General features: G+C 40.4%; 102 protein-coding genes, 4 pseudogenes and 1 riboswitch. Of the genes and pseudogenes, 63 read left to right on the top strand and 43 right to left on the bottom strand.

Annotated elements, in window-relative coordinates:
* Positions 1-102: 102 nt before the first annotated feature.
* The gene (locus FTU29_RS02800; RefSeq protein WP_180120227.1) at positions 103-1,293 is read left to right on the top strand and encodes a PilT/PilU family type 4a pilus ATPase; all 1,191 of its coding nucleotides are present in this window, start codon (positions 103-105) and stop codon (positions 1,291-1,293) included.
* Positions 1,294-1,389: 96 nt separating this feature from the next.
* Here FTU29_RS02800 and gcvH read toward each other — a convergent pair whose 3' ends face one another.
* The 11 genes from gcvH to FTU29_RS02745 form a co-directional block, all read right to left on the bottom strand.
* Positions 1,390-1,764, bottom strand: a complete 375-nt coding sequence (gcvH, locus tag FTU29_RS02795; RefSeq protein ID WP_180120225.1) for a glycine cleavage system protein GcvH — start codon at positions 1,762-1,764, stop codon at positions 1,390-1,392.
* Positions 1,765-1,836: 72 nt separating this feature from the next.
* Positions 1,837-2,865 carry an AraC family transcriptional regulator gene (locus FTU29_RS02790; RefSeq protein WP_078190954.1) on the bottom strand — a complete coding sequence of 343 codons (1,029 nt, stop codon included), beginning with the start codon at positions 2,863-2,865 and terminating at the stop codon, positions 1,837-1,839.
* A 149-nt stretch (positions 2,866-3,014) separates the two neighbouring features.
* Entirely contained in the window at positions 3,015-3,464 is a 450-nt protein-coding gene (locus FTU29_RS02785; protein ID WP_180115588.1) for a MaoC family dehydratase, read from the bottom strand.
* Positions 3,442-5,316, bottom strand: a complete 1,875-nt coding sequence (locus tag FTU29_RS02780) for an ABC transporter ATP-binding protein (protein ID WP_180120223.1) — start codon at positions 5,314-5,316, stop codon at positions 3,442-3,444. The genes FTU29_RS02785 and FTU29_RS02780 overlap by 23 nt, the downstream gene beginning before the upstream one ends.
* Before the next feature lie 95 nt (positions 5,317-5,411).
* A complete protein-coding gene (locus tag FTU29_RS02775) occupies positions 5,412-6,695 on the bottom strand; it encodes a GGDEF domain-containing protein (protein WP_257226884.1) in 1,284 nt (427 codons plus the stop codon).
* A 315-nt stretch (positions 6,696-7,010) separates the two neighbouring features.
* Complete coding sequence (locus FTU29_RS02770; protein ID WP_180120221.1) at positions 7,011-8,267, bottom strand: mechanosensitive ion channel family protein; 1,257 nt, start codon at positions 8,265-8,267, stop codon at positions 7,011-7,013.
* 241 nt (positions 8,268-8,508) lie between these two features.
* The gene (locus FTU29_RS02765; RefSeq protein ID WP_180120219.1) at positions 8,509-9,045 is read right to left on the bottom strand and encodes a DUF2058 domain-containing protein; all 537 of its coding nucleotides are present in this window, start codon (positions 9,043-9,045) and stop codon (positions 8,509-8,511) included.
* Positions 9,046-9,057: 12 nt separating this feature from the next.
* Positions 9,058-9,732 carry a YoaK family protein gene (locus tag FTU29_RS02760; protein ID WP_180102054.1) on the bottom strand — a complete coding sequence of 225 codons (675 nt, stop codon included), beginning with the start codon at positions 9,730-9,732 and terminating at the stop codon, positions 9,058-9,060.
* 34 nt (positions 9,733-9,766) lie between these two features.
* Positions 9,767-10,960, bottom strand: coding sequence for a serine/threonine transporter SstT (sstT, locus tag FTU29_RS02755; protein WP_180120217.1), 1,194 nt, complete (start codon positions 10,958-10,960; stop codon positions 9,767-9,769).
* Between the two features lie 204 nt (positions 10,961-11,164).
* Positions 11,165-12,901: a SulP family inorganic anion transporter gene (locus FTU29_RS02750; protein ID WP_180120215.1), complete on the bottom strand. Its 1,737-nt coding sequence runs from the start codon at positions 12,899-12,901 to the stop codon at positions 11,165-11,167.
* Between the two features lie 300 nt (positions 12,902-13,201).
* On the bottom strand, positions 13,202-13,519 hold the full coding sequence (locus tag FTU29_RS02745; protein WP_078193801.1) for a helix-turn-helix transcriptional regulator: 318 nt from the start codon (positions 13,517-13,519) through the stop codon (positions 13,202-13,204).
* A 282-nt stretch (positions 13,520-13,801) separates the two neighbouring features.
* Here FTU29_RS02745 and cysK point away from each other — a divergent pair, with 282 nt between their 5' ends.
* The 5 genes and pseudogenes from cysK to FTU29_RS02725 all read left to right on the top strand — a co-directional run bounded on the left by cysK (position 13,802) and on the right by FTU29_RS02725 (position 18,724).
* Positions 13,802-14,800, top strand: a complete 999-nt coding sequence (cysK, locus tag FTU29_RS02740) for a cysteine synthase A (RefSeq protein ID WP_111884368.1) — start codon at positions 13,802-13,804, stop codon at positions 14,798-14,800.
* A gap of 569 nt (positions 14,801-15,369) precedes the next feature.
* Positions 15,370-15,531: pseudogene (locus tag FTU29_RS17625) on the top strand (cation transporter); the annotation flags it as partial.
* Between the two features lie 72 nt (positions 15,532-15,603).
* Positions 15,604-18,042, top strand: coding sequence for a copper-translocating P-type ATPase (locus tag FTU29_RS02735; protein WP_373423561.1), 2,439 nt, complete (start codon positions 15,604-15,606; stop codon positions 18,040-18,042).
* Between the two features lies 1 nt (position 18,043).
* Positions 18,044-18,463 (top strand): Cu(I)-responsive transcriptional regulator, encoded by a 420-nt coding sequence (gene cueR, locus FTU29_RS02730; RefSeq protein WP_180120212.1) that lies wholly within the window; start codon positions 18,044-18,046, stop codon positions 18,461-18,463.
* A gap of 66 nt (positions 18,464-18,529) precedes the next feature.
* The gene (locus tag FTU29_RS02725) at positions 18,530-18,724 is read left to right on the top strand and encodes a heavy-metal-associated domain-containing protein (RefSeq protein ID WP_078190942.1); all 195 of its coding nucleotides are present in this window, start codon (positions 18,530-18,532) and stop codon (positions 18,722-18,724) included.
* A gap of 66 nt (positions 18,725-18,790) precedes the next feature.
* On the opposite strand, the gene FTU29_RS02720 is transcribed toward FTU29_RS02725, so the two are convergent.
* Positions 18,791-19,396 (bottom strand): TetR/AcrR family transcriptional regulator, encoded by a 606-nt coding sequence (locus FTU29_RS02720; protein WP_180120210.1) that lies wholly within the window; start codon positions 19,394-19,396, stop codon positions 18,791-18,793.
* Between the two features lie 605 nt (positions 19,397-20,001).
* Between FTU29_RS02720 and FTU29_RS02715 the strand changes: the two genes are divergently transcribed.
* The 4 genes from FTU29_RS02715 (at position 20,002) to FTU29_RS02700 (ending at position 25,225) form a co-directional block, all read left to right on the top strand.
* A complete protein-coding gene (locus FTU29_RS02715; protein ID WP_180011711.1) occupies positions 20,002-21,780 on the top strand; it encodes an acyl-CoA dehydrogenase C-terminal domain-containing protein in 1,779 nt (592 codons plus the stop codon).
* 101 nt (positions 21,781-21,881) lie between these two features.
* Positions 21,882-23,051: a thiolase family protein gene (locus FTU29_RS02710; protein ID WP_180120208.1), complete on the top strand. Its 1,170-nt coding sequence runs from the start codon at positions 21,882-21,884 to the stop codon at positions 23,049-23,051.
* A 133-nt stretch (positions 23,052-23,184) separates the two neighbouring features.
* Positions 23,185-24,684 (top strand): succinate CoA transferase, encoded by a 1,500-nt coding sequence (locus FTU29_RS02705; protein WP_171319206.1) that lies wholly within the window; start codon positions 23,185-23,187, stop codon positions 24,682-24,684.
* Positions 24,685-24,907: 223 nt separating this feature from the next.
* Complete coding sequence (locus FTU29_RS02700; RefSeq protein ID WP_372491152.1) at positions 24,908-25,225, top strand: hypothetical protein; 318 nt, start codon at positions 24,908-24,910, stop codon at positions 25,223-25,225.
* A gap of 90 nt (positions 25,226-25,315) precedes the next feature.
* Here FTU29_RS02700 and FTU29_RS02695 read toward each other — a convergent pair whose 3' ends face one another.
* A complete protein-coding gene (locus FTU29_RS02695; RefSeq protein WP_180041495.1) occupies positions 25,316-26,017 on the bottom strand; it encodes an HAD family phosphatase in 702 nt (233 codons plus the stop codon).
* A 190-nt stretch (positions 26,018-26,207) separates the two neighbouring features.
* Between FTU29_RS02695 and FTU29_RS02690 the strand changes: the two genes are divergently transcribed.
* The 12 genes and pseudogenes from FTU29_RS02690 to FTU29_RS02635 all read left to right on the top strand — a co-directional run bounded on the left by FTU29_RS02690 (position 26,208) and on the right by FTU29_RS02635 (position 38,885).
* Positions 26,208-27,101, top strand: a complete 894-nt coding sequence (locus FTU29_RS02690) for a LysR substrate-binding domain-containing protein (protein WP_078190935.1) — start codon at positions 26,208-26,210, stop codon at positions 27,099-27,101.
* A 182-nt stretch (positions 27,102-27,283) separates the two neighbouring features.
* Entirely contained in the window at positions 27,284-28,318 is a 1,035-nt protein-coding gene (tauA, locus tag FTU29_RS02685; protein ID WP_180120206.1) for a taurine ABC transporter substrate-binding protein, read from the top strand.
* Positions 28,319-28,328: 10 nt separating this feature from the next.
* The gene (locus FTU29_RS02680) at positions 28,329-29,114 is read left to right on the top strand and encodes a taurine ABC transporter ATP-binding protein (RefSeq protein ID WP_180120204.1); all 786 of its coding nucleotides are present in this window, start codon (positions 28,329-28,331) and stop codon (positions 29,112-29,114) included.
* A 1-nt stretch (position 29,115) separates the two neighbouring features.
* Positions 29,116-29,982, top strand: a complete 867-nt coding sequence (gene tauC, locus FTU29_RS02675; protein WP_180120202.1) for a taurine ABC transporter permease TauC — start codon at positions 29,116-29,118, stop codon at positions 29,980-29,982.
* Between the two features lie 30 nt (positions 29,983-30,012).
* Positions 30,013-30,858 carry a taurine dioxygenase gene (tauD, locus tag FTU29_RS02670; RefSeq protein ID WP_180120200.1) on the top strand — a complete coding sequence of 282 codons (846 nt, stop codon included), beginning with the start codon at positions 30,013-30,015 and terminating at the stop codon, positions 30,856-30,858.
* Positions 30,859-31,139: 281 nt separating this feature from the next.
* Positions 31,140-31,251, top strand: a riboswitch (guanidine-I (ykkC/yxkD leader).
* Between the two features lie 29 nt (positions 31,252-31,280).
* Positions 31,281-32,018 (top strand): urea amidolyase associated protein UAAP1, encoded by a 738-nt coding sequence (locus tag FTU29_RS02665; protein ID WP_180120198.1) that lies wholly within the window; start codon positions 31,281-31,283, stop codon positions 32,016-32,018.
* A gap of 11 nt (positions 32,019-32,029) precedes the next feature.
* Positions 32,030-32,692 carry an urea amidolyase associated protein UAAP2 gene (locus FTU29_RS02660; protein WP_180093979.1) on the top strand — a complete coding sequence of 221 codons (663 nt, stop codon included), beginning with the start codon at positions 32,030-32,032 and terminating at the stop codon, positions 32,690-32,692.
* A 4-nt stretch (positions 32,693-32,696) separates the two neighbouring features.
* The gene (uca, locus tag FTU29_RS02655) at positions 32,697-36,302 is read left to right on the top strand and encodes an urea carboxylase (RefSeq protein WP_180120197.1); all 3,606 of its coding nucleotides are present in this window, start codon (positions 32,697-32,699) and stop codon (positions 36,300-36,302) included.
* Between the two features lie 188 nt (positions 36,303-36,490).
* On the top strand, positions 36,491-37,414 hold the full coding sequence (locus FTU29_RS02650) for an Abi family protein (RefSeq protein ID WP_180078838.1): 924 nt from the start codon (positions 36,491-36,493) through the stop codon (positions 37,412-37,414).
* A 43-nt stretch (positions 37,415-37,457) separates the two neighbouring features.
* Positions 37,458-37,606 (top strand): annotated as a pseudogene (locus FTU29_RS17620) (biotin/lipoyl-containing protein); the annotation flags it as partial.
* 98 nt (positions 37,607-37,704) lie between these two features.
* Complete coding sequence (locus FTU29_RS02640; protein WP_180078834.1) at positions 37,705-38,448, top strand: SLATT domain-containing protein; 744 nt, start codon at positions 37,705-37,707, stop codon at positions 38,446-38,448.
* The gene (locus FTU29_RS02635; protein ID WP_180078832.1) at positions 38,445-38,885 is read left to right on the top strand and encodes a GIY-YIG nuclease family protein; all 441 of its coding nucleotides are present in this window, start codon (positions 38,445-38,447) and stop codon (positions 38,883-38,885) included. Before FTU29_RS02640 ends, FTU29_RS02635 begins: the two co-directional genes overlap by 4 nt.
* Positions 38,886-39,035: 150 nt before the next feature.
* On the opposite strand, the gene FTU29_RS02630 is transcribed toward FTU29_RS02635, so the two are convergent.
* Both FTU29_RS02630 and FTU29_RS02625 read right to left on the bottom strand, forming a co-directional pair.
* Positions 39,036-40,985 carry a triacylglycerol lipase gene (locus FTU29_RS02630; protein WP_180120195.1) on the bottom strand — a complete coding sequence of 650 codons (1,950 nt, stop codon included), beginning with the start codon at positions 40,983-40,985 and terminating at the stop codon, positions 39,036-39,038.
* 190 nt (positions 40,986-41,175) lie between these two features.
* Positions 41,176-42,258 carry a putative zinc-binding metallopeptidase gene (locus FTU29_RS02625; RefSeq protein WP_180120193.1) on the bottom strand — a complete coding sequence of 361 codons (1,083 nt, stop codon included), beginning with the start codon at positions 42,256-42,258 and terminating at the stop codon, positions 41,176-41,178.
* 450 nt (positions 42,259-42,708) lie between these two features.
* Here FTU29_RS02625 and FTU29_RS02620 point away from each other — a divergent pair, with 450 nt between their 5' ends.
* From FTU29_RS02620 to FTU29_RS02610, 3 genes are read left to right on the top strand one after another with little or no spacing between them, the layout of a single operon-like run.
* Positions 42,709-43,158, top strand: coding sequence for a ribbon-helix-helix protein, CopG family (locus FTU29_RS02620; RefSeq protein WP_180120191.1), 450 nt, complete (start codon positions 42,709-42,711; stop codon positions 43,156-43,158).
* Position 43,159: 1 nt separating this feature from the next.
* On the top strand, positions 43,160-43,357 hold the full coding sequence (locus FTU29_RS02615) for a hypothetical protein (protein WP_180023649.1): 198 nt from the start codon (positions 43,160-43,162) through the stop codon (positions 43,355-43,357).
* Positions 43,354-44,376 (top strand): ABC transporter substrate-binding protein, encoded by a 1,023-nt coding sequence (locus FTU29_RS02610; protein WP_180120189.1) that lies wholly within the window; start codon positions 43,354-43,356, stop codon positions 44,374-44,376. The genes FTU29_RS02615 and FTU29_RS02610 overlap by 4 nt, the downstream gene beginning before the upstream one ends.
* Positions 44,377-44,471: 95 nt before the next feature.
* Here FTU29_RS02610 and FTU29_RS02605 read toward each other — a convergent pair whose 3' ends face one another.
* A complete protein-coding gene (locus tag FTU29_RS02605) occupies positions 44,472-45,140 on the bottom strand; it encodes an epoxyqueuosine reductase QueH (RefSeq protein WP_180120187.1) in 669 nt (222 codons plus the stop codon).
* A 623-nt stretch (positions 45,141-45,763) separates the two neighbouring features.
* On the opposite strand from FTU29_RS02605, the gene FTU29_RS02600 reads away from it, so the two are divergent.
* The 4 genes from FTU29_RS02600 to FTU29_RS02585 all read left to right on the top strand — a co-directional run bounded on the left by FTU29_RS02600 (position 45,764) and on the right by FTU29_RS02585 (position 49,496).
* Complete coding sequence (locus tag FTU29_RS02600) at positions 45,764-46,753, top strand: putative oxygenase MesX (protein WP_180120185.1); 990 nt, start codon at positions 45,764-45,766, stop codon at positions 46,751-46,753.
* 270 nt (positions 46,754-47,023) lie between these two features.
* Positions 47,024-48,052, top strand: a complete 1,029-nt coding sequence (locus tag FTU29_RS02595; RefSeq protein WP_180079145.1) for a methionine synthase — start codon at positions 47,024-47,026, stop codon at positions 48,050-48,052.
* A gap of 104 nt (positions 48,053-48,156) precedes the next feature.
* Complete coding sequence (locus tag FTU29_RS02590) at positions 48,157-48,651, top strand: flavin reductase (protein WP_180021806.1); 495 nt, start codon at positions 48,157-48,159, stop codon at positions 48,649-48,651.
* Between the two features lie 44 nt (positions 48,652-48,695).
* Entirely contained in the window at positions 48,696-49,496 is an 801-nt protein-coding gene (locus FTU29_RS02585; RefSeq protein WP_180079144.1) for a sulfite exporter TauE/SafE family protein, read from the top strand.
* Between the two features lie 140 nt (positions 49,497-49,636).
* On the opposite strand, the gene FTU29_RS02580 is transcribed toward FTU29_RS02585, so the two are convergent.
* The 7 genes from FTU29_RS02580 to FTU29_RS02550 all read right to left on the bottom strand — a co-directional run bounded on the left by FTU29_RS02580 (position 49,637) and on the right by FTU29_RS02550 (position 55,704).
* Positions 49,637-49,966: a multidrug efflux SMR transporter gene (locus tag FTU29_RS02580; RefSeq protein ID WP_180079143.1), complete on the bottom strand. Its 330-nt coding sequence runs from the start codon at positions 49,964-49,966 to the stop codon at positions 49,637-49,639.
* A 7-nt stretch (positions 49,967-49,973) separates the two neighbouring features.
* The gene (locus FTU29_RS02575; RefSeq protein ID WP_180079142.1) at positions 49,974-50,855 is read right to left on the bottom strand and encodes a hypothetical protein; all 882 of its coding nucleotides are present in this window, start codon (positions 50,853-50,855) and stop codon (positions 49,974-49,976) included.
* A complete protein-coding gene (locus FTU29_RS02570; RefSeq protein WP_180120183.1) occupies positions 50,852-51,868 on the bottom strand; it encodes an isopenicillin N synthase family oxygenase in 1,017 nt (338 codons plus the stop codon). The genes FTU29_RS02575 and FTU29_RS02570 overlap by 4 nt, the downstream gene beginning before the upstream one ends.
* A gap of 81 nt (positions 51,869-51,949) precedes the next feature.
* A complete protein-coding gene (locus tag FTU29_RS02565; RefSeq protein WP_180120182.1) occupies positions 51,950-52,831 on the bottom strand; it encodes an ABC transporter ATP-binding protein in 882 nt (293 codons plus the stop codon).
* Positions 52,831-53,775: an ABC transporter permease gene (locus FTU29_RS02560; protein WP_180120180.1), complete on the bottom strand. Its 945-nt coding sequence runs from the start codon at positions 53,773-53,775 to the stop codon at positions 52,831-52,833. The genes FTU29_RS02565 and FTU29_RS02560 overlap by 1 nt, the downstream gene beginning before the upstream one ends.
* Before the next feature lie 188 nt (positions 53,776-53,963).
* On the bottom strand, positions 53,964-54,665 hold the full coding sequence (locus FTU29_RS02555; protein WP_180120178.1) for a Sir2 family NAD-dependent protein deacetylase: 702 nt from the start codon (positions 54,663-54,665) through the stop codon (positions 53,964-53,966).
* Positions 54,666-54,768: 103 nt separating this feature from the next.
* Positions 54,769-55,704, bottom strand: coding sequence for a LysR substrate-binding domain-containing protein (locus tag FTU29_RS02550; RefSeq protein WP_180120176.1), 936 nt, complete (start codon positions 55,702-55,704; stop codon positions 54,769-54,771).
* 246 nt (positions 55,705-55,950) lie between these two features.
* Here FTU29_RS02550 and FTU29_RS02545 point away from each other — a divergent pair, with 246 nt between their 5' ends.
* The 3 genes from FTU29_RS02545 (at position 55,951) to FTU29_RS02535 (ending at position 60,097) form a co-directional block, all read left to right on the top strand.
* Positions 55,951-57,171 (top strand): acyl-CoA dehydrogenase, encoded by a 1,221-nt coding sequence (locus FTU29_RS02545; RefSeq protein ID WP_180120174.1) that lies wholly within the window; start codon positions 55,951-55,953, stop codon positions 57,169-57,171.
* A 209-nt stretch (positions 57,172-57,380) separates the two neighbouring features.
* On the top strand, positions 57,381-58,808 hold the full coding sequence (locus FTU29_RS02540; RefSeq protein WP_180120172.1) for an MFS transporter: 1,428 nt from the start codon (positions 57,381-57,383) through the stop codon (positions 58,806-58,808).
* Positions 58,809-58,858: 50 nt separating this feature from the next.
* On the top strand, positions 58,859-60,097 hold the full coding sequence (locus tag FTU29_RS02535) for a CaiB/BaiF CoA-transferase family protein (RefSeq protein WP_180120170.1): 1,239 nt from the start codon (positions 58,859-58,861) through the stop codon (positions 60,095-60,097).
* 637 nt (positions 60,098-60,734) lie between these two features.
* On the opposite strand, the gene pcaD is transcribed toward FTU29_RS02535, so the two are convergent.
* From pcaD to FTU29_RS02505, 6 genes are all read right to left on the bottom strand, one after another.
* The gene (gene pcaD, locus FTU29_RS02530) at positions 60,735-61,514 is read right to left on the bottom strand and encodes a 3-oxoadipate enol-lactonase (protein WP_180120168.1); all 780 of its coding nucleotides are present in this window, start codon (positions 61,512-61,514) and stop codon (positions 60,735-60,737) included.
* Positions 61,515-61,580: 66 nt separating this feature from the next.
* Positions 61,581-62,786, bottom strand: a complete 1,206-nt coding sequence (pcaF, locus tag FTU29_RS02525; protein WP_180120166.1) for a 3-oxoadipyl-CoA thiolase — start codon at positions 62,784-62,786, stop codon at positions 61,581-61,583.
* 126 nt (positions 62,787-62,912) lie between these two features.
* Positions 62,913-63,563 carry a 3-oxoacid CoA-transferase subunit B gene (locus tag FTU29_RS02520; RefSeq protein ID WP_180120164.1) on the bottom strand — a complete coding sequence of 217 codons (651 nt, stop codon included), beginning with the start codon at positions 63,561-63,563 and terminating at the stop codon, positions 62,913-62,915.
* A gap of 19 nt (positions 63,564-63,582) precedes the next feature.
* Entirely contained in the window at positions 63,583-64,269 is a 687-nt protein-coding gene (locus FTU29_RS02515; RefSeq protein ID WP_078193765.1) for a 3-oxoacid CoA-transferase subunit A, read from the bottom strand.
* A gap of 158 nt (positions 64,270-64,427) precedes the next feature.
* A complete protein-coding gene (gene catC / locus FTU29_RS02510) occupies positions 64,428-64,718 on the bottom strand; it encodes a muconolactone Delta-isomerase (protein ID WP_078190886.1) in 291 nt (96 codons plus the stop codon).
* Between the two features lie 20 nt (positions 64,719-64,738).
* Entirely contained in the window at positions 64,739-65,848 is a 1,110-nt protein-coding gene (locus tag FTU29_RS02505) for a muconate/chloromuconate family cycloisomerase (RefSeq protein ID WP_180120163.1), read from the bottom strand.
* Between the two features lie 103 nt (positions 65,849-65,951).
* Between FTU29_RS02505 and catM the strand changes: the two genes are divergently transcribed.
* Positions 65,952-66,875: a cis,cis-muconate-binding transcription regulator CatM gene (gene catM, locus FTU29_RS02500; RefSeq protein ID WP_180120161.1), complete on the top strand. Its 924-nt coding sequence runs from the start codon at positions 65,952-65,954 to the stop codon at positions 66,873-66,875.
* A 77-nt stretch (positions 66,876-66,952) separates the two neighbouring features.
* Here the strand turns inward: catM and FTU29_RS02495 are convergent, their stop codons facing one another.
* Positions 66,953-67,948: an ABC transporter substrate-binding protein gene (locus FTU29_RS02495; RefSeq protein WP_180120159.1), complete on the bottom strand. Its 996-nt coding sequence runs from the start codon at positions 67,946-67,948 to the stop codon at positions 66,953-66,955.
* 3 nt (positions 67,949-67,951) lie between these two features.
* Positions 67,952-68,539, bottom strand: a complete 588-nt coding sequence (locus tag FTU29_RS02490; protein WP_078190882.1) for an ANTAR domain-containing response regulator — start codon at positions 68,537-68,539, stop codon at positions 67,952-67,954.
* Positions 68,540-68,984: 445 nt separating this feature from the next.
* Between FTU29_RS02490 and FTU29_RS02485 the strand changes: the two genes are divergently transcribed.
* The 15 genes from FTU29_RS02485 (at position 68,985) to FTU29_RS02415 (ending at position 87,011) form a co-directional block, all read left to right on the top strand.
* A complete protein-coding gene (locus FTU29_RS02485) occupies positions 68,985-70,334 on the top strand; it encodes an MFS transporter (RefSeq protein WP_180120158.1) in 1,350 nt (449 codons plus the stop codon).
* Between the two features lie 66 nt (positions 70,335-70,400).
* Positions 70,401-72,947, top strand: a complete 2,547-nt coding sequence (gene nirB, locus FTU29_RS02480; protein ID WP_218954838.1) for a nitrite reductase large subunit NirB — start codon at positions 70,401-70,403, stop codon at positions 72,945-72,947.
* Positions 72,948-73,060: 113 nt separating this feature from the next.
* A complete protein-coding gene (nirD, locus tag FTU29_RS02475) occupies positions 73,061-74,671 on the top strand; it encodes a nitrite reductase small subunit NirD (RefSeq protein ID WP_180120156.1) in 1,611 nt (536 codons plus the stop codon).
* A 291-nt stretch (positions 74,672-74,962) separates the two neighbouring features.
* On the top strand, positions 74,963-77,755 hold the full coding sequence (locus FTU29_RS02470) for a nitrate reductase (RefSeq protein WP_180120154.1): 2,793 nt from the start codon (positions 74,963-74,965) through the stop codon (positions 77,753-77,755).
* Positions 77,755-78,378: a molybdenum cofactor guanylyltransferase gene (locus tag FTU29_RS02465; protein WP_373423560.1), complete on the top strand. Its 624-nt coding sequence runs from the start codon at positions 77,755-77,757 to the stop codon at positions 78,376-78,378. Before FTU29_RS02470 ends, FTU29_RS02465 begins: the two co-directional genes overlap by 1 nt.
* A 356-nt stretch (positions 78,379-78,734) precedes the next feature.
* Positions 78,735-79,772, top strand: coding sequence for a GTP 3',8-cyclase MoaA (gene moaA / locus FTU29_RS02460; RefSeq protein WP_180120149.1), 1,038 nt, complete (start codon positions 78,735-78,737; stop codon positions 79,770-79,772).
* Positions 79,773-79,774: 2 nt separating this feature from the next.
* Positions 79,775-80,026: a MoaD/ThiS family protein gene (locus tag FTU29_RS02455; protein WP_180011191.1), complete on the top strand. Its 252-nt coding sequence runs from the start codon at positions 79,775-79,777 to the stop codon at positions 80,024-80,026.
* 2 nt (positions 80,027-80,028) lie between these two features.
* Positions 80,029-80,595, top strand: a complete 567-nt coding sequence (locus FTU29_RS02450; protein WP_180023675.1) for a molybdenum cofactor biosynthesis protein MoaE — start codon at positions 80,029-80,031, stop codon at positions 80,593-80,595.
* 51 nt (positions 80,596-80,646) lie between these two features.
* Positions 80,647-81,570 carry a bifunctional molybdenum cofactor biosynthesis protein MoaC/MoaB gene (moaCB, locus tag FTU29_RS02445; protein WP_180120147.1) on the top strand — a complete coding sequence of 308 codons (924 nt, stop codon included), beginning with the start codon at positions 80,647-80,649 and terminating at the stop codon, positions 81,568-81,570.
* Positions 81,567-82,817 carry a molybdopterin molybdotransferase MoeA gene (locus tag FTU29_RS02440; RefSeq protein WP_180120145.1) on the top strand — a complete coding sequence of 417 codons (1,251 nt, stop codon included), beginning with the start codon at positions 81,567-81,569 and terminating at the stop codon, positions 82,815-82,817. The genes moaCB and FTU29_RS02440 overlap by 4 nt, the downstream gene beginning before the upstream one ends.
* Positions 82,818-82,826: 9 nt before the next feature.
* Positions 82,827-83,588, top strand: coding sequence for a molybdate ABC transporter substrate-binding protein (gene modA, locus FTU29_RS02435; protein ID WP_180120143.1), 762 nt, complete (start codon positions 82,827-82,829; stop codon positions 83,586-83,588).
* 3 nt (positions 83,589-83,591) lie between these two features.
* Positions 83,592-84,290 (top strand): molybdate ABC transporter permease subunit, encoded by a 699-nt coding sequence (gene modB, locus FTU29_RS02430; RefSeq protein ID WP_180120141.1) that lies wholly within the window; start codon positions 83,592-83,594, stop codon positions 84,288-84,290.
* Positions 84,277-84,915 (top strand): ATP-binding cassette domain-containing protein, encoded by a 639-nt coding sequence (locus FTU29_RS02425; RefSeq protein ID WP_180120139.1) that lies wholly within the window; start codon positions 84,277-84,279, stop codon positions 84,913-84,915. The genes modB and FTU29_RS02425 overlap by 14 nt, the downstream gene beginning before the upstream one ends.
* Before the next feature lie 213 nt (positions 84,916-85,128).
* Positions 85,129-86,532 (top strand): amino acid permease, encoded by a 1,404-nt coding sequence (locus tag FTU29_RS02420; protein ID WP_180120137.1) that lies wholly within the window; start codon positions 85,129-85,131, stop codon positions 86,530-86,532.
* 194 nt (positions 86,533-86,726) lie between these two features.
* Positions 86,727-87,011 carry a cation efflux protein, CzcI-like gene (locus FTU29_RS02415; protein WP_257226883.1) on the top strand — a complete coding sequence of 95 codons (285 nt, stop codon included), beginning with the start codon at positions 86,727-86,729 and terminating at the stop codon, positions 87,009-87,011.
* Positions 87,012-87,458: 447 nt separating this feature from the next.
* On the opposite strand, the gene FTU29_RS02410 is transcribed toward FTU29_RS02415, so the two are convergent.
* From FTU29_RS02410 to FTU29_RS02400, 3 genes and pseudogenes are all read right to left on the bottom strand, one after another.
* Positions 87,459-88,157 carry a DUF1826 domain-containing protein gene (locus FTU29_RS02410; protein ID WP_180120135.1) on the bottom strand — a complete coding sequence of 233 codons (699 nt, stop codon included), beginning with the start codon at positions 88,155-88,157 and terminating at the stop codon, positions 87,459-87,461.
* A gap of 128 nt (positions 88,158-88,285) precedes the next feature.
* Positions 88,286-88,522: a VF530 family DNA-binding protein gene (locus FTU29_RS02405; protein WP_078193741.1), complete on the bottom strand. Its 237-nt coding sequence runs from the start codon at positions 88,520-88,522 to the stop codon at positions 88,286-88,288.
* A 396-nt stretch (positions 88,523-88,918) separates the two neighbouring features.
* Positions 88,919-89,704: pseudogene (locus FTU29_RS02400) on the bottom strand (MFS transporter); the annotation flags it as partial.
* A gap of 3 nt (positions 89,705-89,707) precedes the next feature.
* Between FTU29_RS02400 and FTU29_RS02395 the strand changes: the two are divergent.
* From FTU29_RS02395 to FTU29_RS02360, 8 genes and pseudogenes are all read left to right on the top strand, one after another.
* A pseudogene (locus FTU29_RS02395) lies at positions 89,708-90,634 on the top strand (2Fe-2S iron-sulfur cluster-binding protein); the annotation flags it as partial.
* A 25-nt stretch (positions 90,635-90,659) separates the two neighbouring features.
* Entirely contained in the window at positions 90,660-91,430 is a 771-nt protein-coding gene (locus FTU29_RS02390) for an enoyl-CoA hydratase-related protein (RefSeq protein ID WP_078193882.1), read from the top strand.
* Positions 91,430-92,221, top strand: coding sequence for a 2-(1,2-epoxy-1,2-dihydrophenyl)acetyl-CoA isomerase PaaG (gene paaG, locus FTU29_RS02385; RefSeq protein WP_078193733.1), 792 nt, complete (start codon positions 91,430-91,432; stop codon positions 92,219-92,221). Before FTU29_RS02390 ends, paaG begins: the two co-directional genes overlap by 1 nt.
* A gap of 3 nt (positions 92,222-92,224) precedes the next feature.
* Positions 92,225-93,772, top strand: coding sequence for a 3-hydroxyacyl-CoA dehydrogenase (locus FTU29_RS02380; RefSeq protein ID WP_180120131.1), 1,548 nt, complete (start codon positions 92,225-92,227; stop codon positions 93,770-93,772).
* 10 nt (positions 93,773-93,782) lie between these two features.
* Positions 93,783-95,003, top strand: a complete 1,221-nt coding sequence (gene pcaF / locus FTU29_RS02375; RefSeq protein WP_180079110.1) for a 3-oxoadipyl-CoA thiolase — start codon at positions 93,783-93,785, stop codon at positions 95,001-95,003.
* Between the two features lie 46 nt (positions 95,004-95,049).
* Positions 95,050-96,342 carry a phenylacetate--CoA ligase PaaK gene (paaK, locus tag FTU29_RS02370; RefSeq protein WP_180120129.1) on the top strand — a complete coding sequence of 431 codons (1,293 nt, stop codon included), beginning with the start codon at positions 95,050-95,052 and terminating at the stop codon, positions 96,340-96,342.
* A gap of 57 nt (positions 96,343-96,399) precedes the next feature.
* Positions 96,400-97,341, top strand: coding sequence for a PaaX family transcriptional regulator C-terminal domain-containing protein (locus tag FTU29_RS02365; protein WP_180120127.1), 942 nt, complete (start codon positions 96,400-96,402; stop codon positions 97,339-97,341).
* A gap of 39 nt (positions 97,342-97,380) precedes the next feature.
* Positions 97,381-97,980: a gamma carbonic anhydrase family protein gene (locus FTU29_RS02360; protein WP_180120125.1), complete on the top strand. Its 600-nt coding sequence runs from the start codon at positions 97,381-97,383 to the stop codon at positions 97,978-97,980.
* A gap of 305 nt (positions 97,981-98,285) precedes the next feature.
* Here the strand turns inward: FTU29_RS02360 and FTU29_RS17615 are convergent, their stop codons facing one another.
* Positions 98,286-98,477: a cupin domain-containing protein gene (locus tag FTU29_RS17615; protein ID WP_373423554.1), complete on the bottom strand. Its 192-nt coding sequence runs from the start codon at positions 98,475-98,477 to the stop codon at positions 98,286-98,288.
* A complete protein-coding gene (locus tag FTU29_RS17610; RefSeq protein WP_373423553.1) occupies positions 98,468-98,674 on the bottom strand; it encodes a cupin domain-containing protein in 207 nt (68 codons plus the stop codon). Before FTU29_RS17610 ends, FTU29_RS17615 begins: the two co-directional genes overlap by 10 nt.
* A 1,206-nt stretch (positions 98,675-99,880) precedes the next feature.
* On the opposite strand from FTU29_RS17610, the gene FTU29_RS02350 reads away from it, so the two are divergent.
* The 6 genes from FTU29_RS02350 to FTU29_RS02325 all read left to right on the top strand — a co-directional run bounded on the left by FTU29_RS02350 (position 99,881) and on the right by FTU29_RS02325 (position 109,018).
* Positions 99,881-100,813 (top strand): IS5-like element IS17 family transposase, encoded by a 933-nt coding sequence (locus FTU29_RS02350; RefSeq protein WP_099475569.1) that lies wholly within the window; start codon positions 99,881-99,883, stop codon positions 100,811-100,813.
* 166 nt (positions 100,814-100,979) lie between these two features.
* Positions 100,980-103,355 (top strand): EcoAI/FtnUII family type I restriction enzme subunit R, encoded by a 2,376-nt coding sequence (gene hsdR / locus FTU29_RS02345; protein ID WP_180120123.1) that lies wholly within the window; start codon positions 100,980-100,982, stop codon positions 103,353-103,355.
* A 57-nt stretch (positions 103,356-103,412) separates the two neighbouring features.
* On the top strand, positions 103,413-104,888 hold the full coding sequence (locus FTU29_RS02340; protein ID WP_180120121.1) for a class I SAM-dependent DNA methyltransferase: 1,476 nt from the start codon (positions 103,413-103,415) through the stop codon (positions 104,886-104,888).
* A gap of 15 nt (positions 104,889-104,903) precedes the next feature.
* The gene (locus FTU29_RS02335; RefSeq protein ID WP_180120119.1) at positions 104,904-106,679 is read left to right on the top strand and encodes a restriction endonuclease subunit S; all 1,776 of its coding nucleotides are present in this window, start codon (positions 104,904-104,906) and stop codon (positions 106,677-106,679) included.
* A complete protein-coding gene (locus FTU29_RS02330) occupies positions 106,679-107,647 on the top strand; it encodes a DUF3883 domain-containing protein (RefSeq protein WP_180120117.1) in 969 nt (322 codons plus the stop codon). Before FTU29_RS02335 ends, FTU29_RS02330 begins: the two co-directional genes overlap by 1 nt.
* Before the next feature lie 6 nt (positions 107,648-107,653).
* Positions 107,654-109,018, top strand: coding sequence for a hypothetical protein (locus FTU29_RS02325; protein ID WP_180120115.1), 1,365 nt, complete (start codon positions 107,654-107,656; stop codon positions 109,016-109,018).
* 545 nt (positions 109,019-109,563) lie between these two features.
* Here the strand turns inward: FTU29_RS02325 and FTU29_RS02320 are convergent.
* Together FTU29_RS02320 and FTU29_RS02315 are read right to left on the bottom strand one after the other, a co-directional pair.
* Positions 109,564-109,836, bottom strand: a complete 273-nt coding sequence (locus FTU29_RS02320) for a hypothetical protein (protein ID WP_180120104.1) — start codon at positions 109,834-109,836, stop codon at positions 109,564-109,566.
* Between the two features lie 15 nt (positions 109,837-109,851).
* A complete protein-coding gene (locus FTU29_RS02315) occupies positions 109,852-111,075 on the bottom strand; it encodes a phage/plasmid replication protein, II/X family (RefSeq protein WP_180120102.1) in 1,224 nt (407 codons plus the stop codon).
* Positions 111,076-111,189: 114 nt separating this feature from the next.
* Between FTU29_RS02315 and FTU29_RS02310 the strand changes: the two genes are divergently transcribed.
* The gene (locus FTU29_RS02310) at positions 111,190-111,393 is read left to right on the top strand and encodes a hypothetical protein (protein WP_180120100.1); all 204 of its coding nucleotides are present in this window, start codon (positions 111,190-111,192) and stop codon (positions 111,391-111,393) included.
* Positions 111,394-111,910: 517 nt separating this feature from the next.
* Here the strand turns inward: FTU29_RS02310 and FTU29_RS02305 are convergent.
* The 5 genes from FTU29_RS02305 to FTU29_RS02285 all read right to left on the bottom strand — a co-directional run bounded on the left by FTU29_RS02305 (position 111,911) and on the right by FTU29_RS02285 (position 115,327).
* On the bottom strand, positions 111,911-112,063 hold the full coding sequence (locus FTU29_RS02305; RefSeq protein WP_180120113.1) for a hypothetical protein: 153 nt from the start codon (positions 112,061-112,063) through the stop codon (positions 111,911-111,913).
* A 170-nt stretch (positions 112,064-112,233) separates the two neighbouring features.
* Positions 112,234-113,376, bottom strand: coding sequence for a zonular occludens toxin domain-containing protein (locus FTU29_RS02300; RefSeq protein WP_180120112.1), 1,143 nt, complete (start codon positions 113,374-113,376; stop codon positions 112,234-112,236).
* Entirely contained in the window at positions 113,373-113,663 is a 291-nt protein-coding gene (locus FTU29_RS02295; protein ID WP_180120110.1) for a DUF2523 family protein, read from the bottom strand. The genes FTU29_RS02300 and FTU29_RS02295 overlap by 4 nt, the downstream gene beginning before the upstream one ends.
* Before the next feature lies 1 nt (position 113,664).
* Positions 113,665-114,969, bottom strand: a complete 1,305-nt coding sequence (locus FTU29_RS02290) for a virulence factor TspB C-terminal domain-related protein (RefSeq protein ID WP_180120108.1) — start codon at positions 114,967-114,969, stop codon at positions 113,665-113,667.
* Positions 114,970-115,090: 121 nt separating this feature from the next.
* Positions 115,091-115,327 carry a major capsid protein gene (locus FTU29_RS02285; protein ID WP_180120106.1) on the bottom strand — a complete coding sequence of 79 codons (237 nt, stop codon included), beginning with the start codon at positions 115,325-115,327 and terminating at the stop codon, positions 115,091-115,093.
* Positions 115,328-115,343: the final 16 nt, after the last annotated feature.

Here is a 115,343-nt window from a genome sequence, read left to right as displayed (position 1 = left end):
TGAATCAAATTTTTTATGCACAATAATGTCTAAGCCCAATACAGCGCCTGAAATAATGACAATCTGTGCTTGGGTGTTTGAAATTTTATATTGGGGAAGTTGATGTACACTGCTGAATTGCTGGAAGAAGCACGCCGTTTTATGTTCCACATGTTAACCAAAGTGGTTGAATATGGTGGTTCTGATTTATTTATTACGGCAGATTTTCCACCAAGTATTAAACATCAAGGCATGATGAAACCCTTTGGGCAGCAAGCGCTTGATGCTGAGAAAACAAAGCTTTTCGCCTATAGTCTGATGAATGAGAAGCAGCGCAAAGAGTTTGAAACAGAATTAGAATGTAACTTTGCGATCAGTGTGCCAAACGTTTCGCGTTTTCGTGTCAATGTATTTCAGCAACAGCTACATGTAGGCATGGTCATTCGTACCATTACCGCAGAAATTCCAAACTTTGAAAATCTTAAGTTACCGGCTTCGCTTAAGCATGTAATTATGGAAAAACGTGGTTTGGTTTTAGTGGTTGGCGGAACAGGTTCAGGGAAATCAACCTCTTTAGCGGCGCTGATTGATTATCGAAATGAAAACAGCGCAGGGCATATCATCACTGTTGAAGACCCAGTGGAATATGTGCATAAGCATAAAAAATCCATGATTACACATCGTGAAGTCGGTGTAGACAGTCATTCGTGGCATAACGCCTTAAAAAACACTCTAAGACAAGCGCCAGATGTGATTTTAATCGGTGAAATTCGTGATACCGAGACGATGGAACATGCAATTGCCTTTGCTGAAACAGGACATTTATGTTTAGGTACGCTACATTCAAATAACGCCAATCAAACCCTAGATCGGATCATCAACTTCTTCCCAGAAGAGCGAAGAAATCAATTGCTTATGGATTTATCGAGCAATATGAAAGCGATTGTTTCGCAACGATTAATCCGGACTGAAGATGGTAAAGGACGCCGTGCAGCCGTTGAAATCATGTTAAATACGCCGCTTATTTCAGATTTGATTTTGAAAGGTGAGTTTCATGAACTAAAAGCGATTATGGCAAAATCTCGTGAACTTGGGATGCAAACTTTCGACCAAGCTTTATTTGATTTATATAATGACGGTGCTATTTCTTATGAAGAAGCTTTAAGAAATGCCGATTCAACCAATGAATTACGTTTGCAAATTAAACTGAAAAGTTCACGTGCAAATGGTACTTCAGCGGCTGCGCAATCTTTTAGTATGGTTGAAGAAAAGAAAGAAGAACCTGAAAGTACCGAAGCTTCGGAAGAAATATAAGCTGCATATTCATGCAAATGGTCTATAAGCCAATTCAGCTATCATATTGAAATAAAAAATCAGCCTGAGGGCTGATTTTTTAGATATTAGAAATATTTACAGACCAGCTTCGTATTGTTCACTGGTCAATAAATTATCAACATCAGCCATATTGTCTGGTTTAATTTTATAAATCCAGCCTTTGCTATAAGGCGCATCGTTTACAAAATCAGGATCATCTTCAAGGTCCGGATTGACTTCAACTACTACACCAGAAACCGGAGCATGAATATCAGAAGCGGTTTTTACCGACTCAACCACACCCGCTTGTTCGCCAGCAGTGATATGTTGACCAACATCTGGTGCTTCAACATAAACTAAATCACCCAATGCGTCTTGTGCATGATCAGAAATGCCTGTAACAACAAGGTCACCTTCAATTCGCACCCATTCATGTGTACTTGCGTACTTTAAATCTGAAGGATGATTCATTGATAACTCCTTAAATCCATTAAATTCATTTTTGGCATGAGTTATACATGCTTTTTAGGTAAAACAAAAGACTTATAAGTACGGATCTTTACGCCAATTGCTTGGGCTACGACCACTCCAGCGCTTAAATGCACGGCTGAAATTGGCAACATCGCTATAGCCCAATTCATCAGCAATTTGCTCTAAGGTAAAATCAGTTCGTGACAGGAGCGAAGTAGCATGACGGTAGCGAACTTCGTCGACCAAAGTTGAAAATGAGGTCCCTTCAGCAGCAAGCTGGCGTTTTAAAGTTCGATCGGACATGTGTAGCCGTTCAGCAACACTTTCAATACTTAAATAGTGCTGCTCAGAGTTGGTTAAAATGTCACGAACACGCATGGCAATACGGTGACGTTCGCCCAAAGCAGAGAGTTCAGCTTCACATTGATTAATCGCGATTTGACTGGCAATCGGGTCTGCATGGACCAATTTATTGGTTAAATATTGCTTATCAAAACTGAGTAAAAGGTGTGGCTGATCAAATCTAAATTGGTGCCGTGGATATTTGGCAATAAACCTCTCAAAACCTTCAGGTTGAGGGAAATCAAAATCAATTTCACCAGCAGAATAATCCACACCGGTAATTGCTTTGCCCATGCTGATCATGCCAAAAATTAAGGCAATTGAAATCTCAGTACGTAAAGGCTCAATCGTAACGTCGGTTTGTAGTTGAACAGTCGCTTTGGTTCCAAATGTCGAGAAAAAAAGCTGTAAAAAGGGCATGCGTAACTGAATAAAACGGTTTGCCAAGACTAAGGCATCGGTTATGTCCTTCGCCGTCATGATGGCATAGCCAATAAAACCATGAATCGAGATGCGCATTTGGTTGCCTAAATGAAAACCTAATGTTGGCTCACCGGTTAATCGTAGTGCATGCTCTACCAATTGATTGGCGATGGGTGTTGGAATACGAAAATCTGGTTCAGCCAATTGTTCGCTGTTTAATCCGAAGGGACTAAATAATGTCTCTGCAGTGTAGCCCCATCGAGAGACCACATCTAAAAGGAGCAATCCATATACTCCGGGAATACCCTGATCCTGACGGGAATTAATTGTTTTCATAGCGTTCCGTTGCAATGCGGGTTTTTCTTCTGTTCAAGGTTATATTGGCATGATTCTGTGTTGTATCCCACAAAAATTGTTGGACAAACTGACTAGGCTCAATTATTTATAGCGGCCTACCTTAGCGTTGTAAAGTAGGCCGTTAAGGATTAATTCGATTTAAAATCTTTGGAAAAGACCACAATTTTGGTCGTAGACATATAAAGAACGTCATTGTGCTGATTGAGCGCTTGAGTAACATAGGTCACAATGCCGCGGTCTGTCTTACTTTTCGACGGAGTAATTGCAGATATTTCAACTTCTACACGAATTTTATCCCCCGGACGTGTTGGGCGCGGCCAACGCAGACTTGATTCAGAGCCAATTAAGCCATAAGCCACAGGGAAACATTCAGTCCATAAGCGCATTGTTACAGCAGCAGTATGCCAACCACTTGCCGCTAGCCCTTGAAAGATCGGGTGCTGTTGGGCTTTGACTTCATCTGTATGAAATTCCTGAGGATCATAAGCGTTGGCAAATTGCTTGATTTCTTCAACGGTCATTTCATATTCACGACTGCTAAAGTGATCACCAACTTTAAGGTCTTCCAGATACAGCATTTTCATCTTCCTTTGATTCTACTTTATGTTGTTCTATTAAAAATCCACCGGTTTGACGCTGCCACAAGTGTGCATAAATACCATTCAAAGCAACAAGCTCTTCGTGGGTGCCTTGCTCAGCAATACGTCCTTGATCCAAGACAATCAAGCGATCCATTTGCGCAATTGTTGACAGTCGATGCGCAATGGCAATCACAGTTTTGCCTTGCATCAAATCATCTAAACTCGATTGAATCGCAGCTTCGACTTCTGAATCGAGCGCACTTGTGGCTTCATCTAAAATTAAAATCGGTGCGTCTTTTAAAAATACTCGAGCAATCGCAATACGTTGACGCTGACCGCCAGATAATTTAACACCACGTTCACCGACAAATGCGTCATAGCCACGTTGACCACGTAAATCGATCAATTGAGAAATGAATTCATCAGCTTTCGCTTTGCGTACTGCATCATACATTTCTTCATCGGTCGCATTCGGACGGCCATATTTAATATTTTCTTCAACCGTGCGATGCAATAACGAGGTGTCTTGGGTCACCAAAGCAATATTTTTTCTCAAGCTATCTTGGGTAATATCTTCTATATTTTGGCCATCAATCGAAATACGACCATGGTTGATATCGTAAAAGTGGAGTAAAAGTTGAATTAATGTCGATTTTCCGGCACCTGAACGCCCGACTATACCGATTTTTTCACCTGGTCGAATGGTTAAATTAAATTGATTGATGACCTTTTTATCATTATAAGCAAAACTGACATCTTCAAATTTAATTTCGCCTTGCTGTACTTTTAGGTCGGTTGCATCAGCTTTATCTTGAATATGAATTGGGCGGCCCATGGTTTTCATCCCATCTTGAATAGTCCCGACATTTTCAAATAGGGCAGATGTTTGCCACATCATAAACTCGGAAATACTACTGAGTTTTAAAATCATGGCGGTCGCTGCTGCAATGACCCCAAGCTCAGCTTGACCATCCATCCAGAGCCAAACGGCTGTTCCAAGTACGCCACCATATAAAACAATGATCAGCAAATTCGTCGCGATGTTGTATTTTGCAGCAAGTCGCATTTGCTTATACACCGTCACCATAAATTCTTTCATTGAGGCTTTGGCATATTGGCTTTCACGGCCTGCATGGGCAAACAATTTCACCGTTTGAATATTGGTGTAGGCATCGGTGACACGACCAGTCATTACTGCGCGTGCATTGGCTTGTTCATTTGAAATTTTGCTTAATTTTGGGATGAAATAGCATGCAGAACCAATAAATAAAGCCAGCCAAAGTAATAACGGAATAATTAACAGTGGCGATATAGCACCTAAAATCACGGTGATAGAAATCAGGTAAATGAAGACATAGGCCAACATGTCACCAAGAATAATCCAAAACTCACGTACAGCCAGTGAAGTTTGCATAACCTTGGCAGATAAACGGCCTGCAAAATCGTTATGGAAGAAATCTAAACTTTGTTTCAATAATAAGTTATGAAATCTCCAACGTAGGCGCATTGGAAAGGTACTGTATAAAATCTGATGTTTAATAATCGTTTGAAGGCAAGAAAAGAAGATATTTGCCAATAAAATAAAGCTCAAAATGGTCAGATTGGTCTGGTGCTGCTGTAAAAAGGTTTCAGGTTGAGACTTACTGATCCAATTGACTAAATCGCCAATTTTGGAATAAAGCAATGCTTCAAAACTCGCTACACCAGCTGTACAGAGTACCAATAACAATAGGTATTTTTTTACGCCAGTCGCAGCTTGCCATACAAAGGGGAAAAATTTTGTCGGCAATGGTTTATTCAAGTCCTGTTCAGGATAAGCGTCAACTAAATTTTCAAACCATTTAAGCATGCAGATAACCTGAGAATTTTGCTGTAATTAATCTTTCTTTCTTCAGCTCTGAGTGTAATGGATTCGCTGTTTTTTCTCCATTTTGATTTGTTTATTTACTTAAAAGCTTGGCTGCAAAAGTTCATAGAATTAAAATGTACAACCCGATTACGACCTTGGCGTTTTGCTTCGTATAGAGCAATATCGGCCTGTTTAATTAACTGATCAAGTTTGGCGTGGTTAGGGTCAATTTTGGAAACACCAATGGAGATCGAAAATTTCACCAATAGACCATCCATATGAAACTGATGTTGTTCCATTTTATGTCTTAACCGTTCAGCAATTTTTAATGCATCTTCTGGGACGGTATAAGGCAAAAGTACAATAAATTCTTCACCCCCGAAACGCGCCAATATATCGTAAAAACGCATTTCTTTCCGTGCAATTTCAGCAATTTGGCATAACACTTGATCGCCGACATCATGTCCGTATTGATCATTAATCGCTTTAAAATGATCGACATCAAAAATCAAAAGACTGGTACAGACCGTCATCGGGGTTTCTTGGATTTTTTTATTGGCGGCATGTACAAATTGGCGACGATTGCTTAACTGGGTCAATTCATCCGTATGGGCAATTTTGCGCAGGGTATGAAAGTTCCAGTCATCTAGCAGCGCTCTTAGAAACGTTTTACGAGAGTTGAGCGTAGAGTTCCAGCAGATATACATACTGAACAGCAGCACAGGAACGTACACCAATAAAAATATTGTAAAATCACCAAAATCATTAATGCGCCATGCGCCAAAAAGGATCGCTGCCGTGATCATGGCTGAGGTCATAATCGAAGGGCGAAAATGCACATGAATACTTAAATTACCCAATACAATCAAAATAACGGCAGCATATTGATAACTATGCACCAGTTCATTTTGCGACTGAAGTAATATCTCAAACCAGAGTATCGCTGAAAGGCAAGTGGCGAGTGGCAAAATCAAATCGAGCAATTTAATCTGTTTGATATATTTAAACAGAATATAATTCAGACTAAATGCACCAATAATGGCAATGATACGAATTACACCTGAAAGCGTTTCTACGTCAGGCAGAACATAGCGATCTGCCCAAAAATAGATTAAAAATGCCAATTGAGCGAAATAGTTAACTTGCTTTAAATAGTCTTTCTGGTTGTAGTACAAAAATTTGTAATAAGCATTTTTAAACTGTGCCGGAATACGTGCAATCGGGTCAGATAAAGCACGCTCAATACGGATACGACTCTCTAAGTCACATGCTTCTGCCTGTATGAGCGTATGTTTGGCAGAAGTGCGATTCATCGATTCTATGAGTAATTGTGATTCGTTTTTAACTGATTTCCGAGAAGGTTGATTGGGGCCTTCCATGATCAAGTTCCTATTTTAGAAGCGTTTTTATGCAACTGTTAACAAAGAGTATCTAAAAATGTCTACATTTGTATAGTATTTGTTCTTATTTTTTAATTATATTTAGTTGTTTCTGATGAATTATATTTTTAAGGAATTGAGCGATTAGCGCATTTATCTGATTCGCTTTTATTCCTTGTATCGCATGATCTAAAGTAATTGCGGAAGTAGAGGGGGGTAACCGATAGCCCCCATGTATATTCAAAAGCCATTGTGACTTTTTTAATTTGCAGAATTTCTCCTTTGAATATACATGGGGAGAGGAAAGTTTAGCTCTTAACTTTTATCGGCATTTGGTTGAACGAGGGCTTTAAAATCGGCACTAGAAGGGGCTTGATAGATTTTAAGTCCAAACTCAGGTGTGATTGCGATCAGATGGTCAAAGATATCCGATTGAATCGCTTCATAATCTTTCCATGCAATGGTTTTACTAAAAGCATAAATCTCTAAAGGAATGCCTTCACTCGTGGGTTGTAACTGACGCACCAAAATCGTTTGGTGTTGGGCAATGCCTGAATGCTGTTGTAAGTAGAATTCTACATAGGCACGAAAGGTCCCAAGATTGGTTAAACGGCGCTGATTATATTGCGACTGATTTGAAAGTTGCTGATTAAACTGAGCAAGCTCTTCATGCTTATGGTCAAGATATTGATCTAATAATAAAAATTCTTTGAGTTTGTTTTGCTCATCCTGAGTCATGAAATGAATAGAGCTTTGATCGATATAAAGCGAGCGTTTGATGCGGCGCACACCTGACTGTGCCATACCACGCCAGTTTTTAAAGGTGTCAGTCACCAGTTTATTGGTTGGAATCGTGGTAAAGGTCTTATCAAAGTTCTGTACAGTAATGGTATGTAATGACATATCAATGACATCGCCATCCGCATTGAGCGAGGGCATTTCAATCCAGTCACCAATTCGCACCATATCATAAGAAGAAATTTGTACCGAAGCGACCAGTGACAAAATGGTATTTTGGAAGACCAACATCAGTACAGCCGCCATAGCACCGAAGCCTGCGAGTAATGTAAATACATCTTTTTTCAGAAAAGTACCTAAGATCATTAGGCCACAAACCAAAAAGATGATCAATTTGACCAACTGCAAATAGCCTTTAATCGGTTTGTTTCTAGATTTTGGATTACGTTGGTAAATCAGATTAAAAATATTCAGTAATTCAGAAATTGCCAAAGCAATGGTCAAGAAGATAAAAGCCTGACAAGCCATCTGCACGATTGAAGTAAATTTCACAGATAAATGTGGGACTGTAGTTATGCCATTTAAGATCACAATTGCTGGAACAATGTTGGCAAAGCGTTTAATCACACTATGTTCTGACAAAATTTGACTATGGCTAAAGGCCATTTTAGACACGAGCTTACGAATACCACGCACCACAATTTGCTTGGCGATAAAATTTGCAATAATGGCAAAAACAATAATGAGACTGAGCGAAGTCAGCATTTCTAGCCAAGGGTATTGATCTGACCAATCTTGAATATTTTTAATGAACTGAATTTTTTCCAAAATCATCCTACTCTTATTGATGTAAATGAAAGGGTTAATGATCAAACTATTGTAATTATGATGATTATATAAGCAATTTTATACTCGTAAACTTTACGGAGTTACGACATGTATAGTCCATAATGTTACTTATTGGGTGCTAAGAAATGATTTTTTGAAGGTATAACCTAATTGATGAACTAAAATAGATAAATGTTGAGCTAAAAAAAGCCCCCTAATTAGGAGCTTCATTAGCGATATGAAATGCTTACCACATTAAATCATCAGGAATTACATAAGCTGCATATGGATCTTCTTCATCCGTGGTTTGCTCATTCGCTTCAGAATTATTCACAATAATAAAGCCTTCCATTTTCGCATTAATACGGTCGGCTAATTCTTTTGGTAAAAAAGCATAGTTGCTATTTTCCCGTGCAATAACAAGACTACCCGCAACAAGGGCATTATAAATTTGCTGATTGATATAAAGCTTTTTGATTTTGGCATCATCGATAAATTGATAGGTCGATTCGCCATCGGTATCACGAATTTTATGCTGATTAATCATTTGCATGATGGCAGCTTTTAATTCTTTTTCTTGCAAAACTGCTTTACGATCTTGCTCTAAAGCATGATCTTTGGCCATTTTCTGCTGCTGATCTTGCTCAATTTTCGCCTTGATTTCAGCATCTTTACTTTCACCAGTACGTTTTTCATGTACGGCTTGTTTTGACAATTTCTTTGCCTTTTTATTATCGACCAGACCTGCTTTAAGCAGTTGCGCCTGTAATGCATTTTTAACCATAGTACGTTCCAACTAATCGTGTATATGTCGATAATGAAAATAGATGATCCAATATACCGCGCTCATGATTAAACTGAGTGCGGCAGGAATCAAGAATGCGTTTAATTTTAAATAAGGATAAAGCCAACTGGCAAGTATGCCACCGACGATAAATCCCGCCAAAATTAATAAATGTAAGACCACACGTTTCGACTCAACCGGAAGTCCACGGGCTTTATAACCCAAAGCCAAACCTAAGTCCGTCAAAACACCAGAAAGGTGTGTGGTACGAATAATGGTACCTTTATAGTGGCTAACCATTGCATTTTGTACACCCATCGCCACACATGCCCAAAGCAAAGCGTAACGTGGAAAATAGGGCAATAGTAGCCAACACAGGACAATAAAAAAAGCCACCAAGCTTAATGGGACGCCATAACGTCTGGTTAAGCTAAAGTGACTATTTCCAAGAATAAGCCCACTATAAAATGAGCCAATCACATAACAGAGCAAGACTAAAATCAAATAAATAATCGTATTTGGCTGCCATGCAATGAAGGCCATGGCTAACATACTGACATTACCGGTCATGTGAGATACTGACTGGTGCAAGATGGTCACCAGTCCAAGTACATTAATCATTCCTGCATTCACTGCGAGGAAAAAAGCACCCAGTTGTATCCAAAGCGGTAAAGTCTGTAAAGGCATGGCCTCGCCTTAAAAAGTATCCAATATCAGGATATTATCTTAAACCACGGTCTACTGCAGCTGTAAATAATACGTCAGTCGAAGAGTTTAAAGCGGTTTCAGTTGAATCTTGAAGTACGCTAATAACCATACCAATGGCTACAACTTGCATCGCGATATCGCTTGAAATACCAAACAGGCCACAAGCCACTGGAATAAGTAATAATGAACCACCAGCCACACCTGAAGCACCACATGCAGAAACGGTAGCAACGACTGATAAAATCAACATAGTGGTGAAATCAACCGAAATACCTAAAGTATTCACTGTTGCTAAGGTAAGTACAGTAATTGTCACTGATGCGCCTGCCATGTTAATTGCAGCGCCAAGCGGAATCGCAACACTTGCAGTAGATTCAGGGACACCAAGACGCTTCGCAAGGTCAAGGTTTACAGGAATGTTTGCAGCAGAACTACGCGTAAAGAATGCAGTGATACCACTTTCACGTAAACATTGGAAAACCAATGGGAACGGATTTGAGCGAGTCATAAATGCCACCATTAGTGGGTTAATGACCAAAGCTACAAAGAACATGGTACCGAGTAATACCGCAAGTAAGTGCGCATAACTAACAAGCGTTTTTAGACCTGAGTCGGCAAATGTAACAGCAACCAAACCGAAGATACCAATAGGTGCAAAGTTAATCACTAAACGGATCACTTTATTCACTGCATCAGCAGCGTCAGATAAAAAGACTTTGGTGTTCTCTGATGCATGACGAAATGCAATACCTAAGGCAACAGCCCAAGCCAAAATACCAATGAAATTTGCTTCAGAAATTGCTGTAACAGGGTTTGCGACAAAACTTAATAATAAGTTTTTCAATATTTCAGCAAGACTGCCTGGCGGCACAAGGTTTTCTGCAGCAACATCAAGAATTAATGTACTAGGGAATAAAAGGCTTGCTACTACTGAACTTAAAGCAGCAAGGAACATACCAATAGCGTACATCAATATAATTGGTTTAATATATGCATTACTGCTACCCACTTTGAAATTTGCAATGGATGACAGCACAAGTACAAAGACCAGTATCGGTGCTACGGATTTCAATGCCTTAATGAATAAATCACCAAGCAAACTTAAATAGGGTGCAACGCCTGGAGCAACAACAGCAACCAATACACCTAAAATAATGGCGATAATAATTCGGGTTACTAAACTCAAGCGTGTAAATGCTGAAAACATAGGAGAGCCTTGTCAGAATTACAATGACAAAATGATGAAAATTAGCCCTGTATTTTATACGAAAATGTCGCATGCTTAAAAAATAATTTAATTTAAAAATAAACCTTTGTTTTTTATAATATATTTTTGTGTATTAAAATGTAAACCCTTCAAAACTCACTGTTTATCAAATTCGAATTGATTAAACAGTGAGCTAATAGGCCTTTAAATTTGGTACTCAGAACTAGCTGTCGCAAGCTCTGTAACGGCTTGATAGTGGGTGAGAAAAATTTGACCACTTAAATGCGTGAGTAGTTTTGAGTGCTGCAATTTGTCCATGACAGGGCCTTTGACCTCGGAAAAATGCAGTCGAATATCTAATTTTGATAATTCAGCATTTAAATCTTCCAACATTTCTAAGGCACTGAGGTCAATTGAACTGACGCTTGAGCAGTTGATAACAACATGTTCTAGGTCAATATTTTCACTGACTTCATTGATCAAGAAACCTTTAAGCGTATTGGCATTTAAAAACGAGATATTTTCATCTATACGGAGCGAGAGTATATGTGGTGCGGTATAGACATGATGGCGCTGTACATTGCGGAAGTGCTGTGTGCCCTCAACCAAGCCGATCACCGCGATATGTGGACGACTGATGCGCCATAACAACAGAATAAAGGTAGAAATAATGCCAATAATGAGACCTGTAGAAATATCGATACACACCACACCGAAAAAGGTTACCCACATCGCTATACCATCAGCTTTTGAATAACGCCATGTATCCACAAAAGGTTTAAAGTCGACTAATTTCCAAATAGAAACAATAATTGTGGCCGCCAAGATCACTAAAGGTAAGTCTTGGAAAAACCCAGTGAAGTAGAGACTGACAACGATAATCAGCAATGACGACAACACACCTGCCATCGGGGTTTTTGCACCTGCATCTGCATTAACCACTGTACGAGATAAGCTACCCGTCACTGGAAAGGCAGAGCTAACCCCAGCGCTTAGATTGGCTAAACCTAGAGCGACCAACTCTTGGTTACTGTTGAGTTGGCTTCGTTGTTGTAAGGCAGTGGCTTGGGCAATAGACAGTGACTCAACAAAACTGATCATGGCAATCATTGTTGCACCGGGCAGTAAGGTTTGTACCAGTTCCCAGTTCCAATGTGGAAAGCTTAAGGGTGGAAATCCTGAAGGAATTTCACCGACGGTTTTAATGCCGACATTTTGCAGGTCAAATAACATCACCGATGCAATCGAGATCACCACTAGTATCAATGGAAGTGCTTTACTTAGAAAGGCTGTAGAGCCGAATCTAGATTGGATCGATTGAGTGGCCAATATTTTCGGCACATAGATTAAAAACAGTATGGCCAGCACACCAAAGATGAGTGAAGCAAAGTGAGTTAAACTCAGGTATTCCCACAGACTTAAAACAAACTCAGGGATGTTATTGGCTTTTAGCGGGACATCGACGAGAAACTTAAACTGACCCAGTGCAATGAGCAGAGCCGAAGCAATAATGAAGCTTTTAATGACAGGATGACTGATCAACTGAATTAAAAAACCAAAACGTAGTACACCTAGCATCAGAGAAATCAGTCCGACCATTAAGGCCAAAAGTGTAGCTGCTTCAATATAAACAGGCGAACCAACTTCAAATAGCGGATTGAGCGTGGCGAAAGTCATCATCGAAATGATTGCCACAGGGCCAATCGATAAGGTTGAGCTTCCACCAATGAGTGCGTAGACAATCATCGGTAAAATACTGGCATATAAACCCATGATTGGGGGTAAACCTGCCAGCATGGAATACGCCATACCTTGAGGGACTAACATGGCAATCACGATCAGCGAAGCAAGTACATCAGATTTAAATTTCACGGGGCTGTAGTGCTGTAACCACTGCCAAGCTGGAAATTTCTGTAAGAAATGAGGTTTTAAATCTGACATAAACTTATCTAAATCACAATTTCATATATATTATGCATAAAAAATGCTAAGAAGTCTTGTGCAATAAATTTGACCGTACAATATTGCAGTACATTTGTGGGATATATAAGAAACCATCATTCTAAATGAATTAATGAAAAGTATGAGCTGATTTAAAGCTTTGGATATTCGAAATAGATATAGATATTTTGAAGAAGTATTGCGGTAAATTAAGGTATTGAATTGCTGTCCATTGCGATAATTCATCTATAGTGGTGCAAGAACAGCATGTCTGGCTTGAAATTTTAAAATAACTGAATGTTATTTATAAGATTGGTTGCAATACAATTGGTAAAGAGTATTGAGAACTTGAACTAAATTTGCATCTTTAATTGAATAATAAATTTGCTTACCATCACGACGCGTAGTCACAACATCACTTTTACGTAACATCATCAGTTGTTGTGAGAGGGTTGGCTGTTTAATATCAGTGATTTCTTCAATCTGAGACACATTCAATTCTTGCTGTGCTAGATGACATAAAATTAGTAGACGATCCGTATTTGCCAGCGACTTTAAAACGCCCACGACTAATTCGGCAGAATCACGCATAGTAGTGATTTCCAGATCGGTATTCATTGGATATGTCCATACGATTAACAACAGCTCAAGTATACGGATATCACGGCTTAATACATTGAATAAATAAGACAATTTCTATGGTTTTTTATGAAATCAAATATCATTAATTTTTATAAGTTTAAATTTAGTTAATCAGTTAAATTTATTGCTTGATTTTAGTGCAAGCTTTCACAAAATGCACATAAATATAAGACATTAGCTTAAAAAATCATGCACACTTTGAAAATAATTGTATCATCTAAAGATCGTATTCAATAAATACACAAGGGATAAATGGTCATGACAACAGATTCAGCTTTTCCAGCAACGAGTAATTTAGGTATCGCAGTTTATAGTAATAACGCTGAAGCGATTGGTAATACACCTTTAGTTCGTATTAATCGTGCGATTCAGTCAGAAGCAACGGTCTTGGCGAAAGTAGAAAGCCGTAACCCAGCATTTTCAGTGAAATGTCGTGTAGGTGCAGCTCTCATTGCTGATGCAGAAGAAAAAGGTTTATTAAAACCGGGTATGCATATTGTAGAACCTACAAGTGGTAATACAGGGATTGCTTTGGCATTTGTTGCAGCTGCGAAAGGTTATGCAATTACATTAACCATGCCAGCAAGTATGAGTATTGAACGCCGTAAGGTGTTGAAGTCTTTTGGTGCAAATCTCGTATTGACTGAACCTGCTAAAGGCATGAAAGGTGCGGTCGAAGAAGCACAGCGCCTCGTTGCCGAACATCCTGAAACGTATTATTTACCACAACAGTTTGAAAACCCTGCAAACCCTAAAATTCATGAATTGACCACTGGCCCAGAAATTTGGGAAGCGACCGGTGGTAAAGTGGATATTTTAGTTTCAGGTGTAGGTACAGGCGGTACGATTTCAGGCATTTCAAGCTATTTTGAAAAAGTGAAAAATCAGCCGCTTTATTCTGTTGCGGTAGAACCGGCTGAATCTCCGATTATTGCCCAAGCGAAAAAAGGCGAAACACTGACTCCTGGGCCACATAAAATTCAGGGGATTGGCGCTAACTTTATTCCGGGTAACTTAGATCTAGACCTTGTTGATGAAGTGATCGGTATTGAAAGTGCTGAAGCAATTGAGTGGGCGCGTAAAACGGCTACTCATGACGGTATTTTAGTGGGTATCTCTAGTGGCGCGGCAATGGCAGCTGCGGCAAAACTTGCTGCACGTCCTGAGAATGCAGGCAAAACCATTGTGGTCATTTTACCGGATGGTGGTGAACGTTATCTTTCTTCAGTTTTATTTGAAGATATTAGTGCTGACTAATAATTCTGACATGAAAAAAAGCCCGTTCAATTGAATGGGCTTTTTTATTGATGATTTCGTTATTTATAAGTATCTTAAGCCGGGTCTTGATCATCGTTTTTGGGATTTTGTTGTTTTATTTTTCGTTTAGGCGGTTCATGTCCTAACTTTCGAGCGATGTATTTAAACAGGAAGCCTAAGAGTATGCATATCGTGACAGCAGGGATAACCACTTGAGTGAGCCAAACATCAATATGATCTAGACTCCAACTTAAAATTAAAAATAAAAAAGCACACAAATATGCGCAGTTAAAGCAAATGTTCGACAGTTTGTACATGCGAAAGAGAGTAATTCGTTTGGTGGTCACGAATCTTTATCTTACTGAATAATGAGGAAATGTGTAGTTTTAATATCAGAAAAATAAACTAATTGAATAATCATTATTCAATATTATTGATTATGTTTTTAAATCTTCGCAATTTTATACCTTAAAGAAAAGCCTTGCTGTGAGTCAGAAAAACTTGACCTTCCCATTGTGGTAAAGTTTAAGCTATAGCCTAAAACAAGCACATATGATTGGGATGTTGCCATGACAGATTCGACAGAACACAAACTTTTTGATGGCACACTTGCTATTGAAGGGATGACCTGTGCTTCTTGTGTGGCACGGGTGGAAAAAGCCTTAAAAAAAGTCGATGGCATCACTGATGCTCAAGTGAATTTAGCCACTGAAACAGCACATGTTCAGAGTGATAAAAATGTGGATTATTCTGCTGTAATTCAGGCCGTTGAAAAGGCAGGTTTTGGTGTTGCACAGAAGCAGATTGAGCTTGAAATTGAAGGGATGACTTGCGCATCGTGTGTTGCACGTGTTGAAAAAGCATTAAAGACAGTTCCAGAAGTCATCGATGCAAAAGTGAATTTGGCAACTGAAAAAGCCACGATTACGGCATTGGCATCTGTTGAAAATTCTGCATTGGCGAAGTCTGTAGAAAAAGCAGGTTTTCATATTGCACAGCCCAATATTGAATTAAATATTGATGGAATGACCTGTGCTTCATGTGTGGCACGGGTTGAAAAAGCCTTAAACGCTGTAGACGGTGTCAATAAAGCAACGGTAAATTTAGCCAGTGAAAAAGCCTTTGTTCAGGCTCCCGCTTCAAAAACACAAGAATTGATCGCGGCAGTTAAAAAAGCGGGATACAGTGCTAGCATTGCTACGCAGCAACAACCGACAATGGCAGAAAAAAAAGCCGACGAAGCTCGGTTACTCAAACGTGATTTAATCATCGCATTGGTACTCGCTGTTCCTGTTTTTATCTTGGAGATGGGATCACACATGATTCCAGCTTTTCATCATTTTATTGCGCATAATTTAGGGACACAAAATAGTTGGTATATTCAGTTTATATTAACCACTTTGGTGTTAATCCTACCCGGAAGACGCTTTTATCAGCACGGCATACCAGCACTTGCGCGACTTGCCCCGGATATGAATTCTTTGGTCGCAGTCGGGACTTTATCTGCTTATAGTTTTTCTTGTGTTGCAACATTTGCTCCGCAATTATTACCGCAAGGTACGGTTCATGTGTACTTTGAAGCAGCCGCAGTAATTGTGGCGTTGATTCTTTTGGGTCGTTTTATGGAGGCGAAAGCCAAAGGTAAAACATCGCAAGCCATTCAATACTTAGTCGGCATGCAACCCAAAACAGCACGTGTAGAGCAATCTGGAAGCTATATAGATTTGCCGATTAGTGATGTTGAAACAGGTATGTTGATTGAAATACGGCCTGGTGAACGTTGCCCAGTTGATGGTGCTGTAGTGTCTGGGAACAGTTATATTGATGAATCCATGATCAGTGGCGAGCCAATTCCTGTCGAGAAAAAAGCCGGTGATCAAGTTGTCGGTGGAACGATTAACCAAAATGGGGCCTTGAAAATACAAGCCACTGCGGTAGGTCAAGATACTGTTTTGGCACAAATTATCCATATGGTTGAACAGGCTCAGGGTTCAAAATTACCGATTCAAGCTTTGGTGGATAAAGTCACGTTATGGTTTGTACCGGTGGTAATGGCGTTGGCGTTGATCACCTTTTTAGTTTGGTATGTAGTTGGACCTGAACCGAGTTTAACCTATGCCTTAGTCAATGCTGTAGCAGTACTGATCATCGCATGTCCATGTGCAATGGGTTTGGCAACACCAACGTCTATTATGGTCGGTACAGGGCGAGCTGCAGAGCTTGGAGTATTGTTCCGTAAAGGTGAAGCCTTACAACAACTCAAAAATACTCAAGTGGTTGCAGTCGATAAAACAGGGACATTGACGGAAGGTAAACCGAAACTGACAGATTTTGAAGTCACTGAAGATTTTGATAAAGATCGCGTATTTCAGTTATTGGCCTCTGTAGAGCATAAATCTGAGCATCCGATCGCCTATGCCATTGTACAAGCTGCGAAAGAGATGCAAGTGCAACTTTTAGAGGTTGAGCATTTTGATTCCGTGACTGGTGCAGGGATTCAGGCGGTTGTTGAAGGACAAAGCATTTATATCGGTGCAGATCATTTGATGCATAAACTTGGTTTAGATACACAAATCTTTTCATCACTGGCAGAATGCATGGGCAATGAAGGGAAGACCCCGCTCTATGTATCGATTGATCAACAGCTTGCTGGCATTGTTGCTGTAGCCGACCCGATCAAAGCTACAACCTTTACAGCCATTCAAGCTTTGCATGATTTAGGGCTGAAAGTGGCCATGATTACAGGTGATAACCGACATACTGCCACTGCCATAGCACGACAGTTGAAGATTGATCATGTGATCGCTGAAGTAATGCCAGACCAAAAAGTGCAATCTGTACAACAGTTGAAAAAAGAACATGGTGTTGTTTGTTTTGTGGGCGATGGTATTAATGATGCGCCTGCACTTGCTCAAGCAGATGTGGGCATGGCGATTGGTACAGGGACAGATGTGGCGATAGAGGCCGCGGACGTTGTGCTTATGTCGGGTAATTTACAAATGGTGCCGACAGCAATCGCACTGAGCACAGCGACGATGAATAATATTCGCCAAAACCTATTTTGGGCATTTATTTACAATGCAGCATTGATTCCTGTCGCTGCAGGTGTGTTATATCCATTCTTTGGCATATTGCTTTCACCTATGTTCGCAGCTGGTGCAATGGCACTTTCATCGGTGTTTGTTGTGTCAAATGCCTTGCGTTTAAAAGCATTTAAAGGGCCAGTTTTTCAGGAGTCTTGAGATGAATATTGGACAAGCAGCGAAAGCATCGGGCATTTCTGCAAAAATGATCCGCTATTATGAATCGATTGGGCTGTTAAATAATGCGCAGCGCACCGATGCCGGCTATCGAGTTTACTCGGAAGCCGATATTAAAACCTTGAGTTTCTTAAGACATGCGCGTGATTTAGGTTTTTCTTCTGAACAAATGAAAGATTTACTTGGGCTTTGGAAAAATCAAAGTCGGCAAAGTGTAGAAGTTAAAGCATTGGCGTTAAAACATATCCAGACCTTAAATCAAAAAATCGCAGACTTACAGGCCATGGTTGAGATCTTGCAACAATCTGTAGATGGCTGTGCCGGTAATGATCAAGCCGATTGTACGATTTTAAAGCAAATCGAAACGGGCATGGCTGAGTGCTGCCATACAGCAAAGATTTAAATCCGCTTGACCTTACAATCGTGGCAAGGTTTATAGTGTTGTTATTAGAAAAGAAGGATGAATATCATGAAATTTCGTATTGATAATATGACATGCGGTGGTTGTGCCCGTAGCGTAACAGCAACGATTAAAGACTTAGACGAAAATGCAACGGTCACTATTGATGTAGCTACAAAATTAGTTGACGTTGAATCTAGTGCCAGTGCAGAGCAATTGATTAGCGCTTTAACCGAAGATGGCTTCCCACCTGTGATTGCATAACCTAGATATTGTTTAATGAATAAAAAAGCCGAACAATTGTTCGGCTTTTTTATTTATAAATCAATTCTATACGGCTGAAATTTTATCTGGCGTCATCAGCGCCTGATTAATATATAGCTTGATTAAGCGTTCACGTGAACCGATTGATTTTTGATAATGCGTTGAATTGAGGAGTAGGGATGCACCATAAGTGACCGTCCAAATATAAGATAAATAATCACGTATCGACATTGCGCTTTCAAGTGATTTTAGATAATCACTGGTCATATCCTTAATTTCAATAATACGTTCTTCACGAACATGATAGAGCTCTTCAAATAACTCTTTTAATTTACGTTCATTATTGGTTAAGCGTTCTTCAATGACATGTAATAATATAGTTCTATTAGAATTCAACATATTATAAAGCATATATTGTGAAACATAAGTTTTAATATCATGATTATATTTTTTTGAAATTTCTAATAATCTTTTTTCATTTAAAATAATCAGTTCTAAATATAATTGGTTTTTACTTTTAAAATGTTTATAAATCGTGCCTTTGGCAATATCTAGTTCACAAGCTAACTCACTTAAGGTGATGTCTTGATTATTATCTAATAGCAGGGTTTCTGCCATGGCTAAAATTTTTTCCTTGCGAAGGATAAAATTTTGTTGGCGTACTGAACTCATGATAACTGTTCCATAAACATCTTGAGGGTGAACAAGCCTAGCTTAAGCTAAATCTTGTGAATCTTACATTCCACTATGGTCTCAAATATTACATAAATTGGTTTAAAAATAAACACATTAGTAGAGTGCGTAAAACATATAGAATTCATAGCATAAAATTAATGTCAATAAAACTGAACCCTTGAGGTCATTTTTTTGAAATAAAATTCCATTTTTATTTTTTTTAATTTATTGTCTTTTCGCTTTTACAACAAAAGCAGCATTTAACAAAACGGTCTTGGTTGTTATGTTATTAATACAACCTAAATTAAACATGATTATAGGTACTATTATGTTTGGTTTTAATCAATTACCAATTATAAATTTATTCAATTCAATAAATTTATTTAATTGTAATAAAATAATGCTGCTCAAAATATCAGGTGGTTATTTTCCACTTGTCGGTAAAAACACATTATCTATATCCATTTTAGATATCTATCTGAAAAAACAGATCTTTAAAAAATCCACACAAAATTGATTTGATGATTTTGTGCGGGAGCGTGCAACTTTAAAAAAGTACTTTGTCAAAGACGCTGACAAAGCCTGTAGAAAAGGAAAGTACAATGCCAATATACAATGCGCCGTTAAAGGACATGGACTTCATCTTAAATGATGTATTCAATGCAGATGAGTTCTGGCAGTCAAATGAAAACTTAGCTCATATTGATATGGCGACTGCAAATGCCATTTTAGAAGAAATGGCTAAGTTTTCTAAAAACGTTATTCTAGACTTGAACCGTACTGCAGATGAAGAAGGTGGTGCGCAGTTTAGTAATGGTGTTGTTACTACGCCTACAGGGTTTAAAGACGCTTTTAAACAATTCGCCGAAGGTGGTTGGGTTGGTTTAGGCGCTTCTGAAGAATGGGGCGGCCAAAACATGCCGAAAATGTTGACGGTACTTGCTGACGAAATGATTTGGAGTACCAATCCATCATTTATGTTGTATCCACTACTGACTGTGGGTGCAGGTATGGCGATTAATGACCGTGCTTCGCAAGAGCAAAAAGAAACCTATCTTCCAAAATTTTATACGGGTGAATGGTCAGGCACTATGTGTTTAACTGAACCACATTCAGGGACTGATTTGGGGATCATTAAAACCAAAGCAGAGCCGAATGAAGATGGTTCATTTAACATTACAGGCACTAAAATTTTCATCACCAGTGGTGAACATGATCTGTGTGAAAACATCATCCATCTTGTGTTAGCAAAAACGCCAAATGCACCTGCGGGTTCACGTGGTATTTCATTGTTTATCGTTCCAAAATTCCATGTCAATGCCGATGGCTCAGTCGGTGAACGTAATGCCGTATCAGCGGGTTCAATTGAACACAAGATGGGTATTAAAGGTTCTGCAACGTGTGTTATGAACTTTGATGGTGCCAAAGGTTATATCGTTGGTAAAGAAAACGAAGGTCTTGCGGCGATGTTTGTCATGATGAACTACGAACGTTTATCGATGGGTATCCAAGGGATTGGCGCTGCAGAATTTGCTTACCAAAATGCTGCACAGTATGCGACTGATCGTCTACAAGGTCGTTCTGCGACAGGTGTGAAATCTCCTGAAAAACCAGCAGACTCTATTTTAGTACATGGTGATGTACGTCGTATGTTGTTGAATGTACGCGCCAACAACGAAGCATCTCGTGCATTTGCTGTGTATGTTGGTCAGCAACTGGATATTACAAAATATTCAACTGACGAAGCTGCTGTGAAAAAAGCCAATGACCGCGTGGCTTTATTGACACCTATTGCAAAAGCCTACCTAACAGATACAGCCCTACAAGCTACTTTAGAAGCGCAAATGTGCTTTGGTGGTCATGGCTATATCCGTGAATGGGGTATGGAGCAATGCATTCGTGACTTACGTATTTCACAGATTTACGAAGGCACAAATGGCGTACAAGCGATTGATTTAATTGGACGCAAAACCACGAAATGTAATGGTGCATTTATTGCCGAATACATTGCTGAAATTCGTGACTTTGCTGCAACCATGGCTGATTCAAAAGTTAAATCTGCAGCATTGCAAGTTTCTGACGAAGTTGAAGCATTAACGCAATTCATTATTGAACAATCTAAGACCACCCCAGACTTTAGCAGTTCGGTGGCAGTCGATTACCTGCACGCTGTTGGTTTACTCAGCTTTGTGTATATGTTTGCGCGTATTAGCAAAGCTGCGGCTGCAAAACCAGAGAGCTTCTTCCAAAACAAACTGGTACTCGCAGATTTCTATGTTGAGAAAGTTCTACCTGACCTTGCTGCCCGTGCTCAACGCATTAAAGCAGGTTCTGAACTTATCATGCAGCTATCTGAAGAATACTTCACCGCTCAATCTTAAGGTTTCATCGAAACCACTGTGAAAAACATTAAGATGGAAAATCTGAGGAACCAGTCATGGTTCCTTGGGGTTAAAAGATTTAAAACAGGATGAAATAAGAAATGATTGTAATTGTAGATGGCGTACGTACAGCGATGGGTGGTTTTCAGGGTTCACTTTCATCTTGTACAGCCCCAGACTTAGGTGCTGCAGCGATTCAGGCTGTTGTTGAACGTGCAGGTTTAAAACCTACAGATATTGACGAAGTTATTTTTGGCTGTGTATTACCGGCTGGTCTTAAACAAGGTCCTGCACGCCAAGCAATGCGTCAAGCAGGTTTACCAGATACAACAGGTGCCACCACGATTAATAAAATCTGTGGTTCAGGCATGAAGGCGGTGATGCAAGCAGCCGATGCGATTAAAGCTGGTTCTGCCAATATTGTGGTTGCTGGTGGTATGGAGTCGATGTCAAATGCGCCGTATTTACTTGAAAAAGCGCGTTCAGGCTATCGTATGGGTCATGGTAAAACCACAGATCACATGTTCCAAGAAGGCTTAGAAGATGCTGAGACAGGTTTATCGATGGGTATTCTGGCACAAGATATGGCAGATAAAAAAGGCTATACCCGTGAACAGCAAGATGCTTTTGCCATCAACTCACTCAATAAAGCCGTTGCAGCGATTCAAGGCGGTTTCTTCAAAAATGAAATCGTACCAGTTACTGTTAAAAGCCGTAAAGGTGACGTCGTTGTTGACACAGATGAACAGCCATTAAGTGCTAAGCCTGAAAAAATCCCAACACTGCGTCCTGCATTCAAAAAAGACGGCACGATCACAGCTGCCAATGCCAGCTCAATTTCTGACGGTGCATCTGCTTTGGTGGTTACATCAGAAGAAACGGCTCAAGCACGTGGTTTAAAACCACTAGCAAAAGTCGTTGCTTATGCTACAAATTCACAGCATCCGTCAGAGTTCACGATTGCTCCAGTCGGTGCTATTGAGAAAGTGCTTGCACAAGCCGGTTGGGATGCACAAGAGGTTGACCTGTGGGAAGTCAATGAAGCATTTGCTATGGTTACAATGCTGGCGATTGATGGATTTAACTTAGATGAAGCAAAAGTGAACATTCATGGTGGTGCTTGCTCACTTGGTCACCCACTAGGTTCATCTGGTTCACGTATTATTGTGACGCTGATTCATGCCTTAAAACGCACTGGCGGTAAAAAAGGTGTCGCAGCACTGTGTATTGGTGGCGGTGAAGCAACTGCAATTGCGGTTGAACTGATTTAATTTGCCTCAATTTATATAAGTAAGCTTTTAGATAAGTACGTTTTTAGATAAGCAATAACAAACGCTATCTCAGTTCGCTGGGATGGCGAAAAAAGATGTTTATTTTGAGATATTTATTTTTTGAGATTTAATTATGAATGGTTTAGATCGCATTCGCTTACTCTCCCTTCGCGACAAAGTAATGTCTGCTGAAAAAGCGATTGAGTTAATTCAAGATGGTTCAGTGGTTGGTTTAAGTGGTTTTGGTGGTGCAGGTGAGGCAAAGACGGTTCCATTGGCACTTGCAGATCATGCAGTTTCACATCCTCTTCGTATCACGTTGGCAACGGGTGCTAGTTTAGGAAATAGTATCGATGGTCGCCTCAATGCGGCGCATGCGATAGAACGTCGTTATCCGTATCAGGCAGATCCTGGTTTACGTAAAGCCATTAACGCTGGCGAGGTCATGTATATTGACCAACACTTGTCTGAAATGGCCGATAATATTCGTCATCATAATTTACCGCGCATTAATGTGGCCGTTATTGCAGCGACTGCAATTACAGAAGATGGTCAAGTTATTCCGACAGGTTCATGTGGTAACTCAGCCAATTTCATTGAAATGGCAGATCATGTGATTATTGAAATTGATAATACGATTAACCCAGTGCTCGAAGGTGTACATGATATTTATGTGCCGAAAGCGCGACCAAACCGTGGGCCAATTCCACTGACTCAGGTCGGTGAACGTATCGGTACGATTGGGATCAATGTCAGCCCCGATAAGATTTCAGCTATTGTGTTGAATGATCTGCCAGATACCCAGTTTAAAATGGATGAACCTGATGCTGAAACCCTAGCGATTGCTCAGCATCTGATTGATTTCTTTGAAGGTGAAGTAGCAGCAGGGCGTTTGCCTGAAAATTTAGGGCCGCTACAGTCAGGTGTGGGTTCGATTGCCAATGCTGTATTTGCTGGTTTTGAGCATTCTAATTTCCATGATTTGGAAATGTATTCAGAAGTACTACAAGACTGTACTTTCCAGCTAATTGATTCTGGAAAAATGAAATTTGCCTCAGGCTGTTCAATGACGTTATCTGAGCCTTGTGCACAGCACGTGATGAACAATTTTGATCAGTACAAAGACAAAATTGTGTTACGTCCACAAGAGCTATCCAATAACCCTGAAATCATTCGACGTTTAGGCATTATTGCGATTAATACGGCGCTTGAGTTTGATATTTACGGAAACGTAAATTCGACCCATGTGACGGGTACGAAAATGATGAACGGTATTGGCGGTTCAGGAGACTTTACTCGTCATGCGCACATTGCCATTTTCGTAACCAAGTCGATTGCAAAAGGTGGTGCGATTTCATCTGTGGTGCCAATGGTGAGTCATACCGACCATACTGACCACGACGTTGACATCGTGGTTACAGAGCAGGGCTTGGCAGATTTACGTGGTCTTTCACCACGTGAGCGTGCACGTAAAGTCATTGAAATCTGTGCACATCCAGATTATCGCGCAGCATTGTTGAGCTACTTTGAACGCGCATGTGAGCTTGGTGGTCAAACGCCGCATATTTTAAAAGAGGCTTTGTCTTGGCATGCCACTTTTGAAGAAACCGGTTCAATGCGTCAAATCGTATAAATCTAAAGATTGAAAATATTTAAATAAGCCCACGATCAAGTGGGCTTATTTATTATGAAAGACTACAAATGTTTCAAAACATGACAAAAGAAAAACAGCAGGACTTGGTTTGCAACTTTTGCACAACATGAACGGTCTTAAGTTCTCTTCAAGGCTTTCTATAATGCAAAACTCATTGACAAAGAAGGTCAGTATTTTGAAAAAGATTCAATTATTTTCTGCGATGTTGTTCGCAGTTCTCCTCACTGCATGTAAACAAAGTCCAGCGCCTGATTATGCTGGAACATGGCAAAATACCGCAGTAGATCCGCAACTTGAAAATGCGCTGATTATTAGTAAAAATGGTGAAAACTATTTCATTACCAATACTTTAAAAGATAAAAAAAGTGGTAAATCTGAAAAGAAAAATCCTGTACCTGCGTCTGTTGCTGAATCTGGGTTACTGGCTGTAAACTCTGGGACAGGTGCTGTTGAATTTGCGATTGACGAAAAAACGGGAAATTTAGTCGGGTCTGGATCCATTTATAAAAAAGTAAAATAGATCAATTATCTATTGATGCAAAAATATCAAAAGCAGCCCAATTTAGAGGCTGCTTTTTTAACTTTAAAGCGAATGTTTATTTGCTTTAACTCAGTTCAGAACCGAAGAGAAATCATGGATAAAATAATCCGCTTTATTTTTGATTTGCTCAATTTCGTGCTCTGAATATGCGTCATACACCGCAACCACTTCAATGCCTGCTGCATTTGCAGCTTCTACACCAATGAGTGAATCTTCAAAAATTAAACATTCTTCAGGTCGAACTGCAAAATGTTCAATCGCCTGTAAATAGACTTCAGGATGCGGCTTAATATTTTTGACACTTTCACGGGTCAGGATCAGATCAAAGCTATTTTCAAAATGCAGCATTGGATAGATGTTAATATTTTTTTGATATCGATAAATATTTTGCAGGCTGGTCGTGGTGGTAATTGCCACCTGAATGCCTTGCTGAATGAGCTGTTGAACAAATAACGCTGCATGTGGTTTAAGCAAGATGATATGTTCTAAAAAATGCTGTGAAATGGCATATCGTTGCTGTTTGATTTGATCTGCTGTGTGTTGTTCAATCTTATAAGTATCTTTTAGATAGTTACAGTACATTAAGTAAGGGTCTGGTGTATTTTTAAATAATTGCAGCTGAATGTCACGTTCACGTTGAATTAAACCCAGTTGGATGGTTTGTCCAGTTAACTGTTGAATCAAATCTGCGTCGACCTGATTCCACACGCCAACAGAGTCGATAAGTGTGCCATCTAAATCAAAACAAACCAGTTTTTTTCCTTGAAGCATGTTGATATCCAAATTCGTGCTGGGTCTATTATGCGGACTGATTGGAGTGTTGAAAAGCCAAATGCAACTGAGCAGGCTAAACTGGCGTTTCATCTGCAATAAAAGTAATATTTCGTTATTGGCTTTTTGTATAATTCAGCAGATGATGCACAGTATAACTTGCAATATTTAATTAGGAACTAAATCTTTCGTGTTTGAATTGGACTGTAAACTTCTTAGCATTTTTTTTCATGTTTATAAGTACAAAAATGTGTCACAAGCTGCTGAACACTTGCAGATGAGTCAGCCTACAGTCAGTAATATTTTAAATAAAATACGACAGCATTATAACGACCCCTTATTTTTACGTATCGGTAATGAAATGGTGCCTACGGAGTTATCGCGTCAATTATTTCCTTTAGTCAGCGAAGCCTTGAGTAAAGTCGAAGCCATTAATAATTTTACGATTAATTTTGATCAAGCCATTTCAGATCAACAATTTACTTTGGCCATGACCGATGTTTCGCATTTGGTTTTATTGCCTAAAATCAGCCAATATCTAAAAAAACACGCGCCACAAATACGTCTGAATGTACGCCCGATTACCACTGAAACCAGTTATCAAATGGCGAATGGTGAAATTGATTTAGCATTGGGGTTTTTACCGCATTTGGAAAGCGGCTTTTATCAACAAAAATTGTTTGAGCAATATTATGTGGTGATTGCAGCTAAGGATCATCCACGATTAACGGGTGACACCATTACAACTGAGCAATATTTATCAGAGTCGCATATTGATATTGATGCTGGGATGGGGCACTACCATATTGAAAATGAGTTGCTTAACCTTGATTTAAAACGTGATATTTTGATGCGATTACCTAGTTATTTAGGTGTGGGCTTGGTTGTGCAAGATACTGATGCGATTGCAACTGTGCCGTACTACTTGAGTGAAGTATTGCTTTCGCGCGGCAACTTAAAAATATTTGACGCACCGATTGCATTTCCAACCTATGGCGTGAAGCAATATTGGCATATGTCCTGCCATCATAAAACCAGCCATCAATGGCTACGTCATATGTTCCATGAAATCTTAGTGAAGTAAAAAAATACCATTAAAAGATCTCATGCAGAAAATTGATTGCTAGACGTTTAGTGAATAAAAGCATAAGTATTCCACTAATCGATAAATGCAATTTTGTGATAAATATTGTCAATTAACTTATTTTTCATCATAAAGCTGACTGATTAGCATGTGAATTAGTTATCACTTTTTATGAAAAAAATATGAGCGGCAAATCTAAACCTTTAATTATTACGGCGATCGTCATTGTGGTGATCGCTGCTTTCGTATATTTCCAAGCTAAAAAATCTACTCCTGACACTTCAACGGCTGCAATTGCGCAAAAAGATCAGAAAGCGGTAGTTATTGCCTATCAAACTGGTGTTGATCCGAGCAAAGTGGCGCAGGCCAATGGCGATTATGAAAAAGACAGCCAACAGCCCATAGAATGGAAAAAATTTGATGCTGGCGCAGACGTTGTAAATGCTTTGGCATCAGGTGATGTCAGTATTGGCAATATTGGTACCAGTCCTTTAGCTGCTGCTGCCAGCCGTGATTTACCTATTGAAGTATTTTTTGTGGCAGCCAAACTTGGTGCTTCAGAAGCCTTAGTGGTGAGCAATAAATCAGGCATTGAAAAACCTGAAGACTTAAAGGGCAAAACCATTGCTGTCCCTTTTGTTTCTACAGCACATTACAGCCTGCTTTCTGCATTGAAGCATTGGAATCTGTCAGAGTCTGACGTCAAAATTATTAACTTACGCCCGCCTGAAATTTCTGCGGCGTGGGAACGTGGCGATATTGACGCGACTTATGTATGGGAACCTGCTTTAAGCAAGGCGAGTGCCACAGGTAAAGTTCTGACCGATTCTAAGCAAGTTGCAGAATGGGGCGCACCAACCTTTGATGTCTGGGTGGTTCGTAAAGACTTTGCAGAGAAAAATCCAGAGTTTTTAAAATCTTTCGTTCAAACTTCTTTAAAGAAAATAGATGAATACAATCAAGATCCGAAAGCGTTTGAAGCGAATACTGCTTATATCAATAGCATTGCGCAATTAACCGGTTCTGATGCGAAAGATATTCCATTGCTGCTATCTGGCAATATTTATTTGAACCAGCAGCAGCAAGCTCAAAGTTTCAGCACAGATTTTGCCACGAATATTTTAGATACAGCGACCTTTTTAAAAGCCCAAGGCAAAGTAGATAAAGTTAAAGCTGATTACAAGGACAATGTAACAGCCTTATTTGTTCAGCCTTAAGGATGTGAAAATGAGTATCTTAAAAGCGGAAAATATTAGCCTGACCTATCCTGAACATGAGGTGGCTGTACTAAAAAATATCAATTTGGACGTGCCTGAATCGACTTTAACGGTTGTACTTGGCGAGTCTGGCTGCGGCAAAACGACGCTTTTAAATATTCTGGCGGGTTTTCAACCGGTGAGCGCTGGCCACGTCAAAATCGATGATGAAGTTTTAACTGGCCCAGATGCAAGACGTGCTGTGGTCTTCCAAGAACATGCCTTACTGCCTTGGCTCAATGTGTCAGATAACGTGGCATTTTCCTTGAAATTAAAAGGCTTAAAAAGTACGGAGATAAAGTCACAAGTTGCATCTATTTTAAATACCGTAGGGCTGTCGCATGTGGCAAATGCCAATATTGGGGAACTTTCAGGCGGTATGAAACAGCGCGTCGGTATTGCACGTGCCTTGATTAGTCATGCACCATTTATTTTGCTGGATGAACCCTTTGCAGCACTCGATGCATTTACCCGAGAAAGCATGCAGGAGTTTGTGCTCAATTTATGGATTAAAGAGAAAAAAGGTTTCTTCCTCATTACCCATGATATTGAAGAGGCACTTTTATTAAGCAATCAATTGGTACTGATGACAGCGCGCCCGGGGACGATTGTTGAAACGCTCAAGCTAGATTTTGCTGAGCGCTATAGAAACGGTGAATCTATACGTGCAATTAAATCTGATCCGCAGTTTATTCAGCTACGTGAAATGTTGTTTGAACGCTTAAAAGCGCAAAAATTACATGCGGTGGAGTCTTAATATGAATACGCAAATTCAAAAATTAAATAAGGCTCATCTAAGCGAAAATCGTGCAGAAGCAGCAACATTAAACAGAAGTTCATCTATTTCTATATTTAGAAAAAATTTGCCACTTATTGTGAGCATCGGCAGCGTGCTGAGCTTGCTGGTGCTTTGGTTTGTCGTAACCACTTTGAAAATTATTCCTGAGCTGTTTTTACCAAGTCCAGCAGCGGTATGGCAGAAGTTTATTGAAGTCAGCCAGCAAGGTTTTATGAAAGCCACGCTTTGGCAGCATTTGGCTGAAAGTATTGGCCGTGTGTTTAGCGCACTCATTGCTGCCATTGTGATTGGTGTGCCTTTAGGTTTATGGATGGGACTCAACACATGGGTACGTGCCGTATTTGATCCACTAGTCGAGCTACTTCGTCCCATTCCACCGCTTGCGTATTTACCGCTATTGGTGATTTGGTTTGGTATTGGTGAAACCACCAAATTGCTACTGATTTTCTTTTCTATTTTGGCGCCAATTATTATCAGCAGTGCCCATGGTGTGATTAGCCACCAAAAAAACCGTGAACGCGCAGCATTATCTTTAGGCGCAACGCGCTTGCAGGTTTTGCAATATGTGATTTTACCAACAGCTTTGCCGCACATATTAACGGGTGTGCGTATTGGCTTGGGTGTGGGCTGGTCAACACTGGTGGCTGCAGAGTTGGTTGCTGCTGATCGCGGTATTGGTTTTATGGTGCAGTCAGCTGCTCAGTTCTTAATTACAGATACTGTGATTCTTGGAATTATTGTGATCGCGATTGTCGCAGTTAGTTTTGAGTTATTTTTACGTTGGCTGCAAAAGCAGTTGGCGCCTTGGTATGGCCAACAGCTGTAAACAGATTTAGAGATTGAAGAAGATTTGATTATGTCATTGCAAGCGAAGCAAATTAACCCAAACATTGGCGCCGTTATTGAAGGTATCGATTTAAACCATGCCGATACACCGGTGCTGCTGGAAATAAAACAAGCACTATTGCAGCATCAAGTGATCTTTTTTAGAAAGCAGGCGCTTAGCGCACAGTCGCAAGTGAGGTTGGCAAAAACCTTTGGTACTTTGCATATTCATCCGATTTACCCTGCGATGGATGATGCGCCAGAAGTGATTGTTCTGGATAGCCACAGACAAGATTTAAGAGACAATGACCTTTGGCATACTGATGTGACCTTTAGTCAGACACCGCCACTTGGTTGTGTGCTGCAAGCCATTAAAATCCCAGAGTTTGGCGGGGATACGCTGTGGGCCAGCGGTACAGCAGCTTTTAATGCGCTCAGTGAAGATTTTAAACAGCAACTACGCGGTTTAACAGCAACACATGATATTCGTAAATCTTTTCCATTAGAGCGCTTTGGTACAACAACAGCAGACCGCGAACGCCTTGAAAATAGTTTCCGTAAAAACCCGCCAGTGGTACATCCGGTCGTACGTACACACCCTGAAACAGGTGCTGAAGTGCTGTTTGTGAATGAAGGATTTACAACGCATATTAACGAACTGAATGCACAAGAGAGCGATGCTTTGCTGACATTCTTGTTTGAACATGCGGTGAAGGAAGAATTTCACTTGCGCTGGAAATGGCAAGAAGGTGATGTCGCTATTTGGGACAACCGCTGTACACAGCACAAAGCGCTGTTTGACTATGGCGATGCGCACCGCATTATGCATCGTGCAACCGTGAATGGCTCGGTACCATTTTATAAAGCAGCAAGTTAAAAGCGAAAGCAGCTGTTTGCAAACATCACAGGAAAGGCCCAATGCTGACATTGGGCCTTTTTATTTTGAAGCAATCTAAAAAATATAAATTCAAAAATACTTAAGCATGATTGCACATGCACAATGATGAAGCATATCTAGACAAAATTTCGGTTCAAAAATAGCGCAATATAAAACCAATACTGCAGCTTAAGCATCAAAACGAACCCTAAAACCTTAGTAATACGTTTTATTCAAACCGTAATACTAAATTGGCACAGCCTTTGCATTTCTACATACATCATAAAGTGATCTAGGGTTCCGATACATTTCTATGTATGACTGCGACCGAGAGTTCACGGCTTCGTTTTAATTCAAAGCAAAGCTGCACGGAGGGATAAAAGCCCGGGAGGTAAATAGTTAAGAATTAGGCAGAGGCTGCAATGAGCACAACACATTATCATGAAGATAAAGCACTATGGACTGAACTTTTACCGGGTGGACACCACTGGTCAGCGCGTATTCAGCGTGGGGCAGTATTACAGCTTAAATCGCTAGGGCAAAATGCCAATGTGGCACTGTACTGTGTAAATAGTGAAGATAAGCTTGAACGCTATAACATGCCAGATAGCCTCAAAGGTCAACACACGGCATATTTAAGTACAGGACATATTTTGGCGTCGGATTTAGGCCGTGTCATGATCTCGATAGTCAAAGACGATCACGCTTGGAATGATGCGTTTTGTGCACCAAGTACGGCATCGCAAATTGAAAAACAATACGGCAGTAAAACTTTCCAAGATGCCCGTAATGATATGTACCGCAACGGCAAAGATAGCTTATTGCTTGAAATGACCAAGTTTGGTTTATCTGCAACCGACTTAAGTTCAACACTTAATCTCTTCTCTAAGGTTGCGCCTGATGATACAGGTAACTTGTCTTATATCGACTCCGATAACACCGATCAAATTATTGAACTGCGCTTTGAAATGGATTGTTTAGTCTTTTTATCTAGTGCACCACATGGATTATCTCAAGCAGAAGAATATAACCCTGCTGACGTACAACTAAGTTTATTTAAGGCGTTACCTTTGGCAGACACCGATGTTTGCCGTGATTCTTGCCCGCAAAATCAACGTGCTTTTCAAAATAATAAACGCTATTACGCTTTAACGGCTTGAGGGGAATGATCATGACTGCATTAGTAAATCCAACACAACATTCTGAAAAATCAGTGTTAAGCGAAGTATGTTCTGCCGGTGAAGCATGGATGTGCGAAGTCAAAAAAGGGCAGTATTTCCGTATCGTGGATTTAGAGGGCAATCAAGCGGTGGATACGCTGTTTATCTCGGCATCAAACCCTGAAGAGCGTTATAGCGCCACTGATACCTTAGCGATTAATCAACAAATCTATTTAGAAAAAGGCACAGCTCTATACACCAACTTTGGCAACAAAATTGCCAGCATTCATGATGATAATTGCGGTCGTCACGATACTTTAGGCGGTGCATGTTCATGTGAAAGTAACACCGTGCGTTATTCTCATGACAAATTTCCAATGCACAGTTGCCGTAACAATTTCATGATTGCGCTGTCTCAGCATCCTATTGCCAAAAAACATGGCTTAAATGTGCGCCATATCGGCCCAAATATTAACTTCTTTATGAATGTGCCTGTGACTGCGGAAGGTCATCTTAAATTTGATGATGGTATTTCTGCACCGGGTAAATATGTTGAAATTAAAGCTGAAATGGATCTCATTGTCCTCATTTCCAATTGTCCGCAACTGAATAACCCATGTAATGCCTATAACCCAACAAAAATTCAATTGATCATCCGTGACGGTGAGGAGTAATACCATGTTCAATAAAGTCCTCATTGCCAACCGTGGTGCAATCGCGTGTCGAGTGATCCGTACACTCAAAAAATTAGGCATTCAATCTGTTGCTGTGTATTCCGAAGCAGACCGTGATTCTTTGCATGTGACCTTGGCGGATGAAGCAGTATTTATTGGTGATAGTCCTGCCAGCCAAAGCTATTTAAATGTCGATAAAATTTTAGAAGTCACAAAACAAACAGGTGCAGAAGCGATTCATCCGGGCTATGGTTTCTTGTCTGAAAATGCAGAATTTTGTGATCTCTGTGCAGCTCAAGGCATAGTATTTTTAGGGCCAAATTCGGCACAAATGAAATCATTTGGCTTAAAACATATTGCACGTGAACTTGCAATTCAAGCCAATGTACCACTTCTTCCGGGCAGTCAGCTTTTGGCAGATGAAGCCGAAGCCTTAACGGAAGCTAAACGTATTGGTTATCCTGTGATGCTGAAAAGTACCGCAGGCGGTGGCGGTATCGGCATGCGTTTGGTGTGGAATGAAGAAGAGCTGAAAGATGCTTATTCTACGGTTTCATATCTTGCCCAAGCCAACTTTAAAGATGCAGGCTTGTACCTCGAAAAATTCGTACAAAATGCCCGTCATATCGAAGTGCAGATTTTTGGTGATGGCAATGGCTTAGTTTTAGCACTCGGTGAGCGTGATTGTTCGGTGCAGCGCCGAAACCAAAAAGTGATTGAGGAAACCCCAGCACCACATATCAATGATGATCAACGTGCCTATATTCAATCGGTTGCGATTGGGTTGATGCAGTCGGTGAATTACCGTTCGGCAGGCACAGTAGAATTTGTGATGGATACCGACACACAAGAATTCTACTTTTTAGAAGTAAATACCCGCCTGCAAGTTGAACACGGCGTGACAGAGCAAGTGTTTGGTGTCGATCTTGTGGAATGGATGGTGACTTTAGGCAGTGGTGATTGGATTACACCAACAGAACAACTTGAATCGAAAGGTCATTCAATTCAAGTGCGTTTATATGCCGAAGACCCGATCAAGAACTTCCAACCCAGTGCTGGTTTACTGACGCATGTTGAGTTTGATAGTAATGCCCGTAATGAAACTTGGGTGGAAACAGGTTCCAATGTATCGTCATTTTATGACCCGATGATTGCGAAAATCATTGTGACAGCGGATGATCGAGACTTGGCAATTGCTGCAATGACCGAAACTCTCGGCAAAACATCGGTTGCAGGTATCGAAACCAATCTTGAATATCTACAAAACATTATCGACTGTGATGTATTTAAAGCCGGTACGCAAACCACACGATTCTTAAATACATTTGAGTGGAAAACCCAAAAAATTGAAGTGTTGCAATCAGGCATTCAAACTTCTGTGCAAGATGTCACAGGTCGTTTGGGCTATTGGGATGTGGGTGTACCACCATCAGGTGCGATTGATCCGCTGTCACTTAATGTTGCGAATCAATTGTTAGGTAATGCATATAACACGGCAGGGCTTGAATGTACTTTGCAAGGACCAAGCTTAAAATTCCACTGTGATAGCCAAATTGTATTGGCGGGTGGTGATATGCCATCAACACTAGATGGCGCTCAAGTTCCGATGTGGCAGACCGTCAATGTGCGTAAAGGTCAGGTGCTCAAATGTGGCAAAATCGCCACAGGTTGCCGTACGTATATTGGGATTAAAGGCGGTCTGAATGTGCCTGAATATCTCGGCTCACAAGCGACCTTTACCTTAGGTCAGTTTGGTGGTCATGCAGGTCGTAACTTATTGATTGGCGATATGTTACCAATCACGGCATTTACATCTGAACAAGTCACAGCGCTTGCACCTGAACAAGTGCCGTCATTTAGCCATGAGTGGGAAATTGCGGTGATGTACGGCCCACATGGTGCGCCTGATTTCTTCACCAAAAATGATATTGATACTTTCTTTTCCAATACCTTTGAGATTCACTTTAACTCAAGCCGTACCGGTATTCGTCTCATTGGTCCAAAACCGGAATGGGCACGTGAGGATGGTGGTGAAGCAGGTCTGCATCCATCAAATATTCATGACAATGCTTATGCCATTGGTGCGATTGATTTCACTGGTGATATGCCGATTATCTTGGGTCCAGATGGTCCAAGTCTCGGTGGTTTCGTTTGTCCTGCGGTGGTGATTCATTCTGAGCTATGGAAATTAGGTCAATTGAAAGCCGGTGACAAAGTTAAATTTGTGCCTGTGAGCTATCACCAAGCCAAAATGCTGAATGAAAAATATCATGCGCAATTAGAAGCATCTGATACCCAAGCTGTCGCATTTGATGAGTCGTTCTATCCTGAACTCGCAACCTTAAAAAATGCCGTGCTTGATACCTTAAAAGGTGAAAATGGTGCGCCTGATGTGGTGTATCGTCCTGCCGGAAACAACTACATGTTGGTGGAATATGGTGAGTTGGTGCTTGATCTAAACTTACGCTTCCGTATTCATGCACTCATGCAATGGGTTCAAAAGCAAAATATCACAGGGATTATTGATCTCACACCGGGGATTCGTTCGCTGCAAATTCATTTTGATTCGATCAAGCTTGATCAATTGGATTTATTGCGTTTACTGCAAGTCGCTGAAGCTGAACTGCCTGATGTGACCGAGATGCAAGTCCCATCACGTACCGTATATCTGCCACTCGCTTGGGAGGATTCACAAACCCAGCTAGCGACAGAGCGTTATATGCAAACGGTACGTCGAGATGCACCATGGTGTCCTGACAATATTGAGTTTATCCGTCGTATTAATGGTTTAAACGACAAACAAGCGGTCAAAGATGTGGTTTATGACGCGAGTTATTTGGTCATGGGTTTGGGCGATGTGTATTTAGGTGCACCTGTGGCAACACCACTTGATCCTCGCCAGCGTTTAGTGACGACTAAATACAATCCTGCACGGACATGGACACCTGAAAATGCTGTCGGTATTGGCGGTGCGTATATGTGTGTCTACGGCATGGAAGGTCCGGGAGGCTATCAGTTCGTGGGTCGTACTACGCAAATGTGGTCTCGTTACCGTCAAAACCCTGACTTTGAGCAAGGTATGCCGTGGTTACTACGCTTCTTTGACCAAATTAAGTTTTATGAAGTCTCTGAAACTGAACTGATGCAAATGCGTGAGGACTTTAAAGCTGGTCGTTTAAAAATCCGTGTAGAAGAAGGTGTACTGAACCTAAAAGAATACAATGACTTCTTGACTGAAAATACAGAATCTATTTCAGCATTTAAGTCTGTGCAACAGGCTAACTTTGATGCAGAACGTCGTCGCTGGCATGAGGCAGGACTTGCAGAATATGTCTCTGAAAGCCTTGATGCTGTGGATGATGGTGAAGGGGTTGACGTACCTGAAGGGGGCTGTGCTGTGGAATCGCACATGCCGGGCAGTATTTGGAAAATTGAATGCAAGTCAGGTGATATTGTGGAAGAAGGTGCAACGCTTGCGGTAATTGAAGCGATGAAAATTGAGATCCCCATTATTGCGCCTGAACGTATGAAGGTTTCTGAAATTACCATTGAAAAAGGGCAGACGGTGAAAACGGGGCAGGTATTGTTTACGTTGTCACCTGTGGCATAAGAAATCCTCCCTAACCCTCCTTTGAAAAAGGAGGCAATTTTAAGACCGTCCATAAGGGCGGTTTTTGATTAGTGCTTGCTTATAACGACAATTGTCGATATGATAAATTTAATACAGCCGCCACGCTTAGTTCTTCTTTGGAAGTCCGCGCAACCTTGGCGGTTTTTTATGCTTAAATATAATGAATTATGCTGAAAACCTATAATAAAAATCCACTATCTTATACGGAACAGGTAAATCACCTGAAAGCCAAGGGAATGATTATTCATAATCATGCTTGGGCTGAAACTGTACTTTCGAAATATGGTTATTATCGATTGAGTGCATATTGGCATCCATATCGAATTTATATCGATGGTCAAATTACCGATCATTTTAGGTCAGGAACTTATTTAGAAAAAATTGTTCAAATTTATGAGTTTGATACAGAATTAAGATTACATATTTTTAGTGCAATTGAAGTCATAGAAACGTTCTTACGTACAAAAATCACTTATTTTATGGCTCATCAATATGGTGCATTTGGCATATATTGTGAGGAAAATTTTCATCCAAAATTTAACCATAAGGTATTTATTAAAAATTGTGACAAAGAGGTTGAACGATCTAAAGATACGTTTATTCAGCATTTTGAACAGAATTATAAGGGCTATCCACACATTCCAATATGGATGCTGACCGAAGTTTTAAGCTTAGGTTCTTTATCATTTTTATATCATGGACTGGAAAATAACCAAAAATTAAATAAAGAAGATAAAAAAGCCATTTCACAGCATTTTAATATTCATCACGAGAAATTAGCCGATTGGCTACATATATTAACTTATGTGCGAAATGTATGTGCCCATCATGGGCGACTTTGGAATAGAGAGTTAGCCATTAAAGCGAAGTTGGATAAAGATGAAAATTGGCAGTCACCCATCACACCAACCAATAAACGCATTTTTTATGTATTGCTCATATTAAAAACGATGTTACGCCCAACAGGTTTTGACGCAGAGTGGTGTAGTCAAATGAATACTATACTCAAACCGATTTTAAGGGATGAAAATTGGCGTATGGCAATGGGTTTTCCAAATCATTGGGAAAACCATCCAATATGGAGTCTTTAATGAAATTTAATGAATACTCGATTATAAATAAAAACCTTCTTAGGCAGGTTTAGCCGTGATTGAAGCCATTAAAATTGAGATTGCGATTATTGCGCCTAATTTATGGTGGTTTTAGAAATTACAATTGAAAGTGGGCAAACGGTGAAAACAGGGCAGGTGTTGTTTACGTTAGCGCCTGTGGCTTGTTGTTAGCGAGTTAAATAAGATCGTCTGCATGGGCGGTTTCTGATTGAAAATAAATAATAAAATTGTTAGTGTGTCTAAAAATTATTTAGATAATTAAAAACTGTATGCAACAGAAAGAAGATTGTACTCAAAGGCATCTTTGTTGGAAAAAAATTGTTAGTCATATTGTGTCTTTATGGAAATGGATTTTTAGCCTTTATCCATTAGAAACCCCTAATCCTAATATAACAAAGCGCGACATGTTACATGATAGTATGCGTACAACAGCTAATTGTCGATTTAAAGCTTCAGAGCGTTTAAAATATTTAAATAACTTTTCATTATTCACTGCTACATATTTATCATTGGGATTAATCTTAATACCATTAATTCAAAATACTGATATAGCTTTGAATTTTCACGCGAAGGTTTTAAATTTAATGCAAGTTTTCTTGGCTGTAGCAGTACTTGTTTATTCGACTATAAATGCAACTGCAAGATACGATGCAAGAGCGATAGCATTAAATGACTGTGGTGACAGAGTAAAAAATCTAATTAGATCACTAAGAAATTTGCCTATGGATTGTGATGATTTTAGTGAAATACAAGATAAATATAAAGATGTTTTAAGAGACTCTGAAAATCATAGTCAACTAGATTATTTAAAAGTGATGTTAGAAAAGAAAGATGATTTTAATATTACGGGTTTGAAGAGACTATTCCTAAAAATTAAAGCATTGCTCTGGTTTTTTTTCCCTTTTCTTTTACCTAGTTTAATGATTCTAATAGAAACAGTTTTTATATTGGATATGGTAGGTGTTACGGAAGTTTTACCTCAATATTTAGGTGGAGTTCCAGCAAAAAAATGACTGCACATAAAGCTGGATTAGAAAACTTAATAGTATGCACAGAAGTTTTTTTCCAAAATCATTGGAATGGAAAAAAATTAGGTTTACCTCCTAGTTGGTCAGCAGTACACACAGACTTCCGAAAAATCCCTAATTACGATAAACAAGGGGTTTATGCTTTCGTACATGGTAATGAGATTACATATATTGGTGCTGGCACATCACGTGGTGGCGGTCTATATCGCGGCAATGGATTAAGTGCTAGAGTTATGAAATACTGTCGTTGGATTGATAAATCTAACAATATTTATGGTCCAATTGATGACAGATTAAAAGAAGCAGGAGCAATTGTGACTATCGGTTTTGAGCAAGAATATGCTTATATTGCTAATGCTTTAGAGGTATTTCTAATTTCAAGGCTTAAACCCAAATATAATGTTATTAAAACTGGTATGTAGTGATTTTGTAAAAGTCCTATTATTGGACATTTATTAAAGGTATTTAAATTAACATAACTAGCAGAAGAAACAAAAGTGAGAAAGCTGGAAAAATCACTTTAGACGATCTACAAGATCAAGTTCATAAAAACCACGCTTTAAAAATTTCTATTAATTATCCAAATGCTCTCTCAAAATGCGTCGTAACTCTAAAATGGCATCCGCAGATTCATGGATTGAATGTCCACCATAGAAAATCTTTTCAGACACCGCGCCATCTAAATGAGAACTTGTATAGGGAACAATGCCATCCGACATTTTGCTCGGTTCAGTACTTTGCGTCTGATTCCCCATAATAGAATGATAGGGAATATCTTTATTTGGCATGATGTCGGCAGACAACAGCATAAAACGTGATTTTTGACTTAAATCTGCTGGCCCAGACTTAATCAGGCCCATCGTTGAATTTTTTGCATTCGGGATTTCAACATTGACATCATTTAAAAAACTTAAAGGCAATACCACGATTTTTTTCGCCAAATTGGTAAACCAGCGGTCTGCATAGTCAGTACCATGATGCGGTGCGGCAATGAAAATTGCACGACTAACTGGCTTCAAGGCTTTAAAGACAAAACGATCGCGGATAATTGGATGACGTTGTAACTGTGTATTTTGTTCATAGTTCATGAGTGGAATAGCTTGAGCGGAAATATCTGCATCACTAACCAATAAACGACTAATGATGCCGCCCATACTATGTCCGATAATGACAGCATCTTGAGCCGAAGGCGTATTGGGTTGAACAGTTGCAAATGCCTGTTTGAGTAAAGCATTGATTTGAAAACGACTCTCAAATATTGGCATATTGGTTGAGTAAAACACTTGCCAAACTTGGTAATGATCACGCAGTTTTTGATCACCCATGATGTTATTGGTCAGGCTGATCCAAGTTTCAGGACTGCTGGCTAAACCGTGAACCATGACAATAATCTTTTTATTGGGTTGATACGGCTCTAACATAAACACATGTGGCATGCGCAAATGTTCTTCCTTATTTAGGAGTGTCCAATAGCCAGATTGTCCTAATTTATTTTCGGCTAACCAAAGTCCATAAGGCACAGAATAATTGGCCGTTAGGGTATAGGACTGAGATTCAATTTTTGCTTTTTTAAATTGATAGGGATTAAATAATTCAACCTTAAAGTCTGATTGCGGCGACAAAATTTCACTAATGCTGCTATTGGTCTTTGCAGGCTCTGCTATCGCACTGACAGATAAATAGCGTGCTGTATGGATATTGGGGTTGGATTTATTTGAATAATATTGTTCAGGATCTAGTATAAAAGACTGCGCAGCAGACAGATCCGTAGCTTTTTTGACTAAGACAAATTCAGAACCAATGCCTGCCTGACGATTAATGGTTTTTAAGCCTGAAAAATTAAAATTATAGCTCGACAGTAATTTATCAATGTCCGCATTTTTGATTTCAGGATAATGCTCATAGTTAAAATGATAAAGCGATGAACCCAGCATTAAACTTTCAGGCATTTGCTGATAGTCAAAACGGGTAAATGATGAGGTGATTAAACGTGATAAAGCCACATTATAAAAGGTGCGGACTTGTCCCTGACGCAAATCAAATAAGCGTTCTTCAGGGGCTTGAGCGGATTTAAATAGATAGACATAGCTGTAGCGCAGACTGAAATCAAAGTCTGCAAGCTGTTGATCCATACACATTTTTATTTTGCTTGAAGCTAATTTTCCGCTGTGTTGTTTTAAGCTTTTTTTGCATTGTGGATTTTGATCGGCGCTTAAAGCACGTGCCATGTACAGCTCACTTGCTGCTGCATAGACTTGAGCAATATCTAAAGTTTCATTATTACGCATTTTGTGAATACAGCTTTCAAGCGCATTTAAACAAGATTGGTCGCTTTCATTCACCATTAACAGGATTTGATGGCTAAATGTACTGAGCTTCTGATGGGTTAATATGCTATCTGTTTTATAATTTAGTGACGCACTGAGTTGATTTTCTTGTAATTTGACCAATTGGCATCCACTGAGCAAACTCAGGCTGATAATACACATAAAACGAGCGGGTAAATGCGTGAAAGGCATCATTGGAAAGGTCACAGGCATCTATTTTTTGTTATTTTAACCTTTATAAAATAGTAAAAATAGGGCAGGTGTTACAGCGCTCAATCCAAGAAAATTACTACGTATACATCCTTTCAAACTAAGCTAATGTACGAATACTGTGATACCGAAAAGTTGATTTGAGATTCAAACACTGTCACGTGTTAAATTTAATCTAATTGTGCTGCTGGTTTTTTAAGGTCATGTTGAGCAGTTTGTGGTGAATAAACCGCAATTTATCCAATACTGGATTCGACAGCGTAAACGGATATGCATCATCTAAGCCCATGCTGCGGTTCAACGCATTTAAATTAAAGGTCAAGGTCATCCAATGTTGCAGCAATAGGTCAAAATCCTGAGCGCCAATCGGGTTTTCTTTCAGTTCTAAATTATTCAAATCTGACTTATTGGTTTTGACCACTAATCCTGCATAGTAGGCTGTTTCTAGGGTGTCCATCATATGCAAATAATGCGCCCATGTTTCCGCCCAATCTTCCCAAGGATGCGTACTGGCATATGAACTGACATAGTAATCCGCCCAATTTTGTGGCGCACCGTCATTATAATGTCGTTTCAAAGCTTCACTATAATCTTGTCGTTCATCACCAAACAGTTCTCGAAATTCATCAATCAGCTCTGGGTGTAAATGTTTAATCAAATCAAAATAATAATGACCGCTTTCATGTCTAAAATGACCTAGAAGTGTGCGGTAGTTTTCACCCATTTTTATGCGCGTTGTTTCACGGTAAATCACATCTGCTTCACTGGCATTTAAGGTAATAATGCCATTGGCATGACCGGTAATGACAGGTGTATTTTCTGTTGGCATGAGAAAGTCAAAACGCAGGCCAAAACGGTCATCTTTGCTGCGTTTAGGACGCGGCATGGTATTCAGTTGCTGCATTAAATACAAAAAACGCCGTTTGGCATGTTCCAATCGTGCCCAGTACACAATATGGTCTGGATTATCTAAGTTGGGGATGGTGTGCGTGAGCAAGCAAGATTCACAATAAATTTCCTCACTGTCGGCAGGTACCATCCAGTTGCAAACCTGATGATGTTGATAATTATGACAAGGTTTAAAGCGTTTTCCCTTTATTTCAGGATTTAACGCAAGCCATAGCGTAGAACTATGCTTTTCAAAACAGCCCATTTGCTTTTCAGAGGCAATATAACCCAGCGCAGTCTGACAATTGACACAGTGTGAATTGGCAAAAAAGATTTGGTTAGAACAGACCGCGCAGCTGAAATACTTCATAGGCGTTGAGTGATGAATAGAAAGTTTAATCAGTATAAATGATGTTCAATGTTGATGAAATAAATTGCACTTCGAGTTTGTTGCGGGTCTGTCAATGTTCTCGGTTAATAAGACCAATAAGCTTTAGAAATAGCCTTCAGAAAATCACCCATCGCAGCAATAGTGCAAATGAGTCGCGATGAGTGCACTTGTTGCACAAATGATGAACAATAAAATCTATAAGAAAGTTAAAAGAAGAAAATAATCGATCATTTTTCATATTCCTCACTTGGCACAGTTTCTGCATTTCTATCGATATTACGAAATAAATATTTTGTATTACTCAAACAGGAGATGCATATGAAACGCTATCAATCCGCAACATTTCTGCATCAATTAAAGCAGTTTTTTATTGAGCTACTGAGCGCCCGCGCGGGTTTCTATATTCATCCAAAAAAATAAGGAAAAACAGTGCCTAAACAAAAGCTGGCGCGTATCAGTATTACCGTGCCTGAAAAAACAGTCGATGCATTGGACCAAAAAATTGTCGATCAGCATTATGAAAGCCGTTCTCAGGCCATTGTCGACATGATCAATAAGCATCTGATTGCCGATCAGGAGCAGCGCAACGAAGTGATGGTTGGCACATTTACCTTACTTTATGACGCAAGTATTACGGCGCTACGTATTCAGCTTTTAGATTTACAGCAGCAGTTTTTAGAACAAGTGGTGAGTTCGCTGCATATTCAACTCGATGACCACAAAATTTTAGAAGTCATGATTCTGCAAGGCGTCAGTTCAGAGCTCAAAGTTATCAGTCAGCATTTTTCAGCACTTAAAGGTGTGATTAAAGGACATTTGGAGTTGATGGACGCTGTAATGCCGCCAATTCCGCAAAATGCAAAGGATTTAGGAGTTTAAAATGGGCCAATTATATCGATCACAAGGTCAGTTTAAAGATCAAATCACAAACCAAAAGCAAGCACATGCTAATGCAGCCAACCATAGACCAAATCGTGCAAAGCGTAATGCTCAATCTGTCAGTAATCCGAATACACCATCGTTTTTGAACACCAATACCAAATTTAACTGTAATGCCATCGGGGAAATCGAACTATGATCAAAAAAGCCTGCTTATCTGCATCCGTTGTGACCGCTATCTTACTGGGGGGGTGTGACAATACAGCCAAAACACCTGAACCAAACGCGCAATCAGAAGGCACAGTCAATACAAAAGCCATTACGATCGGCTATAGCGACTGGCCTGGTTTTGTCGCATGGCAGGTTGCTATTGAAAAAGGCTGGTTAAAAGAAGCCGGTGTCAATGTGGACTTTAAATGGTTTGATTATTCAGCCTCACTATCTGCATTTGCGGCTAATCAGTTGGATGCTGTTTTAGTCACCAATGGTGACAACTTAGTCACAGGTTCTGGCGGCACAAAAGGCGTCATGATTATGGCGACGGACTATTCTGCGGGTAATGATGTCATCATTGCTAAAGATGGCATCAATAGCTTAACTGATTTAAAAGGAAAAAGTGTCGCAACAGAAAAAGGCTTGGTTGATCATTTGCTTTTGGCTACTGTGTTGGATGATGCAAAAATTCAAGCCTCTGAAGTAAAGTTGGTCAACACCATGACTAATGAGCTACCACAAGTATTTGCAAGTCCTGATATTGCAGCGATTGCCGTGTGGCAACCGGTTGCAAATCAAGCGCTGAAAGCAGTTGCTGGCTCTAAAATCATTTATACATCGAAAGATAAACCCGGTCTGATTTACGACACGTTAACCGTCAATATGACGCATTTATCTGCCAACAAAGAAGAATGGAAAAAAATCATTCAGGTTTGGGATAAAACTGTTAAATACATCAACGACCCTGCAACGCATGCCGATGCAGTGAAAATCATGTCTACTCGTGTCGGCGTTGATCCTGCACAGTATGAACAGTTTATTGGAGGCACACATTTACTGGATTTAGCTGCCAACAAACAAGTCTTTAAAAAAGGAACTGGTTTTGACTCGATTTATGGTTCTAGCTACCACGTAAATAAATTTAATGTTGCTAATGGCATTTATAAAACTGAAATGGATGTCGATGGATCAATCTATCCAGCTTTGGTTGAAGAACTGAAATAAGTTGAAACGTAAATAAAATAAGCTCTGAATAGTATAAATGCTTCAGGGCTAACAACATCAAATTAATATTCATAAAAAATAACGAAGGGCAGAACTCAAGCTTCTTCATCCATCGCATTTGAGTAAAACTTCACACCCAATTTGATTCGGTCACGGCCTTGGCTCATACGCCAGCGGTTGGTATCGCGCAGTGAATACACACAGCCACAGTATTCCTGCTGATAAAATTCTTCTTTTTTACTGATTTCCAGCATGCGTACAGCACCGCCATTTTTACGCCAGTTATAGTCCCAATAGGTTATTCCGTCATAATGTGAAGCCGAACGATGACCACAGTCATTAATCTGCTGCATATTTTTCCAGCGTGAAATACCCAGTGAACTGCTGATTAGGCTAAAGCCATGTTCTGCTGCATATAATGCCGTACGTTCAAAGCGCATATCAAAACACATCGTGCAACGAATGCCTTTTTCAGGCTCATTCTCAATGCCTTTGGCGCGTTCAAACCAGTTGTCTGTGTCGTAATCACAGTCGATAAACGGAATATTGTGTTTTTCTGCAAAGCGGATATTTTCCTCTTTACGGATTTCATATTCTTTTACTGGATGAATATTGGGATTGTAAAAGAAAATTGAAAAATCGATACCTGATTCAATTAAAGTTTCCATGACTTCGCCAGAGCAGGGTGCACAGCAAGAGTGGAGTAAAAGCTTGTCATGACCTACTGGGAGAGTCAGTGTCTGACGTTCTAATTTATTAGACATGATTTTAAGAATGTATAAGTATAAACCGAATATTTTAGTGATTCCTTAACATACCAAAGCTCGAATATGCTGATTTTTTCTAAGTATAAGTTGAGTCATATTCAGTATATTGACTAAAAAGCTGAAACGACATGAATATATGCTTATTTCATATTTGGTTTATCTATTTATGGCAAGGTTTAAGAACTTTATAGCTCAGGGCAAAAGTATATTAGTGTTACAGATTCAATATTAAAACAATTAGTGATTTGATCTTTTTTCATTTTAAAGTTAGAAAAATTCACCCGAATGAATAAATCGCTGAATTTTGAGAGTGGAGATATTGAGCCAATCTGTACGATTCGACGCATTTCAGATGTGTGTTTGAATGAAAAATTATTCATTGAATTTTTTTTAAGCCTTTATTTATATTAAATAAAATTTAAATACTACCTGAGTGGCAGTTTTTTTATCGCCAGTTGAATGATGCATAGTTGAAGAAAATTCATTGTATTTAAATCTTAAACATGAATTTATCTCACTTTGAGTTGAGGTTAAATCATTTTTATTCATCTTAAGTTTCACGTATAAATTACTCCATACAGAAATTTTGATTATTTTTAATTTTAGGGTAGTGAATCTCCATGAGTCATAAATTTGCATGTTCAATCAAACGTATCCGCTTTGATGAAAACTATAAACCAGCTGACAATACGCGTCTAACAACGAACTTTGCCAATTTGGCACGTGGTGAACACCGTGAAGAGAATCTGCGCCGTACTTTGGCAATGATTAATAACCGTTTCAATAGTTTAGCTACTTGTGACAACCCAAATGCAGATCGTTATTCACTTGAAATTGACATCATTTCGGCTGAACTCGATGTGGAAGGCAATGGTCAAACTTTCCCATTTATTGAAACTTTAAAGAGCACCATCATCGACCATAAAACCAATGAACGCATTGAAGGCATGATCGGCAACAGTTTTTCATCGTATGTACGTGACTATGACTTCAGCGTGGTATTACCAGCACTCGGCTGTAAGTTCAATGAAAAACCTGAAGATTTTGGTGATTTACATGGCAAGCTATATCAACATTTGATCAATTCAGAGGTATTTAAAGCTGAATTTAAGAAACAACCTGTCATCTGTTTAAGTGTTTCAACGACAAAAACCTATTACCGTACTGCAAATGCGCATCCGATCTTAGGTGTGGAATACACTAATGATGATTATTCACGTACCGATGACTATTTTGCAAAAATGGGCTTAAGCGTTCGTTACTTCAAACCTGAAAATGCGACTGCACCATTGGCATTTTATTCAGCAAATAACTTGCTGAGCGACTATACAGATTTCGAACTGATCAGCGCGATCAGCACCATGGAAAGCTTCCAAAAAATCTACCGTCCTGAAATTTACAATACCAATGCGACAGCAGGTTTAGTGTATCAACCAAGCTTAAGTTTCGGTGATTACTCATTAACCCGTATTGTGTATGACCGTGTTGAACGTGGTCAGTTGGCGGTTAAACAGGGCAAATGGACGGAAGAGAACTTTATCCAGCCATATAAAGACATTCTGAATGAGTGGGCGGCTAATTTTAGTATTGAAAATGCAGCCGCAGCTTAATTTTAAATCACTTGTGATTTAAAGCAGCTGTTTTAAAGAATATGTTTCATGCATCAGTTAATTTGTGATCAATATTTATTTCGTAAAGAAATTTCCCTCTCCTTTTAAGGAGAGGGTTAGGGAGAGGATTTATATGAAATGCTCCCTCATCCTCTTGCGGAGCATGCTCCTCATCCCATAGGGAGAAGGGACTTTCAATATGAATTTAATAATCAATTGATAACTTTTTGGTTTTTGCAAAATTTAGAATATAGAGATAGAAGATCGAATATGGCCATTTTACTCCCAACTTCAACTGCTGGCAGCTTACCTAAACCGTCTTGGCTGGCTGAACCTGAAAAATTGTGGTCAGCATGGAAACTTGAAGGCGAAGAATTATTAGATGCAAAGCGTGATGCGTTGAAATTATCTTTGCATGAACAAATCCATGCAGGCATTGATATTGTCAGTGATGGCGAACAAACCCGTCAGCATTTTGTGACCACGTTTATTGAACATCTTGAAGGTGTGGATTTCGAAAAGCGTGAAACGATGCGTATTCGTAATCGTTATGATGCAAGTGTACCGTCTGTGGTTGGTGAAGTATCGCGTAAGAAAGCAGTGTTTGTTGATGATGCAAAATTTCTACGCAGCCAAACCAATCAGCCGATCAAATGGGCTTTGCCTGGCCCAATGACGATGATTGATACCTTGTATGATGGTCACTACAAAAGCCGTGAAAAATTGGCTTGGGAATTTGCTAAAATCCTGAATCAAGAAGCTTTAGAGCTTGAAGCGGCAGGCGTGGACATTATTCAATTTGATGAGCCTGCGTTTAACGTGTTTTTTGATGAAGTCAATGACTGGGGTATTGCGACCTTAGAGCGTGCGCTTGAAGGTCTGAAATGTGAAACAGCTGTTCACATTTGCTATGGTTATGGCATTAAAGCCAATACCGATTGGAAACAAACCTTGGGTAATGAATGGCGCCAATACGAAGAATCATTCCCAAAACTGCAGCAATCGAAGCTCGATATCATCTCACTTGAATGCCAAAACTCTCGTGTACCGATGGATTTAATCGAACTCATCCGCGGTAAAAAAGTGATGGTTGGCGCAATTGATGTAGCAACCAATCGAGTAGAAACAGCAGAAGAAGTAGCCAATACATTACGCAAAGCATTGCAATTTGTAGATGCCGACAAGCTATATCCTTCAACGAACTGCGGTATGGCACCTTTACCTCGCCAAGTGGCGCAAGGCAAACTAAATGCGCTAAGCGCAGGCGCTGCCATTATTCGCCAAGAATTGACCGCATAAATTCGAGCTGACTCAATTTCATGTAAGGGCAATAAGGAAATTAAATTTGCTATTGCCCAAACCTGAGAAAGAGATAAGCCATATAGACCATTGAGATTGAAGAGATGATTGAAGCAACTGATTTTAGAAATGCAATGTCTTTATTGACGACTGCAGTCAACGTGATTACGACTGAGGGTGAAGCAGGCATGCATGGATTTACAGCATCAGCCGTATGCAGTGTGACAGATACACCGCCAACTTTGCTGGTTTGTATGAATCAATCATCTCGTTCTCATGCGCATTTTCTTGAAAATAAAGTTCTGTCTGTCAATGTTTTGGGCGCACAGCATGAACACATTTCCAATGCATTTGCTTCAAGCAAATTAAACTCTGAAGAGCGTTTTAAATTGGGTTCTTGGACTGTATTAGAAACAGGTTCACCAATATTAAAAGATGCTTTGGTCAGTTTTGACTGTCAGATTGAACAGATTCAAGAAGTGGGTACGCACAGTGTGTTTATGTGCCGTGTGGTTGCAATCAAGCAAAGTCAGCAGGAAGAAAGTTTAGTTTATTTCAACCGTGCTTATCATGCTGTGGGTCAAGTGGAGTTGGCTTAAACCAGTCAACTTCTTCAATACATCTCTTTAAAAGTATCTATTTCGTGGAACTCATTACTTTCTTAATTATTGGCGCATTTGCTGGTTTTGCTGCAGGGCTGTTTGGCGTTGGCGGCGGTACTATCATTGTGCCTTTGCTCTATATTGTTTTTAGCCAAATGGGCTATAGTCCCGATGTGATTATGCATTTGGCGCTCGGCACATCTTTGGCTACGATTGTTGTGACATCGATCAGCTCCTTGATGGCGCACAATAAAAATGGTGCTGTGATTTGGCCTGTATTTAAAAATTTAGCTCCGCCAATGGCGATTGGCTGTTTTGCTGGTGCTGGGATTGCAGGCTGGCTGTCAGGTTTACATCTGCAAATGATTGTCGGTGTGTTTTTACTTTGGGTGGCTTATACCATGTTTATGGGTGCAAAAAAGCCAGTCGATCCAAATAAAATACTACCATCTACAGCTAAACAAATTGCAGCAGGTTCGGGTATCGGCGTTGCATCGGCCATCTTCGGGATTGGCGGCGGCAGTATTACGGTACCGTATTTAACGGCAAATGGCGTGGTGATGCAAAAAGCGGTCGGGACGTCTGCGGCTTGCGGTTTACCCATTGCCATTGCTGGTGCATTAGGCTTTATGTTTTTTGGTATTCAACAGCAAGTTGAAATTCCAAATACCATTGGCTTTATTCATATCTATGCCTTTTTGGGCATTAGTGTGATGAGTTTCTTTACGGCTAAATATGGCGCAAAAACTGCGCATGCGCTTTCACCAGCAGTACTGAAAAAATGTTTTGCTGTGCTGTTATGTATTGTTGGATGCTTTTTTCTAGTGAAAGGCATTTTATAGTAGCAGACTGATCACAGTTGCTTCATTCGAAACGTATGCTCTAGTGTGCAACAGTAAGCTAGAGCATTTTTATCTATAGCAATTTAAGTCTTTAAAATTTCAGAGATATTATTTAAAAACTTCATTTTAAAACTGACATTTCAAAGCTCTGTGCTTTTAGAAAAAACATTAATAATCACAATACCCAATAAAATAAAGGCCAAACCAATCATGGCAGGCAGGTCTAAATTTTGTTTAAACACAATCCAGCCCACGCATGAAATAAGCACAATGCCTGCAGCGGACCACATGGCGTAGGCCAATCCCATAGGAATCGATTTAAAGGTCAAACCTAAAAAGAAGAGCGCAATGGAATAGCCCAATACGGTAAAAATAATCGGCACAAGTTCAGTAAAGCCATTACTGGCTTTTAAGGCGGATGTAGCAATCACTTCGGCAATGATTGCGATGAGCAAATATATAAACGACATTGATTTCCTATAGACATTCTACGGCATGGTACAAGAGGTGCTGTTTTTCATTTTGCAACCAATCTGTACTTTCTGTCGTGGTATCAGTGCGATGCTGAAATGCATAATGTGGAACATAAATATCCACCTCGAACATCAGCTGTATTGCTTGACCATTAATAATGACGTTTTGCATTAAATGTGTTTCATCAATAACTTTGAAATGATCAAAATTAAGTGATTGATCTTGCTGAGAGAAAGTCGTTGTATAGTACTTATGCAGACCATCTACAGCGATGGATACTTCAAAGCTTTCAATCACTTTTTCATACATAGTTGGTGCAGATGATATATCGATGCTGGCAACTGTGTGCTGATCTGTAGGTAAACGGCTCAGTGCGAAAGCCACATGCTTATCACAAATAATTAAACCGCCATCCATCTGCAATGGCTGATGGCTTTCTACATCTAAAGCTGACTTCAAGCGCAGGCCTAAAAATAGCCCTTCATGCACTTGTTGACGCCAGTCTTCGACATACGCATTGCTTGGAGAGAATTCTAAAATACAGTTGCCAATCGCATGTAGTTTTGCAGGTTCTGGCCATTGCACATGATTTTGATAATTTGAGTGTGCTTTAACGTCCCAAGACAATAATTGCTGTTCAGCATCCCAAAGAGTGTTGCCAATCCAGCCTTGACGTTCATTCACTGGCGTATTTTCACGGCTTTTTAAACGTAGATCGATGGTGAAACTACGTGACTGAAACCAATACACAATGGTTTTTTCATCCGTTAATCCATTCGAAAAACTGATACTTTTTCGGCGAAAAGCACCATATAAATAGTCTGGAATAGGACCTGAAACCTCTTGGCTTGCTGGAAGCTGTGCTAAAGCCTGAAATAGATTCATGCGCTTGCTCCTCGTACTTCTGTATTTTCATCCATACCAAATGATGACAATGGCACAGCATTTCTAAGACTCAGCTCACCTGAAGCGACACGTTTTTTGAGATAACTAAAGGTTTGCGCGGTTTGATTAAATAAATGTTCGCCACCAATTAAGGGCTGATATTTGGGCGCGTCAGTAGAATGTACTGGCTCAATGATCGTGTCGTAATTACAGGCACAGAACAGAGGAAAAGAGTAGCGCTCTTCAGAGACTTTTTTAACACGGTGCTTGGTGGCCAAATATTTGCCATTCGACAAAATTTCCATCATGTCGCCAATATTCATCACCAAGGTATTTTCAATCAATGGAATATCCATCCATTCACCTTGTTTATTGAGTACCTGTAAACCCGGTGCCGTCGGCAAGAGCAGTGTAAAACATTCATAGTCTGTATGTGCGCCAATACCTTCAGCATCTTTTACTTCAGGGTCATAGGGATAATGGATTAGACGCAGTTGGCTGGTTGGATGGGTAATTTTACGATCAAAAAAATGCTCATCTACATTCAATGCTAAAGCAAAGGCCTGAAAAATTTGTTCGCTAATACCACGGACATGATGGTAATAATCACTGACCGTACTTTTAAATGTGGCATCATCTGGCCATAACGTAGGGCCCAGCAAGGGAAATGCCGTCGTTTCGCCGTGGTAATCATAATTAACGTCATAGGCTTCTTTTAAGTCGTAGCTGTTGCCTGCAAATTGTTCTTCACCAATCGGCACATAGCCACTGTGATTTTTCGACAGCCCAATATAGTGTTGCATTTTACTGGCGGTATCTTGTTGAAAATAACGCTTTGCCACCTGAATCAGTGATGTCGCAAAATCAAAATTGAACTGATCGCCTTTTAAATATAGAAAACCAACATCTTTACAGGCTTGATCCAATGCAGAGGCTACTTCTAAGCGTTCTGACAGTACCGTACTTTGCATTTTCGATATATCAACAAGTGGCAAAACATAAGATTCATTCATCTTCGATTCCTATAATGTTGGCCGTCCAACGCTGTAGTACATCATTTAGGCCGTCCTAAAGATGAAGAGGGATTAATCCAGTTATTTTTGCGTACTGACTTGGGTCATACGCGGAATTTTTGGTAGGTTTTCCATCGCTGGGTCGAGCTCGTCTTCCTGTGCATGTACTAAGAAATCCACCCGTTCACGCAGTTGTTTAAATTCAGGACTCAGCATGAGTTCAGGATTACGAGGACGGGGTAAATCGACCTCAATAATTTCTTTAATTTCACCAGGATTGGCTTTGAGCGCCACAATACGATCCGCCATTAGAATCGCTTCATCCATATCGTGGGTCACAAAAATAATCGTGATATCAATGTTTTGCCAAAGATCCATTAAATGTTTTTGCATTTTTTGACGGGTATGCGGGTCAAGCGCGCCAAACGGCTCATCCATCAATAATATTTTTGGTTCATTGACCAATGCGCGGGCAATAGCAACGCGCTGTTTCATTCCGCCAGACAGTTGATGCGGGTACTGATCTTGGTATTTTTCTAGACCAATAATATCAATCCATTCGCGGGCGCTGGATTCAGCCGAGGCATTGCTGGCACCTTTCATTAAAGGGCCAAACATCACATTTTCTTTGACCGTTTTCCATGGAAAAAGCGTGTAGCCTTGAAAAACCATGCCACGCTCAGGGCTTGGGCCTTCAATGACTTGGCCATCGACCAGCAATTCACCGCTACTGTAAGGGTCAAGTCCAGCCACAATTCGGCTAAAGGTCGATTTACCGCAACCCGATGGGCCAATCACGCAGATAAATTCACGTTTATGAATCTTTAAATCCAACTGATTTAAAATAGTGCGTTCAGTTTTGCCGTGCTTAAAACTTTGTGTAAGTTTTTTTGCTTCTAAAATGACAGGGCGTGCATAAATTGCATCGAAATAAGTGCTGGCATTAAATTCTGTGCTGTTCATTATTTTGCTCCTGCTTTCCATTTAAATAGACGTTGACCGAGTTTCATTAGCACCACATCGCATACCAAACCAATCACCCCAATGATGAGGATCGTGGCATAAACATTGTCAAAGTTTTGGTAACGCGCTTGTTGGGTAATAAACCACGTAATCCCAGAGGTTGTGCCAATCAGTTCAGATACGATCAGATAGGTCCAAGCCCAGCCGAGCAAGACACGCAAGTCGCGGTAAATATCTGGTAGTGCCGCTGGAATAACCACATGAAATAAGCTTTTTAATTTATTGGTACCTAGCGTAAAACCTGCTTCAATCAGGCCTCGGTCAACCATCCGTGTGGTATTGGCAATAATCAGAATTTGCTGAAACAGCGTACCAATCACGATAATGGCGATTTTAGGTGCATCATTAATGCCTAAAATCGCAACGGCTAATGCACCAAAAGCAGGAGCGGGCAAGTAGCGGAAAAACTCAACAAAGGGTTCGGTCAGTTGTGATATTTTTTGAGAAAAACCGCAAAGAATCCCCAGCGGAATACCGATGAGAGAGGCAATAAAAAAAGCGCTGAACACAATTTTAATACTGTGCCATAAGCTTTGATGAAACCATGGGGCATCAGGTTGGGCAGGTGGAGTTATAAAAGCCGTAACTAATGCTTTTGCTACTTCGTGCGGTGCAGGTAAATAGATTGGATTGACCAGTTTACCTTGAGGTGGTGCTAAACCTGCATTGACCGCAGATTGCGCTTCGGCATAAAACACCGCTTTGTCTACACGGCTATCGACTTGCAAATACGACACACTGCCAGACTGCGTAATTTGCACCTGTGGATGCCATAAAAATGGCAAATAACTCACTGCACACCAAATAAGCACAGGAATTAAAAATGATCCTAAGCCAAGCAATAGCTTGCTTCTCGGACTGAGCTCTCTTGCGACATAACCCATACTGACCAAGCCCCAATATTACTTTTTTAATAAAACGTAATACTATTAAGCAATTTGAATGCCAAACGCTTGTATGCCGTGTTTTATTGGCCTTATGCAAAGTTAGATAGGCTATAAACAGCAAAAAGCCTGCAAAAGAAGCAGGCAATATTAGTTTTTTTGATCGATACTGATGCCAAAATGTGTTTTTATGGCGCAACCAATTGCAAAAAAAGTTTTTTCATTCCTTCACTCGCACCCGCTTTAATCAATTGATACTGCTCAGGTACACGCTGATAATCTGCTTTCGGGTCGATATAAAATGCACGGCAGTTGGCAGGGATTTCGTGAATCAATCCAGCCACAGGATAGACAGCCAGACTCGTGCCAATCACAATAAAAATATCCGCGCTTTGTACGCTTATGCTGGCATCGTCATAAGCTGGAACTGCTTCGCCAAACCACACCACATGGGGCCTGAGTGGATAACCAGCTGGGCATTTGTCTGTATCTAAATTTAAATCTGAACCTTCTACTTTAAATAGTTCTTCTGGGTGTGGAGCCTGAGGGCCAGAGCTTTTAGCGTAGCGAATATTACCATGCAAATGCAGTACATTGTGACTGCCTGCACGTTCGTGTAAGTCATCAATATTTTGTGTAATAACTTGAACATCAAAAAAATCATCGAGTTCTGCAATCAATTTATGCGCTGCATTTGGCTCTGCGGCTAAAATATGTTTACGGCGTTCATTATAAAAACGCTGTACTAAAGCAGGGTCACGTGCCCAGGCTTCAGGTGTGGCCACATCTTCAATACGATGCTGCTCCCAAAGACCATCACTGTCACGGAAGGTATTGATGCCGCTTTCTGCGCTCATACCAGCACCTGAAAACACCACAATTTTTTGCATAGATTATAGCCTTATATTTTAATTGATGCGTCCATTAGGTACGGTTACATGTATTGAACGAATAATTCAGCGAATTTACTGTACTCAAAATATAGCGATTACTTCAACTGATCAGGTGCAATTCTTGTAGCACCCAATCGACAAATTTTTGTATTTGCGGTGAACTGTCTTGGCTCGAGTGGACTAAATAATATTTTCGGCTACCGTGCAATTTTTTATTTGATGCAATCACCAATTCTTTTTTTCTCAGTTCAGCTTCAATCAGCATTTGTGGAATCAGTGCCATTCCCATGCCATGACTGGCTGCAACAGAAAGCATAGAAAATAATTCATGTCGCTGACCATCAAATGGTTTGGGATGCTGAAGCTGATGGGCTTGAAACCATTCTTGCCAAATACTTGGACGGGTTGTTTGCTGTAATAAGGGTAATTGAAGCAATTCATCATCGCTTAAATTAAAACTTTGATCATCTGTCATTTCCGCAAGTGGAAAGTTGTTTTCAATCAATTTGGGTGAACAAACGGGAACCACTTCTTCATCCATTAAATAATGCGCTTGAATGCCGGGCCAATGCTCAATTTGCTGTTGCGTTCCTGCAAAAATAGCCGCGTCAAAGACATTTTCATTAAATAAAAAAGGTTTGGTACTGGTTTCTAAATGCACGGTAATTTCAGGATGCTGTGCATTTAAATTATTTAATTTTGGCAACAGCCAACGTGTGGCAAAGGTTGGCACAACGCCCAGCTTTAAAGTACCGCCTAAGCCTTTGTGCGTCATGATATCAGAGGTGCTTTTTTCGATGCCTTGCAAAAAGGGTTTAATACTTTTTGCATATTGTTTGCCTGCTTCTGTGAGATCTACACCGTGACGCGTTCGGCTAAATAGCGTGACACCTAGATATTCTTCTAGCTGTTGAATTTGGCGTGACACAGCACTTTGCGTAATAAATAACTCTTGAGAAGCATGCGTATAACTTGCGTGTTTTGCAGCAGATTCAAAGCAAATTAAGCTTTGCAATGATGGAATATTACGCCGCATAGATAAAGTCCTTTTTATCGAGAGGTATCACAAAATGGCATATAAGAATGATTTTCATATACCACTATAGTCTATAAATAAAGCAATCCATCGCTTAAATCAGTGGCTAAAGTGCTTAATACGCCGCGAACAAAGCTCAGGTATGCGAAAGGCGCATATCTACATGCAAATTAATCGTTTGAATGAATCACTTTTCACACATAGCATCGAATAAAACAAAGAAAGCCCGAAAAAGCAGAGGATGCGATGAATCAAATGGTCAATGTAAAAAAACCAAAAGTACAATTTAACTGGCAAGATCCGTTTCTTTTGGAACAGCAATTAACTGAAGAAGAACGCATGATTCGCGATACTGCGCATGCATACTGTCAAGAGCGTTTACAGCCACGTGTACTCGAACAATTCCGCCATGAAAAAACCGATGCATCTATTTTCCGAGAAATGGGCGAACTTGGCTTACTTGGCCCAACGATTCCAGAGCAATACGGCGGCGCAGGTCTAAACTATGTTAGTTACGGTTTAATTGCGCGTGAAATTGAATATGTGGATTCTGGCTACCGCTCAATGGCCAGCGTTCAAAGTTCTTTGGTGATGGTGCCAATTAATGAATTTGGCTCTGAAGAGCAAAAACAGAAATACCTACCAAAACTGGCAACAGGCGAATACATTGGCTGTTTTGGTTTAACTGAACCAGATCATGGCTCTGACCCAGGTAGCATGATTACTCGTGCAAAAAAAGTCGAAGGTGGCTATCGTCTCACGGGTGCAAAAATGTGGATTACCAACAGCCCAATTGCCGACGTGTTTGTTGTTTGGGCGAAAGAAGTATCGCCTGAAGGTAATATTGGTGACATTCGTGGTTTTATTTTAGAAAAAGGCTGGGAAGGTCTATCTGCTCCAGCAATTCACGGTAAAGTTGGCTTACGTGCATCGATTACCGGTGAAATTGTGATGGACAATGTCTTTGTCCCTGAAGAGAATGCTTTTCCAGAAGTACGTGGTTTAAAAGGTCCATTTACCTGTCTAAATAGTGCTCGTTATGGTATCGCTTGGGGCGCAATGGGCGCCGCAGAATTCTGCTGGCATACAGCGCACCAATATACTATGGACCGTAAACAGTTTGGCCGACCATTGGCAGCGAATCAGCTGATTCAAAAGAAACTGGCAGATATGCAAACTGAGATTGCCTTGGGTTTACAAGCTGCGCTTCGATTTGGACGTATGAAAGATGAAGGCATTGCTGCTGTAGAAGGCACATCACTCATTAAACGTAACAACTGTGGCAAGGCTTTAGATATTGCCCGTGTTGCGCGTGACATGATGGGTGGTAACGGCATTTCTGATGAGTTTGGTGTTGCCCGCCATCTGGTCAATCTCGAAGTCGTCAACACGTATGAAGGAACGCATGATGTACATGCACTGATCTTAGGTCGTGCACAAACAGGCATCGCGGCTTTTAGTAACTAATTGAATTATATATCGATAAGGTGCTCTGCATAGAGTGCCTTAGAGACTTTTTATGCAAAAATAAACTTAATCAATAAAGGATTCATCGTGAAACACTCTTGTAACTCTGTGCAATAGCCTGAGCAGTGATGAAATAAAAAGAATAAAAAAGGCAAATGTGCAGACATAGGAATGCCGATGACTCATTTGGGAAAATGAGGAACAAGGAAATGAATAACGAAATGCAAAACGGAGCAGGAACGCTCAAATTGCCTTCTAACGTGGGCACGATGCATCGTATTACAAGCAACACTTGGAAAATGGCTTTTATTTTTGCCTTTATTTCTTTGGTGATTGATGGTGTAGACATCATGTTGCTGTCATTCAGCCTGACCAGTTTAAAGGCTGAATTTGGTTTAAGTACATTTCAAGCCGGAATGCTCGGTAGTTCTTCTTTAGCAGGGATGGCGCTGGGTGGTATTTCGGGTGGATGGGCGTGCGATAAATTTGGCCGTGTGAAAACTATTGCTTGGTCGGTAGTATTTTTCTCAATCATGACCTGTATTTTAGGCTTTACCCAAAGCTATGAACAATTTTTAATTTTACGTTTTATTGGCGCTTTTGGACTGGGTTCTCTTTACATGGCGTGTAATACGCTGATGGCAGAATATGTACCAACCAAATACCGCACAACGGTACTTGGGACTTTGCAAACCGGTCAAACCGTGGGTTATATCGTTGCAACGCTGATGGCGGGTGCCATTATTCCAGATCACGGCTGGCGGATGCTATTTTATGTCACAATTATTCCTGCTGCTTTTGCCCTGATCTTTATGCGTTTTGTTCCTGAACCAAAATCTTGGCAGGAAGCAAAAATTGAGCAGCTAAAACGCCGTGAATTAAAACTTGAGCCTGTACAGCAACATGCTGCAGCCAATCAAAATGCGCCTTCTGAAAGTATTTATAAACATATTTTTGGACATACCAATCATCGCAAAATGTTCTTCTTTTGGATGTCGACCGCTGCATTTCTACAATTCGGTTATTACGGTGTCAACAACTGGATGCCAACGTATTTAGAAACTGAACTCAGCATGAACTTTAAAGCCATGACTGGCTATATGGTAGGTGCATATACCGCCATGATTTTGGGTAAAATTTTAGCAGGCTATGCCGCTGACAAATTCGGACGTCGTATTACCTTTGTGTTTGGTACGGTAGCTACGGCAGCATTCTTACCGATCATCATTTTCTATAACACACCAACCAACATCGCCTATTTACTCGTAACTTTCGGTTTCCTATACGGTATTCCATACGGTGTAAATGCAACGTATATGGCAGAAAGTTTCTCTACGGATGTACGCGGAACAGCCATTGGTGGTGCTTACAATATGGGACGTTTGGGCGCAGCCATAGCACCAGCAACCATTGGTATGATTGCCGCTGGCGGATCGTTCACTATGGCCTTTATTGTAATGGGTGCTGCGTACTTTATTGCAGGTGTTATTCCGGGCTTGTTCATTCGTGAACGTCAATATGATCCCCAGCAAGCATCACTTTCTTCAGATGCGGAAAAAGAAAAACTGGCAAGTTTAGATATACATGTCGCTGAAGCAGAGCAAAAAGCGTCTGCAAAAACTGCAACAGTAAAATAAATAAAAAATCTGTGCCATAGCTCAATACTATGGCACATCTGGAGTGAACTATGGGTGCATTAAAAGGAATTCGTGTATTGGACTTAAGCCGTGTTTTGGCAGGTCCTTGGTGCGGTCAAATTTTGGCTGATTTAGGTGCAGAGGTAATCAAAATTGAGCGTCCAAAAGTCGGGGATGATACACGTATGTGGGGACCACCTTGGATGCCAAATCAGCAAGGTCAAGCGACGAAAGAATCAGGCTATTACCAATGTGCGAACCGCAATAAATATTCTGTAGCCATTGATATTGCTAGTGAAGAAGGGCAAGCCCTAGTCCGTGAAATTGCTAAAACGGCAGATGTCGTGATTGAAAACTACAAAGCAGGCTCACTTGCCAAATATGGTTTGGATTATGCATCGCTCAGTGCGCTAAATCCAAATATCGTATATTGCTCAATTACTGGTTTTGGTCAGGATGGTCCACGTGCGGAAGAACCAGGCTATGACTTTATCATTCAAGGTATTTCCGGTTTGATGAGTATTACTGGTGAATCTGATGATGTAATCGGTGGTGGCGCACAAAAGGTGGGGGTCGCTGTGGTCGATATTCAGACCGGACTGTACTCAACGATTGCCATTCAGGCTGCATTGTTGGCGCGGCAGCATACAGGACGCGGTCAATATATCGATATGTCATTACTCGATGTACAGGTGGCGGCTTTGGCCAATCAAGGTATGAACTATTTGACCTCGGGTAAAGCACCCAAGCGTATGGGAAATAATCACCCGAATATTGTGCCGTATCAAACCTTTAAAGCCAAAGATAAGGAATTTATTATTGCCTGTGGTAATGATAAGCAATTTAAAGACTTGTGTATTGCGATTGGCTATACAGAACTGTTAGATCAACCAAACTATTTACGTAATCAAGATCGAGTGAAGCACCGTGAGGAATTAATTCCATTATTGAGTGCCTATTTTCTGACTCAAGATGCTCAAGTTTGGGTCGATGCGATTCATGCGGTAAAAGTGCCTGTGGGTGTAATCAACTCTGTAGAAGACGCATTAAATGAACCGCAAATTCAACATCGTCAAATGGTGGTGAATATTCCACATGCTTTAAATCATGATTTTAAAGTGATTGGATCACCGATGAAATTATCTGATACGCCTGTAGAATACCGTCATGCACCGCCGCAGTTAGGGCAGCACACAATCGAAATTTTGTCCCAATTTAAAACTGAAGCTGAATTAAATGAATTGGCTGCACAAGGTATCATTGATCAACTCAATCATCCTGCAGCTTAAAATTTTATGGGATTATTCTTCAAACTATTCTTCAATATATGGGCTTAAACGCCTATGTGGAATGAGTGGAGTTAAAAGTTTAGACCGAAGGACTCCAATACTTCGGTCTTTTTCAATATCAATATTCATTTACGGAGTGCTTTTAATGTTAATTTATCTAGATAAAGTATAATTATTCATTAAAGCTTGGGCCTGCAATACGGTCTTTATTTTTTCGTATGAAAGAGATGTCCATACTTTTGCGCCTTGATATTTTTTCTTTAAGCTATAACTTTAAAATTCTGGAATCCACAAACCAATTTCCGCAAAGCTGCAGGCAATAAGCATTTATATGCCTATTTTTCAAGTCTACTAATTGCACAGAAAGATCTCGATACCACCTCCATTGGCGAGAGTATAAGTCTTTATATCCTTAATACGCTGAGTTGTAACATCTGCATTAGAAATCGTAGAACTAAAGCCAATGATTAAACTAGAAAGCAATATTGATCCGTTTTTTATATAGATGAATCATTCTTCTAATTGTCCATTTATTTTAAGAACGGACATTAAATCAAAGCCTTCAAACGAAATAAAGCCCTGCACAATCGCAAGGCTCTATTTTAATAACATTACATTGAATTTGTTCAGCTGCTTATTATTGCTGTATAAAATTCTGCAAAGCCTGATTAAATGCATCTGGCTGTTCAATGTTTGAAATATGCGATGCATTAATTTCAAATAATTGGCTATTTGCAATGTGTTCTTGCATGAATTGACCATCTGCAACTGTGGTTACGGGGTCTTGTTGACCTGCAATAATTAATACAGGTACGTGAATAGACGAGATTTCATTGCGTAAATCCGCTTTAGCCAAAGCTTCACAACAACTTGCATAACCTTCTGGGCTGCCAGCTCCGAGGTCGTTACTCAAAGATTGTACAGTTGCCGTGTTACTTTGGATAAAGGGTTCTGTAAACCATCGTGATGCTGCCGTTTCTGCAATTGGTTTCAAACCTTGTTGACGGACTAACTGCGCACGTTCATTCCAAGCTGATTCTTGCCCAATTTTTGCAGCGGTATTGCATATAATGACATGGTTAAAGCGTTTAGGATGATGTATTGCAAGCCATTGGCCTGTTAAACCACCCATCGATATTCCACAAAATGCGGCTTGTTGAATACTTAAATGATCCAATAAATGGATGACATCTGTACCCAATTGATCAAGGCTATATGGCCCTTGAGGGGCAGAAGATGCACCATGACCACGTGTATCATAACAAATGACAAAATAATCCTGCTGCAGCGCCTCTATCTGAGGCTGCCACATGTTGAACTTTGTGCCTAAAGAGTTAGAAAAGACAATCGCAGGTTGTGTGTGGTCACCAAAAGTTGCGTAATTAATCGTTGCATCATTGGATATAAATGTAGGCATGTTTTGAATCCTTAATTTTATAAATCCCCTAAATCCCCCTATGAGAAGGAGGACTTTTATTGAGGATTAAACACGTTCAATAATCAAAGCGATGCCTTGACCGACACCAATGCACATCGAACAGAGGGCATATTGACCTGAAATTTCCTCAAGCTGATTTAATGCAGTCGTGACTAAACGTGCTCCAGATGCACCTAATGGATGACCCAAAGCAATAGCGCCACCGTTTGGATTAACATGTTTAGCACCATCTTCTAAACCTAATTCACGGGTAACCGCTAAGGCTTGAGCCGCAAAAGCTTCATTCAGCTCGATCACATCCATTTGTTCAAGGCTTAGACCTGTTTGAGCTAATAGCTTTTTGATGGCAGGCGCAGGACCAAAGCCCATGATTTTGGGTTCAACACCCACCACCGTTGCCGCAATAATTTTGGCTCGTGGCTTTAACTTAAATTTGTTAACAGCATCATCTGAAGCAATCAGTAGTGCAGCCGCACCATCATTGATTCCTGAAGCATTGCCCGCAGTTACCGTACCATCTGCTTTCACCACAGGTTTGAGTTTTGCCAAACCTTCTGCTGTCGTCGATGCGCGTGGATGCTCATCTGTATCGACTATCAGTGGGTCGCCTTTACGCTGTGGAATGATTACAGAGATGATTTCTTTCTCAAAAAAACCATTGGCTTGTGCAGCAGCTGTACGGCGCTGACTTTCTAAGGCAAAAGCATCTTGATCAGCACGGTTAATATTGAATTGTTCTGCCACATTTTCAGCAGTTTGAGGCATGGTTTCCACGCCATACATTTGTTTGAGTATTGGATTGATAAAACGCCAGCCCATGGTGGTGTCTTCAATCTTTTGACTACGTCCATAAGCGCTTTCAGATTTACCCATTACAAAGGGTGCACGGGACATACTTTCTACACCACCAGCAATAATTAAGTCTGCTTCATTTGCTTTAATTGCACGGGCTGCCATCGCAATTGCATCAAGTGATGAACCACAAAGTCGGTTCACAGTTGTAGCAGGAACTTGAAAAGGGACACCTGCGAGTAGCGACGACATTCGTGCAACATTACGGTTATCTTCACCGGCTTGGTTCGCACAGCCGTAAATCACGTCATCAACAGACTCCCAAGCAATACTTGGATTTCGCTGCATCAGTGCCTTGATAGGTAAGGCACCTAGGTCGTCGGTACGCACTGCTGCTAAACCGCCCGCATAGCGACCGAAAGGGGTGCGGATTGCATCAATAATATAGGCATTTTTCATTTTATAAATCCTAAAAACTCAGCTCCTCCCTTTTTAAAGGGAGGTTGGGAGGGATTTACAGGAAGTTAATTTTTGAATATTAATCCTCCCTAAATCCCTCCTTTAATCAAGGAGGGACTCTTTGCTTTAAGCTGTCGCATCAATCAGCTTTGCACCGGTCATTGACTGTAATTCGTCAAAGCTCAGACCCTCAACTTTTTCAATCACTTTCATGCCTTCAACTGTTACATCAATCACGCACAAATCTGTGTAAATACGATCGACACATTGCAGGCCTGTCGCAGGGTATGACAATTCAGCGACAATTTTCGGTTCACCTTTTTTGGTCACATGGTCTGTAGTAATAAAGACTTTTTTCGCCCCAACAGCCAAATCCATTGCACCTCCTACAGCAGGAATTGCATCTGGCGCACCAGTATGCCAATTTGCTAAGTCACCATTTTGGGCAACCTGAAAAGCGCCTAATACTGCAATATCTAAATGCCCGCCACGCATCATGGCAAAAGAGTCACCGTGATGAAAAAAGCAGCCACCCGTTTGCATAGTGACAAACTCTTTTCCTGCATTAATTAATTCAGGGTCTTCTTCGCCTTTAGCCGGAGGAGGACCAAAAGCCAAAAGGCCATTTTCTGAATGTAGAAACACATCTTTGTCTGATGGTAAATAATTTGAAATTTTAGTGGGTAAGCCAATGCCTAAATTGACATAAGCACCATCTGGAATATCCTGTGCAACACGTTCTGCAATTTGATCACGGGTTAATTTGGTATAGCTCATGGTTCTTTCCTCACGTGATTTATGCAGATTGCTCAAGCTGTGCAGGTTGAACAGCAACAACATGTTGTACAAAAATGCCAGGGGTAATAATGTGCTCTGGGTCCAATGCACCAAGTTCAACCACTTCTGAGACTTGAGCAATCGTCACATCTGCCGCCATGGCCATAATGGGGCCAAAATTACGCGCTGATTTGTTGTAAACCAAGTTGCCCCAGCGGTCGCCCTGATGAGCTTTGATTAAAGCAAAATCAGCTTTAATTGGATTTTCGAGGACAAAATCTTTGCCTTCATAATTGAGTGTAGGTTTGCCTTCTGCCAACAACGTACCAAAACCTGTTGGTGTATAAATTGGACCCAAACCCATGCCTGCCGCCTGGATACGGCAAGCCAAATTACCTTGTGGTACAAGCTCAAGTTCTATTTTTCCTGCACGGTATAGCTCATCGAACACCCAAGAGTCGGATTGGCGAGGGAAAGAACAAATCATCTTACGAACAGCACCGGCTTTGAGTAATTTAGCCAATCCATAGTCACCATTCCCTGCATTGTTGTTGACGATGATGAGATCTTTGATGCCAAGTTCAATCAGTCCATCAATCAGTTCAGCAGGCTGACCAGCCGTACCGAAGCCGCCAATCATAATGGTAGATCCATCCTTAATTTGAGAAAGTGCTTCTGTTAAGGAAGCGGTACTTTTATCAATCATGCTACGATCCTTCATCAAGAACGATAAAACTATTTACCTGACTAACCACTTCAGTCATACAAGGCAGATAATCTTTTATTTCAAATATTTACAAACTTAAATAAAAATGCAGATCAATGGACTTCAATCATGTGCTACACAATTGGAATCCAATCGCATCAGCTATCATCACTACGAACAGAAGAGGGATGACGATTTAAAGCCATAACTTCAATATTCATATACGGGTAAAGGGGTAATCCTTGTAAAATGTTGTGTAACTCTTCATTGCTTTCAACATCAAAAATACTGATATTTGAATATTGACCAGTAATGCGCCAGATATGGCGCCATTTACCTTGACGTTGTAGATCTTGTGAATAAGCTTTTTCTACAGCTTTAATTTCATTGGCTTTTTCGACTGGCATATCTAATGGAATATTGACATCCATGCGTACTTGGAAAAGCATTTCTCACTCCTAGCTAAATATTATTTACGACGTAAGTCATCAATTTTGTTTTCATCAATTTCAATCCCTAAACCGGCTGTGGTCGGAATCTTGAGTTCGAAATCTTGATATTGAAGTGGGTTTTTTAAAATTTCTTCAGTCAACAGCAATGGACCAAAAAGCTCTGTGCCATAAGCTAAATTGTCAAATGTAGAAAATGCATGTGCCGATGCAATAGTGCCCACAGGGCCTTCAAGCATGGTTCCACCATATAAATCGATACCCGCAAGTTTGGCGATTTTAGAAACCTCACAGCCTTCGATTAAACCACCAGACTGTGCAACTTTGACTGCAAAAACAGAGGCAGAATTGTGCCGCGCAAGTTGATATGCCGTTTGCGGACCCATCAATGATTCATCTGCCATAATGGCTATATCAAAACGACGAGTTAAACGGCGCATCGCGTCAATGTTATCGATTGCACAAGGCTGCTCAATCAGATCGACACCACCATCTTGTAACAATTGAATGCCTTTAATGGCATCTAGTTCAGACCATGCACGGTTGACATCTACACGTATAGAAATGTCTGAACCTAATGCTTTTTTAATGGCTAAAACATGCTCAACATCAGCTTCAACGGGGCGTGAACCGATTTTAAGTTTGAAAATATTGTGTCGTTTTGCCGCAATCATTTTTTGTGCTTCGGCAATGTCTTTTTCCGTATTGCCAGATGCAAGTACCCAAAGAACAGGTAAGCTGTCACGTAAACGACCGCCCAATAATTCACTCAAAGGCAGATTTAAACGCTGCGCCAAAATATCGAGTAGCGCCGTTTGAATGGCACATTTAGCAAAGCGATTGCCGTTAATATTACGTTTAATGGCTTGCATGGTTTGAGCAACATTCAAACCAGTGAGGGTTTTCAGTAAAGGACTAAAATAAGTTTCAATATTGGTACGAATGCTTTCAGGGCTTTCTTCACCATAGCCTAGACCACCAATCGTCGTCGCTTCACCCCAACCGATATAACCATCTTCGGTGGTGATTTTAATCAAAACAAGGGTTTGCGTTTGCATGGTTGCAACAGCCATCTTGTGCGGACGGATTGTTGGGATTTCCACGAGCAGGGTTTCAATCGACTTATACATCTTGCGTATTTCTTATCTATCCAACTATTTATATACCCTAATTTAATGTAATATCTTTAACTAGAGCGATTTTGGTATTTTTAGATACTTAAAAGGTATATAAATGGAATTAAGGCACTTACGTTACTTTGTCACCGTGGTTGAAGAGCAAAGTATTACCAAGGCAGCAGAAAAATTATGTATTGCTCAGCCGCCTTTGAGCCGCCAAATTCAAAAACTTGAAGAAGAACTGGGGATTACCTTGTTTGAGCGTGGTTCTAGACCCGTGAAAACCACAGAAGCAGGTATGTTCTTTTATGAGCATGCTGTACAGATATTGACGCATACTGCCCAGGCCACAACCATGGCACAGCGAATTAATGCCGTCGATAAAACTGTCCGCATTGGTTATGTCAGTTCGCTTTTATACGCATTATTGCCGCAAATAATTTATTTATTTCGACAACGCAACCCAGATATTCATGTTGAACTCATAGAATGTGGTACACGCGACCAGATTGAAGCCTTAAAAACCGGTCGAATTGATATTGGTTTTGGACGACTGCGATTAACAGATCCGTCTATTAAACGTATTTTATTAAGAAAAGAAGCGCTACGTTTAGCTATACATAAAAATCATCATTTGGCTGAATTTAAAGACAAAGGCATTTATCTTTCTCAAATTTTAGATGAACCAATTTTTGCCTACCCTACGACACCTAAACCGAATTTTTCCACCCTCATCCAATCCATTTTTACCGAATTAGGACTTGTGCCTAAACATTTAACCGAAGTGCGTGAAATTCATATGGCTTTGGGCTTGGTGGCATCGGGAGAGGGCATTTCTCTGATTCCTGAAAGTGCCAGTGATATTGGGATGAAAAATTTGATGTACATCCCAATCTTAGATTTGGAAGCCTATAGTCCAATTTCTTTGTCGGTGCGCAATATGGATCATAGTAATTACATTCCAAAGATACTGGATTGCATTCGTGAAATCTTTGTTGAAGAAAATATCGATCTGCGCGCCATCGATGCAGATGCATAACTAAGTTAAGGTTTCATGGTCGATGTAACACAAGATCCACTATTCAGATGATAGGGTCTTATGGAATATCAATCACTTCAGCCCAAAGCATCCTGATAAATACAAGACTGAGCTATTTCAAAAACCTTTTCATCTTCAATATTCAATTGATCATATTGCTGCATTTTTTGAATCATCCATTCAAAATCTGACGTTTGTGGCGCTTGGCTCTTGCCAAAATTTTGAATGATGCTTTTGATCCGATGAAAAGCCTCGACGTGAATCTGCTCAGAACAATCAAAACGGATGATGTGATATTGCTTTAACAAAGAAAATATTTCAGAAAAATGCGTTTGTTGAAGCAGATCGTTTTGGGCTTTTTGGATGGCAAGATTGATTGCGTTTAAGGTATTAGGATGTTTTTCTGCCCAATCATGGGTAAAAGCCAAAACTTTATCTGGAATATGATCAATAATATCTTGGCTATTGACGATAATACGACTATAGCCTTGTATTTCAGCTTGCGTATTCCACGGCTCTCCGACACAAAATACATCAATTCGTTGCGTTGATATTGCTTCGACCATATAAGGCGGTGGTAAAGTTGAAAACGTTTGCGTTTGAGCAATTTCTGTGTCTGCAAGTGCCAGCCATTCTCTTAGAATATAATGATGAATCGAATGCTGAAAAACATGCGCCAACTGAATCTTTTGATTCTGTTTTATCGCAGATACGATTTTCTCTGCTGAATTAATTGGTAGATCTAAAGCATGGATATTTAATTCATAGCACAGCTTTTGACTCAAACTAATATAAGCGCAGTTAGTACTGAGTGTAAGAGAGGTTTGTAAGGGAATGCCGAGATGGTCTTTGCCCGTCACAGACGCAGGCAGCATGGCCGATAAACAGTGTGCTACATCTAAAAAACCAAAAGCTAGACGGTCGCGTAAACTTGCCCAAGATGGTTCTTGAGTCAGCGTGACGTTCAACCCTTGTTCCGCAAAATAACCTTGATGTTCTGCCCAGAGCAAAGCAACACAGTCAAGTAAAGGAATATAGCCCAATTGAATATCAGTTTTTTCAAGCTTTTGCATGGTTTATTCCTTAAATTGAGACTGTAACAGCGCTTGCGCATCAAGCAGTCGGCGCGCCATTTCACCCATCGTCATACGGTGACTCATGGCATTTTTTCTCAGCAAATTAAATGCTTGATCTTCGGTTAAACCATGCATTTGTATTAAAAGCACTTTGGCTTTTTCAATATCTTTTCGATCGGCCAGTTTGCACTTGGTTTCAGCCAAATCATTCAGCAGTTTTTTATGCTTTTTATATTGTTCAATCGAAATTTCTAAAATGCTATTCAAACGTGCAGGGTCAATACCATCGACAATATATGCCGTGACACCCGCATCAATCGCGCTTCGGATGATTTCAAGACTCGAATTTTTAGTGAACAGAACAGTCGGTAAGTCAAATTGGCTGACACAGCTTTCAATGACATCGCGATGTGGATGATCCATATCCAATAAAATCACATCTGCCTGAATATTTTGCAGATATGACATATTTAAATGATCAATCATGAAACTGGCGACCACATCAAAGTCATGTTGAATTAATGAGGCTTGAATAAATTCAGCGCGTTCTTGATCATCATCAATTAGGGCTATTTTTAGTTTTGGCATGCAAACGCTCAGACAGAGCCAAACAAATACGTATTGAGTTTTCTAAGCAATTTAAATGCCAAATTTTAAGGCAATACAAAATATAAATCTGCTTCTATGTTTGAGCATAGTTATGTGCGCATTTTTAAATTGAACCATTTCCATGCACTGATCTTGTGCAGGGCTGAACCACGCTTGAACATTTAGCTGCATCTCTATAGGCACATTGACTATCTATTTACCTTAATTCGCTTAATTTCTGACAAGTCGGCGTTCAAAGCCGCAATGTAAAGATTAATTGAAGTCGAAAATAAAAACTTGGCATGGCTCGTGCTTAATACTTGTTGAGTCAATGAAGACTCTAAAAATTTGTTAGACGGCCAACGACGTCCGTTCTGATCGACTCTGTTATGTGTTAGCGACATAACCGAGTAATTCATGCGTTCAGTTCAGTCAGGAGAAGGTTATGTCTTCAAATTTAAATGCCAAAAAAGCCACAAAAATAAGTCTATTTAATTTTTCTTCAGCAGCAATGCGGGCCTTCCACATGAGTTGGCTCGCATTCTTTGTTTGCTTCTTTGCATGGTTTGCCTGTGCGCCGTTGATGCCAGTGATTGCAGGCGAATTTCACCTGACTAAAGATCAAATTGCCAATATTAATATTGCAGCGGTTGCAATCACGATTTTAGTCCGCCTGATTGTCGGCCCTTTATGTGATAAATATGGCCCGCGTAAGACCTACACAGCATTATTAATTGTCGGCAGCATCCCAGTCTTTGGGGTTGCATCTGCGAATAGCTATGAATCTTTTCTTTTCTTCCGCTTGCTGATCGGTGCGATCGGCGCAAGCTTTGTCATCACGCAATACCACACTAGCATTATGTTTGCGCCTAATGTGGTGGGTACAGCCAATGCGGCAACAGCAGGCTGGGGTAATGCCGGCGGCGGTGCAACTCAAGCCCTCATGCCTTTATTGCTTGGCGCACTCGTTATGTTTGGTGTAGAGCAAGCGATGGGCTGGCGCATAGCGTTAATCGTTCCTGGTGTGATGATGTTGATCGTAGGCGCGCTGTATTGGAAATTTACCCAAGACTGCCCGCAAGGCAACTTTAAAGAACTGCGTGAACAAGGCGTTGCAGTCGGTTCAGATAAAAAAGGCGGTGTAGCCATTCTCATGCACGCTGCACGTAACTATCGCGTATGGATTTTATTTGGCGCTTATGCAGCTTGCTTTGGTATAGAAATCTTTATTCACAACATTATTGCGCTGTATTACGTCGACAACTTCCAATTTGGATTAAAAGAAGCGGGTATGGCAGCAGGGATCTTCGGTCTATTGGCACTGTTTGCCCGCGCGCTCGGCGGCATTGTTTCAGACAAAGTCGCGACTACCAAAGGCTTGGATGGCCGTACCAAAGTTCTGTTTGCGATGATTCTGCTAGAAGGACTGTTTTTAATACTGTTCTCGCAAATGAGCACGCCAATCTTCGCCATTCTTGCCATGACAGTCTTTGCGCTCTTCACCCATATGGCGTGCGGCGCAACCTATGCCTTGGTGCCATTCATTGACCGTGATGCTTTAGGCGGCGTGGCAGGCATTATCGGCGCAGGCGGAAACGTAGGTGCAGTGGCTGCAGGTTTTTTGCTTAAAGGCATGCTGGATATACAAACCACGCTGATGGTGCTTGGCGGTTTGGTGGTGATTGCAGCCAGCTGTGTACTGATGATCCGCTTCTCTGTAGAGCATAAAGAAAAAGAACAGCGTCTGTTTGAACAAGCTGTGAATGAAAGAAATCTAGCTGAAGCTCAAAACTAATACAAATAGCAGCCTAAGCGTAAAGAGGCTTAGGCTGTGCAAAAGAAAATATTGCGGAGAAAGAATATGAAAATCATCATGATTGGACATGGCATGGTTGGCCACAAGTTTATCGAATCTGTACTGGAACACGCAGGTGATGATGTTGAATTAACCATTTTAGCTGAAGAGCCGCGTCTTGCTTATGACCGTGTGCATTTAACTGAATACTTCAGCGGCAAGTCAGCGAAAGACTTAACCCTTTGCCGCAGCGACTTTGCTGATGCATACGGTATAGATTTACGCCTGAGCACCAAAGCGGTTGAAATTGATCAGCGTAATAAAACGGTCACGACCAATCACGGTGATATTCTTTCTTATGACAAATTAGTACTGGCTACAGGTTCATACGCTTTTGTACCGCCAATTCCAGGCAATGAGCGTGAAAACTGCTTTGTGTACCGTACCATTGAAGACTTGGATGCCATCCGTGCCGCAAGCTTCAATGCTAAAACAGGTGTGGTGATCGGCGGCGGTTTATTGGGTTTAGAAGCAGCAAAAGCGCTGCGTGATTTAAACTTAGAAACCCATGTTGTTGAATTTGCACCACGCTTAATGGCAGTTCAGATTGATGATCTAGGCGGTAAAGTTTTACGCTCGAAAATTGAAAATCTAGGTGTTAAAGTCCATACGCAAAAAGCAACATCTTGCATTGAAGACGGTGCAAATGCGAAGCATGTAATGAAGTTTGGTGATGATTCTGAACTGGAAACCGACATCATCTTATTCTCTGCAGGTATCCGCCCACGCGATGAATTAGCGCGCCAAAGTGGTTTAGCCATTGGTGAGCGTGGCGGTATTGTAATTAACGATTATTGCCAAACTTCAAACCCTGACATTTATGCCATTGGTGAATGTGCGCTTTGGCAAAATAAAATTTATGGCCTAGTTGCGCCGGGCTATGACATGGCACGTATTGCAGCAAAGCATGTGATGGAACAAAACTGCACGCTTTTCGCTGGTGCAGATATGAGCACCAAGCTGAAACTGATGGGAGTTGATGTTGCATCTGTAGGCGATGCGCATGCAATGACACCAAATTCTTTAAGCTATTTCTATGCAGATGAAGCAGCTCAGGTTTATAAAAAAATTGTCGTGAATGCAGAGAAAACTAAGCTGCTAGGTGCAGTATTGGTGGGCTGTGCTAAAGAATACAATGACCTGCTGCAAATGATGCTGAATGGCTTAGAAGTTCCAGAAAACCCAGAAAGCCTAATCATGCCTGGCTATGCACAATCTGCAGGTAAATCGGGCGGAAGCGGTGTCGATCTGCTGCCAGACAGCGCAACGATTTGTTCATGTAACAACGTCTCTAAAGCAGATATTTGTTCAGCCATTGCTGACGGATCGACTTCTTTAGGCGCATTGAAAAAATGTACTAAAGCTGCAACAGCTTGCGGCGGCTGTGCGCCATTAGTCACTCAAGTACTTAAATCGGAGCTTCAGCGTCAAGGTGTAACTGTAAATAACCATTTATGTGAACACTTTGCTTATTCACGCCAAGAGCTCTATCACTTGGTACGTGTGAACGAAATCAAAACCTTTGATGACCTGATTCAACAGCATGGCCATGGTTTAGGCTGTGATATCTGTAAACCGACGGCAGCCAATATCCTAGCGTCATGCTGGAATGACTTTGTACTTAAACCAAGCCATGCGGGCCTGCAAGACAGTAATGACTACTACCTCGGCAATATTCAAAAAGACGGTTCATATTCAGTAGTACCTCGTATGGCTGGCGGTGAAGTTACTCCGGACGGATTAATTGCCGTGGGTCAAATTGCCAAAGAATATGGTCTATATACCAAACTTACAGGCGGTCAGCGTGTTGATATGTTTGGTGCACAAGTGCATCAACTGCCTGAAATCTGGGAAAAATTGATTGCTGCTGGTTTTGAGTCTGGCCATGCCTACGGCAAATCACTGCGTACGGTGAAATCTTGTGTCGGCAGTACTTGGTGCCGTTATGGCGTGGACGATTCAGTCGGCTTGGCGATTTATTTAGAGAACCGCTACAAAGGCCTTCGCTCACCGCACAAACTGAAAATGGCTGTGTCGGGCTGTACCCGTGAATGTGCTGAGGCGCAAAGTAAAGATGTGGGCGTGATTGCGACAGAAAAGGGCTGGAACCTTTATGTATGCGGCAATGGCGGTATGAAGCCACGTCACGCAGAGCTTTTGGCATCAGACTTAGATACGCAAACATTGATCAAATACATTGACCGTTTCTTTATGTTCTACATTCAAACAGCAGACCGTTTGCAGCGTACTTCTGTATGGCGCGACAACATGGAAGGCGGTTTAGATTACCTGAAAGATGTCGTTGTGAATGATTCGCTTGGCGTAGCGGGTGAACTTGAACGCCGTATGAGCCATGTTGTGGGTACATATCAAGATGAATGGCGTACTGCTGTAGAAGATCCTGAAGTACGTAAACGCTTTGTGACTTTCGTGAATGCAAAAGCAGAACAGCAAAATGATCCGCATATTCAGTTTGCATCCGTTCGCGGTCAAATCAGACCCAAAACAGAAGCTGAACGCGATTCGTCACGCATTCCAGTGGTTGAAGCTTAAGAGAATAACGAATTTAAAACTTCTTTTATTTGATTTACATCCTTATTCGGTTTCTCGTTAAAGCGGAAACGAAAGATGGTGAACTAAAAGAAGTTTAAAAAAGGATGAAGAATATGACAATTTTAAAAGAAATGAATGATTTAGACTGGTTTGATATTTGTGCATTAGATGATATTACGCCAAATACAGGTGTGGGTGCACTGATTGAAAATCAGCAAATTGCGATATTCCGTGTCGGTGAAGAAAAGCGGGTTTATGCACTGAGCAATCAAGACCCATTTAGCCAAGCCTATGTTATGTCCCGCGGTATTATTGGTGACTTGCAGGGTGAACGTGTTGTTGCATCACCCATTTATAAACAGCATTTCAGCCTTGCTACTGGACGCTGCTTAGAAGATAAAGACCAAAAACTCTTGGTTTTTCCAAGCAAAATTGAAAATGGCCGTGTGCTGATTAGTCCAACTGCTCAAAAAACCTATATTACCAATAACGCGCCATCGTCTGAGTTGATGAAACTTGTTTTGGTCGGCAATGGCTTAGCAGGTATGCGTTGCTTAGAAGATCTGCTGGATATGGCGCCAGAGCGTTATGAAATTACAGTCATAGGCGAAGAACCTTGGGGTAATTACAACCGAATTATGCTTTCACCTGTGCTTTCAGGTGATAAAACCATTGAAGATATCATGCTGCACTCACATGCTTGGTATAAAGACAAAAATATCCGTTTTGTAGCAGGTGATGCGGCGGTACGCATAGACCGTCCGCGTAAGCAGGTATACACAGAAAAAGGCTTGGTCATCGATTATGACCGTCTGATTTTAGCGACAGGTTCTAAGCCGTTTATTCCGCCAATACCGGGAACTGACTTAAAAGGTGTTCTCAGCTTCCGTGATATTTATGATGTAAACCGCATGCTGGATTACTGTAAATCTAAGCAAAATGCAGTGGTGATTGGCGGCGGTTTACTTGGCCTAGAGGCTGCGTATGGCCTGAAACAGCGTGGCATGAATGTCACAGTACTGCATTTGATGGATCGTATTATGGACCGTCAGTTAGATGAAAAAGCCAGCTTAATGCTCAATCATGCGATTGAACAAAAAGGTATAAAAATCATGACCGCAGCAAATATCCAAGAGTTGATGGGTGAAGATGGCCATGTGAAGCAGCTTCGTTTGCAAGACGGTACTGTTTTAGATGTAGATCTTGTGGTTTTTGCGGTGGGTATTCGTCCGAATATTGAGCTTGCGCAAAGTGCAGGACTGCGCTGCGGCCGCGGTGTCATGGTGAATGACACCATGCAAACTTTTGATCCGAGTATTTATGCGGTGGGTGAATGTATTGAACACCGAAGCCAAACTTTCGGTTTAGTTGAACCGCTTTGGGGACAGGCATTCATTTGTGCATCGCATTTGGCCGAACATGGCAGCTTAACCTTCAAAGCGCCTACGGTTCCGACGCAGTTAAAAGTCAGCGGCTGTGATGTTTTTTCTGCAGGCAACTTTGAACCGTTGGATGATTTTGAAGACATTATTTTGAATGATGAAAAACGCCAAATCTATAAACGCATTATTATTCAAAAAGATAGAGTGATTGGTGCTGTGCTGTTTGGCGATACTGAAGACGGGGCATGGTATGCAGAATTGATTTCAGATCAAACTCCAATTTCAAGTATCCGAAACAAATTGCTGTTTGGTAAGGATTTTGCATTAAAGAAAGCAGGGTAACGGAATCGCCCTGATAAAAAAAGATACAAGATTTAAATCGTCATTGGATACGCGATAACGTCATCCGCTGTTGTTTAAGGCAGGATTGCAGATGAATAGTCATGTATTTGCAATACATCTGTTAGAAGCCGGTAGTGGACGAGTTCAGCGGATGACAATGGTTTTGCCTACTTTTCCCGAAAGAAAAGTAGGTCGAACCGAATGTTGACCTTTAAATATAAACGTAAATGAAAAGACACCGATTCGAGCGTGTTAAGTGTTTAAAAAAGTTTGGAAAAGGAGCCAGCAGAAGTGAATAGCATCCCGATAGTGGAACTGCATAGCTCCACAGAAAATAAAATTAAAACAACGCAAACCACTTGTCCATATTGCGGTGTCGGCTGCGGCGTGAGCGCAACAGTTGAACAGACAGCTTTAGGGCAAAAAGTAAGCGTGACTGGCGATGCGAACCATCCATCAAACTATGGCAAGCTGTGCATTAAAGGCAGTAACTTAGCCGATACGATTGGATTAGAAACACGTGTTTTACAGCCGATGCTTGGGCGTCAAACATCACCATTTCATACTCGTCAGGCTACAGATTGGAACACAGCAACAGCACTGATTGCCGAAAAATTTCAGCAATGTATAGATCTTTACGGACGTGAAAGCATCGCTTTTTATGTGTCGGGCCAACTGCTGACGGAGGATTACTATGCCGTTAACAAATTTGTCAAAGGCTATTTAGGTACTGCAAATATTGACACCAATTCACGGCTTTGCATGTCATCGGCTGTGGCGGCACATAAGCGTGCATTTGGTGAAGACCTTGTACCAGCAAGCTATGAAGACTTTGAGCATACAGATATGGTGGTGCTGGTCGGATCCAATACAGCATGGTGCCATCCCGTGCTGTATCAGCGCATTATGAAAGCCAAAGAAGAACGTGATTTGTTCGTGGTGGTCATTGATCCGCGCTTTACCAGTACCTGTGAGGCTGCAGATTTGCATTTGCCAATTTTACCGGGGCAAGATGTCGCACTGTTCAACGGTTTGCTGCAGTATTTAGTACAAAATAATCATAGTGATGTAGATTTTATCACCAAACATACTCAAGGTTTGGCGCAAGCGCTGGAGCAAAGTAAAACAGAAGCTTCTATGACAGCAGTTGCTGAGCGTACAGGTATTTCTTTAGAAAAATTACAGCTATTTTTTGAAAAATTTGCGCAAACTGACAAAGTTATGTCGCTATTTTCGATGGGGGTTAATCAGTCTTCGCGCGGTGTAGACAAAGCCAACAGTATTATTAACTGCCATTTGCTGACTGGCAAAATCGGAAAATTAGGTGCAGCGCCTTTTTCTATGACAGGTCAGCCCAATGCAATGGGTGGCCGCGAGGTTGGCGGCTTAGCCAATATGCTGGCTGCGCACTTAGATGTCGATAACACAGCGCATCAGGCATTAGTACAAGCGTTTTGGCAAAGTCCATTTATTGCCAATAAAGCGGGATTAAAAGCGGTTGATCTGTTTCAGGCGGTTGAAAGCGGCAAAATAAAAGTCATCTGGATTATGGCTACTAATCCTGTAGTTAGCTTGCCAGATGCAGATCAAGTCAAACGTGCCTTAGAGCAATGCGAGTTTGTAGTGGTGTCGGATATTTGCAAAGACACAGACACAGCAATATATGCAGATGTGCTTTTACCTGCATTGGGCTGGGGTGAAAAAGACGGAACCGTTACCAATTCTGAACGCCGTATTTCACGTCAAACTGCTTTTTTAGATGCGCCGGGTGAAGCCAGAGCAGACTGGTGGTCTATTGCACAAGTTGCGAAAAAGATGGGTTATAGCGGTTTTGACTACAGCAGCAGCTATGACATATTTATTGAACATGCAAAATTATCTGCTTATCAAAATGCGCCTTTAGATCAACGTGATACCACTGAGTCTTTTCGCTACTTTAACTTGCAGGGTTTAAGTAAGTTATCTGCACAAGATTATGCTGAATTAAAGCCCGTGCAATGGCCAGTTTGGCAGTTAGATCAGAGCGCTGATGCAGTCAGCCGTTTGTTTGCAGCAGGCCAATTCAGCCATGCCGATGCCAAAGCTAAGTTTGTAGCAACAACCGCTATTGACCCTTTGAACAAGATTTGCGGCGAATATCCGCTGGTTTTAAATACTGGCCGTATCCGTGATCAATGGCACACCATGAGCCGTACGGGTTTATCTGCAAACTTGAGTACACATATCGCCGAACCATTTTGTGAAATACACCCGCAAGATGCACTGAAGTTTGGTGTTAAAGATGGTGAACTGGTTGAGGTGAAATCTAACTGGGGCTTATGTATTTTACGTGCACAGGTCAGCAGTAAAATTCGACGCGGTCAAATTTTTGCGCCAATTCATTGGAATGACCAAGTCGCATCGGATGCGCGTATTGGCAAAGTGGTGAATCCTGTGGTCGATGCACTATCTGGTGAGCCTGAATTTAAACATACACCTGTATTTGTACAGCCGTTTTATACACAGTGGCAAGGTGTACTGTATGTACGTGACGGCTTTGAGCAAATGGTGCAAAACACCATTCAAAACACGGTGTGGTGGACCAAAATTAAAACAGCGAAAGCGACACGTTTTGAGTTGGCAGATCGTAAAAAATTTAGAAACACGGTTCAGCAGCTGAAAACATTACTGCCATTTACCGATGAAAGCTTTGAATGGCTGAATTTGGAAGATCAAACTGCCGATTTGAGTCATACCGTGGTGCTGCAAGATGGGCATTTAATTGCCAGTCTATATATTGCGCAACGCTCTATGCTGCCAGACCGTGATTGGATTGCTGGCATGTTTAAGCGTGAACGACTAAGCGCAATGCACCGCAAAGCGCTGCTTGCAGGTCAGCCGATGAACATGACCAACAGTGCAGGTCCGCTGGTGTGCAGCTGCTTTAAAGTCGGTAAAAATACCATTATCGAAACCATTAAAGAAAAGAATATTAGCCATGAAAAACAAGTTACTGCATGTTTAAAGGCTGGCGGCAATTGCGGTTCGTGCTTATCAGAAATTCGAGGCTTAATTAAAGCCTGTCAGACGGAGTACGCAGAATGATGAAGAAAATCACCAAATCAGTAGGCTATCCAGAAACAGACTTGGTTATTTTGGCGGGCGGTCAGGCCCGCAGAATGAACGGCATGAATAAAGTGCTGCAAAAATTTGATAATGAAATTCAGCTGATTAAGATCCATCAGCAGTTGAAATCACGGGCTGAAAATGTCTGGATCAACAGCCATCGCGATCATTCGATTTATAAACGGCTCATTCCCTCGATCTGCTTTTATCAAGATGATGAAGCCGGATTTTTAGGGCCATTGATGGGGATGAAAAGCGCGTGGTCACATGTTGAGTCTGATTATGTTTTGTTTGTCCCGTGCGATGTGACCTATATCCCGAAGAAAGTGCTTTCGAGATTGCATCAGGCCATGCAGCGGGATCCCTTGTGTGAAGTAGCTGTAGTGGAAATTAATGGCAAAGCGCTGTATCCATTTTGTTTGCTGAAACGAAGCAGTCTCACAATGCTGCAGGTGCATCTTGATCAAAAACAGCGCAGTTTAAAAGGCTGTTTTGCCGAAATGCACATGCAAGTTGCACGTTTTCAAAATAATGCACTCTTTTTTCACAGCATTAACTCTCTAGATGAGCTGCAGCAGCACCGTCAGCTGAATTTTTTCTAAAAGCTGTACCTTTTGCGGAGCTTTCATTTCAAATAATGAGCCTAATGTGCTGTTTTTGAACCCAGAGAGAAAATCTACAGCCAATATGAAGCTTTTGAGCATGATATCTAGAGATAAAACAGACTGCTTTTATACCTTAAATAATGGGCTTAACGGCAATTTATATTTTTAATTGCTATTAGTTATTTATAAGTTATTGATTTTGTGTGTCAAAAAAACAAACCAAATCCTCTGAAATAAATATTCAAAAAAGCGCAAAGTTGGAACACTTATTGCAATTTTTACTGCAAGAAAAGAGGGCGCAAAATTTGTACTGAGCTAAGACAGGGCAAATGACAGCACCATGGAAGATAAACATGAACAGCATGACACAATTACAGCCAGCGACCATTTTTAAGGATCAGTTTGGCCGTGAAAAACGCAAATTGCGCATTTCAGTGACAGACCGCTGTAATTTTAAATGTGTCTATTGTATGCCTGAGCATCCTGAATGGATGAAAAAACATAATCTTCTTAGTTTTGAATCACTTTACAATTTTTGTGAGTTTATGGTGCTGCGCGGGATTGATCAAATCCGGATCACCGGCGGTGAACCTCTTATGCGTCAAGGCGTTGTACATTTTATTGAACAGCTGCAGCACCTCAGAAAGCTAGGCCTTAAACGTATTTCCATGACAACCAATGGACATTATCTGAAGCAATATGCACAGGCCCTAAAACAAGCTGGCCTAGATGGCATAAATATCAGCTTGGACAGTTTGGATGAAGCGCAATTTTTCCAGCTGACACAAAAACAATTACGGCCTGTATTAGACGGGATTGAAGCTGCTCAGCAAGCGGGTTTTGAAATAAAAATCAATGCTGTGTTAATGAAAGCTCTAAATGAACAGCAAATCATTCCATTAACAAAATGGGCGCTGCAACAAGGTTTCGAACTGCGGTTTATCGAGTTTATGCCGCTGGATGGTGATCAAAACTGGTCTAAAGCTGCGATCGTTACCGAACAAGACATACTGGATAAACTCAATACTGTTTTTGAAGTGCAAACAGTGCACGGTCAAGGTGCGTCACCAGCCAGATCTTACTTAATCAACGGCTTGCCTCTAGGTATTATTTCAACCATCAGCAATTCTTTTTGCGGCAGCTGCGACCGTCTAAGACTGAATGCGCAAGGCGAGTTTTTTAACTGCCTGTTTGCCCGAAAAGGTTTAAATCTCAGCCATGAAATTCAACAGCTGAAAAGCAGTAAAACAACAGAGTTAATGCCGCTCGATGCAATGGCTTTGCAGCAAAAATTAGGCGGTTACATTTGGCAGAAGGAACAAGGCTTTCATGCCATAACTACCCAATCCAGCCCATCTAGAAAAATCAGCATGCATATGATTGGAGGTTAAAGATGACTCATATCACCATCAAAATAGAATCTTTTGGCGCTATTGAACGCCTGCTGCCAGAGAATTTGAGTCTGACTTGCTTCGCACAGCAGTCGATTGCAGAGGTTTTGCAGCAAGTTACAGATCAATTTCCGGAGTCGTTCAGCATGCTTGAACGCTGCGCCTGCGCTATGGGAGAAGACATTGTGCCAAGGCAAACCGCATTGATGCAGGACAGCACCGTTGTGCTGTTGTCACCTGTGGCGGGAGGCTGAATATGGAGCTCAAGCATATTTCACGCATACAAGACACGGTATTCAGCCAAGCCGATTTTGACAGCATTAAGGCATTTCCTGAATGCGGCGGTATAGGTGTATTTATAGGCGCGGTGCGTAATCACCATGAAGGCAAAGCGGTAAAAGCTTTGAAATATACCGCTTATGCGCCTGTGGCTGAAAAAATGATCCGGCAAATTGAACAGGAAATTCAAGCCAAATACGGCGTGTCATATGTACGGGTTGTACACCGTATTGGCGCGCTGCAGGTCGGTGATACCGCCATTATCGCCATGGCCTATGCGCCGCACCGACGTGAGGCTTTTGCTGCCTGCGAAGAAGCGGTTGAGCGGGTTAAGCATGAAGTTCCTGTCTGGAAAGAAGAGTTTTATATGGACGGCAGCAGCCAATATGTAGAGGGCTGCTGTATTCGTAAAGATCATGTGCCCAAGGCGACAAGTCATGCAGCGCAGCATGCTCATATTCATGGCGAGTCATGTGAACATGCACATCAAAACAGCCATCAGACCATGCATTTGAACGCCAATATTTACCAATGGCACCTATAAAACTCCAAATTTAATACTGTAGACGCAAATGAATAAGATAAGGACAAAGCAATGAAAAATGTGGGCATGAAAGCGGAAAGTTACCGTACAGCAATTGCAACTGGAATTCTGCATGCGCCGCCAAATTGCATTGAACTGCTGCGTAATGGCAATACAGAAAAAGGCGATGCGCTGAAAACCGCACGGATTGCAGGTATATTGGGCGCAAAACGCACGGATGAACTCATTCCGCTGTGTCATCCGCTGCCGATCTACCGTGCAGATGTCGAATATGAATTATTTGAGGCGCATGTCGAAATCAGTGCTGTGGTCGAAACCATTGGCCCAACGGGTGTGGAAATGGAAGCATTAACTGCGGTCAGTCTTGCCGGTTTAACGCTGTATGACATGCTGAAACCGCACTGTGAGCCTGAAGATTTATGCCTAGATCAGGTGAAACTGCAAAAGAAAAAAGGCGGTAAATCACATTTTACCCGTGTATTGAAAGAAAGCTTATCGGCGTCGATTATTGTGCTTTCAGATACGGTTGCTGCCGGTAAAAAATCAGATACTGCAGGGCAAAATGTCCTCGAAATTTTAGAAGAAGCAAACTTCAGCAACATCAGCTATCAAGTGATACCGGACAGTCCTGAACAGCTTTTGGCTCTTATTGAACAGCATAAGACGCAATATCCGCTGATTTTGACCGTGGGCGGTACAGGTCTAGGCCAGAAAGATTTAACCGTTGAAACCATTCAGCCGCTGTTAAAACGGGAAATTCCAGGGCTGATGGAAGCATCCCGCAGTTTTGGGCAGAAACGCACCCCTTATGCGGCCCTCAGCCGCGGTGTTGCCGGCTATATTGATGACAGTTTAGTCATTACACTGCCGGGCAGCAGACAAGGCGCAAAAGAATCATTGATTGCCATTTTACCTGCCTTGGTGCATCTATTTGATGTGCAGAAGAATATTCCGCATGCAGGAGGCTACCAATGAACCAAGCCGTATTGCACGCAGGCTGCGGGGCCGAGACTGGACTGATTTCAGTGGACGAAGCGCTTACGCTGATTCAGACACATACGCAAAGTTTAGCGCATGAAACTTTGGCGCTTCAGCACGCTTTAGGCCGTTATTTGGCGGCAGATGTGCATTCACAAATTCAGCTGCCTTTATTTGCGCAAAGCGCAGTGGATGGCTATGCCATTTGCGCAGCGGGTGAAATTAAACCCGGCGCGCAATTTAAGCTGATTGGAGAAATCCGCGCAGGGCAAACGGCTCAAATAAGCTTAAAAGCAGGGCAAGCTGTCCGCATATTTACCGGCGCGCCGATACCTGAAGGCACGGCAACTGTAGCGCGGCAAGAAATTGTAAAGGCGGATAGACAGCAGATTGAACTGACTGCAGCCTTAAGCCCGCATGCAGATATTCGAGATGCAGGTGAGGAAATTTCATTTGGACAATGTTTAGCAGCGCGTGGTCAAAAGCTAACGGTTGGATCAATTGCAGCGCTCAGTATGGCTGGTATTTCACACTGCGAAGTTTTTGCCTATCCGAAAATTGCGGTCGTAATTACAGGTGATGAAGTTGCGCAAAATATAGAAGATTACCGTGCAGGTAAAATTTTTGATGCCAATGCGCCGTTGATTTCAGCATGGTTTCAGTCGCAGCACGTCCAAGTTGAAGTGATTCATATTGCAGATGAAAAACAGGCGGTTTTAGATTTATTCAACCGTTTAAAAGACAGCTTTGATTTAATTTTAACGACTGGCGGCGTATCTGTAGGTGATTATGATTTTGTTCGGCCGGCAGCCTTAGACATCGGTTTTCAGCAAATTTTCTGGAAAGTGAAACAAAAACCCGGCAAACCGATGCTGTTTGCACAATATCGACGTCCTGACAGCAGTTCCTGTTATTTACTCGGACTGCCGGGCAACCCCGCTGCAGTCTATGTCGGCATGCAAATTTATACAGATAGATTATTGAAAGCCCTACAAGGTCAAACACCTGCGCTGGACTGGTTCAGCGCAGTCATGACACATGACCTAAAAGCAGATGCACGTGAGCGGTTTTTAAGAATGTCGGCGCACTTTGATAAGCAAGGCAAGCTTCAACTAACCAGCCTGTCTAAACAGCAGTCGCATATGTTGAGCAATTTAATGCAAGCTAATTGCATTGTTCGGATTCCTGCAGGGCAGTCTGTGCAAGCAGGACAAATTCTTCAAGGCGTATTTATTCAGCATTAGGAGTTTGCTATGCGATTCAAATTTATTTTAGCACTAGGACTGAGCTTCATTGCTGGCGCATCTCAGGCGGAAACAGTCAAAATTTATGCTGCAGCCAGTTTAAGCAATGCTATCAGCGATATTGCAAAGCAATATCAGGCACAGAATCCAGACATCAAAATTGTACCGGTATTTGGCGCGTCATCTGCTTTAGCCAAACAGATTGAAGCCGGTGCGCCAAGTGATTTGTATTTTTCAGCAGATGTGGACTGGATGAATTATTTGGTGCAAAAACAGAAAATACCTGCAAAGCAAGTATTCAACATGCTAAGCAATGATTTGGTGCTGATTACGCCTAAAGCGGTGAATATGCAATTTAAAGCCGTGCCGCAGTTTAATTTTGCCAAGGCATTGAAAGGTCACTTATGTACAGGGCAAATGGAGTCTGTACCTGCTGGAAAATATGCCAAACAAAGCCTAACCAAGTTGGGCTGGCTATCAAGTTTGAATGGAAGGATTGTCGGGACAGATGATGTACGATCGGCTTTGGCTTTTGTTGAACGCGGTGAGTGCCAAGCGGGGATTGTTTACCGTACCGATGCGCTGATCAGTTCTAAAGTTAAAATAGCCGGGATTTTTCCAAATCATACTCATCAACCGATCATTTATCCATTGGCTTTAACACATCAAGGCGCAGCTAAACCTGAGGCCGTGAAGTTTTACCGTTATCTTAAAGACCATGCGCAAAGCAAAATGCTTTTTAAGCATTATGGCTTTGGTGTGAAAGGCTAAAGCATGCTCAGCCCAGAAGAGTGGAGCGCCTTGTTTCTGTCGGCTAAGGTTGCCGTTTGCGCCACTGTATTTTGCTTGCCATTTGCTATTGGGCTGGCTTGGGTGCTGGCGCGCTATGAGTTTCATTTGAAATTTTTAGTCGAAGCGCTGTTACAAATGCCGATGGTGCTGCCGCCGGTGGTTTTGGGTTATCTGCTGCTAGTACTGTTTGGTTCAAATGGCTGGATCGGCAAGCTGCTCAATGAATGGGGCATTCAACTGGCTTTTAATTGGAAAGGCGCCGTTTTAGCATCCATGATTGTGTCATTTCCGCTGGTTGTGCAGCCGATCCGTTTGTCTTTTCAAATGATCAATCAGCAGCTGGAGCAGGTTGCAGGCTCACTAGGCGCGCATCCGTTACGGGTATTTGCCTCGATCAGCCTGCCGCTGGCGTTGCCGGGCATTTTAATTGGCAGTATTTTAGGATTTAGCCGCAGCTTAGGTGAATTTGGCGCGACCATTACTTTTGTGGGCAATATTCCAGAGGAAACTCGAACTATACCGATTGCCATATATTCTCTAATACAGCAGCCCAATGGTGAAGAGGCCGCAATGCGTTTAGTTGTACTTTCACTGGTCGCAGCTTTTGGTGCATTGATTGCTAATTATTATATTTTACAGCGCTATCAGCGAAAACTCGGAACAAGCCATGCTTCAGTGTGATTTTCAGTTTCAATATGCAGGTTTTCAATTGCAGGCTCGGCTGCAGATGCAGGAACAGCTGCTTGGCATTATGGGGCCATCAGGTAGTGGGAAATCTACGCTGTTGAAAAATTTGGTTGGTCTGCTGCAACCGCAGCAAGGTTATATTTCGCTGAATACGCGTGAAGTGTTCGATGCGGCGCAAAAGATTAACGTGCCAATGCATAAACGCCGTATTGCGCTGATTTTCCAAAAAGCATGGCTTTTCCCACATATGAATGTGCAGCAAAATTTACAATATGCGGAGAACTTAGACGCTCAGGAAAATGCGAAATTTAAATTTGAGCAAGTGACTAATCTGCTTGAGTTACAGCCACTGCTCAAACGGCGGGCGCATGAACTTTCTGGCGGTGAGGCGCAGCGCGTTTCCATAGGACGCGCATTGCTGTCACAGCCTGACTTACTGCTGTTAGATGAACCGCTGACAGGACTGGACCGCAGGCTGAAAGATCAAATATTGCCATTTTTAAACACGGTGAAAGAACAGTTGGCGCTGCCGATGATATATGTTACGCATCATGGCGATGAGTTAGATTATTTAAAAGCCCATATTTTGTATCTAGAAAATGGTCAAATAAGTTTTTAAATAAATATAAATTATATAAGTAATAACAGTGAATTAGATGAAAAAATGGTATTAAGCTGCATCTTAAAGTTTTGATTAGAACTATGAAAAACTCATTTTCTAGATTAAATTGTTACAAAACAAGGGAGAACACAGCGTTTTCCCTTTTTTATTCCTAATGATCTTGGAAATAATGATTTGTACGACTGACCGTGCAGACAGGGAATCTAATCGATGCATGATGATAGCTTAGCCACACATAATTCAACTGCAAAACTGGGTGCAGGGCTATCTAATCGGCATATTACGATGATCAGTATTGGTGGGGTAATTGGTGCTGGACTATTTGTTGGATCATCTGCTGCTATCGCAAAAGCAGGTCCTGCCGCTGTTCTTGCTTATATTATTACCAGTATATTGGTTTTTTTAGTCATGCGAATGTTGGGGGAGATGGCAGTAGCTCAACCTGACACAGGCTCATTTTCAACCTATGCGAGAAAAGCCATAGGGCCTTGGGCGGGCTTTACCATCGGATGGTTATATTGGTGGTTTTGGGTTTTAGTTATTCCTATTGAAGCAATTGCCGGTGCAGAAATTTTGCATGCATGGTTTCCATCAATATCCAGCGCTGTATTTGCGACATTCTTTATTGTGCTGCTCAGTTTAGCCAACTTTTTTAGTACTCGAAGTTTTGGTGAGTTTGAATTTTGGTTTTCTCTGATAAAAGTCTTGGCTATTGTAATTTTTATCGCCATTGGACTCACCGCAATATTTGGATTTTGGCCATTAGCACCTGAAGTGAGTGGTGTAGAAAATCTGTTTAAAAATGATGGATTTATGCCAAATGGTCTGGGTGGTGTACTTTCAGCAATATTGATTTCAGCATTTTCATTCTTTGGTGTAGAAATACTATCGATCGCTGCAGCAGAATCAAAAGATCCTGAACAAAAAATTAAACGTGCAACCAATTTAGTATTGTATCGGGTCATCTTATTTTTTGTGGTTTCAATTTTTATAACGGTTGCATTGGTTGATTGGCGTTCACCGCAATTACAACAATTAGGCACCTTCCAGTATGTCTTGGTCAGTTTAAATGTCCCTCAATCAAAATTGATTATTGATAGTGTGGTCTTTATTGCGGTTGCAAGTTGTATGAATGCTGCACTTTATAGTTCATCAAGGATGTTATTTTCATTGGGGTCACGCAAAGAAGCACCTCAATGGGTCGCATCTATTAATGCCTCTGGTGTGCCTGCAATTGCAGTATTGGCATCGTCTGTAGTGGGCTTAATTTGCTGTGCAGTCAATTATTTATTTCCAGGCCAAGTATTTGGATTTTTACTGTCTACAACAGGTTCAATTGCCTTATTGGTTTATTTAGTGATTGCATTTTCACAGCTTAAATTGAGAACACAAATCGAAAAAAATGGAACTGAGGTTGCGTTTAAAATGTGGCTATTTCCATGGCTGACATGGGCAGTCATTTTGGTGATCTTAAGTGTGCTGATCTATATGTTTTTATCTCCAGCCTACAGTTATGAAACTTCATTATCTTTAGGTGTTACGACATTGGTGGTGCTCTGCGGCTTAGTTGTGACAAGAAAAGCTAAGTTGAAGAATGATTCAGAACTAAATTAAAAAAGTTTCGCTGATAAAAATCGTAATCATGAACCAATGGATTGTCTTTAGAATGTGCCGTGTCAGGGGATTAAAGCGAATGCGTTACGTTATATCTCTATGGCAATCCATTTTTAAGACAAATTCAAAGATTCACTTGACCTTCGACCGACTCCAAGCTTTATAATCGTTAAAATTTTCTTGATTGATACAATATGCGTTCTGCGACATGGATAACAGTCTTAGTCGGATTGTTCATGTTCCAAAGCCTTTGGAACGTGGCAGCCGCTTTCTGTGTGCATGAAGAGCAAACCCAAGTTGTTCAAAGCTATTATCATTTTGGTCATCATCAAAATACCTTATGCGTCAGCAGTGAAACCAATCCACAGCATTCGTTGCATCAAGCATCTGAATCAAGTAATAAACCAGTCAAAAATACCGCAAGTGATCTGCAACTCGGTGAAGATCATCAAGACCATTTGCCGTCTATGACGCATTAGATTGTACAAAATCAACAATCGATTCTTTTTATTGCGCATCAGGCCTTTGAATATTTGCCAAAATTTGTTTGGACGAATCTTTATCAAGCGCCTGATCTCTTACTGCAAACACCTCCTCCTGTTTATGCCCCGCTAATGGCGGGATAGCCTAAAGCATTCCCGCCACTTTTTTTAATAAATGAGTGGGAAAAATCATGTCTTTATATTTTACGGCGTTTATACGTCTAGGCTTAGCTGTCGGTATTTCGACGGCCATACAAAGTACTTTTGCGGAAAATGTTAGCAGTTTTGAATCTACATTTGCCAAGGTACAAAACGACCAAGCACAAACAGATATTTGGCTACTGCCAGTCCTTTACCGCTGCCTTAATACAGCTCGATCTCAATTACGGTTCATTCATTAGACAGAATGGATCGTATGGACTCAGGATTTATCAATATTTAAAATCAGCAAATCAGCATAAGCCGATACTCACCTGCATTTTCAACAGGTGCGCGGTGCACACAAGGCAATACGGGCTGTGTAGGATGATCCACCGCTAAACGCCATAGATGACCATTTCCTAGATTTACAGGCACAGCATTGTCTTTGAGCTGATAATGTAAATCAAAAAAATATTCTGATAAAAAATCATCAAATTCTGAGGCAGGGCCATCGTATAAAGCTTTGAGTTGCTCTCGTATTTCAGGAATTAAGATTTTTTGTGTGACTTGATCATTTGGCACAATATCACTAGAAGCACCATAATACGTACATAAAAAGGTATCGGTAGCGATGGGTGATCGATCAACATGAAAAGAATAAACATCAGTTGAGATGAAATCGAATTGATCATCGCGTTCATAGCATTTAAGCAAATTCAGCGAGGGTGATGCACCAAATGCTGTTAATTGTTGCATGTCATTTAAAATGATTTCTCTAGCTAAATGACCTTGCGCTGAAAGCTTTAATTCCATCAGATCATCTATAGAAACTTCAGTAATATTTTCAATCAGTTCGAGTTTTTTGACTACTTCTTTAAAGTCACCTTGTAAGCTACGTTGCCAGCAAAGCGCATTCATTTGACCTTCGAAATGACTGTGAATCAATTCAGAAAATGTAGTAACTACACCAATTTGAGGATGCTGGGAAAAAGGATTGCTCATAATAGGGATCGAATTAAATCTGAGGCGAAAATACTGCGTGCAAGGAATAGCCAGAAGGAATCAGCAGTTTCATTTTATCTTAAAACACAAACTGCTATACAAGATTATTTGAGCGTAGGTATTAATCGTTACGCTTTCTGTTTGGCTTTTTGGCGTAAGACATACAAATATAAACTTTCTACTTTTTCACGTGCCCAAGGTGTAGTTCGTAAGAATCGCAGTGAAGATTTAACGCTTGGATCTATGCAAAAACATCTAATTTCAATTTTGCGGCTTAAGCCTTCAAAACCACCATAGTAATCCAATAGTTCATCCAAGATGTCAGCAAGTTTTTTGCCGTGTAAAGGGTCATTGGAGGTGCTCATATTAGATCAATCATATTTTGGGAGACCATTATTATAACCTGAGCGAGTTGAAAAAAGTGGGAGCTTGAACTGAAATGTGATTCATATTCAATATTTAACATATTTCCGAAGCCATTTTGCAAGACTAAAATTTCTTAAAAACAAAGAAACACTCTAGATAAGATCTTGGGTATGAGATTTATAAGCGTAAAATTAATAAAAGAAGAATTAACATTCATAAAATAATTAATTTAAACAATTCATTTTTAGTTAGTCAGCCTATACTTCTTTTGACTGTTAGTATATGCAGAAATTTATAAGCATCAGTCAAGAAAAAACTCGGATTGAAAAGTCCGAGTCAAGTCTTATTTTTAATGACATCATGTGCAAGTCATTTTAAAAATCTAAACGCTAAGATTATTTCCAAACAAATGGCGATTTCTTTTGTGCATTCTCAGCTTCATCGGTTGGTTCCAGTGTAATACCTGTGCGGTCTTTAAGTACACAGATTGCAATGAAAGCAATAACAGCCATAACCGTCAGATAGGTGCTTACCAAGAAAATGCCGTTAGCTTTAGTGATTAAAGCTGCAGCAATCAGGGGAGCAAATGCACCACCAATGATTGAACCCAGTGCATAAGTAATCGAAATACCAGAGAATCGAATAGATGCAGGAAAGAGTTCAGAATAATAAACAGCTTGCACACCATAGGTGATTCCAATTCCCATAGCGAGTATTGCTAAACCAAGCATAATGTATACATATTCACCAGTGCTAACCAATGGGAATAAGAATAGTGCAGTTAAAATTTGAATGATTGAACCTAAAATATAAATAGGTTTTCGACCAAATTTATCGGACATGACTGCTGAAAGCCAAGTAAAGAATGTCCAAATGACTGCAGAAGTACAGACTAAACTCAAAATTGTTGGTCGATCTAATGCCATGCCATTTGGATTAGTAGTAAAACTTTGAATGAAACCGCCTGCTGTCATATAACCAAGTGAAGTTGTACCAGCAGTAAGAAGGGAAGCTGTTAAAATAAGTTTTTTATACTCAGAAAATAGTTCCCGTATTGGTTTTTTTGCTGTGCCTTTACGCTCTTTTAATTGTTCGAACACTGGACTTTCTTCAACTGAGCGACGAATCCAATAGCCTAAACCAAATAAAATAATACTGAGTAAAAATGGTACGCGCCATCCCCTCGCCATCTCACAGAGCAAGGTGAAATTCGTCGTTGCTATTCGATTTGTAGTGATGTGCAAGAAGATATGAGTATTGCCATTAAAAAAATTGATCAAGGTCAATTTTCAACATGGGCAAATGAAAACCTCAAAGCAGGGGATGTGTTAGAGGTGATGCCACCTCAAGGGGTTTTTTTCCAAAAAGCAGCAAAAGTCGGTGGACAACATTATTTAGGCTTTGCTGCAGGCAGTGGAATTACGCCAATTTTATCCATCGTGAAATCAGTGCTGAATCGTCAGCAAGATGCCACATTTACACTGGTTTATGGCAATCGTTCATGGAAACAAACCATGTTTGCTGAACAAATCATGGATCTTAAAGATCGCTTTCATCAGCGTTTGCAATTGGTGAATATTTTTTCACGTGAATTGAATGACAGCGAGATCTTTAACGGTCGTATTGATACTGAAAAGCTCCAGCAGTTGGCCAAAGCCGGTTTGATTCGTACAGATACTGATCACTGCTTTGCCTGTGGTCCAGAAGAGATGATGACGGCCGTTGAGGAAATTTTGCCGACGCTAGGGATTGAGCGCAGCAAGATTCATACAGAACGTTTTAATACAGGTACGACTACAAAAGCATCAGCACAACAAGTTGCGCAACGTAGTGAAGAAAAGGTCAACATTATTTTAGATGGTCGTGAGTTGATCATTGAGGTATCAAAACAAGATGACAGCATCCTCGATGCCGCATTACGTGCAGGTGCAGATTTACCTTATGCCTGTAAAGGTGGGGTGTGTGCCACCTGTAAGTGTAAGGTACTTGAAGGTGAAGTCGAGATGGCCATCAACTACAGTCTTGAAGAGGATGAAGTTGCAAGAGGTTATGTCTTGAGCTGCCAAGCCCGTCCAACCACTGCCAATGTACGCTTAAGTTTTGATGAATAACGCCGTGTGGAATGAAAGTATGGACATGCAATATCTAAAAAGTAGTTCTCCAAAAACCGGTGTGGTGCTCATTGAACTGAATCGCCCTGAAAAACGCAATGCCTTAAACAATGCCACATTGCAAGAGCTCGCGGATTATCTAACAACCTTAGATACAGACCGTGAAGTGCGTGCAGTCGTGATTACAGGTCATTCACAATGCTTTGCTGCAGGTGCGGATTTGAATGAGCTTGCCCAACTTGATGTGGTCAGCATTCAACAGGATCAACGACCACAGTTGTGGAAGCGGATTGATGAGTTTTCAAAGCCTTTAATTATGGCCGTCAACGGTTATGCCTTAGGTGCAGGTTTTGAATTGGCATTGCATGGTGACATTGTGTTGAGTGGTGAAAATGCACAATTTGCTTTACCAGAAATTGGTTTAGGCATGTTGCCCGGGGCAGGTGGAACACAGCGTTTGGCACGTCTCGTCGGTCAGCAACTGTGTATGCGTTGGGCAATGACAGGTGAAATGATCAGCGCCCAGACCGCATTGCAACACGGGATCAGCAGTCAAATTTGCCCAACAGCTTTAACGGTGCAATATGCCGTTGAATTGGCAGAAAAAATTGCCAAGCAAGCACCCCTAGCGATTCGTGTGATTAAACAGTCGCTAAAAAGTATTCATGAAGTGACCCTAAGCCAGGGTTTAAAACTCGAGCGTCAACATTTTGTGTGGTTGGCAGCAACCCAAGATCGTCAGGAAGGCATTCAAGCTTTCTTAGAAAAAAGACAACCCGCATTTAGAGGTGTGTAATGGATTACCAAACAATTATTGTCGAAGAAAAAAATGCAGTCGGTTATTTAACCTTTAACCGTCCAAAGCAACTTAATAGCTTTAATGAAACTATGCACAAAGAAGTCTCAGGAGTTCTCAAAGCATGGGCAAAAAATGCTGAGATTCGTGCAGTGGTGATTTCTGCGGAAGGTCGAGGTTTTTGTGCGGGACAAGATTTAAGTGACCGCGTGGTTGATCCAAATGCCGATGCACCTGATTTAGGCCGCTCGATTGAAATGTATTATAACCCACTGATCAAACTGATTACTGAAATGCCGAAACCAGTGCTGTGTGCAGTGAATGGTGTAGCAGCGGGTGCAGGTGCCAACATTGCTTTGGCGTGTGACATTGTACTGGCTGCAAAATCAGCATCCTTTATTCAAGCCTTTTGTCGTTTAGGTTTAGTTCCAGATTCGGGTGGAACATGGTTTTTGCCACGTTTGGTTGGTCGTGCACAAGCAATGGCTTTGGCTATGCTTGGCGATAAGATTCCTGCTGAGCAAGCACAACAATTGGGCATGATTTGGCAAGTGGTTGAAGACGAAAAACTGAAAGCCGAAGCCAGCAAATTGGCAGAACATTTAGCGACACAACCCACTTATGGTTTGTCATTGATTAAAAAAGCCATTCATGCTGCAGCAGCTAATAGCCTCGATGAGCAATTGATTTTAGAACGTGATTTACAGCGTTTAGCAGGGCGTAGCAGTGACTATCGTGAAGGCGTACAAGCCTTTATGCAAAAACGTACACCACAATATACAGGATGCTAAATCATGGCAGAACTTCACTTACAGCATGCCCCTGTGGCAGTGATTGGTGCCGGTACCATGGGCATCGGCATTGCACAATTGGCGGCCATGCATGGCCATCCGACCCATGTGTATGATGTCGATCCACAACGTGTAGAAAGTGCTTTTGCTGCACTAAAACAGCAATTACAAAAACGTGTAGATGCCGGAAAAATGGCGGCTGATCTCTTGCAACTGGCCTTGTCCAATTTAAACGTGGCAGCGGATTTACACGAGTTAGCAGACAGCCAACTGATTGTAGAAGCGATTGTAGAAAACAAAGAAGTTAAACAAAAGCTATTTCAACAGCTTGCTGATATCTGCTCGCCTGAGACGATCTTTGCATCCAATACATCTTCAATCTCGATTACTGCGATTGCTGCCAATATTCCACATCCAGAACGCGTGGTCGGTTTGCATTTCTTTAACCCAGCACCAGTGATGAAGTTAGTGGAAGTGATTGCAGGCTTAAAAACAGACCCAGCAATTTCTGATGCTTTAGTCAGCTTGATGACAGCATGGAAAAAAGTGCCAGTACGTGCCAAATCCACCCCAGGGTTTATCGTCAATCGTATTGCACGTCCTTATTATGCGGAAGGATTTCGTGCCCTGCAGGAAAATGCGACCACGCCTGAGCAACTTGATTTTATCATGCGTGAATGTGGACGCTTTTCGATGGGGCCGTGTGAGCTGACCGATTTAATTGGCCAAGACATTAACTTTTCTGTCACACAGAGTGTCTATGATGCCTTTTTTGATGAACCGCGTTACCGTCCATCCTTAATTCAAAAAGAATTAGTTGATGCAGGCTGTTTCGGTCGCAAAACTCAACAGGGTTTTTATGACTATCGAACGGAACATTCTAAAAAAGTGTATCAACTCCCTGTGATTTACAGTAAATCACCTGAAAAAATTGAGGTGGTGGTCAAAGGTGATTGGTCACATTCACTGGGTTTAATCGCACTATTGCAACAATCTGCACATATTCATCTGCGTATTGAAGCGGCGCCTACGGCTGAAATTCTCATTGGTGATGTGTCTTTACGTTTATCAATGGGGCAATCTGCCGAGATTGATTATGCAACACAAAAAGTGGTACTGATGGATTGGCATGGCGATTGGTCACAAGCCAAAGCCATTGCAGTTACAGCTTCACTAGCATGTACTGAGATAGATCAAAAAACGATTGAACAGTTGTTTATCGGTCTTAATATTATCCCGATTTGGTCACAGGATCATCCAGGCTTATATGTGCTGCGCACTATTGCCATGTTGGTCAATGAAGGATGCGAGGCCGTTTTACATCAAATTGCGTCTGAACAAGACATTGATGCAGCCATGAAATTTGCTGTGAATTATCCTAAAGGACCATTCCAATGGGCACAAGAATTAGGATACAACATTATTTTACAGACTTTGCAAAATCTGTATCGTATTTATGGTGAAGAGCGTTATCGTCCTAATCTATATTTATTAAAAAAAGCGGCACAAGGACATGTGTCAACGCAGCAGCCATTACGCGCTGCCAGTTAAGGATAAAATGATGCAAGACGTATTTATTTTTGATGGGATTCGTACCCCAATTGGGCGCTATGCCGGTGGTTTAAGTAGTATTCGTACCGATGATTTGGCTGCATTGCCGATTCAGTATTTGAAGCAACAACATCCAAATTTGCCTTGGACGGAGGTCGATGAAGTGATTCTCGGCTGTGCCAACCAAGCGGGTGAAGACAATCGTAACGTGGCACGGATGGCAAGCTTGCTTGCCGGTTTACCTGATAGTGTACCTGCCATTACCGTGAACCGTTTATGTGCTTCAGGTCTTGATGCAGTGGGGCTTGCTTCACGTGCGATTAAATCGGGTGAAGCGCAGTTTGTATTAGCGGGTGGGGTGGAAAACATGTCACGTGCGCCCTTTGTTCAGTCTAAACCGACGAGTGCATTTAGCCGTACACCTGAAATTTTTGATACCACTATTGGTTGGCGTTTTATCAATCCGCTATTTAAAGCCAATTTTGGCGTCGACAGCATGCCTGAAACTGCTGAAAACGTGGCAGAAAAATACAATATCAGCCGTGCCGATCAAGACCAATTTGCCTACAACAGTCAGCAAAAAGTCGCAAAAGCACAGGCTGAAGGTCGCTTTGAGCGTGAGATTCTACCAGTCGAGATTAAAAGCAAAAAAGGTGTAGTGCGTGTTGCTCTAGATGAACATCCACGTGCAGAAACCACACTAGAGGCTTTAAATGCACTTAAAGCACCATTTCGTAAAGAAGGAGGTTCAGTCACAGCAGGCAATGCATCAGGTGTCAATGATGGTGCTGCATGTTTACTCTTAGGTAATAACGCCTTTGCTGAGCAGCATGGTTTAACTCCCCAAGTGAAAGTTTTAGGGATTGCAAGTGCCGGTGTAGAAGCACGTTATATGGGTATTGGGCCTGTGCCTGCAGTGCGTAAAGTTTTAGCACAAACGGGCTTAACTTTAGAGCAAATGGATGTGATTGAACTCAATGAAGCCTTTGCAGCACAAGCTTTAGCTGTGATTCGTGAACTGGGTTTAGCGGATGATGATGCACGTATCAATCCAAATGGTGGTGCCATTGCTTTGGGCCATCCACTTGGCATGAGTGGTACACGTTTAGTCCTTACCGCAATGCATCAACTCAAAATTCAACAAGGGAAATATGCGCTTTGCACCATGTGTGTGGGCGTTGGGCAAGGTGTTGCCTTAATACTCGAAAATATCAATTCAGGACGTAATTGATTGACATAAAACAAGCTGTCGCGATGACTGCGTAAGGAGTAAGACAATGAATAAAAATGCAATGGAACACATCGAAACCGCATCTGTAGATGAATTACGTCAACTGCAAGTTGAGCGTTTAAAAAAGACGCTCAATCATGCTTATCATAACAGCACGGTGTATAAGCAAAAGTTTGATGAAGCAGGTGTACATCCGGATGATTTTAAACATCTTGAGGACTTAGCAAAATTTCCTTTTACCACCAAAAAAGATTTACGTGACAATTATCCATTTGGCATGTTTGCGGTGCCTCAAGAGCAAATTGTGCGCGTACATGCTTCATCGGGAACCACAGGTCAACCGACGGTGGTTGGCTATACCCAACATGACATCAATATCTGGTCGGACGTAGTCGCACGATCGCTGCGTGCTGCAGGGCTAAGCAGTAAAGACACCATTCAAGTGTCGTATGGTTATGGTTTATTTACCGGTGGCTTAGGTGCACATTATGGCGTAGAGCGTTTGGGTGCTACTGTCATTCCAATGTCAGGCGGGCAAACAGACAAACAAGCGCAGTTAATTCACGATTTTAAACCAACAGCACTCATGGTGACACCATCGTATTGCTTGAATATCATTGAAGCCCTTGAGAAAAAGTTTGGTTCAGCCAAAGACTGTTCTATTAAAACTGGTGTATTTGGTGCTGAACCTTGGACCAATGAAATGCGTAAAGAAATTGAAACGCGTTTAGGTATTGATGCTTTAGACATTTATGGCTTATCTGAGGTCATGGGTCCTGGGGTGGCAATGGAATGTTTAGAGTCCAAAGATGGCCCAACCATTTGGGAAGATCATTTCTATCCAGAAATTATCAATCCTGAAACAGGCGAAGTGGTGCAAGATGGTGAGCTGGGTGAATTGGTATTCACGACAATTACCAAAGAAGGCATGCCGGTTATTCGTTATCGTACCCGTGATCTGACACGTTTACTGCCAGGCACATCACGTACCATGCGTCGTATGGATAAAATTGTCGGTCGCAGTGATGACATGATGATTATTCGTGGTGTGAATGTGTTCCCATCGCAAATTGAAGAGCAAATTTTGCAAATTCCACAATTAATTGCCAATTATCAGATTCATATTTGTAAGCAAGGTCACTTGGATACATTGCATATTCGCACTGAAATGCGTCAAGATAGCAGTCCTCAATTGGCGATGCAGCTTGCAAACCAATTAAAATCACAGATTAAAACCATGGTGGGGATTAGTGTGAGTGTTGAAGTGCTGAATGAAGGGAGTTTACCTCGCTCTGAAGGCAAAGCGCAGCGCGTTTTTGATATTCGACAATCCGCTTAAATGAACATGCCTGACGATAAAGGTCGTCAGGCAATTCAATAGGTAAATGAAAACGCAATGAATCCTAAATTAAAACAAATTATTGATGAGTTTATTCAACGTGAAGCGCTCAGTGGGACTTCATTGGTCATGACCATTTTTGGTGATAGCATTTATCACCGTGGCGGTGTCATCAGTCTTGCGAGCTTAATTCAGCTAATGGACGTATTTGGATTGAATGAACGTTCAGTACGTACTGCGGTCTTTCGTTTGGTACAAAATGGCTGGCTCAGTTCAGAGAAAATTGGGCGCACCAGTTATTACCGTATTACGGAAAGTAGTCGTCAGCGTTTTATCATGGCTGATCAGAAAATTTATGGCTTTAGTCATAAAGATTGGGATAAAAAGTGGGACTTGGTGCTCCTTAGCTCAGTTGAACTTGAAAATAAATTGGTCTTAAAGAAAGAGCTTGAATGGTTAGGTTTTGCCAATATCGCGACCAATGTCATGGCATATCCGGGCTGTGATCAACAAAAGCTGCAAAATTTATTACTCAGTCATCAAATGACCGATCAAGTGGTGGTATTTCGTGCCGAAACCTTAGAACTTTGGCAAGAATCTTATCCCACCATTAAACGTATGGTGGTTGTGAATTGGCCTATTCAAGAATTACATCAACGCTATGAAAAATTTATTAGTGATTTTCGTGAGTTTTTCTATTTTGTTGAGCAAGAAGAAGAAATAGATGCCGTCCAAGCCTTTCAAATTCGTGTCTTATTGATTCATCAGTTCCGTCGTATTTTACTCAAAGATCCAAATTTACCATTTGAGTTGTTACCGACGGACTGGCTGTCGTTAATTGCACGTAATTTAAGTACCAATTTGTATCAGGCGGTATTTATGGCAGGCGATGAGTTTTTCTTAAATGTTGCACGTACGGCTGAAGGCAGTATGCCGCCCGCACACCCACAGTTCTATAAACGTTTTGGTGGTTTAAAACAGCCAGATTTGAGCTATTAAGTTAGCGTCTAATTTAAAATTAACAATAAGGATAGAGCAATGCCGTGCTATGCCATTGATGGCGTGATTCCTGTGGTCGATCCTCAGGCTTATGTACACCCAAACGCCGTGTTGATTGGCGATGTGATTATTGAGGCAGGGGTTTATATTGGACCTTTTGCTGCCTTACGTGCTGACTTTGGCCGTATTCATATTCAAAAAAATGCCAATGTACAAGATTCTTGTACCATTCATGGCTTTCCAAACAGTGTGACCTTGGTGGAAGAGTATGGTCATGTTGGTCATGGTGCTATTTTGCATGGCTGTGTGGTACGCAAGAATGCCCTCATTGGCATGAATAGTGTGATTCTCGATGAAGCTGTGATTGGGGAAAATGTGATTATAGGTGCCAACAGTACAGTTAAGGCAAAAGCAGAGATTCCTAATAATATGCTGGTATTGGGCAGTCCTGCACGGGTGGTGAGAGCCTTAACCGATCAAGAAATTGCTTGGAAACGTCATGGTACGGCCCAGTACATTGAGTTAACCGAGCGTTGTCTCAACAGTCTACAAGTGGTAGAACCTTTACCCCATGACACAGCGGAACGTTTAACCTATAAAAATTTTCAGGCAGATCATGTCTTAAAGCAAGATATGTAAGCTATTTACATATTCAATTCATCTGTCCAAACGTCTCTGGCTTGTTGCAAATGTCCGCTTTGATATACAGCGTTGCACCTAATTCGGTGGCGTTTAGATCAATATCATAATCTGAAGAGAAGCGCATCCAGGTTCCCGTAGGATATACATGGTGTGCTGAGCTAAGCGCACCTTGCAAGGATAAAAATTTCAATGCCATGTTCAGCACTTTCAGCCATGTATTGATTGGGTTTTAATTTTTCCAAAAAAGTCTGTTCAACATTTGATTTAAATAAGGAGCAGATTTCTCGGCCTTGCTGAATACGTCAATGCTTTGGGTCATGAGTATTAATGCGTGTTGGAGTCACTTCATGTTCTGTCATTTGTATGAGTTTGACAAAAATTTGGCAACCCATTTCACTCGATACCCGATGGCTAGATTGATGTGGATTACGCATATACCATCCTGCAAGATAGTGTTGATCCTCATTTTCAGTAAATGTTCCAATTAAGACCAAAACCTCGTCACAAAGGGGTGAGTATGTTCAGTGAATTGAGCCTTTGGCGAAAATTTAATCACACTGGTTGCACGCGCTTTTTCTGCACCAAGTCGGTCAAGCATCATACCATTGACTTCACCGCCTGGAGATTTGATCCAATGGTAATCTTGCGGAGTGATGATAATTGGTTTTGAAAAATCAGCATGAAGATGCATAACACAAAAGGTGAGAGCAGGTCCGAGTAATCACAAGGGTCTTAGTACAAGGAGATACTATGATGATTAATGGTTCAATTTAGCGGTTCAAAAGTATCCTTACACCGCATAGCAAGATCAGCATTGTGATTATCTATAAACAAAATACCTGTTGCGACTTTAACTTCTCCACAGCGCCCAAAATTTTATAATTTCAAGCCCAAGACGGAATTTCTTACGAGCAGATTGCGACTTTATATAGTAATAATGTGATATGGACTTACGTTAATTTGCTTTAAAAAGCATATAGTTGCTTGGACTTTTTGGTGATTTTAAAGATGATTATGGTTATATACATGGGGTTCTGCTTGTTTCTTAGGAATTGATCAAGATGCCAAATATGTGTCAAAGCATATTTTAAAATGTTATCAAATTTTTCAAATATGCTGGGAGGATTGCTTGGCGTTAATATGACGCATAACAAGATGACTCTAGGAAAATAGGGTCATTTTTCGATGTTCTGTTTTAAATCCTAAGAAAAACGTCATGTGACAATTTTTTGGAATCAAAGCATTAAACAAGTGATCAATGTGAGAAAATAAGAATAGTTTTTGTGCCAATTAAAGAATCAGAGAATTACGTAAGCCAGACAATAGGTCTGTCTATAAAAGTTAATTTTGAAATTTTACCATCTCTAAGTAACTGATTTAGCTATATCGATTTTTGATAAAAAAACTTAATTTTGAAATTCACTGTGATTTCAAGTTAAAAATGAAATTATAACCAGTGGACGTTTTTTTTAAGAAATTAAAGCTAATAATGAAATCTTAGATAAAAAAACAGTAGAAATAAATTAGGACGAATAATTATGATTTCTTTATAAGCAGTGATTTATAACAACTTTGATATCATCAATTCCTGTTAATACATTATATTCATACTTACAAGGACTACCACCTAATACAGAATAAAGAAAGTTTTTCTTATCTTCTATACTTAAATCCCGAAATTTTATTAAATTTTTTTCATCATTACTATTTAGTATAGAAGAATACATTTTCAATGAATTCATGAGTTTATATAGTGAATAAAATGAGATATATTTATAAGTCCCATTTTTAGACTTGAGTACGTCTATAAAAGAATTTTCAATAAGAAACTTTAGTGTAGAAGGGCTTTGTTGCACAAACCTATCTGTAAAGGCTTTTTCAGCGATATAATTTTCAAATGAAGAAGCCTACACACAAAATCTACCGCACAACCAATTGGCCCGCATATAACCGAGCACTCATGAGTCGCGGAAATATTGCCATTTGGTTTGATCCTGCTACGCAATGGTATGCTCCATCAAAAGGCAAACAAGGGCGAAATCAAACCTACTCCGACGCAGCTATCCAATGCTGCTTAATGATTAAATCTCTATTCCGTTTGTCTTTACGTATGGTCACTGGCTTTGTGCAAAGTCTGATTAAACTTTGCGGATTAAATTGGACCGCACCAGATTACAGTACGCTTTGTAGAAGACAAAAGCATATTGATATTGCAATCAGCTACCAAAAAAGTAGCGATGGGCTGCATCTACTCGTAGACTCTACAGGCATGAAGTTTCTAGGTGAGGGCGAATGGAAACGCAAGAAACATGGAGCTGAATATCGTCGCCAATGGCGTAAACTACATATTGGTATAGATGCCAAAACCCTACAAATACGCGCTATTCAGCTCACAACCAATAATGTCAGTGATTCACAGGTGCTTGGTGATTTACTTAATCAGATTCCACAAGATGAGCAGATTGACTCTGTTTATACCGATGGAGCTTATGACACCAAGCAATGCCGTCAGGTCATTGCAGATCGGCAAGCGCATGCGGTGATTCCACCTAGAAAAAATGCGAAACCATGGAAAGATACAAAGAGTAGCTCGCTAGAGCGAAATGAATTACTTCGAACAGTTAAACATTTAGGCAGGACATTATGGAAAAAATGGTCAGGCTATCATCGCCGCAGTTTGGTGGAAACCAAGATGCATTGCATCAAATTATTAGGCGATAAATTAATGGCAAGAAGCTTTCCTAGTCAGGTGAATGAGATCCATGCACGTGTAGCAGTCCTTAACAGATTTACGGAATTAGGTCGCCCACTTACCCAAGTTACGCCTTAAATTTGGATCAATTAGGGGCGCTTTGCATTTCAAATCTTTGTGCAACAAAGCCCCGCAAAACTAAAAATGTATTCAAAAAATTGATATATTAAAATTCAAGTAAAAACTATATTTAATTTACATAAGTTTGCATAATTTACATATTGTTGCGCACAGTGAGGGGTATATGTCTAAAAAGGATTTGTCAGAACGTGAGATTTGTACTCGTTTTATCTATCCTGCTCTAATAAATGCAGGGTGGACAGCGCAACAGATCCGTGAAGAAGTGACTTTTACAAAAGGTCAAATCATGGTTCGTGGCAAATTGCATACTCGTGGTGAAACCAAACGTGCAGACTATATTCTCTACTATAAAAAGAACATCCCGATTGCGGTGATTGAAGCCAAAGACAACAATCATACTCTAGGCGCTGGTATGCAACAAGCGCTTGGTTATGCTGACTGTTTACAAACTCCCTTTGTATTTTCCACGAATGGAGATGGCTTTCTTTTACATGACCAGACAGGTTTGTTTAATCCAAATAAGGTGGAAACAGAGTTAGGTTTAGATCAATTCCCAGCACCAGATATGTTATGGAATCTATATCAGCAGCATCATGGTGTAATATCACCTGAAGCAAAAGCTATTGTTGAATTTCCTTATTACGATGATGGTACAGATCGCACACCACGTTATTACCAAACCAATGCGATTAATAAGACATTAGAAGCAATTGCTCGTGGGCAAGATCGTGTCTTATTGGTTATGGCAACAGGTACAGGCAAGACCTATACCGCTTTTCAGATCATTTGGCGTTTATGGAAATCTGGTGCTAAAAAACGCATTCTCTTTTTAGCTGACCGTAATATTCTAGTTGATCAAACCAAGAATAATGACTTTAAACCCTTTGGCGACAAGATGACAAAAATCACCAATCGCACGGTTGATAAAAGCTATGAAATCTATCTGTCCTTATACCAGGCTGTAACAGGTTCAGAAGAAGAAAAGAATATTTATAAGCAGTTTACTCCTGAATTCTTTGATCTAATCGTGATTGATGAATGTCATCGTGGCAGTGCTAAAGCAGATTCCGCATGGCGTGACATTCTTGAATATTTTAGTTCAGCGACCCACATTGGTTTAACTGCAACACCCAAAGAAACTAAAGATACATCCAACATTACTTATTTTGGTGAGCCTGTATATACCTATACCTTGAAACAAGGGATTCAAGATGGTTTTCTTGCACCTTACAAAGTGATTCGTATTGATATAGATAAGGATCTGCAAGGGTGGCGACCAGCTAAAGGGCAAAAAGATAAACACGGTAATGAAATCGAAGATCGTATCTTTAACTTAAAAGATATGGATAAAACGCTTGTCCTCGAAAAGCGTACAGAGTTAGTCGCTAGAAAAATTACAGAGTATTTGAACAGTACTGACCCGTATGCCAAAACCATTGTGTTCTGTGACAATATCGATCATGCAGAGCGTATGCGTCAGGCACTTGTGAACCTGAACCCTGAGAAAATTAAAGAAAATCGCAAGTACGTGATGCGCATTACAGGGGATGATCAAGAAGGTAAAGCCGAACTAGATAACTTCATTAACCCTGAAGAACGTTATCCTGTCATTGCAACCACTTCTAAACTCATGACCACAGGGGTTGATGCCCAAACTTGTAAATTGATTGTTCTCGATCAGCATATTCAATCCATGACCGAGTTCAAGCAGATCATTGGTCGGGGTACACGAGTAAATGAAGAGTTTGGAAAGTCTTGGTTCTCCATTATGGACTTTAAGAAAGCGACAGAATTATTTAGCGATCCTGCTTTTGATGGTGAACCGGTCGTGATTTATGAACCAAAAGATGGGGAACCGATTATCCCTCCAGAAGAAAAAGACGATGGAGAAGTTGGTGGTGATACAACTGCGGGGCCAACGATTTTCGATCCTCCCACAGATAGTGGCGATGATGATACTGAAGGTGAACCACCTAAAAAATTTGTTGTGAACAATGTTCCTGTGAAAGTTATTGGGGAACGTATTCAGTTCTATGACAATGATGGCAAGTTAGTCACAGAGTCACTTAAAGATTACACCCGTCAGCATATTCTGAAGGATTATAAGTCTTTAGATACCTTCCTTCGAAAATGGAAAGGGGCAGATAAAAAATCGCTAATTATTGAAGAATTTCAAAAACAAGGTGTAATTTTTGAAGCACTGGAAGATGAAGTTGGTAAGGACTTCGATGCTTTTGATCTGATTTGTCATATTGCTTTTGATCAGCCAGCACTGACTAAAAAAGAACGTGCCAATAACGTCCGTAAACGTAATTACTTTACCAAATACAACGAGCAGGCGCGTCAGGTGTTAGATGCATTGCTGGACAAGTTTGCTGATCAAGGGATTCAGCCGATTGAAGATGTGCAGATTTTAAAAGTTCCACCTTTTAATCAGATAGGATCACTCATGGAGATTATTCAGTCCTTTGGTTCGGTTGAAGAATATACAAAAGCACTGAAAGAACTAGGCGATCAACTTTACGATGATGTGTCTTAAGGTTGCTGTCTGTTAAACTCTTGCACAAATTTAATATTAATGATTTGAAGTCGAATTATGAGCATTTCGGGAACAATTAAGTCTATTCAAGATACCATGCGTGAAGATGTGGGCGTAGATGGTGATGTACAACGCCTTGGTCAGTTGGTTTGGATGCTTTTCCTGAAAGTGGTTGATGACCGTGAAAAAGAAGCAGAAACTCTTGCATTTTTTGAAGGCAAGACCTTTAAATCACCAATTCCTGAAGAATTCCGTTGGCGTAACTGGGCAGCCAATGATGAAGGTATTACTGGGGATGCGCTTAAAGACTTTATTGATAATCAGCTTTTCCCAAGATTACAAAATCTTGCTCAGGAAAATGATGATCCTCGTGCGCGTGTAGTACAGTCTGTTTTTGCAGATGCCTATAACTACATGAAGTCAGGTGGTCTGATTCGTAAAGTGATTAACCAGATTCAAAAAGGCTTTGACTTTAATAAATCAAGTGAGCGTCACGCTTTCGGTGACATTTACGAGCAATTGTTGCGTGATCTGCAAAATGCGAAAAACTCAGGCGAGTTTTATACCCCTCGTGCAGTCACCACGTTTATGGCACAAATTATTGATCCAAAATTGCATGAATCTGTGCTTGATCCTGCATGTGGTACGGGTGGCTTTTTAACCTCAGCCATTGAGCATAAGCGTGCAAACTATGTCAAAAATGCCGATGATGAAAAAGTCTTGCATGACAGCATTTACGGTATTGAGAAAAAACCTTTACCGCATTTGCTTTGCACCACCAATATGATTTTGCACGGCATTGATGTGCCTGTAAAGATCCGTCGAGACAATACCTTGTCTTATCCATTGATTTCATGGACAGCAGATAAGCGTGTGGACGTGATTCTGACCAACCCACCATTTGGTGGGACAGAAGAACAAGGCATTGAGAAGAATTTCCCGTCTAAGTTCCAAACCCGTGAAACTGCCGATTTGTTTATGGTGCTGTTGATTCAGCTTTTAAAAGCCAATGGTCGTGCAGCGGTGGTGTTACCTGATGGCTTTATGTTTGGTGAGGGGATTAAAACCGCCATTAGAGAAGAGCTGATGGAGAAATGTAATCTGCATACGATTGTACGTTTACCGAAGTCTGTTTTTGCACCGTACACCTCAATCAGTACCAATATTTTATTCTTCACCAAAGGCAAAAAGACCGAAGATATTTGGTTCTATGAGCATAAATTGCCACAAGGCGTAAAAGCCTATAACAAGACCAAGCCGATTCAACTCAAAGAGTTTGATTCATTAAAAGCATGGTGGGGCAATGAAGCTGATGGTTTTGCCAGTCGTGTTGAAAATGAGCAGGCGTGGAAAGTCTCTAAGCAAGAGATTTTAGATCGTAATTACAACCTAGATATTAAAAATCCGCATCAAGCGGAAGTGGAAGTTAAAGACCCTGAGGAATTGTTGGCGCAGTATGCAGATTTACAAGCTGAGATCAGTAAAATCCGCAATCAGCTTAAAACGATTTTAGATGAAGCGTTAAGCCAATAATTTAGGGTGAATGAGATGACCAATGTAAAACAGCTCATTACTGAGCATTTAGATATTTGGCTGACTGCGGAAACTGAAAAAAAGTCTGGGCGTGGGCGTAGTTCGGGTTCAAATGATACGATTTATGGCGTGCAAAAGCTTCGTGAATTGATTTTGGAATTAGCTGTAACAGGTAAATTGACAGTTCAGAATAAGAATGACTGTTCTGAAAAATTATTAGAAAGTCTTTTAAGTGAACGTACTGATTTAATTAAACAGAAAAAGATTCGCAACTCAAAATTGAAGCTTATAGATAAATCAAAATTCGCTGTCGCAATCCCAAGTAATTGGGCTGTTTGCAGTTTAGGATCTATAGCTAAAAAATTAACTGATGGATCTCATAATCCACCTGTTAATAATGGTAGTGGTTACCCAATGTTGAGTAGTCAAAATATTAATGGAAGTAAAATTGATTTTGATAACCCATCACGTTTTGTTGATCAAATAGGATTTGATCAAGAAAATACTAGAACTGATATTCAAAGTGGTGATGTATTACTCACAATCGTTGGTACATTAGGTCGCTCAGCAGTTGTTCCTGAAACTGCTCCAAAATTTGTTCTTCAACGAAGTGTTGCAGTAATTCAGACCAGTATAAATCCGTATTATTTATCGTTATTTTTCCATTCTCCATTATGTATAAATTATTTTTTGGAAAATGGAAAAGGGACAGCTCAAAAAGGTATCTATTTAAATAAGTTATCGGAGTTACCTTTAACATTACCACCACTCGAAGAACAACACCGTATCGTTGAAAAAGTTGATGAACTGATGCAACTATGCGATCAGCTTGAGCAACAACAAACTTTAAGCGGTGATGCCCATGCCACATTAGTCGATACTTTGCTGAAAGCACTGACTGAATCGAGCGATGCCGATGAGTTTCAAGGCAACTGGCAACGTATTGTCGAAAACTTTGATGTGTTATTTACCACGGAATACAGCATTGAGCAGTTAAAACAGACTGTTTTACAGCTTGCTGTGATGGGTAAGTTGGTGAAACAAGACCCAAGCGATGAGCCTGCAAGTGAGTTACTAAAAAAAATTGCGGATGAAAAAGCGAAGCTGATTAAAGATGGAATGTTAAAAAAACGGAGCAAAAAGTATAGTTTGCCTATATTGGATCTAGATTTTTCTAGTAATTGGAGTTTAGTTAATTTAGACCAAATCATTTGGAATCTAGATGCGGGCTGGAGCCCTGCTTGTCATCCATACCCAGCTAAAGAAGATAAATGGGGTGTCCTCAAAACAACTTTTGTTCAGTGTAATTATTTTATAAAAGATGAAAATAAGGAATTACCTGAGGAATTAGATCCTCGTATAGAAGCTGAGCTGAAGTCAGGCGATATTTTAGTTACTCGTGCTGGGCCATATAATCGGGTTGGTGTAGCGTGTTATGTTGATAAAATCCGCCCTAAACTCATGATTTCAGATAAGTTAATTAGAATTAGTTATAGTCAGCATAATTTGTATGGGGCTTTTATAGCTCTTGCTATTAACTTAGGTATATCTCGAGATTATTTGAAAGATAATCAGTCAGGAATGGCGGAAAGCCAAGTTAATATTTCTCAGGAAAAACTAAGAGAAGCACCTTTTTTATTGCCACCACTCAATGAACAAAAACGTATAGTAGAAAAAGTAAATCAACTTTTTTCTATCATTGAACAGCTTCAAGTTTTACAAAGTAAATTACAAACAACCAAGCTTCATTTAGCAGATGCTTTGGTTGCGAATGCAGTTGAGAATGTCTAATGGGATCAATTAATACCAAGTATAGAAACAATTTACCTGTTTCTGATGCAACTGAGCGTTTGGTTAAATTTATTGAGTCCAAAGGCGGTAAAAATGTACATGATAGTCGTCATCAAAGACAAATTAGTAAAGATGGTTATGCTTTAGCAGGTGGATTAGTCTATGAATTCCCTCATAGAAAAGGATTAATGATCCAGTTAAATGCTGATCTTCCAAGCATTTATGTAAAAAGCATTTTATCAAATGGACAACATATTTTTGATGTGCTACCCGAAGCTAGAAAGTTTAATAAACCTGGTAAAGTTTATACTGAAAATAAGAAAGGGCATTCAACAAAAGGATATCATGCAGCATTGGACCATGAAGACTGGCTGGCTCCAAGTTCCAATAATCCTGTTGTTCTATTAAGTCTGATAGAAATTGATATTGCTAAAAAAGTAGTTGATCTGATAAGTGATTCTACATCAGCCAACTCGGAGATTTTGCCAACAAACATTAATAATGGCAAAACAATAATAGAACGTGGAATGTCTGTAGATAAATTAATTGAAGTATTAGATCGGCAAGAAGAAATAGGAAAAAAAGGAGAGGAGATTGCTTATCAATGGGAGTATGCACGAATTTTTGTTTTAGCAAACAATCCTAAACTTGTGACAAAAGCGATTACTCGTACTGCATTAGATAATGTATCTGCGGGCTATGATATGGAAAGTCACTATGAAGGTGAGTCACGATATATTGAAGTAAAGACTACGACCTTAAAAGCTAACTCTGACTTTTACTTTAGTTTAAATGAATATGAAGTATTAAAATCAAAAGGAAAAGAAGCTTATATTTATCGAGTAGTTCTTGATGAAAATGGTTCAGAACATGAAGTGATAGAAATTCATGATCCATTTGGGGAAAATCACCCTGAAGAGCTAAAAGCAGTAGCCTTTAAAGCAAAATTAAGCGATTTTAAGAAGTAATTATTCATGAACAATAAAGATATTATTCATAGCTTAGCTGGGGCAGTTGGAAATATTTATTCAAAGATTGATCCTCCAAAAGAATTAAGTAAGTTTTTAAAAACACATGGCTTGAGTAACTATGAAGCATTAGCATGCTTTAATAGCAATAAAGAATATATGCATCAAAAAACCGAAGATGCTTTAAATTGTTTAACTTCGTTAGAACTTAGACTATTTATCGAATATATTCTCCCAAGAATTGATTCTATAAAAAATAGACAAACAATGGGGCTTTATCTTGACCAATTCAAATCACCTTTAACTTCAGAAAATAGAACAAAAATAGCAGAAACTTTTGCTTTGTATGATTTTTTTGGAGAGAAAGATTTCATTTTATCTATTCAGAAATATTTTAATTTAGATGGTTATGATAATGATCTTGGCAAAAAGCTGGATTACTCAAGAGTAAAGGTATTAACAAATTCAACATCTGGAAATCAAAAATTCACCAATAGTGATGTTTTTAAATATATAGGAGCTTATGATTGCTCAACCACACATTTTCTTTGGTTTCTAGAATTTTTATTAGATCCTTCACATCGATCAGAACAAGCTAATAAAGAGTTAGTTAATAGACTTAATGAAATTATTGGAAATGACGGATATGAAATAGTTGTTGATCAAGATTCAAAAATTTTTAGAACGAAATATATAATTACTGAAAAGAAAAAAGAATCCATAAAAGTCCCGAAACAAATTATCTTTGCTTCGAAAAATGTGAAACCAGATTTTGGTATTACAGATGTTCTCGATGGTGATATTTCTTTAATTGCTGATGCAAATTCACTGAACTATGATGAAAAAATATATGATCATCTTACTTGGCAGCAGCTAGAAGACTGGTGGGAAGATAATAATTTAGAAATTAATAAAAGTTTAAAAAAACGATTAATTGATTCTCTAGATTCAGAAGCTGAAATTATGTTTTTCAAAGCATATTTTATAAACTTTGGATTCTTGGGTGACACACTTCCCGCATTATTACCACAAGTATATGTAGCATATGATCCAGTAAGTGCCAAAGATCTACCAAATGGGAAAACACGAATCCGACAACGTATCGACTTCTTAATGATTCTTCCAAATCTAAAGCGCGTCATTATTGAAATTGATGGAAAACACCATTACGCACGAGAAGATGGTAGAGCGGATACCAAACGCTATGCCGAAATGGTTAGAGTAGACCGTGAGCTGCGTTTAAGAGGGTATGAAGTTTATCGTTTTGGTGGTGCAGAGTTCTATAATGATCAAAATACACCCGAAGATAATGCGGTATCAGTTGTAAAAGATTTCTTTACAGCATTGTTTAAGCAACATGAAATTCTTTAATTTTTAAAACGCAAAAAATTCTAGTTATATCTATATGATTTTTAATTATTATTTTTACTACCTAGGCGCTGGTAGGCTAAATGCTTGCCAACGCTTGTAGGAAAATAATTATTTGATTATTCTAATTTTCATAGCGTTAGCAGTTGTACATGATTGTTTTCGTGGACCTGGTATATGTCGGTTGAACTCGCTTAGTTTCGGAGTGGGAGAAACAGTCTAATTTTTTAGACAAGTAAAATATACAAGTCAGAAATCCTTTTCAGATGCGTTTCTCTTGTACGCAGACGATACAAGAACCATCATCCCAGTTCGTCTTATGAACTGGGATGATTCATTCGATAAAGCTAATTATGAAATAAAACCCATTTGGGCAAAATTTCATAATTAGCTTTATTTTTTACCGATTTCATTTTTAGCTTTAATTTCTGCTGAAAATTTCAAAATTAACTTTTATGGACAAGATCAGTATCATGTTTAGGTTTGCATAATACTTTATTTAACATAATATACATTATACGAAATGTTCTAAACTAAACCTTTGATACTTAAGGGTTTTTCTTAGGCATCGGCTTAACACTGAAAATTTGCATCTGTGGACCATACTTAGTTTGAGATTCTGTGAACTCAATTTCGACCTCTTGAGAATTTTCAGCACACTGTTCAATAACAGCTTTCATTTGCTCAACTGGCATAAGACCTTCACCAAAGCTCAAGCTATAGCGAACTGGCGAAAACAACGTGGTGTTGTAATAAGTTGTACCTTTGTCATTGGTAAATGTTGTTGGCAAGATTGAGCGTTTGTTAAATTGAATTTGCATGAGTGATAACCTCTCTTAGGCAACTAAATGTAAGCCACGTTTTGGGCTGTATTGTGAAACTGGAATTTGATAGTCAGATGGCTGCTGATCGCACATCTTAAGTTCAAGCAAACGAACGAATGGAATGACTTTGCCGTTTGGATTTTTATTTAAATTCTGTAGGTGTGATTTACTAATATCGCAGTCTAAAAGTGAATTAACGCACTTATAAAATTGTGCTTCGCTATAAAGGTCTTTAGTAGCCTTTAAACCCATTTGACGAACCAATGAATAAAACTTCATTGCGTTGGTAGCTTTGGTATAACTTGGCTTACCAGTCTTGGTGTAAGTAACTAACTTGGACTTAAGCAAATCCAAGATTTCTCCATCAGATGAAAAATTCATATATTTGCCCTTCATTGTGTCTAAGATCGGGTCGAAAGCTACGTGCCAGAGTCGTAGCAATAATTCTGGCTGTTCATGTTGCAAATTAATAAGCTGAAATAAATTAGACGGATAACCGTTTTTAGTTAGATAGGTCTTACAAATACGTCCTTCCATACGGACTACAGCATTAGAAAAAGGTAAAGCATCGTGCATTGCACAAACTAAAGCTTTAGAGCGCATACAGCCTTTGTCTGCTTGCTTTTGGATTTTATTTAATTGGCTTTTTACTTCTTCAAATTTGCCATAAGCCTTTGGACGTACACTGGCACCATCATTACCCCAAGTGATGTAATTTTCATATTTCACTTGGCGAGCCTTACGATGACCAGATGCAAGATTTGCCATGTAATCCAAAACAGGTTGAACCATGTTCTGATGTGGCAATCTAAAAAGATAAGTCGTGTCTAAACAAAGAACTTCTGTTTTATCTACATCAAGAATTGGCGCTAATTTAGGAAATGCTTCAAGCAACATGCCAAGCATGTGAAATGCACCAAGTTCAATTGAGTCAAAACCATAAACATTGTGCCCTTGGAGAAGCTTTAGTGGAGATGCTTTTATCTCAACATAAGGCACAGTGTTCATCGTATTTGTATAAAACTTTACAGCCATATCAGTAAAGTCTGATGGAATGGCTTCATAAGGATGGTACAAGTCCCCTGTTATGGTCTGTCCATCATCGGTCTTACTAACATGACGAGTTGCAGCAGGAATTCCAAAGTCGCGAATATCACCATTAAATTGATGGTGATTGTCAAAACTACGCACATGCGTAGGAATGACTGGAATCGCTAAACGGAGGAAATCGAGCATATGAAATCACATATTCATAAATCACTTTTAACACATAAAAACATAAATCACATATGTATTCAAGCACAAATCACAAATTCATTTAGAATTAAGTGATTTTAAAAGGATTATCAAATGGCTAAGACATTTCGATTTACAGATGAAGAAGAACAGGCACTAAATGAAGTAGCCTTAAAACTGAATAGAGATTTAGTTAAAGCTGGCAAAAAGCCATTAAGAGACACAGAAATATTTCATGAGATCATCAAACAAACTTTGCTTGATGGAATAATTGAAGTAACTAGAGACGGGAATGTAAAAGTAGAAACAAAAAACTAAATATATTGTTTATTATTTAATCAATATAATTAGTTAATAAGAAATATTCTCAATAACTCTGGAAGCTCCGTTATATATAGCTCATAGAGCGAATTGCAAAAAACTTTCGAGAGTCAGGCACACTATTAGACAGTAGTGTGCCTCCTCAAAAACGATCAAAAAAAGAACTCAAATGTCCTTCTTCCTCCGCCTCCTGTCTCAGTCCTCATGCTTCGTCCTCGTCGTCGTTGTCGTCAGAAAGACTGATTTCGTATAATGCGGATTGATGTTAAATGCACTTCTCTGCCCTCTGCGATCCTAGCAACATTGACAAATAAAAAGCCCACTGGAGAGAATTTACCAATGGGCTTTTTATTTATAGCAATGTGAAGTGCAAGTAACATAATCACGGCTACATTATACGAAATCAGTCCTTAAATATTTTATGACAAAGAAGTATATAAATGCCGTAAGCAACAACAAATAAAACTAGTGAAACTAAAGAAATATGAAAATCAGTCATTGTTCTCTCCAGTGGTCAGTCTAAGTCAAAGTGAGAAGAATAATTCAGCTTTTCTTTTAGAGAATCTAAAGCCGGCTCAGATATAGGAGCTGTAAAATTTTCATCATCATAAAAAATAATTACTTCGATCAACTTCTCATATTCTTCTTTTGTTAACTCTAGTTTCATTGTTGTCTCCAATAACTAAAAAACTGCATAAAAAAAACGTATTAAAAATCCAAAAATCAAAAGCATTACAAAAAATTTAAAACACCATTTTATAAAATCCATATTCCCTCAGTTCGCACCCATTCGGGATGCTCTAATTCTCCCGCTTGTAATCATACGGGAGCTTGTAATCAGAGAGAAGAATTTTCAGGATTTACTTGTGGTTGTTCGCCAACACTCCGTTGGCTCTGTAAGTTTTCTTTAGGTGCAAAATAATTAAAAGGGCGATATCCGGATAACCATTTTTTACAATCATCTTGAGAGATGTTTTCCATATAGTTACCCTGCTGATCTACAGCCATTAAACGACCACTGGAGAGTTTTATCACACCTGACATTCTAGGGAAGTCAGTTGGTTGAACTTGAGGTTGATATTCAAATTCATAAGGCTTGCTAGGATTATAAGATACGGTTTGTACAACTTGACCTGTAGAAGTTACAGACGAGCCATTTTTAGAAAGATTGTTAAACCATTCTATGCATTCAGGACGTTCAACATTAATAGCTTTTCGGCATTCTTGATCTGCATTAAAATCCTGTGGAACAACAGATTTAGAATCGTAATTTGTGGAGAATGGATTAGGAGATGATTCTTTAGGTTGTTCTTTTTTTTGTTCGGTTGTTTCTTTGTGCTGCATATCCTGCATTGCAGATGCACCACCTTTAACAAAATAAGCAATAACAAGCATAATAATAGCAAAGGTAATCCAAGCACTGACGTTTCGTTGACTAATTCGAGCTTTACCATCTGTAACAGCTACAGTTGATTTATAGTATTGAAACATAGCAGGATTTAAACGCCATTTTTGAACGTCATCTGCCATCTTAAAATTGGATTTTGTCATGCTTGTTACAGCATAAGACCACCAGTAGACAGTTACAGTTTTTGCTTTTTTAGGTCGATATAAATGTACGTGCTCACCAACGTTTTCAATCACATATGAATTAAGAAGTTTTACAGATTGAGTAATTAACCAAAAATCAATGGCTTTATGTCGATGGGTTGAAAGGTCTTTCCCCATCTGATTATCTTTTGTTGTTTCCTTCATAAATTCACGATGATATTGTGCTTCATCGACAATATAAAGACATGGCTTATCTTCATCTGGAACATCACGCCAGTCTGAAAGCAAAGGCTTAATTCCCATGATTTTGAGACCTTCGATATTGGCATAAATAGATTTATAAAATCCTTTGTCCAATTCTTTCAAAAGCCATTCTATGACCATACATGTTTTGCCCGATCCAGGCGTTGCTGTAATTAAACGAATCACTTTTTAATAACCCTCAAGCCAGCTGCAAATTGTTTGATATAAAGAGTGGCGAAATAAGCACCTAAAATGATTGAAATTGATTTATCTACGCCACCAATACCTAACAAACCTGCAACAGCACCTATATTGCCTAAATTAGCAATTGCTAAGTTTTTGTAGTAATCAAGAAATACTGAGAAAGTCGCCATTGTTGCTAGTCCAAGTCCTGCACCAGTCAATATTTGAGCTATCCAAGATTTATTGTTATTTGCAAAGAGTGTTGCTAACCATCCAAATATTGCACGCATGTTAAGTCTCCCTTATTGCTGCAATTACGATCCCTGCTGCTGTTAAATAAGACATACCCAAGATGGCAGGACGTACTTTTTCAGCAAATTGGCAAAGTGGCATAAGATCAAATGAAAGGGTTTCAGATACAGGGCCAACGGAAACTGTATAAGGTTCAAAGGTTGGACATTGAGCACCTAAAACAATGTAGTCAGTATCAAAAGAACTAGGATCACGATCTATTGTTTGTTCTTCTATAGGTAAATCGGTTGGATCTTCTTTTAAATCAGGTTCAGCTGTAGCCCATTCTTTTACAGCAGCCCATGCTTCTGTGATTGATGTTGTTGCTGTATTCCACCAATTTGTAAGTGTTTGAGGAAATGAAATAACGACTTGAGCAGCTTCACAAACCGATGGTGCCCAATTACAGAAAATAGGGAATTTAAGAGTTATATCTAAAGGTGGAGCATCAGGATCTGCAGTGTTTGGATTAGCTACAGAACCACTACCAATATTAGCGTTTGCATTTGCATCGGAATTCGCTGGAGAAGTAGATGCAGAATTATTTAATTGATTAACAATAGGGGGAGCTTTTGCATCATCTTTTGAGGCTTCATCAACAATATCAGCAGCAGCAGCCATAGTAGCTACTTGAGCGTTTACATCACCGCCTTGTGCATTTGAAATGACTTGTTGGGCAACTACAGATAATGGCAAAGTTTTTTGTTCAGGCTTTTCAGCAGCAGGGTCATAAAATGGATTATTTATATAAAGAAAAGAAACAGAAGCTCCGCCATGAGTAGAATCCTCTTTTTCACGGATAACAAGATACCAATGTGTAGCACTTTTTTGTTCCCAAATATAATCAGCGGGAAATTGAGGATAAAAAGATTTAAAGTAACTTTTTGCAGCAGTAGAAGATTGAAAACATTTATAGCCATTTGCGTCTTGGTAACACCATGCTTTCGGAATATTAGGAGGGTTTACAGCTTGAGGATCAGTATATTTAATCTGATTATTAGCAGGATCAAGAACCCAATCTACAGATCCAAGTAATTGTTCAACTGCAATTGATAAAGCATAGCCAGCAACACCACGAGCAAGAACTTTAGCAACGCCACTTGCAGGAGGAGTTATTTTGGCAGTACCTTTTTTTATGTAGTCAGCACCGTTGATAATTACGTTTTTTGTACCTGTATAAACAGTAGATGCACCTTGAGCAACAGGATTACCCATTGACCAACCGCCAACGTTTGCGGAAGCAAAGGCAAAGGCAGGAAACAAAGCGATTTGGATGCAAATTAAAATGGATATTATTTTTTTCATAAGTTAATCCGAAAATAAAATACATAAAGTAATTAGATGAACAATTAAGCAATAAACGACCATTTTGATTTACTCCAAAAAAAAGAAAGGGAGTCGAAACTCCCCACTTTTGAAACTAGGATTAGCTTCGTTTTGCAGCACCAGTAACAAGTGACCAAACCCAAGTTAAGGCAGCAGGAGCAAGTTTTGCAGCACCAATGGCACCAACAGCAGCAAGACCTAAAGCCAACTGAGTAGTAGCATCAGACATGTCTAAACCTTCAGCGTGAGCAGAGGTAGCAAGAACTACTGGAGTTGCGATAAGAGCAGCAGTGTTAACCGCTTTTTGGTACATTTTTTTTACGTTACGTTTTTCCATGAGGTATCCCCTTTAT

The sequence above is a fragment of the Acinetobacter sp. YH12086 genome (assembly GCF_013419345.1).
Taxonomy (GTDB): Bacteria; Pseudomonadota; Gammaproteobacteria; order Pseudomonadales; family Moraxellaceae; genus Acinetobacter; species Acinetobacter amyesii.
Note: the sequence above shows the minus strand (reverse complement) of the source record. Positions and strands in the feature narration are given on the sequence as shown.

What these genes read in the sequence shown, in the direction of transcription:
- FTU29_RS02800 (WP_180120227.1), top strand. Translation starts at nt 103, where the DNA reads ATGTACACTGCTGAATTGCTGGAAGAAGCACGCCGTTTTATGTTCCAC.
- gcvH (WP_180120225.1), bottom strand. Translation starts at nt 1,764, where the DNA reads ATGAATCATCCTTCAGATTTAAAGTACGCAAGTACACATGAATGGGTG.
- FTU29_RS02790 (WP_078190954.1), bottom strand. Translation starts at nt 2,865, where the DNA reads ATGAAAACAATTAATTCCCGTCAGGATCAGGGTATTCCCGGAGTATAT.
- FTU29_RS02785 (WP_180115588.1), bottom strand. Translation starts at nt 3,464, where the DNA reads ATGCTGTATCTGGAAGACCTTAAAGTTGGTGATCACTTTAGCAGTCGT.
- FTU29_RS02780 (WP_180120223.1), bottom strand. Translation starts at nt 5,316, where the DNA reads ATGCTTAAATGGTTTGAAAATTTAGTTGACGCTTATCCTGAACAGGAC.
- FTU29_RS02775 (WP_257226884.1), bottom strand. Translation starts at nt 6,695, where the DNA reads ATGGAAGGCCCCAATCAACCTTCTCGGAAATCAGTTAAAAACGAATCA.
- FTU29_RS02770 (WP_180120221.1), bottom strand. Translation starts at nt 8,267, where the DNA reads ATGATTTTGGAAAAAATTCAGTTCATTAAAAATATTCAAGATTGGTCA.
- FTU29_RS02765 (WP_180120219.1), bottom strand. Translation starts at nt 9,045, where the DNA reads ATGGTTAAAAATGCATTACAGGCGCAACTGCTTAAAGCAGGTCTGGTC.
- FTU29_RS02760 (WP_180102054.1), bottom strand. Translation starts at nt 9,732, where the DNA reads ATGCCTTTACAGACTTTACCGCTTTGGATACAACTGGGTGCTTTTTTC.
- sstT (WP_180120217.1), bottom strand. Translation starts at nt 10,960, where the DNA reads ATGTTTTCAGCATTTACACGCTTGAGTTTAGTAACCCGAATTATTATC.
- FTU29_RS02750 (WP_180120215.1), bottom strand. Translation starts at nt 12,901, where the DNA reads ATGTCAGATTTAAAACCTCATTTCTTACAGAAATTTCCAGCTTGGCAG.
- FTU29_RS02745 (WP_078193801.1), bottom strand. Translation starts at nt 13,519, where the DNA reads ATGAATACCGATCTGGAAATCACTACTATGCGTGATTCTGCCGAATTA.
- cysK (WP_111884368.1), top strand. Translation starts at nt 13,802, where the DNA reads ATGACAACAGATTCAGCTTTTCCAGCAACGAGTAATTTAGGTATCGCA.
- cueR (WP_180120212.1), top strand. Translation starts at nt 18,044, where the DNA reads ATGAATATTGGACAAGCAGCGAAAGCATCGGGCATTTCTGCAAAAATG.
- FTU29_RS02725 (WP_078190942.1), top strand. Translation starts at nt 18,530, where the DNA reads ATGAAATTTCGTATTGATAATATGACATGCGGTGGTTGTGCCCGTAGC.
- FTU29_RS02720 (WP_180120210.1), bottom strand. Translation starts at nt 19,396, where the DNA reads ATGAGTTCAGTACGCCAACAAAATTTTATCCTTCGCAAGGAAAAAATT.
- FTU29_RS02715 (WP_180011711.1), top strand. Translation starts at nt 20,002, where the DNA reads ATGCCAATATACAATGCGCCGTTAAAGGACATGGACTTCATCTTAAAT.
- FTU29_RS02710 (WP_180120208.1), top strand. Translation starts at nt 21,882, where the DNA reads ATGATTGTAATTGTAGATGGCGTACGTACAGCGATGGGTGGTTTTCAG.
- FTU29_RS02705 (WP_171319206.1), top strand. Translation starts at nt 23,185, where the DNA reads ATGAATGGTTTAGATCGCATTCGCTTACTCTCCCTTCGCGACAAAGTA.
- FTU29_RS02700 (WP_372491152.1), top strand. Translation starts at nt 24,908, where the DNA reads ATGTTGTTCGCAGTTCTCCTCACTGCATGTAAACAAAGTCCAGCGCCT.
- FTU29_RS02695 (WP_180041495.1), bottom strand. Translation starts at nt 26,017, where the DNA reads ATGCTTCAAGGAAAAAAACTGGTTTGTTTTGATTTAGATGGCACACTT.
- tauA (WP_180120206.1), top strand. Translation starts at nt 27,284, where the DNA reads ATGAGCGGCAAATCTAAACCTTTAATTATTACGGCGATCGTCATTGTG.
- FTU29_RS02680 (WP_180120204.1), top strand. Translation starts at nt 28,329, where the DNA reads ATGAGTATCTTAAAAGCGGAAAATATTAGCCTGACCTATCCTGAACAT.
- tauC (WP_180120202.1), top strand. Translation starts at nt 29,116, where the DNA reads ATGAATACGCAAATTCAAAAATTAAATAAGGCTCATCTAAGCGAAAAT.
- tauD (WP_180120200.1), top strand. Translation starts at nt 30,013, where the DNA reads ATGTCATTGCAAGCGAAGCAAATTAACCCAAACATTGGCGCCGTTATT.
- FTU29_RS02665 (WP_180120198.1), top strand. Translation starts at nt 31,281, where the DNA reads ATGAGCACAACACATTATCATGAAGATAAAGCACTATGGACTGAACTT.
- FTU29_RS02660 (WP_180093979.1), top strand. Translation starts at nt 32,030, where the DNA reads ATGACTGCATTAGTAAATCCAACACAACATTCTGAAAAATCAGTGTTA.
- uca (WP_180120197.1), top strand. Translation starts at nt 32,697, where the DNA reads ATGTTCAATAAAGTCCTCATTGCCAACCGTGGTGCAATCGCGTGTCGA.
- FTU29_RS02650 (WP_180078838.1), top strand. Translation starts at nt 36,491, where the DNA reads ATGCTGAAAACCTATAATAAAAATCCACTATCTTATACGGAACAGGTA.
- FTU29_RS02640 (WP_180078834.1), top strand. Translation starts at nt 37,705, where the DNA reads ATGCAACAGAAAGAAGATTGTACTCAAAGGCATCTTTGTTGGAAAAAA.
- FTU29_RS02635 (WP_180078832.1), top strand. Translation starts at nt 38,445, where the DNA reads ATGACTGCACATAAAGCTGGATTAGAAAACTTAATAGTATGCACAGAA.
- FTU29_RS02630 (WP_180120195.1), bottom strand. Translation starts at nt 40,985, where the DNA reads ATGATGCCTTTCACGCATTTACCCGCTCGTTTTATGTGTATTATCAGC.
- FTU29_RS02625 (WP_180120193.1), bottom strand. Translation starts at nt 42,258, where the DNA reads ATGAAGTATTTCAGCTGCGCGGTCTGTTCTAACCAAATCTTTTTTGCC.
- FTU29_RS02615 (WP_180023649.1), top strand. Translation starts at nt 43,160, where the DNA reads ATGGGCCAATTATATCGATCACAAGGTCAGTTTAAAGATCAAATCACA.
- FTU29_RS02610 (WP_180120189.1), top strand. Translation starts at nt 43,354, where the DNA reads ATGATCAAAAAAGCCTGCTTATCTGCATCCGTTGTGACCGCTATCTTA.
- FTU29_RS02605 (WP_180120187.1), bottom strand. Translation starts at nt 45,140, where the DNA reads ATGTCTAATAAATTAGAACGTCAGACACTGACTCTCCCAGTAGGTCAT.
- FTU29_RS02600 (WP_180120185.1), top strand. Translation starts at nt 45,764, where the DNA reads ATGAGTCATAAATTTGCATGTTCAATCAAACGTATCCGCTTTGATGAA.
- FTU29_RS02595 (WP_180079145.1), top strand. Translation starts at nt 47,024, where the DNA reads ATGGCCATTTTACTCCCAACTTCAACTGCTGGCAGCTTACCTAAACCG.
- FTU29_RS02590 (WP_180021806.1), top strand. Translation starts at nt 48,157, where the DNA reads ATGATTGAAGCAACTGATTTTAGAAATGCAATGTCTTTATTGACGACT.
- FTU29_RS02580 (WP_180079143.1), bottom strand. Translation starts at nt 49,966, where the DNA reads ATGTCGTTTATATATTTGCTCATCGCAATCATTGCCGAAGTGATTGCT.
- FTU29_RS02575 (WP_180079142.1), bottom strand. Translation starts at nt 50,855, where the DNA reads ATGAATCTATTTCAGGCTTTAGCACAGCTTCCAGCAAGCCAAGAGGTT.
- FTU29_RS02570 (WP_180120183.1), bottom strand. Translation starts at nt 51,868, where the DNA reads ATGAATGAATCTTATGTTTTGCCACTTGTTGATATATCGAAAATGCAA.
- FTU29_RS02565 (WP_180120182.1), bottom strand. Translation starts at nt 52,831, where the DNA reads ATGAACAGCACAGAATTTAATGCCAGCACTTATTTCGATGCAATTTAT.
- FTU29_RS02560 (WP_180120180.1), bottom strand. Translation starts at nt 53,775, where the DNA reads ATGGGTTATGTCGCAAGAGAGCTCAGTCCGAGAAGCAAGCTATTGCTT.
- FTU29_RS02555 (WP_180120178.1), bottom strand. Translation starts at nt 54,665, where the DNA reads ATGCAAAAAATTGTGGTGTTTTCAGGTGCTGGTATGAGCGCAGAAAGC.
- FTU29_RS02550 (WP_180120176.1), bottom strand. Translation starts at nt 55,704, where the DNA reads ATGCGGCGTAATATTCCATCATTGCAAAGCTTAATTTGCTTTGAATCT.
- FTU29_RS02545 (WP_180120174.1), top strand. Translation starts at nt 55,951, where the DNA reads ATGAATCAAATGGTCAATGTAAAAAAACCAAAAGTACAATTTAACTGG.
- FTU29_RS02540 (WP_180120172.1), top strand. Translation starts at nt 57,381, where the DNA reads ATGAATAACGAAATGCAAAACGGAGCAGGAACGCTCAAATTGCCTTCT.
- FTU29_RS02535 (WP_180120170.1), top strand. Translation starts at nt 58,859, where the DNA reads ATGGGTGCATTAAAAGGAATTCGTGTATTGGACTTAAGCCGTGTTTTG.
- pcaD (WP_180120168.1), bottom strand. Translation starts at nt 61,514, where the DNA reads ATGCCTACATTTATATCCAATGATGCAACGATTAATTACGCAACTTTT.
- pcaF (WP_180120166.1), bottom strand. Translation starts at nt 62,786, where the DNA reads ATGAAAAATGCCTATATTATTGATGCAATCCGCACCCCTTTCGGTCGC.
- FTU29_RS02520 (WP_180120164.1), bottom strand. Translation starts at nt 63,563, where the DNA reads ATGAGCTATACCAAATTAACCCGTGATCAAATTGCAGAACGTGTTGCA.
- FTU29_RS02515 (WP_078193765.1), bottom strand. Translation starts at nt 64,269, where the DNA reads ATGATTGATAAAAGTACCGCTTCCTTAACAGAAGCACTTTCTCAAATT.
- catC (WP_078190886.1), bottom strand. Translation starts at nt 64,718, where the DNA reads ATGCTTTTCCAAGTACGCATGGATGTCAATATTCCATTAGATATGCCA.
- FTU29_RS02505 (WP_180120163.1), bottom strand. Translation starts at nt 65,848, where the DNA reads ATGTATAAGTCGATTGAAACCCTGCTCGTGGAAATCCCAACAATCCGT.
- catM (WP_180120161.1), top strand. Translation starts at nt 65,952, where the DNA reads ATGGAATTAAGGCACTTACGTTACTTTGTCACCGTGGTTGAAGAGCAA.
- FTU29_RS02495 (WP_180120159.1), bottom strand. Translation starts at nt 67,948, where the DNA reads ATGCAAAAGCTTGAAAAAACTGATATTCAATTGGGCTATATTCCTTTA.
- FTU29_RS02490 (WP_078190882.1), bottom strand. Translation starts at nt 68,539, where the DNA reads ATGCCAAAACTAAAAATAGCCCTAATTGATGATGATCAAGAACGCGCT.
- FTU29_RS02485 (WP_180120158.1), top strand. Translation starts at nt 68,985, where the DNA reads ATGTCTTCAAATTTAAATGCCAAAAAAGCCACAAAAATAAGTCTATTT.
- nirB (WP_218954838.1), top strand. Translation starts at nt 70,401, where the DNA reads ATGAAAATCATCATGATTGGACATGGCATGGTTGGCCACAAGTTTATC.
- nirD (WP_180120156.1), top strand. Translation starts at nt 73,061, where the DNA reads ATGACAATTTTAAAAGAAATGAATGATTTAGACTGGTTTGATATTTGT.
- FTU29_RS02465 (WP_373423560.1), top strand. Translation starts at nt 77,755, where the DNA reads ATGAAGAAAATCACCAAATCAGTAGGCTATCCAGAAACAGACTTGGTT.
- moaA (WP_180120149.1), top strand. Translation starts at nt 78,735, where the DNA reads ATGAACAGCATGACACAATTACAGCCAGCGACCATTTTTAAGGATCAG.
- FTU29_RS02455 (WP_180011191.1), top strand. Translation starts at nt 79,775, where the DNA reads ATGACTCATATCACCATCAAAATAGAATCTTTTGGCGCTATTGAACGC.
- FTU29_RS02450 (WP_180023675.1), top strand. Translation starts at nt 80,029, where the DNA reads ATGGAGCTCAAGCATATTTCACGCATACAAGACACGGTATTCAGCCAA.
- moaCB (WP_180120147.1), top strand. Translation starts at nt 80,647, where the DNA reads ATGAAAAATGTGGGCATGAAAGCGGAAAGTTACCGTACAGCAATTGCA.
- FTU29_RS02440 (WP_180120145.1), top strand. Translation starts at nt 81,567, where the DNA reads ATGAACCAAGCCGTATTGCACGCAGGCTGCGGGGCCGAGACTGGACTG.
- modA (WP_180120143.1), top strand. Translation starts at nt 82,827, where the DNA reads ATGCGATTCAAATTTATTTTAGCACTAGGACTGAGCTTCATTGCTGGC.
- modB (WP_180120141.1), top strand. Translation starts at nt 83,592, where the DNA reads ATGCTCAGCCCAGAAGAGTGGAGCGCCTTGTTTCTGTCGGCTAAGGTT.
- FTU29_RS02425 (WP_180120139.1), top strand. Translation starts at nt 84,277, where the DNA reads ATGCTTCAGTGTGATTTTCAGTTTCAATATGCAGGTTTTCAATTGCAG.
- FTU29_RS02420 (WP_180120137.1), top strand. Translation starts at nt 85,129, where the DNA reads ATGCATGATGATAGCTTAGCCACACATAATTCAACTGCAAAACTGGGT.
- FTU29_RS02415 (WP_257226883.1), top strand. Translation starts at nt 86,727, where the DNA reads ATGCGTTCTGCGACATGGATAACAGTCTTAGTCGGATTGTTCATGTTC.
- FTU29_RS02410 (WP_180120135.1), bottom strand. Translation starts at nt 88,157, where the DNA reads ATGAGCAATCCTTTTTCCCAGCATCCTCAAATTGGTGTAGTTACTACA.
- FTU29_RS02405 (WP_078193741.1), bottom strand. Translation starts at nt 88,522, where the DNA reads ATGAGCACCTCCAATGACCCTTTACACGGCAAAAAACTTGCTGACATC.
- FTU29_RS02390 (WP_078193882.1), top strand. Translation starts at nt 90,660, where the DNA reads ATGCAATATCTAAAAAGTAGTTCTCCAAAAACCGGTGTGGTGCTCATT.
- paaG (WP_078193733.1), top strand. Translation starts at nt 91,430, where the DNA reads ATGGATTACCAAACAATTATTGTCGAAGAAAAAAATGCAGTCGGTTAT.
- FTU29_RS02380 (WP_180120131.1), top strand. Translation starts at nt 92,225, where the DNA reads ATGGCAGAACTTCACTTACAGCATGCCCCTGTGGCAGTGATTGGTGCC.
- pcaF (WP_180079110.1), top strand. Translation starts at nt 93,783, where the DNA reads ATGCAAGACGTATTTATTTTTGATGGGATTCGTACCCCAATTGGGCGC.
- paaK (WP_180120129.1), top strand. Translation starts at nt 95,050, where the DNA reads ATGAATAAAAATGCAATGGAACACATCGAAACCGCATCTGTAGATGAA.
- FTU29_RS02365 (WP_180120127.1), top strand. Translation starts at nt 96,400, where the DNA reads ATGAATCCTAAATTAAAACAAATTATTGATGAGTTTATTCAACGTGAA.
- FTU29_RS02360 (WP_180120125.1), top strand. Translation starts at nt 97,381, where the DNA reads ATGCCGTGCTATGCCATTGATGGCGTGATTCCTGTGGTCGATCCTCAG.
- FTU29_RS17610 (WP_373423553.1), bottom strand. Translation starts at nt 98,674, where the DNA reads ATGCATCTTCATGCTGATTTTTCAAAACCAATTATCATCACTCCGCAA.
- FTU29_RS02350 (WP_099475569.1), top strand. Translation starts at nt 99,881, where the DNA reads ATGAAGAAGCCTACACACAAAATCTACCGCACAACCAATTGGCCCGCA.
- hsdR (WP_180120123.1), top strand. Translation starts at nt 100,980, where the DNA reads ATGTCTAAAAAGGATTTGTCAGAACGTGAGATTTGTACTCGTTTTATC.
- FTU29_RS02340 (WP_180120121.1), top strand. Translation starts at nt 103,413, where the DNA reads ATGAGCATTTCGGGAACAATTAAGTCTATTCAAGATACCATGCGTGAA.
- FTU29_RS02335 (WP_180120119.1), top strand. Translation starts at nt 104,904, where the DNA reads ATGACCAATGTAAAACAGCTCATTACTGAGCATTTAGATATTTGGCTG.
- FTU29_RS02330 (WP_180120117.1), top strand. Translation starts at nt 106,679, where the DNA reads ATGGGATCAATTAATACCAAGTATAGAAACAATTTACCTGTTTCTGAT.
- FTU29_RS02325 (WP_180120115.1), top strand. Translation starts at nt 107,654, where the DNA reads ATGAACAATAAAGATATTATTCATAGCTTAGCTGGGGCAGTTGGAAAT.
- FTU29_RS02320 (WP_180120104.1), bottom strand. Translation starts at nt 109,836, where the DNA reads ATGCAAATTCAATTTAACAAACGCTCAATCTTGCCAACAACATTTACC.
- FTU29_RS02315 (WP_180120102.1), bottom strand. Translation starts at nt 111,075, where the DNA reads ATGCTCGATTTCCTCCGTTTAGCGATTCCAGTCATTCCTACGCATGTG.
- FTU29_RS02310 (WP_180120100.1), top strand. Translation starts at nt 111,190, where the DNA reads ATGGCTAAGACATTTCGATTTACAGATGAAGAAGAACAGGCACTAAAT.
- FTU29_RS02305 (WP_180120113.1), bottom strand. Translation starts at nt 112,063, where the DNA reads ATGAAACTAGAGTTAACAAAAGAAGAATATGAGAAGTTGATCGAAGTA.
- FTU29_RS02295 (WP_180120110.1), bottom strand. Translation starts at nt 113,663, where the DNA reads ATGCGTGCAATATTTGGATGGTTAGCAACACTCTTTGCAAATAACAAT.
- FTU29_RS02290 (WP_180120108.1), bottom strand. Translation starts at nt 114,969, where the DNA reads ATGAAAAAAATAATATCCATTTTAATTTGCATCCAAATCGCTTTGTTT.
- FTU29_RS02285 (WP_180120106.1), bottom strand. Translation starts at nt 115,327, where the DNA reads ATGGAAAAACGTAACGTAAAAAAAATGTACCAAAAAGCGGTTAACACT.